This window comes from Klebsiella sp. CN_Kp113 (assembly GCF_040064585.1).
Taxonomy (GTDB): Bacteria; Pseudomonadota; Gammaproteobacteria; order Enterobacterales; family Enterobacteriaceae; genus Klebsiella; species Klebsiella michiganensis.
The window spans coordinates 1-113661 of record NZ_JBEAID010000034.1 but is presented as its reverse complement, the minus strand read 5'-3'; the positions used below and the strand labels follow the sequence as shown (position 1 = coordinate 113661).

106 protein-coding genes and 1 riboswitch (1 of these 107 only partly in view) are annotated in these 113661 nt (G+C 56.9%); of the genes, 59 read left to right on the top strand and 47 right to left on the bottom strand.

The features are described from left to right. The 4 genes from ABLV30_RS22420 to ruvB form a co-directional block, all read left to right on the top strand. A protein-coding gene (locus ABLV30_RS22420; RefSeq protein WP_004122063.1) for a YebC/PmpR family DNA-binding transcriptional regulator crosses the window boundary here: on the top strand, nt 1-572 show its 3' portion. Its footprint begins 169 nt before the window's first position; 572 of the gene's 741 nt are visible here — the last part of the coding sequence; its start codon lies beyond the left edge, outside the window; it ends in the stop codon at nt 570-572. Between the two features lie 37 nt (nt 573-609). Next, a complete protein-coding gene (ruvC, locus tag ABLV30_RS22415; RefSeq protein WP_014229855.1) occupies nt 610-1131 on the top strand; it encodes a crossover junction endodeoxyribonuclease RuvC in 522 nt (173 codons plus the stop codon). Nucleotides 1132-1212: 81 nt separating this feature from the next. Continuing rightward, nucleotides 1213-1824 carry a Holliday junction branch migration protein RuvA gene (ruvA, locus tag ABLV30_RS22410; RefSeq protein ID WP_004103390.1) on the top strand — a complete coding sequence of 204 codons (612 nt, stop codon included), beginning with the start codon at nt 1213-1215 and terminating at the stop codon, nt 1822-1824. Nucleotides 1825-1832: 8 nt separating this feature from the next. Beyond that, nucleotides 1833-2843 carry a Holliday junction branch migration DNA helicase RuvB gene (ruvB, locus tag ABLV30_RS22405; protein ID WP_004852130.1) on the top strand — a complete coding sequence of 337 codons (1011 nt, stop codon included), beginning with the start codon at nt 1833-1835 and terminating at the stop codon, nt 2841-2843. A 182-nt stretch (nt 2844-3025) separates the two neighbouring features. Here the strand turns inward: ruvB and znuB are convergent, their stop codons facing one another. Both znuB and znuC read right to left on the bottom strand, forming a co-directional pair. Beyond that, entirely contained in the window at nt 3026-3811 is a 786-nt protein-coding gene (gene znuB / locus ABLV30_RS22400) for a zinc ABC transporter permease subunit ZnuB (protein ID WP_014229854.1), read from the bottom strand. Beyond that, nucleotides 3811-4563 (bottom strand): zinc ABC transporter ATP-binding protein ZnuC, encoded by a 753-nt coding sequence (gene znuC / locus ABLV30_RS22395; protein WP_014229853.1) that lies wholly within the window; start codon nt 4561-4563, stop codon nt 3811-3813. Before znuC ends, znuB begins: the two co-directional genes overlap by 1 nt. Nucleotides 4564-4641: 78 nt before the next feature. Here znuC and znuA point away from each other — a divergent pair, with 78 nt between their 5' ends. From znuA to lpxM, 3 genes are all read left to right on the top strand, one after another. Then, nucleotides 4642-5586 carry a zinc ABC transporter substrate-binding protein ZnuA gene (znuA, locus tag ABLV30_RS22390; RefSeq protein ID WP_004852123.1) on the top strand — a complete coding sequence of 315 codons (945 nt, stop codon included), beginning with the start codon at nt 4642-4644 and terminating at the stop codon, nt 5584-5586. Between the two features lie 15 nt (nt 5587-5601). Then, nucleotides 5602-6924: a murein DD-endopeptidase MepM gene (gene mepM / locus ABLV30_RS22385; RefSeq protein WP_004852121.1), complete on the top strand. Its 1323-nt coding sequence runs from the start codon at nt 5602-5604 to the stop codon at nt 6922-6924. Between the two features lie 117 nt (nt 6925-7041). Beyond that, nucleotides 7042-8028 (top strand): lauroyl-Kdo(2)-lipid IV(A) myristoyltransferase, encoded by a 987-nt coding sequence (gene lpxM / locus ABLV30_RS22380; RefSeq protein WP_122117379.1) that lies wholly within the window; start codon nt 7042-7044, stop codon nt 8026-8028. A 27-nt stretch (nt 8029-8055) separates the two neighbouring features. Here lpxM and dcuR read toward each other — a convergent pair whose 3' ends face one another. The 3 genes from dcuR to ABLV30_RS22365 all read right to left on the bottom strand — a co-directional run bounded on the left by dcuR (nt 8056) and on the right by ABLV30_RS22365 (nt 11531). Next, a complete protein-coding gene (dcuR, locus tag ABLV30_RS22375) occupies nt 8056-8772 on the bottom strand; it encodes a two-component system response regulator DcuR (protein WP_025106122.1) in 717 nt (238 codons plus the stop codon). A 63-nt stretch (nt 8773-8835) separates the two neighbouring features. Then, nucleotides 8836-10521 carry an NAD-dependent malic enzyme gene (locus ABLV30_RS22370; protein ID WP_048260997.1) on the bottom strand — a complete coding sequence of 562 codons (1686 nt, stop codon included), beginning with the start codon at nt 10519-10521 and terminating at the stop codon, nt 8836-8838. A gap of 62 nt (nt 10522-10583) precedes the next feature. Continuing rightward, nucleotides 10584-11531, bottom strand: a complete 948-nt coding sequence (locus tag ABLV30_RS22365) for an AEC family transporter (protein ID WP_025106124.1) — start codon at nt 11529-11531, stop codon at nt 10584-10586. 415 nt (nt 11532-11946) lie between these two features. Here ABLV30_RS22365 and ABLV30_RS22360 point away from each other — a divergent pair, with 415 nt between their 5' ends. Next, complete coding sequence (locus tag ABLV30_RS22360; protein ID WP_046878051.1) at nt 11947-13281, top strand: 2-hydroxycarboxylate transporter family protein; 1335 nt, start codon at nt 11947-11949, stop codon at nt 13279-13281. 63 nt (nt 13282-13344) lie between these two features. Here ABLV30_RS22360 and pyk read toward each other — a convergent pair whose 3' ends face one another. Together pyk and ABLV30_RS22350 are read right to left on the bottom strand one after the other, a co-directional pair. After that, a complete protein-coding gene (gene pyk / locus ABLV30_RS22355) occupies nt 13345-14787 on the bottom strand; it encodes a pyruvate kinase (protein ID WP_004852109.1) in 1443 nt (480 codons plus the stop codon). A 125-nt stretch (nt 14788-14912) separates the two neighbouring features. Continuing rightward, complete coding sequence (locus ABLV30_RS22350) at nt 14913-15818, bottom strand: MurR/RpiR family transcriptional regulator (RefSeq protein WP_161505349.1); 906 nt, start codon at nt 15816-15818, stop codon at nt 14913-14915. A gap of 325 nt (nt 15819-16143) precedes the next feature. On the opposite strand from ABLV30_RS22350, the gene zwf reads away from it, so the two are divergent. From zwf to ABLV30_RS22335, 3 genes are all read left to right on the top strand, one after another. Beyond that, nucleotides 16144-17619, top strand: coding sequence for a glucose-6-phosphate dehydrogenase (zwf, locus tag ABLV30_RS22345; protein WP_004122041.1), 1476 nt, complete (start codon nt 16144-16146; stop codon nt 17617-17619). Between the two features lie 220 nt (nt 17620-17839). After that, nucleotides 17840-19651 carry a phosphogluconate dehydratase gene (gene edd, locus ABLV30_RS22340; RefSeq protein ID WP_025106126.1) on the top strand — a complete coding sequence of 604 codons (1812 nt, stop codon included), beginning with the start codon at nt 17840-17842 and terminating at the stop codon, nt 19649-19651. Nucleotides 19652-19688: 37 nt separating this feature from the next. Then, nucleotides 19689-20330 (top strand): bifunctional 4-hydroxy-2-oxoglutarate aldolase/2-dehydro-3-deoxy-phosphogluconate aldolase, encoded by a 642-nt coding sequence (locus ABLV30_RS22335; protein WP_004103368.1) that lies wholly within the window; start codon nt 19689-19691, stop codon nt 20328-20330. Between the two features lie 45 nt (nt 20331-20375). Here the strand turns inward: ABLV30_RS22335 and purT are convergent, their stop codons facing one another. After that, nucleotides 20376-21554: a formate-dependent phosphoribosylglycinamide formyltransferase gene (gene purT, locus ABLV30_RS22330; protein ID WP_004852102.1), complete on the bottom strand. Its 1179-nt coding sequence runs from the start codon at nt 21552-21554 to the stop codon at nt 20376-20378. A 135-nt stretch (nt 21555-21689) separates the two neighbouring features. Here purT and ABLV30_RS22325 point away from each other — a divergent pair, with 135 nt between their 5' ends. The 3 genes from ABLV30_RS22325 to ptrB all read left to right on the top strand — a co-directional run bounded on the left by ABLV30_RS22325 (nt 21690) and on the right by ptrB (nt 25068). Next, nucleotides 21690-22049, top strand: coding sequence for a YebG family protein (locus tag ABLV30_RS22325; RefSeq protein WP_025106127.1), 360 nt, complete (start codon nt 21690-21692; stop codon nt 22047-22049). A 144-nt stretch (nt 22050-22193) separates the two neighbouring features. Continuing rightward, nucleotides 22194-22874, top strand: a complete 681-nt coding sequence (locus ABLV30_RS22320) for a DUF533 domain-containing protein (RefSeq protein WP_265800164.1) — start codon at nt 22194-22196, stop codon at nt 22872-22874. Between the two features lie 133 nt (nt 22875-23007). Then, nucleotides 23008-25068 carry an oligopeptidase B gene (gene ptrB / locus ABLV30_RS22315; protein WP_033836507.1) on the top strand — a complete coding sequence of 687 codons (2061 nt, stop codon included), beginning with the start codon at nt 23008-23010 and terminating at the stop codon, nt 25066-25068. A 6-nt stretch (nt 25069-25074) separates the two neighbouring features. On the opposite strand, the gene exoX is transcribed toward ptrB, so the two are convergent. Together exoX and ABLV30_RS22305 are read right to left on the bottom strand one after the other, a co-directional pair. Next, nucleotides 25075-25734 (bottom strand): exodeoxyribonuclease X, encoded by a 660-nt coding sequence (gene exoX, locus ABLV30_RS22310; RefSeq protein ID WP_014229839.1) that lies wholly within the window; start codon nt 25732-25734, stop codon nt 25075-25077. 78 nt (nt 25735-25812) lie between these two features. Next, nucleotides 25813-26043 (bottom strand): DNA polymerase III subunit theta, encoded by a 231-nt coding sequence (locus tag ABLV30_RS22305; protein WP_004103351.1) that lies wholly within the window; start codon nt 26041-26043, stop codon nt 25813-25815. 135 nt (nt 26044-26178) lie between these two features. Here ABLV30_RS22305 and yobA point away from each other — a divergent pair, with 135 nt between their 5' ends. Genes yobA through ABLV30_RS22290 form a run of 3 tightly spaced genes read left to right on the top strand, consistent with a single transcriptional unit; the run spans nt 26179 to nt 27782 of the window. Further along, nucleotides 26179-26553: a CopC domain-containing protein YobA gene (gene yobA, locus ABLV30_RS22300; RefSeq protein ID WP_014229838.1), complete on the top strand. Its 375-nt coding sequence runs from the start codon at nt 26179-26181 to the stop codon at nt 26551-26553. A 4-nt stretch (nt 26554-26557) separates the two neighbouring features. Further along, the gene (copD, locus tag ABLV30_RS22295) at nt 26558-27427 is read left to right on the top strand and encodes a copper homeostasis membrane protein CopD (protein WP_025106130.1); all 870 of its coding nucleotides are present in this window, start codon (nt 26558-26560) and stop codon (nt 27425-27427) included. A 16-nt stretch (nt 27428-27443) separates the two neighbouring features. Next, nucleotides 27444-27782 (top strand): YebY family protein, encoded by a 339-nt coding sequence (locus ABLV30_RS22290; RefSeq protein WP_004103344.1) that lies wholly within the window; start codon nt 27444-27446, stop codon nt 27780-27782. Between the two features lie 384 nt (nt 27783-28166). On the opposite strand, the gene ABLV30_RS22285 is transcribed toward ABLV30_RS22290, so the two are convergent. The 7 genes from ABLV30_RS22285 to ABLV30_RS22255 form a co-directional block, all read right to left on the bottom strand. Beyond that, on the bottom strand, nt 28167-29126 hold the full coding sequence (locus tag ABLV30_RS22285) for a spore coat protein U domain-containing protein (RefSeq protein ID WP_046878049.1): 960 nt from the start codon (nt 29124-29126) through the stop codon (nt 28167-28169). 14 nt (nt 29127-29140) lie between these two features. Then, on the bottom strand, nt 29141-31471 hold the full coding sequence (locus ABLV30_RS22280) for a fimbria/pilus outer membrane usher protein (protein ID WP_047723554.1): 2331 nt from the start codon (nt 31469-31471) through the stop codon (nt 29141-29143). Nucleotides 31472-31473: 2 nt separating this feature from the next. After that, on the bottom strand, nt 31474-32238 hold the full coding sequence (locus ABLV30_RS22275) for a fimbria/pilus periplasmic chaperone (RefSeq protein ID WP_025106133.1): 765 nt from the start codon (nt 32236-32238) through the stop codon (nt 31474-31476). Nucleotides 32239-32256: 18 nt separating this feature from the next. Continuing rightward, nucleotides 32257-32775 carry a spore coat U domain-containing protein gene (locus ABLV30_RS22270; protein ID WP_004852079.1) on the bottom strand — a complete coding sequence of 173 codons (519 nt, stop codon included), beginning with the start codon at nt 32773-32775 and terminating at the stop codon, nt 32257-32259. Between the two features lie 22 nt (nt 32776-32797). Continuing rightward, nucleotides 32798-33349: a spore coat U domain-containing protein gene (locus ABLV30_RS22265; protein ID WP_032694913.1), complete on the bottom strand. Its 552-nt coding sequence runs from the start codon at nt 33347-33349 to the stop codon at nt 32798-32800. 579 nt (nt 33350-33928) lie between these two features. Next, nucleotides 33929-34072 (bottom strand): Ecr family regulatory small membrane protein, encoded by a 144-nt coding sequence (locus ABLV30_RS22260; protein WP_185220033.1) that lies wholly within the window; start codon nt 34070-34072, stop codon nt 33929-33931. A gap of 111 nt (nt 34073-34183) precedes the next feature. Then, nucleotides 34184-35128 (bottom strand): VirK/YbjX family protein, encoded by a 945-nt coding sequence (locus ABLV30_RS22255; protein ID WP_004852075.1) that lies wholly within the window; start codon nt 35126-35128, stop codon nt 34184-34186. Nucleotides 35129-35292: 164 nt separating this feature from the next. Here ABLV30_RS22255 and pphA point away from each other — a divergent pair, with 164 nt between their 5' ends. Further along, a complete protein-coding gene (pphA, locus tag ABLV30_RS22250) occupies nt 35293-35946 on the top strand; it encodes a protein-serine/threonine phosphatase (RefSeq protein WP_025106137.1) in 654 nt (217 codons plus the stop codon). On the opposite strand, the gene ABLV30_RS22245 is transcribed toward pphA, so the two are convergent. The 5 genes from ABLV30_RS22245 to yebS form a co-directional block, all read right to left on the bottom strand. Beyond that, a complete protein-coding gene (locus ABLV30_RS22245; RefSeq protein ID WP_004122014.1) occupies nt 35943-36134 on the bottom strand; it encodes a YebW family protein in 192 nt (63 codons plus the stop codon). The two genes, pphA and ABLV30_RS22245, sit on opposite strands and share 4 nt — an antisense overlap. Nucleotides 36135-36231: 97 nt before the next feature. Continuing rightward, nucleotides 36232-36471 (bottom strand): YebV family protein, encoded by a 240-nt coding sequence (locus ABLV30_RS22240; protein WP_004852069.1) that lies wholly within the window; start codon nt 36469-36471, stop codon nt 36232-36234. A gap of 115 nt (nt 36472-36586) precedes the next feature. Continuing rightward, entirely contained in the window at nt 36587-38020 is a 1434-nt protein-coding gene (gene rsmF, locus ABLV30_RS22235; RefSeq protein ID WP_265800160.1) for a 16S rRNA (cytosine(1407)-C(5))-methyltransferase RsmF, read from the bottom strand. Between the two features lie 78 nt (nt 38021-38098). Then, nucleotides 38099-40732 (bottom strand): PqiB family protein, encoded by a 2634-nt coding sequence (locus ABLV30_RS22230; RefSeq protein WP_025106139.1) that lies wholly within the window; start codon nt 40730-40732, stop codon nt 38099-38101. After that, entirely contained in the window at nt 40701-41984 is a 1284-nt protein-coding gene (gene yebS / locus ABLV30_RS22225) for a membrane integrity lipid transport subunit YebS (RefSeq protein WP_025106140.1), read from the bottom strand. The genes ABLV30_RS22230 and yebS overlap by 32 nt, the downstream gene beginning before the upstream one ends. 132 nt (nt 41985-42116) lie before the next feature. Here yebS and ABLV30_RS22220 point away from each other — a divergent pair, with 132 nt between their 5' ends. The 4 genes from ABLV30_RS22220 (at nt 42117) to htpX (ending at nt 46582) form a co-directional block, all read left to right on the top strand. After that, on the top strand, nt 42117-42614 hold the full coding sequence (locus ABLV30_RS22220; RefSeq protein WP_025106141.1) for a GAF domain-containing protein: 498 nt from the start codon (nt 42117-42119) through the stop codon (nt 42612-42614). A gap of 97 nt (nt 42615-42711) precedes the next feature. Then, nucleotides 42712-43395 (top strand): RNA chaperone ProQ, encoded by a 684-nt coding sequence (gene proQ / locus ABLV30_RS22215; protein ID WP_004852059.1) that lies wholly within the window; start codon nt 42712-42714, stop codon nt 43393-43395. A gap of 19 nt (nt 43396-43414) precedes the next feature. Further along, the gene (gene prc / locus ABLV30_RS22210; protein WP_265800157.1) at nt 43415-45463 is read left to right on the top strand and encodes a carboxy terminal-processing peptidase; all 2049 of its coding nucleotides are present in this window, start codon (nt 43415-43417) and stop codon (nt 45461-45463) included. A 237-nt stretch (nt 45464-45700) separates the two neighbouring features. Next, nucleotides 45701-46582: a protease HtpX gene (htpX, locus tag ABLV30_RS22205; protein ID WP_014229823.1), complete on the top strand. Its 882-nt coding sequence runs from the start codon at nt 45701-45703 to the stop codon at nt 46580-46582. Nucleotides 46583-46654: 72 nt separating this feature from the next. Here htpX and ABLV30_RS22200 read toward each other — a convergent pair whose 3' ends face one another. Further along, complete coding sequence (locus ABLV30_RS22200; protein WP_048261011.1) at nt 46655-48028, bottom strand: MFS transporter; 1374 nt, start codon at nt 48026-48028, stop codon at nt 46655-46657. Nucleotides 48029-48205: 177 nt separating this feature from the next. Here ABLV30_RS22200 and kdgR point away from each other — a divergent pair, with 177 nt between their 5' ends. Continuing rightward, nucleotides 48206-48997 carry a DNA-binding transcriptional regulator KdgR gene (gene kdgR, locus ABLV30_RS22195; RefSeq protein ID WP_004103314.1) on the top strand — a complete coding sequence of 264 codons (792 nt, stop codon included), beginning with the start codon at nt 48206-48208 and terminating at the stop codon, nt 48995-48997. A gap of 44 nt (nt 48998-49041) precedes the next feature. On the opposite strand, the gene ABLV30_RS22190 is transcribed toward kdgR, so the two are convergent. Beyond that, nucleotides 49042-49281, bottom strand: coding sequence for a YobH family protein (locus ABLV30_RS22190; protein WP_004122000.1), 240 nt, complete (start codon nt 49279-49281; stop codon nt 49042-49044). A 159-nt stretch (nt 49282-49440) separates the two neighbouring features. Here ABLV30_RS22190 and mgrB point away from each other — a divergent pair, with 159 nt between their 5' ends. From mgrB to rlmA, 6 genes are all read left to right on the top strand, one after another. Beyond that, nucleotides 49441-49584: a PhoP/PhoQ regulator MgrB gene (gene mgrB, locus ABLV30_RS22185; RefSeq protein ID WP_002911375.1), complete on the top strand. Its 144-nt coding sequence runs from the start codon at nt 49441-49443 to the stop codon at nt 49582-49584. Between the two features lie 74 nt (nt 49585-49658). Then, on the top strand, nt 49659-49949 hold the full coding sequence (locus ABLV30_RS22180; protein WP_004103312.1) for a YebO family protein: 291 nt from the start codon (nt 49659-49661) through the stop codon (nt 49947-49949). Nucleotides 49950-50559: 610 nt separating this feature from the next. Further along, complete coding sequence (locus ABLV30_RS22175; protein WP_004134862.1) at nt 50560-50676, top strand: DUF2627 domain-containing protein; 117 nt, start codon at nt 50560-50562, stop codon at nt 50674-50676. A gap of 41 nt (nt 50677-50717) precedes the next feature. Beyond that, the gene (gene cspE / locus ABLV30_RS22170; RefSeq protein WP_001062678.1) at nt 50718-50927 is read left to right on the top strand and encodes a transcription antiterminator/RNA stability regulator CspE; all 210 of its coding nucleotides are present in this window, start codon (nt 50718-50720) and stop codon (nt 50925-50927) included. Nucleotides 50928-51116: 189 nt separating this feature from the next. Next, nucleotides 51117-52862: a peptidoglycan glycosyltransferase FtsI gene (gene ftsI, locus ABLV30_RS22165; RefSeq protein ID WP_047723571.1), complete on the top strand. Its 1746-nt coding sequence runs from the start codon at nt 51117-51119 to the stop codon at nt 52860-52862. A 60-nt stretch (nt 52863-52922) separates the two neighbouring features. Beyond that, nucleotides 52923-53717, top strand: coding sequence for a 23S rRNA (guanine(745)-N(1))-methyltransferase (gene rlmA / locus ABLV30_RS22160; RefSeq protein WP_014838813.1), 795 nt, complete (start codon nt 52923-52925; stop codon nt 53715-53717). 3 nt (nt 53718-53720) lie between these two features. On the opposite strand, the gene mntP is transcribed toward rlmA, so the two are convergent. From mntP to manX, 5 genes are all read right to left on the bottom strand, one after another. Further along, entirely contained in the window at nt 53721-54287 is a 567-nt protein-coding gene (gene mntP, locus ABLV30_RS22155) for a manganese efflux pump MntP (protein WP_014229818.1), read from the bottom strand. Nucleotides 54288-54358: 71 nt separating this feature from the next. After that, nucleotides 54359-54513: riboswitch (yybP-ykoY riboswitch) on the bottom strand. A gap of 198 nt (nt 54514-54711) precedes the next feature. Then, nucleotides 54712-55170, bottom strand: coding sequence for a DUF986 family protein (locus tag ABLV30_RS22150; RefSeq protein WP_004852044.1), 459 nt, complete (start codon nt 55168-55170; stop codon nt 54712-54714). 53 nt (nt 55171-55223) lie between these two features. Beyond that, nucleotides 55224-56075 carry a PTS mannose transporter subunit IID gene (locus ABLV30_RS22145; protein ID WP_004103307.1) on the bottom strand — a complete coding sequence of 284 codons (852 nt, stop codon included), beginning with the start codon at nt 56073-56075 and terminating at the stop codon, nt 55224-55226. Between the two features lie 12 nt (nt 56076-56087). Beyond that, on the bottom strand, nt 56088-56888 hold the full coding sequence (manY, locus tag ABLV30_RS22140) for a PTS mannose transporter subunit IIC (protein WP_004103305.1): 801 nt from the start codon (nt 56886-56888) through the stop codon (nt 56088-56090). 60 nt (nt 56889-56948) lie between these two features. After that, entirely contained in the window at nt 56949-57917 is a 969-nt protein-coding gene (manX, locus tag ABLV30_RS22135; RefSeq protein WP_004103303.1) for a PTS mannose transporter subunit IIAB, read from the bottom strand. 446 nt (nt 57918-58363) lie between these two features. Between manX and yoaE the strand changes: the two genes are divergently transcribed. Continuing rightward, the gene (gene yoaE / locus ABLV30_RS22130) at nt 58364-59923 is read left to right on the top strand and encodes a CNNM family cation transport protein YoaE (protein WP_004852040.1); all 1560 of its coding nucleotides are present in this window, start codon (nt 58364-58366) and stop codon (nt 59921-59923) included. A gap of 38 nt (nt 59924-59961) precedes the next feature. Here the strand turns inward: yoaE and ABLV30_RS22125 are convergent, their stop codons facing one another. From ABLV30_RS22125 to pabB, 4 genes are all read right to left on the bottom strand, one after another. Continuing rightward, complete coding sequence (locus tag ABLV30_RS22125; RefSeq protein ID WP_046878459.1) at nt 59962-61527, bottom strand: EAL domain-containing protein; 1566 nt, start codon at nt 61525-61527, stop codon at nt 59962-59964. Nucleotides 61528-61658: 131 nt separating this feature from the next. Beyond that, entirely contained in the window at nt 61659-63023 is a 1365-nt protein-coding gene (sdaA, locus tag ABLV30_RS22120) for an L-serine ammonia-lyase (protein WP_014229814.1), read from the bottom strand. A gap of 162 nt (nt 63024-63185) precedes the next feature. Further along, nucleotides 63186-63764 carry a CoA pyrophosphatase gene (locus ABLV30_RS22115; protein WP_004852034.1) on the bottom strand — a complete coding sequence of 193 codons (579 nt, stop codon included), beginning with the start codon at nt 63762-63764 and terminating at the stop codon, nt 63186-63188. A gap of 3 nt (nt 63765-63767) precedes the next feature. Beyond that, on the bottom strand, nt 63768-65123 hold the full coding sequence (gene pabB, locus ABLV30_RS22110) for an aminodeoxychorismate synthase component 1 (protein ID WP_025106143.1): 1356 nt from the start codon (nt 65121-65123) through the stop codon (nt 63768-63770). A gap of 90 nt (nt 65124-65213) precedes the next feature. On the opposite strand from pabB, the gene ABLV30_RS22105 reads away from it, so the two are divergent. Then, the gene (locus ABLV30_RS22105) at nt 65214-65393 is read left to right on the top strand and encodes a YoaH family protein (protein WP_004103292.1); all 180 of its coding nucleotides are present in this window, start codon (nt 65214-65216) and stop codon (nt 65391-65393) included. Between the two features lie 14 nt (nt 65394-65407). On the opposite strand, the gene ABLV30_RS22100 is transcribed toward ABLV30_RS22105, so the two are convergent. Further along, nucleotides 65408-67420 (bottom strand): heparinase II/III family protein, encoded by a 2013-nt coding sequence (locus tag ABLV30_RS22100; RefSeq protein WP_265800155.1) that lies wholly within the window; start codon nt 67418-67420, stop codon nt 65408-65410. Further along, a complete protein-coding gene (locus ABLV30_RS22095; RefSeq protein WP_116279946.1) occupies nt 67420-68658 on the bottom strand; it encodes an alginate lyase family protein in 1239 nt (412 codons plus the stop codon). Before ABLV30_RS22095 ends, ABLV30_RS22100 begins: the two co-directional genes overlap by 1 nt. A 526-nt stretch (nt 68659-69184) precedes the next feature. On the opposite strand from ABLV30_RS22095, the gene ABLV30_RS22090 reads away from it, so the two are divergent. The 5 genes from ABLV30_RS22090 to ABLV30_RS22070 are packed head-to-tail and all read left to right on the top strand — an operon-like array spanning nt 69185 to nt 74528. Further along, a complete protein-coding gene (locus tag ABLV30_RS22090; protein WP_025106146.1) occupies nt 69185-70474 on the top strand; it encodes a sugar ABC transporter substrate-binding protein in 1290 nt (429 codons plus the stop codon). Nucleotides 70475-70485: 11 nt separating this feature from the next. Beyond that, nucleotides 70486-71427, top strand: a complete 942-nt coding sequence (locus ABLV30_RS22085; protein WP_025106147.1) for a sugar ABC transporter permease — start codon at nt 70486-70488, stop codon at nt 71425-71427. Between the two features lie 9 nt (nt 71428-71436). Further along, nucleotides 71437-72276 carry a carbohydrate ABC transporter permease gene (locus ABLV30_RS22080; RefSeq protein ID WP_009651976.1) on the top strand — a complete coding sequence of 280 codons (840 nt, stop codon included), beginning with the start codon at nt 71437-71439 and terminating at the stop codon, nt 72274-72276. 10 nt (nt 72277-72286) lie between these two features. Next, nucleotides 72287-73381: a sn-glycerol-3-phosphate ABC transporter ATP-binding protein UgpC gene (ugpC, locus tag ABLV30_RS22075; protein WP_014229809.1), complete on the top strand. Its 1095-nt coding sequence runs from the start codon at nt 72287-72289 to the stop codon at nt 73379-73381. 7 nt (nt 73382-73388) lie between these two features. Further along, nucleotides 73389-74528, top strand: coding sequence for an alginate lyase family protein (locus ABLV30_RS22070; protein WP_014229808.1), 1140 nt, complete (start codon nt 73389-73391; stop codon nt 74526-74528). A gap of 171 nt (nt 74529-74699) precedes the next feature. Here the strand turns inward: ABLV30_RS22070 and ABLV30_RS22065 are convergent, their stop codons facing one another. Then, nucleotides 74700-75044 carry a RidA family protein gene (locus ABLV30_RS22065; RefSeq protein ID WP_004113724.1) on the bottom strand — a complete coding sequence of 115 codons (345 nt, stop codon included), beginning with the start codon at nt 75042-75044 and terminating at the stop codon, nt 74700-74702. A 132-nt stretch (nt 75045-75176) separates the two neighbouring features. Here ABLV30_RS22065 and ABLV30_RS22060 point away from each other — a divergent pair, with 132 nt between their 5' ends. The 5 genes from ABLV30_RS22060 (at nt 75177) to rnd (ending at nt 81569) form a co-directional block, all read left to right on the top strand. Then, nucleotides 75177-77087, top strand: a complete 1911-nt coding sequence (locus ABLV30_RS22060; protein WP_219558444.1) for an ATP-dependent DNA helicase — start codon at nt 75177-75179, stop codon at nt 77085-77087. A gap of 67 nt (nt 77088-77154) precedes the next feature. Then, nucleotides 77155-77850 (top strand): tRNA (adenosine(37)-N6)-threonylcarbamoyltransferase complex dimerization subunit type 1 TsaB, encoded by a 696-nt coding sequence (gene tsaB, locus ABLV30_RS22055; RefSeq protein ID WP_004852009.1) that lies wholly within the window; start codon nt 77155-77157, stop codon nt 77848-77850. Between the two features lie 43 nt (nt 77851-77893). After that, nucleotides 77894-78478 carry a Slp family lipoprotein gene (locus ABLV30_RS22050; protein WP_004852007.1) on the top strand — a complete coding sequence of 195 codons (585 nt, stop codon included), beginning with the start codon at nt 77894-77896 and terminating at the stop codon, nt 78476-78478. 208 nt (nt 78479-78686) lie between these two features. Further along, complete coding sequence (gene fadD, locus ABLV30_RS22045) at nt 78687-80372, top strand: long-chain-fatty-acid--CoA ligase FadD (RefSeq protein WP_014229806.1); 1686 nt, start codon at nt 78687-78689, stop codon at nt 80370-80372. 81 nt (nt 80373-80453) lie between these two features. Then, nucleotides 80454-81569, top strand: coding sequence for a ribonuclease D (gene rnd / locus ABLV30_RS22040; protein ID WP_004852003.1), 1116 nt, complete (start codon nt 80454-80456; stop codon nt 81567-81569). Between the two features lie 64 nt (nt 81570-81633). Here rnd and minE read toward each other — a convergent pair whose 3' ends face one another. From minE to minC, 3 genes are read right to left on the bottom strand one after another with little or no spacing between them, the layout of a single operon-like run. Then, the gene (gene minE, locus ABLV30_RS22035) at nt 81634-81903 is read right to left on the bottom strand and encodes a cell division topological specificity factor MinE (RefSeq protein WP_002910902.1); all 270 of its coding nucleotides are present in this window, start codon (nt 81901-81903) and stop codon (nt 81634-81636) included. 3 nt (nt 81904-81906) lie between these two features. Continuing rightward, a complete protein-coding gene (minD, locus tag ABLV30_RS22030) occupies nt 81907-82719 on the bottom strand; it encodes a septum site-determining protein MinD (protein ID WP_004103267.1) in 813 nt (270 codons plus the stop codon). A 23-nt stretch (nt 82720-82742) separates the two neighbouring features. Continuing rightward, entirely contained in the window at nt 82743-83441 is a 699-nt protein-coding gene (gene minC, locus ABLV30_RS22025; RefSeq protein WP_004852000.1) for a septum site-determining protein MinC, read from the bottom strand. Nucleotides 83442-83567: 126 nt separating this feature from the next. Here minC and ABLV30_RS22020 point away from each other — a divergent pair, with 126 nt between their 5' ends. From ABLV30_RS22020 to ABLV30_RS22010, 3 genes are all read left to right on the top strand, one after another. Continuing rightward, nucleotides 83568-83849 carry a YcgL domain-containing protein gene (locus tag ABLV30_RS22020; protein WP_004138522.1) on the top strand — a complete coding sequence of 94 codons (282 nt, stop codon included), beginning with the start codon at nt 83568-83570 and terminating at the stop codon, nt 83847-83849. 17 nt (nt 83850-83866) lie between these two features. Continuing rightward, nucleotides 83867-84526: a fumarylacetoacetate hydrolase family protein gene (locus tag ABLV30_RS22015; protein WP_348865674.1), complete on the top strand. Its 660-nt coding sequence runs from the start codon at nt 83867-83869 to the stop codon at nt 84524-84526. A gap of 94 nt (nt 84527-84620) precedes the next feature. Then, nucleotides 84621-85067 (top strand): YcgN family cysteine cluster protein, encoded by a 447-nt coding sequence (locus ABLV30_RS22010; RefSeq protein WP_004851995.1) that lies wholly within the window; start codon nt 84621-84623, stop codon nt 85065-85067. Nucleotides 85068-85075: 8 nt separating this feature from the next. On the opposite strand, the gene ABLV30_RS22005 is transcribed toward ABLV30_RS22010, so the two are convergent. The 3 genes from ABLV30_RS22005 to nhaB all read right to left on the bottom strand — a co-directional run bounded on the left by ABLV30_RS22005 (nt 85076) and on the right by nhaB (nt 87749). Further along, entirely contained in the window at nt 85076-85420 is a 345-nt protein-coding gene (locus tag ABLV30_RS22005) for a DUF1971 domain-containing protein (RefSeq protein WP_004103255.1), read from the bottom strand. 116 nt (nt 85421-85536) lie between these two features. Next, the gene (dsbB, locus tag ABLV30_RS22000; protein WP_014229804.1) at nt 85537-86067 is read right to left on the bottom strand and encodes a disulfide bond formation protein DsbB; all 531 of its coding nucleotides are present in this window, start codon (nt 86065-86067) and stop codon (nt 85537-85539) included. 128 nt (nt 86068-86195) lie between these two features. After that, entirely contained in the window at nt 86196-87749 is a 1554-nt protein-coding gene (gene nhaB / locus ABLV30_RS21995; RefSeq protein WP_025106151.1) for a sodium/proton antiporter NhaB, read from the bottom strand. A 245-nt stretch (nt 87750-87994) separates the two neighbouring features. On the opposite strand from nhaB, the gene fadR reads away from it, so the two are divergent. Continuing rightward, on the top strand, nt 87995-88714 hold the full coding sequence (fadR, locus tag ABLV30_RS21990; protein ID WP_004851987.1) for a fatty acid metabolism transcriptional regulator FadR: 720 nt from the start codon (nt 87995-87997) through the stop codon (nt 88712-88714). A 59-nt stretch (nt 88715-88773) separates the two neighbouring features. On the opposite strand, the gene ABLV30_RS21985 is transcribed toward fadR, so the two are convergent. Next, nucleotides 88774-90306 carry a SpoVR family protein gene (locus tag ABLV30_RS21985; protein WP_004138526.1) on the bottom strand — a complete coding sequence of 511 codons (1533 nt, stop codon included), beginning with the start codon at nt 90304-90306 and terminating at the stop codon, nt 88774-88776. Nucleotides 90307-90627: 321 nt separating this feature from the next. On the opposite strand from ABLV30_RS21985, the gene ABLV30_RS21980 reads away from it, so the two are divergent. Together ABLV30_RS21980 and dadX are read left to right on the top strand one after the other, a co-directional pair. Then, nucleotides 90628-91926: a D-amino acid dehydrogenase gene (locus ABLV30_RS21980; protein WP_348865673.1), complete on the top strand. Its 1299-nt coding sequence runs from the start codon at nt 90628-90630 to the stop codon at nt 91924-91926. Nucleotides 91927-91938: 12 nt separating this feature from the next. Then, complete coding sequence (dadX, locus tag ABLV30_RS21975; RefSeq protein ID WP_049083853.1) at nt 91939-93009, top strand: catabolic alanine racemase DadX; 1071 nt, start codon at nt 91939-91941, stop codon at nt 93007-93009. A gap of 16 nt (nt 93010-93025) precedes the next feature. Here the strand turns inward: dadX and ABLV30_RS21970 are convergent, their stop codons facing one another. Together ABLV30_RS21970 and ldcA are read right to left on the bottom strand one after the other, a co-directional pair. Next, nucleotides 93026-94759, bottom strand: coding sequence for a potassium/proton antiporter (locus ABLV30_RS21970; RefSeq protein ID WP_004851981.1), 1734 nt, complete (start codon nt 94757-94759; stop codon nt 93026-93028). A 92-nt stretch (nt 94760-94851) separates the two neighbouring features. Then, nucleotides 94852-95766 (bottom strand): muramoyltetrapeptide carboxypeptidase, encoded by a 915-nt coding sequence (gene ldcA / locus ABLV30_RS21965; RefSeq protein ID WP_025106153.1) that lies wholly within the window; start codon nt 95764-95766, stop codon nt 94852-94854. A gap of 95 nt (nt 95767-95861) precedes the next feature. On the opposite strand from ldcA, the gene emtA reads away from it, so the two are divergent. Continuing rightward, nucleotides 95862-96473, top strand: coding sequence for a membrane-bound lytic murein transglycosylase EmtA (gene emtA, locus ABLV30_RS21960; protein ID WP_009651970.1), 612 nt, complete (start codon nt 95862-95864; stop codon nt 96471-96473). Nucleotides 96474-96577: 104 nt separating this feature from the next. Here the strand turns inward: emtA and ABLV30_RS21955 are convergent, their stop codons facing one another. Next, nucleotides 96578-98326: an alpha,alpha-trehalase gene (locus ABLV30_RS21955; RefSeq protein ID WP_025106154.1), complete on the bottom strand. Its 1749-nt coding sequence runs from the start codon at nt 98324-98326 to the stop codon at nt 96578-96580. Nucleotides 98327-98840: 514 nt separating this feature from the next. Between ABLV30_RS21955 and ABLV30_RS21950 the strand changes: the two genes are divergently transcribed. From ABLV30_RS21950 to ABLV30_RS21915, 8 genes are all read left to right on the top strand, one after another. Beyond that, the gene (locus tag ABLV30_RS21950; RefSeq protein WP_025106155.1) at nt 98841-100199 is read left to right on the top strand and encodes a glycoside-pentoside-hexuronide (GPH):cation symporter; all 1359 of its coding nucleotides are present in this window, start codon (nt 98841-98843) and stop codon (nt 100197-100199) included. Nucleotides 100200-100298: 99 nt separating this feature from the next. Then, nucleotides 100299-101690: a carbohydrate porin gene (locus ABLV30_RS21945; RefSeq protein WP_025106156.1), complete on the top strand. Its 1392-nt coding sequence runs from the start codon at nt 100299-100301 to the stop codon at nt 101688-101690. A gap of 83 nt (nt 101691-101773) precedes the next feature. Beyond that, entirely contained in the window at nt 101774-104554 is a 2781-nt protein-coding gene (locus ABLV30_RS21940) for a glycoside hydrolase family 3 N-terminal domain-containing protein (RefSeq protein WP_224384959.1), read from the top strand. A 21-nt stretch (nt 104555-104575) separates the two neighbouring features. Further along, complete coding sequence (locus tag ABLV30_RS21935) at nt 104576-105466, top strand: alpha/beta hydrolase (RefSeq protein ID WP_265800145.1); 891 nt, start codon at nt 104576-104578, stop codon at nt 105464-105466. A gap of 207 nt (nt 105467-105673) precedes the next feature. Next, nucleotides 105674-107113 carry a circularly permuted type 2 ATP-grasp protein gene (locus ABLV30_RS21930; protein ID WP_014229793.1) on the top strand — a complete coding sequence of 480 codons (1440 nt, stop codon included), beginning with the start codon at nt 105674-105676 and terminating at the stop codon, nt 107111-107113. After that, nucleotides 107107-108036, top strand: a complete 930-nt coding sequence (locus tag ABLV30_RS21925; protein WP_004103215.1) for an alpha-E domain-containing protein — start codon at nt 107107-107109, stop codon at nt 108034-108036. The genes ABLV30_RS21930 and ABLV30_RS21925 overlap by 7 nt, the downstream gene beginning before the upstream one ends. After that, nucleotides 108033-108848: a transglutaminase family protein gene (locus tag ABLV30_RS21920; RefSeq protein ID WP_014229792.1), complete on the top strand. Its 816-nt coding sequence runs from the start codon at nt 108033-108035 to the stop codon at nt 108846-108848. The genes ABLV30_RS21925 and ABLV30_RS21920 overlap by 4 nt, the downstream gene beginning before the upstream one ends. An 18-nt stretch (nt 108849-108866) precedes the next feature. Further along, the gene (locus ABLV30_RS21915; RefSeq protein ID WP_032749981.1) at nt 108867-109619 is read left to right on the top strand and encodes a proteasome-type protease; all 753 of its coding nucleotides are present in this window, start codon (nt 108867-108869) and stop codon (nt 109617-109619) included. Here ABLV30_RS21915 and ABLV30_RS21910 read toward each other — a convergent pair. Beyond that, complete coding sequence (locus ABLV30_RS21910) at nt 109604-110371, bottom strand: helix-turn-helix transcriptional regulator (RefSeq protein WP_025106160.1); 768 nt, start codon at nt 110369-110371, stop codon at nt 109604-109606. The two genes, ABLV30_RS21915 and ABLV30_RS21910, sit on opposite strands and share 16 nt — an antisense overlap. Nucleotides 110372-110465: 94 nt before the next feature. Between ABLV30_RS21910 and ABLV30_RS21905 the strand changes: the two genes are divergently transcribed. From ABLV30_RS21905 to ABLV30_RS21895, 3 genes are all read left to right on the top strand, one after another. Beyond that, nucleotides 110466-111605: an MFS transporter gene (locus tag ABLV30_RS21905; protein WP_049082698.1), complete on the top strand. Its 1140-nt coding sequence runs from the start codon at nt 110466-110468 to the stop codon at nt 111603-111605. A gap of 104 nt (nt 111606-111709) precedes the next feature. Next, nucleotides 111710-112693: a fatty acid desaturase gene (locus ABLV30_RS21900; protein WP_148849324.1), complete on the top strand. Its 984-nt coding sequence runs from the start codon at nt 111710-111712 to the stop codon at nt 112691-112693. Then, nucleotides 112686-113486 carry a PhnD/SsuA/transferrin family substrate-binding protein gene (locus tag ABLV30_RS21895; protein WP_148849326.1) on the top strand — a complete coding sequence of 267 codons (801 nt, stop codon included), beginning with the start codon at nt 112686-112688 and terminating at the stop codon, nt 113484-113486. Before ABLV30_RS21900 ends, ABLV30_RS21895 begins: the two co-directional genes overlap by 8 nt. Nucleotides 113487-113661 lie beyond the last annotated feature (175 nt).

The window sequence follows — 113661 nt, the reverse complement described above, 5'->3', positions numbered from 1 at the left end:
TGAGCAACAACATGACCCGCGACACCCTGAACCGCGCTATCGCGCGCGGCGTCGGCGGCGATGATGATGCGAACATGGAAACCATCATCTATGAAGGTTACGGTCCTGGCGGCACGGCGGTAATGGTTGAATGTCTGTCCGACAACCGCAACCGTACCGTGGCGGAAGTACGTCATGCCTTCACCAAAACCGGCGGTAACCTGGGGACCGACGGTTCCGTTTCCTACCTGTTCAGCAAAAAAGGCGTTATCTCCTTCGAGAAAGGCGACGAAGATGCGATCATGGAAGCGGCGCTGGAAGCGGGCGCGGAAGACGTTGTGACCTATGACGACGGCGCGATTGACGTTTATACCGCCTGGGAAGAGATGGGCGCGGTACGCGATGCGCTGGAAGCCGCCGGCCTGAAAGCGGACGCCGCTGAAGTCTCGATGATCCCGTCAACCAAAGCGGATATGGACGCGGAAACTGCGCCGAAACTGCTGCGACTGATCGATATGCTGGAAGATTGCGACGACGTGCAGGAAGTTTATCACAACGGCGAGATCTCTGATGAGGTCGCCGCAACGCTCTAATGTTGCCGACCGTTAAACCACTAACCGGAGGCGCGTGATGGCCATTATTCTCGGCATTGACCCGGGGTCGCGCGTCACTGGTTATGGCGTCATCCGCCAGGTTGGACGCCAGCTGAGCTACCTCGGCAGCGGCTGTATTCGCACGAAAGTGGATGATTTACCGTCTCGCCTGAAGCTTATCTATGCGGGCGTGACGGAAATTATCACCCAGTTCCAGCCGGACTACTTCGCCATCGAACAAGTGTTTATGGCAAAGAACGCCGACTCGGCGCTGAAGCTCGGCCAGGCGCGCGGCGTGGCGATTGTCGCGGCGACGAATCAGGACCTACCGGTCTTTGAGTACGCCGCCAGGCAGGTAAAGCAGACCGTTGTCGGCATCGGCAGCGCGGAAAAGAGCCAGGTGCAGCACATGGTGCGCACGTTGCTTAAGCTGCCGGCTAACCCGCAGGCGGATGCGGCAGATGCTTTAGCCATCGCCATCACCCATTGCCACGTCAGCCAGAACGCGGCTCAGATCGGCGAAAGCCGCCTGAACCTGGCGCGCGGACGCTTACGATAACCTGAAATCAGGCTGGATATCTATCCAGCCTTTTTTTATGATACCGCATTAGACTTTCGGCCCTTAATCCAGGAGCTCCATGTGATAGGCAGACTCAGAGGCATCATTCTCGAAAAACAACCCCCGCTGGTTTTACTTGAAACGGGAGGCGTAGGCTATGAGGTTCATCTGCCGATGACCTGCTTCTATGAGCTGCCGGACGTGGGTAAAGAGGCGATCATTTTCACCCACTTTATCGTCCGTGAAGATGCACAGCTGCTGTATGGCTTTAACAACAAGCAGGAGCGCACGCTGTTTAAAGAGCTGATTAAAACCAACGGCGTCGGTCCGAAGCTGGCGCTGGCGATCCTTTCCGGCATGTCGGCGCAGCAGTTTGTCAATGCCGTTGAGCGCGAGGAGCTGGCGGCGCTGGTGAAGCTGCCGGGTATCGGCAAGAAAACCGCGGAACGCCTGATTGTCGAGATGAAAGACCGCTTCAAAGGACTACACGGCGATCTGTTCACGCCGGCAGCGGATCTGGTCCTGACGTCGCCGGCCGGCCCGTCTGACGATGATGCTGAACAGGAAGCGGTTGCCGCGCTGGTGGCGCTGGGCTATAAACCTCAGGAGGCCAGCCGGATGGTCAGCAAAATCGTACGCCCGGATGCCAACAGTGAAACGCTAATTCGCGAAGCGCTCCGCGCCGCGTTGTGAGGTAAGGGATGATTGAAGCAGACAGGCTGGTATCGGCGGACAGCAGCGGTTTTGAAGAGGCGGCCGATCGCGCAATTCGTCCTAAATTGCTGCAAGAGTACGTGGGCCAGCCGCACGTCCGTTCGCAAATGGAGATCTTTATCCAGGCGGCGAAGCTGCGCGGCGACGCGCTCGATCACCTGCTGATTTTTGGCCCGCCGGGGCTGGGGAAAACCACCCTGGCAAACATCGTCGCCAACGAGATGGGCGTTAACCTGCGCACCACCTCCGGCCCGGTGCTGGAGAAGGCGGGCGATCTGGCGGCGATGCTGACCAATCTTGAGCCCCACGACGTTCTGTTTATCGACGAGATCCACCGCCTGTCGCCGGTGGTCGAAGAAGTCCTGTATCCGGCAATGGAAGATTATCAGCTGGATATCATGATTGGCGAAGGGCCCGCGGCGCGTTCAATAAAAATCGATCTGCCGCCGTTTACCCTGATTGGCGCGACGACTCGCGCCGGCTCGCTGACATCACCGCTGCGCGACCGTTTTGGCATCGTTCAGCGCCTGGAGTTCTACCAGATCCCGGACCTGCAGCATATTGTCAGCCGCAGCGCCCGCTATATGGGACTGGAGATGAGCGAAGAGGGGGCTCTGGAGGTCGCGCGCCGCGCGCGCGGTACGCCGCGAATCGCCAACCGCCTGCTGCGCAGGGTGCGTGACTTTGCCGAGGTTCGCTACGACGGGCGTATCTCTGAGGAGATTGCCGCTCAGGCGCTGGATATGCTCAACGTGGATGCGGAAGGCTTTGATTATATGGACCGTAAGCTGCTGCTGGCGGTCATCGATAAATTCTTTGGCGGGCCGGTCGGCCTGGATAACCTGGCGGCGGCCATCGGTGAAGAGCGGGAAACCATTGAAGACGTGCTGGAGCCGTATCTGATCCAGCAGGGCTTTTTACAGCGTACGCCGCGCGGGCGAATGGCGACGGTACGGGCCTGGACCCACTTCGGCATTACGCCGCCGGAAATGCCGTAATCGTTGTCCGGCTATAAAACGGCAGACTGCAGAGGCCAGTAGCCCGGCTAAGGCGTTCACGCCGCAAGCCGGGACATCAAACCGCAATACCGCTTCAGCTATTTCCCCGGCTTGCGCTCCGCTTAGCCGGGCTACAACGTCCGCAGACGGCCGTGAGCCCAATGGCGGCGGGCGCATAAGCGTCAGGCGGCCGGTTTCTTGCTCATGCTGAAAATAAACAGCAGCGCGGCGCACAGCACCACGGAAGGCCCCGCCGGCGTGTCGTAGAACGCCGAGAAGGTCAATCCTCCGGTAACCGCAATCATTCCCACGCCAACCGCCACTCCCGCCATTTGCTCCGGCGTACGGGCAAAGCGGCGGGCCGTTGCGGCGGGAATAATCAACAGCGACGTGATAATCAGCGCCCCGACGAACTTCATCGCCACGCCGATGGTCAGCGCGGTCACCAGCATCAATAGCAGCTTGACCCGCTGAAGCTTAACGCCATCAACAAACGCCAGGTCCGGGCTAATGGTCATCGACAGCAGGTTGCGCCATTGCCAGAGCAGGATCGCCAGCACGATAACCACGCCAATCGCAATGGAGATCAAATCTTCCGGCGTCACCGCCAGCAGATCGCCGAACAGATAGGCCATCAGATCGACGCGCACGTTTGACATCAGGCTGACCACCACCAGGCCCAGCGACAGCGCGCTGTGCGCCATGATGCCGAGTAGCGTGTCTACCGCCAGGTGGGGGCGTTTCTCCAGCCACACCAGGCCGCCCGCCAGCAGCAGCGTCACCGCGATGACCGCATAGAACGGATTGACGTTGAGCAGTAAACCAAAAGCCACGCCGAGCAGAGAGGCGTGGGCCAGGGTATCGCCGAAGTAGGACATCCGGCGCCAGACGACGAACGATCCCAGCGGACCCGCCGCACAGGCGAGCATCATTCCGGCCAGCCAGCCGGGGAGCAGTAATTCAATCATTAACGGTCATTTCCCCGACGCAGTACAATCCGCCCCTGCAGGTCGTGGCGGTGGTTATGATGATGGCGATAGATCCCTAGCTGTTCCGCGCCGCGCTGGCCGAACATCGAGATAAATTCCGGGTGCATAGAGACCACTTCCGGCGCGCCGGAGCAGCAAATATGCTGATTCAGGCACAGCACTTCGTCGGTTTTGGCCATCACCAGATGCAGGTCATGAGAAACCATCAGTACGGCGCAATCAAGCTCCTGGCGCAGCTGGTTAATCAGATCGTAAAGCGCCACCTGGCCGTTGACGTCAACGCCCTGCGTCGGCTCGTCGAGCACCAGCAGCTGCGGCTGATTGAGCAGCGCCCGTGCCAGCAGTACCCGCTGGGTTTCTCCGCCGGAAAGCTTCTGCATAGGGGCGTCGATCAGATGCCCGGCCTGCACGCGCTTAAGCGCTGGCAGAATGTCGCGTTTGTGCGTTCCCGGACGTAAAAGCATAAAGCGGCTGACGGTCAGCGGCAGGGTAGCATCAAGGTGCAGCTTTTGCGGCACATAGCCGATCCGCAGATGCCCGTCGCGTTTGATAATCCCTTCCGAGGGTGCTACCAGCCCCAGAACCACTCTCACGAGGGTCGATTTACCGGCGCCGTTTGGCCCCAGTAAGGTTAAAATTTTGCCCGGCTTTAGCGTTAGCGAAATGTCAGACAGCACGCGCCTTTGGCCATAAACGACCGCGACGTTTTCCAGAGTTACAAGATTTGTCATATCAAATTAGAGGTTGCACAAGCCAGTTAATGTTATAATATCACATCTTTCTCATTCTATACGATGATTAGACGCATTATGTTACATAAAAATACGCTTCTTTGCGCTGGACTTAGCGCCGCTTTTTTGTTCGCCCATGCGCCGTTGGCCAGCGCCGCGGTTGTCACTTCCCTTAAGCCACTGGGCTTTATCGCTTCCGCTATCGCCGATGGGGTGACACAGACGCAGGTACTGCTGCCGGACGGGGCCTCGGAGCATGACTATTCGCTGCGGCCATCGGATGCAAAACGCTTACAGAACGCAGACTTAGTGGTCTGGATTGGTCCAGAGATGGAGGCGTTTATGGATAAGTCAACGCAAAGCATTGCGCCAAACAAAAAGGTGACGATTGCCGAGCTTGACGGCGTGAAACCGTTACTCATGAAAGGCACCGACGACGACGACGACCATCACGGTCATGACCATGGCGCCGGGGAAAATAGTGACGACGATCACCATCACGGCATCTATAACATGCATCTGTGGCTTTCCCCAGAGATAGCGCGCCTTTCGGCGGTTGCAATCCACGATAAATTATTGGAACTTATGCCGCAGAGTCGAGCCAAACTTGACGCCAACCTGAAGGATTTTGAGGCAAAATTAGCCGCAACCGACAAGCAGGTTGGGACCGAGCTGGCACCGCTGAAAGGGAAGGGATATTTCGTTTTTCATGACGCCTACGGCTACTTTGAAAAACATTACGGTTTGACCCCTCTGGGCCATTTTACTGTCAACCCTGAAATCCAGCCTGGTGCGCAGCGTTTACACGAAATCAGAACACAGCTGGTTGAGCAAAAAGCAACTTGCGTTTTTGCTGAGCCACAGTTCAGGCCAGCGGTCATCGAAGCTGTTGCCAGGGGAACGTCCGTGCGCATGGGAACCCTGGATCCACTTGGAATCGGAATTAAGCTGGGTAAAGAGAGTTACCCGCAATTCCTGAGCCAGATGGCGAATCAGTATTCAAGCTGCCTGAAAGGAGAATAACGAGGAAGTGAATACGTGCAACAGATAGCCCGCGCTGTCACTCAGGCATTTAACAATCTGCCACGACCTCACCGCGTTATGCTGGGGTCGCTTAGCGTTCTTACATTAGCGGTCGCCGTCTGGCGGCCTTACATTTACCACCATCCTGAATCCACCCCCATCACCAGAACCATCGAGCTGGAACAAAGCGAAATTCGTTCGCTGCTGCCAGAAGCTTCGGAACCCATCGATCAGGCGCCTCAGGAAGAAGAGGCTATCCCTCAGGACGAGCTGGATGACAAGGCGGATAGCGATTCCGGTGGCCACGAATATGTGGTCTCGACCGGCGATACGCTTAGCAGCATTCTTAATCAGTACGGCATTGATATGGGCGATATCGCCCGGCTCTCCTCGGTGGATAAAGAGCTGCGTAATCTGAAAATTGGTCAACAGCTCTCCTGGACCCTGACGGCGGACGGTGACCTGCAAAGCCTGACCTGGGAGATGTCGCGCCGCGAAACCCGCACCTACGATCGGGTTGCAAACGGTTTCAAAATGAGCAGCGAGCTGCAAAAAGGCGACTGGGTCAATAGCGTACTGAAAGGTACCGTAGGCGGCAGCTTCGTCGCCAGCGCTCGCGATGCCGGCCTGACCAGTACCGAAATCAGCGCGGTGATCAAAGCCATGCAGTGGCAGATGGACTTCCGTAAGCTGAAAAAAGGCGATGAATTCTCCGTGCTGATGTCGCGTGAAATGCTCGACGGTAAGCGCGAGCAAAGCCAGCTGCTTGGCGTGCGCCTGCGCTCGGAGGGTAAAGACTATTACGCGATCCGCGCTGAGGATGGCAAATTCTACGACCGCAACGGTACCGGCCTGGCGAAGGGGTTCCTGCGCTTCCCGACCGCACGTCAGTTCCGCGTCTCTTCGAACTTTAACCCGCGTCGTCTGAACCCGGTGACCGGCCGCGTCGCGCCGCATCGTGGCGTCGATTTTGCGATGCCGCAGGGTACGCCGGTGCTGTCGGTAGGGGATGGCGAAGTGGTGGTGGCTAAACGTAGCGGTGCGGCAGGTTATTACGTCGCCGTCCGTCATGGTCGCACCTATACCACCCGCTATATGCACCTGCGTAAGCTGCTGGTCAAACCCGGGCAGAAGGTGAAACGCGGCGATCGTATTGCGCTGTCGGGCAACACCGGGCGTTCTACCGGTCCGCATCTGCATTATGAAGTGTGGATCAACCAGCAGGCGGTCAACCCGCTAACGGCGAAACTGCCGCGTACGGAAGGGCTCAGCGGTTCCGACCGTACCGATTATCTGGCGCAGGCAAAACAGGTGATTCCGCAGCTGCGGTTTGACTAACCTTCCGTCAGTTAAAGCCGGTGCCCGCTGCGCGCCGGCTTTTTCTTTTGTACGTTACTCAACGTATCGCTAAACTAACCCATTATCTTTATTGAGCGGAAATTCTGCGGATTGGGCATGGAAACGAAAAAAAATAATATTGAATTTATTCCAAAATTTGAAAAATCCTTTTTACTACCGCGCTACTGGGGCGCGTGGTTAGGGGTTTTTGCCTTCGCCGGTATCGCTCTGACGCCGGCCTCTTTCCGCGATCCGATTCTCGGCAAAATGGGGCGCTTTGTGGGGCGCCTGGCAAAGAGTTCGCGCCGTCGGGCGCAGATTAACCTGCTGTACTGTTTCCCGGAAAAGAGTGAGCAGGAACGAGAAGCCATTATTGATGCAATGTATGCCTCCGCGCCGCAGGCGATGGTCATGATGGCGGAGTTAGGCCTGCGCGACCCGCAGCGCATTCTTTCTCGCGTCGACTGGCAGGGCAAAGAGATCATCGATGAGATGCAGAGAAACAACGAGAAGGTGATCTTTCTGGTTCCCCATGCCTGGGGCGTGGATATTCCGGCGATGCTGATGGCTTCCGGCGGGCAAAAAATGGCGGCGATGTTCCATAATCAGGGCAATCCGGTATTTGATTACGTCTGGAATACCGTGCGCCGTCGTTTCGGTGGACGTATGCACGCGCGCAACGACGGGATCAAACCGTTTATTCAGTCGGTGCGTCAGGGGTACTGGGGCTACTATCTGCCGGATCAGGATCACGGCGCCGAGCACAGCGAGTTTGTTGATTTCTTTGCCACCTATAAAGCGACGCTCCCGGCGATCGGCCGTTTAATGAAAGTCTGCCGCGCCCGCGTCGTACCGCTGTTCCCGGTCTATGATGGTAAAACGCATCGTCTGACGGTGCTGGTGCGCCCGCCGATGGACGATCTGCTGGAGGCGGACGATAACACTATCGCCCGGCGGATGAACGAAGAGGTGGAAGTGTTCGTGAAGCCGCATACCGAGCAGTACACCTGGATCCTCAAGCTGCTGAAAACGCGCAAGCCGGGTGAAATCGAGCCCTACAAGCGTAAAGAGCTGTACCCCAAGAAGAAGCCGCATCAGGGGTGAAAATCGCAGCCAATGGCCTCACCGGGTTCATTGGCCGTATTGTTTGAGTAGCGCCAAATGATCGGCAACGAGCCGGTAACGATATTCCGGACGACCGGTGATGCCGTAATGGTTGGTGGTGTAGAGGATATTTATCTGCTCCAGCCAAATCAGATATTTGCGGCATGAGACCCGGGATATCTGCAGCGCCGCGGCCAGTTCATTGGTCGAAAAGTCACGTTCCTGCCAGGCGTCAATCCACTGGCACACCAGACGAAGCGTCTGCGGCGTAAGCCCTTTCGGCAAGCGGCGTGCGCTTTCCTGCTGCTGAACCCCGCTGCGCAGCAGGCTGTCCACATCGGCCTGGGCGTAGCTGGATTTCGCATTCTTCAGATCGCGCTTTTTACGCCATGACAACAGCGCCTCCTCAAAGCGCGGAAACTGAAACGGTTTAATCAGGTAATCGACCACGCCATAATGCAGCGCCGTCTGAACCGTGCACCTATCGGCAGCGGAGGTAATCATAATGACATCAATATTTCGCGCATCGGCGCGTAGCGCGGGCAGCAGATCCAGCCCGTTCTCTTGCTGCATGTAGACATCCAGCAGCACCAGATCGACCTGCGCCAAATGGCTGAGCATCTCCCTGGCTTCGCGGACCGTGGGGGCCACGCCGCAGCAGTGGAAATCCGCCACCCGGCTGAGAAACAGCCGGTTCAGCTCGGCCACCATGGAATCATCATCGACAATCAGCACATTAATCATGCGGGGTTTCCCGGTGCGGCGGGAAGCCGGCGCGCTTCCCGTAATATGTGTCTGGGATGGCGATCAAAATGGCGATCGTTTATACGCGGTGTAGCGCGCTCGCCAGAACATTTTATCGATATTCGCGGCCAGCTGAGCCTCGTCAATCTGCGGCGCGACGCCATCCTGCTGAGCCGCGCGTGCGACCTCTGCGGCAATTGCCCGGGAAATCATCTCAATCTCGTCGACCGGCGGCAGTAATCCGCCGGCGTCGCGGGTGGCCAAAGGCGAGTGGGCGGCCAGGGTTTTACTGCAGGCGATAAGCATCCCTTCGGTCACGCGCGCCGCTTTGCTGGCCAGAATCCCTAGCCCCAGACCGGGGAAAACATAGGCATTGTTGCACTGGGCGATATCGTAGGTCTTACCGTCATAGAATACGGGCGCGAACGGGCTGCCGGTGGCAATTAGCGCATTCCCCCGGGTCCATTCCAGCAGATCCTTCGGCTGGGCTTCGGCGCGGGAGGTCGGGTTGGACAGCGGCATAATAATCGGACGCGGGCAGTGCCGGTGCATCTCTTTGATAATCTCTTCGCTGAACAGTCCCGGCTGGCCGGATACGCCAATCAGTACGGTGGGATGGACGTTGCGTACAACATCCATCAGCGACAGGTGGGCCGCACTGGTATCCCAGCGGGTAAGATTTTTCCGCGGCGTGACGTGGCCCTGCTGGAAGTCCAGCAAATCCGGCATCTCATCGGTCAACAGGCCAGGGCGGTCGACCATAAAGATGCGATTGCGCGCTTCCTGCTCTGAGAGCCCGTCATCAACCATCAGCGCAATGATTTTTTCCGCTATCCCGCATCCGGCCGATCCGCTGCCGAGAAACACCACGCGCTGATCGCGGATCCGCGTACCGGCAGCAGCGGCGGCAGCGATCAGCGTACCTGAGGTCACGGCTGCCGTGCCCTGAATATCATCGTTGAAACAGCACAGCTGGTGACGATAGCGGTTAAGAAGCCGGGTGGCGTTTTTTTGCGCAAAATCTTCGAACTGTAGTAGCACATTGGGCCAGCGCTGCGTGATGGCATGGACAAACATGTCCATAAATTCCATGTACTGCTCGTCGCTTATACGCGGATGACGCCAGCCCATATACAGCGGGTCCTCAAGATGCTGGGCGTTGTTGGTGCCCACGTCCAGCATAATGGGGAGCGTTGATGCCGGGTGTATACCCCCGCAGGCTGTATATAACGAGAGTTTACCAATCGGGATCCCCATGCCGCCAATCCCCTGGTCGCCGAGGCCAAGAATGCGCTCGCCGTCGGTCACCACAATAACGTTGATATCATTGCGGGAAAAGCCCTGCAGCATCTCATCAATGTTGTGACGGTTAGGCCATGAAATAAACAGACCGCGTCCCCGGCGATAAATTTCAGAGAAGTGTTCACATGCTTCACCTACCGTTGGGGTATAGATGATCGGCAGCGTTTCTTTCATATGGCTGCGCAGCAGATTATAGAATAGGGTCTCGTTAGTATCCTGAATATTTCGCAGGTAGATATGGCGCGAAATATCCCGTTTAAACTGGCAAAACTGCCCCCACGCGCGCGCGGTTTGCTCTTCAATCGTTTCGACATTATGCGGCAGCAGACCCTGAAGATTAAACGCGGTCCGTTCACCTTCAGTAAACGCGAGACCTTTATTTAATAACGGGTTTTCCAGCAGCACGGCGCCGTTATAGGGCGTATATAAGGTTTCTGTGGCTAACATTTGATGACTCCTGAATATCATAATAAATAATTTCCGGAATTCTTCGGGCTTTATTTCAGTGATTAAGAGATTAAATAAATCATGAATCCTTCAGTGACGACGCCCACTGCGGTACCGAGCAAAATAGAGGATGAGGCGGGCTCGATATAGGTATCGCTGCGCAGGGCAAACATCCCTGCCGCAATGGCGGAAGGCGTCGCGCCGATGATAATGACCTGCTGCATCAGGCTATGGCTGAGCCCGAAGGCGAGGCCGGCTACGGCCATCATGGCCGGCTGGAGCAGATTCTTGATGCTGATATTGGTACAGGTTTGAATATTGACCGTAGGACGTTCGCCGTAAAATAGCAGCCCAAGGGCGAACAGGGAGAGGCCGCCCGCCACTTTTCCCACCATCTCAATGGGCATGCTCAGCATGTGCGGCAGCTGTACTCCGGCAAGGCTGAGCAGTACCCCGGAAATCGGTATCCAGACGATCGGGTTTCGGACGGCTTTAAACAGGTTTTGCAGGATAAGCCGCAGCGGATTAGGCTGTTCCGCGTCAGCGCGGCCGCGCTTGTCACCCATGCGAATCAGGATGATGGTCAGGGGGATCATCAATACGCTGGTCACCAGGTTACCGATAAGCACGCCGAGAAAACCCTCCGGACCAATCAGCACCGCAAGCACGGGAGCGCCAAAGTAGGCCATGTCGGGGAACGCGCACACCAGGGACTGAATCGCGCTGGTTTTAATATCATGACGAAAAACATAGCGTGAGATCAGGAGCGTGAGGATATATGACCCCATCAGACCGATGACTAACACCGCCATAAAGGTGAAGTTTTTCATCTTATCGGGATGGGTATTCAGTGCGCCGATAAAAAGATGGAAGGGAAGCGCGAAACGAATGACCACCGTGGCCAGTACGGACGCATCCTCGCGGCGGGTATAGCCCAGCTTACCGCTTAGCCATCCGAGCAGCATGATAAACACCAGGGGAAAAAGGGATTCTAAGAGCAGTGAAGGCATAAGATGTCCTGAAAATATATTATCGGCTACGTTGTGTTTTTTTAATCTAGCGATCCCATAATATTTAAAAGGTGATAGTCATCACAGTCGCTGGGGTTTAAATAATTTCGCCTTAAATACTTTACTTACAAATAGAGAAAAAAGGACAGAATCATCACTTTATCTCTCTGCTATTCAATTATACCGATGCCGGTAACTTTAGTTTCAGGATAATAAATTAAATTACTTAAAATAAATATTATGCTTTAGTCACAAAGCACGACAGTAAAACCTGGATTTTATTTTTAATGTTAACGTCCTGTGCTAACGTTTTTTTGTTTCATTGGTATTTTGCCTGGCACTTTTTTATTTATTTGATTGCGCGCTTTTAATATTGCGTCGATACCCTACGTGACATCATTATTCAGGTAAAAATATGGAAAATAACTCACTCAACCACCCGATAGATAAAACGCTGCCGAGCGGGCAGGCGCCACGACTTTTATCCAATATTGAGGTCGGCGCCGTGCCGTTGGTGCTCTTTATCGGGATAGCCGCAATTGTTGCCATCTCCGCGACCGCAGGCCTGCTGCCGAAGAACATGATTGGCGGTCTGGCGGTAATCATGACCCTGGGGTTCGCGCTGGCTAAAATTGGCCGAATGGTGCCGATCCTCAAGGAGGTTGGCGGCCCGGCCATTTTGTGCCTGATGACGCCGTCGGTGCTGGTCTATTTCGGCATGTTCGAAGCGCATACCCTCGATACCGTGCACTTGCTGATGAAAGAGGCCAACCTCCTCTATTTCGTCATCGCCTGCCTGGTCGTCGGCAGCATTCTGGGCATGAACAGAACCATCCTGATTCAGGGAATGGTACGTATGTTTGTCCCGCTGGTGGTGGGGACCGGGGCGGCGATCTTAACCGGCCTGCTGGTGGGCAGCCTGGTTGGCTACAGTTTCTACCACACCTTTTTCTTTATTATCGTGCCGATCATCGGCGGCGGTATCGGTGAAGGGATCCTGCCTCTGTCGCTGGCCTATTCAGCCATTCTCGGGCAAACGCCCGACGTTTACGTGGCGCAGCTGGCGCCGGCTGCCGTGGTGGGCAACATTTTCGCCATCATCTGCGCCGGTTTTCTGGCGCGCATGGGGACGCGACGTCCTTCGCTCTCCGGCAGCGGAATGTTAATTCGCAGCCATGAAGATAACAGCGTCTTTGCGCAAAATCAGCGCGCGCAGCCCACGGATTTCCAGCTGATGGGGGCCGGATTATTAATGATTTGCGCGTTTTTTATCGTCGGCGGTCTGCTGGAAAAGGTGGTGCATATTCCGGGGCCGGTGCTGATGATTCTGGCCGCGGTATTTTGCAAATACGCGAAGGTTATCCCGGCGGCGATGGAGCTCGGGGCGCACAGCTGCTACAAGTTTGTCTCCGCCGCGCTGGTTTGGCCGCTGATGATAGGCCTGGGAATGCTGTATGTTCCTCTGGAAAGCGTGGTAGCGGTCTTCTCGGTTGGCTACGTGGTGGTTTGTGGCTCAATCGTCATTGCGATGGCGCTAAGCGGCTTTCTTATCGCTTCTCGGCTGAATATGTATCCGGTCGAAGCGGCCATCGTCACCAGCTGCCACAGCGGGCTTGGGGGGACGGGAGACGTCGCCATTCTCTCGGCATCAAACCGAATGGGATTAATGCCTTTTGCCCAGATAGCCACCCGTATCGGCGGCGCGTCGACGGTGATTACCGCCACGCTATTGTTGAGCTGGCTTGCGTAGTTTAGCGGGCGAGGGGGCAAAAAATACCTGCCAGCTGCGGCGCTGGCAGGTAAATGGAGAGGCTTACTCGACGGTCAGAATGCGGGTGGTGTTGGTGCTACCGATGGTGCTCATCACGTCACCCTGAGTGACGATAACCAGGTCGCCGGTCACCAGATAGCCTTTATCACGCAGCAGCGTTACCGCGTCGTGCGCAGCGGCTACGCCTTCATTGACGCTATCGAAATGCACCGGGGTCACGCCGCGATACAGCGCGGTCAGGTTCAGCGTGCGCTCGTGGCGAGACAGCGCGAAAATCGGCAGGCCGGAGCTGATGCGGGAAGTCATCAGCGCGGTCCGACCGGATTCCGTCATGGTAATGATAGCGGTGACGCCCTTGAGGTGGTTCGCCGCGTACATGGCGGACATCGCAATGGCTTCTTCCACGTTATCGAACTGAATGTCCAGGCGGTGCTTGGAGACGTTGAGGCTGGGGATTTTTTCCGCGCCGAGGCAGACGCGCGCCATCGCGGCAACGGTCTCAGACGGATACTGGCCCGCGGCGGTTTCTGCCGACAGCATCACGGCGTCGGTGCCGTCCAGCACGGCGTTCGCCACGTCCATGACTTCGGCGCGGGTTGGCATCGGGTTGGTGATCATCGACTCCATCATCTGCGTCGCGGTAATGACCGAGCGGTTCAGCTGACGGGCGCGGCGGATCAGCGCCTTCTGGATGCCGACCAGCTCCGGATCGCCGATTTCCACGCCGAGGTCGCCGCGGGCCACCATGACAACGTCGGAGGCGAGGATCACGTCATCCATCGCGTCCTGATCGCATACCGCTTCCGCGCGCTCGACTTTGGCGACGATTTTGGCATCGCAGCCGGCATCGCGCGCCAGGCGACGAGCGTAGTTCAGGTCTTCGCCGCAGCGCGGGAAGGAAACGGCCAGGTAATCGACGCCAATTTTGGCGGCGGTGATGATGTCCGCTTTGTCTTTCTCCGTCAGCGCTTCGGCAGAGAGGCCGCCGCCCAGCTTGTTAATCCCCTTATTGTTGGACAACGGTCCGCCGACGGTGACTTCGGTGAACACCTTCATGCCCTGAACTTCCAGGACCTTCAGCTGTACGCGGCCGTCGTCCAGCAGCAGAATGTCGCCCGGAACCACGTCAGCCGGGAGCCCTTTATAGTCGATGCCGACTTTCTCTTTGTCGCCTTCGCCTTTACCCAGGTTTGCGTCGAGGAGGAATTTATCGCCGATATTGAGGAAAATTTTGCCTTCTTTGAAGGTGGAAACGCGGATTTTCGGCCCCTGTAGGTCACCGAGAATCGCGACATGACGGCCCAGTTTCGCCGCAATCTCACGGACTTTATCCGCGCGGATCTGATGATCCTCCGCGGTGCCGTGAGAGAAGTTCATACGTACCACGTTAGCGCCTGCGGCAATAACCTTCTCAAGGTTGTTATCGCGGTCGGTAGCCGGGCCTAAGGTAGTCACGATTTTGGTTCTGCGAAGCCTTCTGGACATGTAATACTCCGTTGACTGAAACAACTTTGGTGTTGCGTGAACATGGATTCGGTAGCGCCGACGAGCAAAGTCGCTATACCGGAACGTTACCGACGGTGTAATAGGATAGTGCTTTGTTTCTACTTTTATTGGTCATTGCTGTGTACGCTGAGCTCTTTATCAAAGCGCGATTCCTTGAGCGCTTCCTTGACCCTCTTCAAGTTATCTCTGAATTTTGCTCCCCGCCGCAGGGTGAAGCCGGTCGCCAGGACATCAATCACCGTCAGCTGCGCTAAGCGGGAGACCATCGGCATATAGATATCGGTATCTTCCGGTACGTCCAGGGTAATCGCCAGCGTTGATTCCCGGGAAAGCGGCGTGCCGGGGGAGGTAATCGCGATCACCATCGCATCGTTTTCGCGGGCCAGCTGCGCCAGCTCCACCAGGCTTTTAGTCCTGCCGGTATGCGAGATGATCACCACCACATCATCGTCATTACAGTTCATACAGCTCATGCGTTGCAGGACGATGTCGTCGGAATAGATCACCGGCACGTTAAAACGGAAAAACTTGTTCATCGCGTCGTGGGCGACGGCGGCCGAAGAGCCCAGGCCAAAAAAGGCGATTTTCTTCGCCTGCGTGAGCAGGTCAACCGCGCGATTGATCGCCGACATGTCGAGAGAATGATGGACCTGATCTAAACTGGCCATGGCTGACTCAAATATCTTTCCCGTATAGGACTCAACGCTGTCGTCTTCATCGACGTTGCGGTTAACATAGAGCGTACCGTGAGCCAGGCTTTGTGCAAGATGCAGTTTGAAATCCGGGAAACCGCGCGTTTCCAGGCTGCGGCAGAAACGGTTAACCGTAGGCTCGCTGACGCCGGCTTCCAGCGCCAGGGCGGCAATACTTGAATGAATGGCCTGCGCGGGGGTAGCAAGGATGACTTCCGCCACTTTGCGTTCAGATTTGCTAAGGTGTTCCAGCCGGGACTGGATTTTTTCCAGCATATTCATGGGTAATCGGGCGCTCATCAATGGAAGCGATTTCATTAATGGGTGAAATCATCAGGCGTTTTAGCAAGAATATACCCCTCCGTAGTCGGAAACGGTGAGGAATGACCTGAAAATATGTTGTTTTTTTTCATTACATGATCAGAGTCGTATTTTACTAACTGATAATCGGTCGAAACAACGAACAATATTAGCCGCATGCCCAAAATCTCAGCCTCTATTTTCCACCCTGTGCGATTTAGCAGCGGGAACGGCCGCTGAGGGTTTCGGGAAATTCGTAAACACAGTACGATGCAGTGAAAGAAAATTACAAATACAACTATAGTCTGGCATAAGCACCGGGCTATCAACTAAGGAGAATGACATGGCGGTAACGCAAACGGCCCAGGCATGCGATCTGGTCATTTTCGGCGCGAAGGGTGACCTGGCGCGACGTAAATTGCTGCCTTCCCTGTATCAGCTTGAAAAAGCGGGCCAGATCCACCCTGACACCCGCATCATCGGCGTCGGTCGCGCCGACTGGGACAAAGACGCTTACACCAAGGTAGTGCGTGAAGCGATGGAAACCTTCATGAAGGAGAAAATCGATGAAGGTTTGTGGGAGACCCTGAGCGGGCGTCTGGATTTTTGTAACCTTGACGTCAACGATACCAAAGCGTTTACTCGCCTGGGCAAAATGCTCGATCAAAAAGAGCGGGTGACCATTAACTATTTCGCCATGCCGCCGAGCACCTTTGGCGCAATTTGCAAAGGTCTGGGTGAAGCGAAGCTGAACGCCAAGCCGGCCCGCGTGGTGATGGAGAAACCGCTGGGTACCTCCCTGGAGACCTCCCGCGAGATCAACGATCGGGTAGGTGAGTTCTTTGAAGAGTGCCAGGTCTACCGTATCGACCACTATCTGGGTAAAGAGACGGTGCTGAACCTGCTGGCGCTGCGCTTTGCCAACTCGCTGTTCGTCAATAACTGGGACAGCCGCACCATCGATCACGTCGAGATCACCGTGGCGGAAGAGGTGGGCATTGAGGGCCGCTGGGGCTACTTCGATCAGGCCGGGCAGATGCGCGACATGATCCAGAACCACCTGCTGCAAATTCTGTGCATGATTGCCATGTCCCCGCCGTCAGATTTGACTGCCGATAGCATCCGCGATGAAAAAGTGAAGGTGCTGAAATCGCTGCGCCGCATTGACCGCACCAACGTGCGTGAAAAAACGGTGCGCGGCCAGTACACCGCCGGTTTTGCCCAGGGCAAAAAAGTGCCGGGCTACCTCGAGGAAGAGGGGGCCAACAAGTCCAGCCATACAGAAACCTTCGTGGCGATCCGCGTGGATATCGACAACTGGCGCTGGGCGGGCGTACCGTTCTACCTGCGTACCGGTAAACGTCTGCCGACCAAGTGTTCCGAAGTCGTGGTTTACTTCAAAACGCCGGAACTGAACCTGTTCAAAGAGACCTGGCAAGAGCTGCCGCAGAATAAGCTGACCATTCGTCTGCAGCCGGATGAAGGGGTGGATATCCAGGTGCTGAACAAAGTTCCCGGACTTGACCACAAGCATAACCTGCAGATCACCAAGCTGGATCTGAGCTACTCGGAAACCTTTAATCAAACCCACCTGGCGGATGCCTATGAGCGCCTGCTGCTGGAAACGATGCGCGGTATCCAGGCGCTGTTCGTCCGTCGTGATGAAGTGGAAGAGGCGTGGAAGTGGGTCGACTCCATCACTGAAGCCTGGGCTGCCGATCGCGATTCGCCGAAACCGTATCAGGCGGGTACCTGGGGGCCGGTTGCCTCCGTGGCGATGATCACCCGCGACGGTCGTTCGTGGAACGAGTTTGAGTAATCGCCAGCTCCTCCGTCAGGGTTATTTTACCGGTAACATGATCTGACGCAGCAAGTCGCGTAATTTTTAATCTTTTAAGCCCCGGAGGATTCACCCCCGGGGCTTTTTTTATTACACTGCCTGCAGATATTTTGCCCCTGAGCCCCAGTACTGGTGCCCTAAGCCCCTAAAAGTACCGCTAAAGCGCTGCGGCCGGACAGATGAAATTTGAGGAGCCTTTATGAATTCTGAAATGTTACGGGTAACAAATCGCATCATCGAACGCTCGCGCGATACCCGCGAAGCCTACCTCGCCCGGATTAACCAGGCCAAAACCGACACCGTTCATCGCGCCCAGCTGGCATGCGGTAACCTGGCCCACGGCTTTGCCGCCTGCCAGGCGGATGACAAAGCCTCGCTGAAAAGCATGCTGCGCAATAACATCGCCATCATTACCTCCTACAACGATATGCTGTCCGCCCACCAGCCCTATGAGCGCTATCCGGACATTATCCGCAAAGCGCTGCACTCCGCGAACGCGGTAGGCCAGGTCGCCGGCGGCGTTCCGGCGATGTGCGATGGCGTGACGCAGGGGCAGGATGGGATGGAGCTGTCGCTGCTCAGCCGCGAAGTGATTGCCATGTCCGCCGCGATTGGCCTGTCGCACAACATGTTTGACGGCGCGCTCTACCTCGGCGTCTGCGATAAAATTGTCCCCGGCCTGGCGATGGCTGCGCTGTCGTTCGGCCACCTGCCGTCCATCTTTATCCCTTCCGGGCCGATGGCCAGCGGCCTGGCGAATAAAGAAAAAGTGCGCATTCGTCAGCTCTATGCGGAAGGCAAAGTGGATCGTATGGCGCTGCTGGAGTCCGAAGCCGCGTCTTACCATGCGCCTGGCACCTGTACCTTCTACGGTACCGCCAATACCAACCAGATGGTGGTTGAGTTTATGGGGATGCAGCTGCCCGGATCGTCATTCGTGCATCCGGATGCGCCGCTGCGCGAAGCGCTGACCGCCGCCGCCGCCCGCCAGGTGACCCGCCTGACCGGCAACGGTAACGAGTGGATGCCGCTGGGCAAAATGTTTGATGAAAAAGTGGTGGTCAATGGGATTGTCGCGCTGCTGGCAACCGGCGGCTCCACCAACCACACCATGCACCTGGTGGCTATGGCGCGGGCGGCAGGGATCATCATTAACTGGGATGATTTCTCCGATCTCTCTGACGTGGTGCCGCTGCTGGCGCGCCTCTACCCGAACGGCCCGGCGGATATTAACCACTTCCAGGCGGCTGGCGGCGTGCCGGTGCTGGTGCGCGAGCTGCTGAAAGGCGGCCTGCTGCATGAAGATGTTCACACCGTGGCCGGCTTCGGCCTCTCTCGCTACACCATGGAGCCCTGGCTTAATAACGGCGAACTTGACTGGCGCGAAGGGGCGACCGCGCCGCTGGACGAACAGGTTATCGCCACGTTTGACAAACCGTTCTCTCGCCACGGCGGCACCAAAGTGTTGAGCGGTAACCTCGGACGCGCGGTCATGAAAACCTCCGCCGTGCCGGTTGAAAACCAGATTATTGAAGCTCCTGCGGTGGTTTTCGAGAGCCAGCATGACGTACTGCCCGCCTTTGAAGCGGGGCTGCTCGACAAAGATTGCGTGGTTGTCGTCCGTCATCAGGGGCCAAAAGCGAACGGCATGCCAGAATTACATAAACTTATGCCGCCACTTGGTGTATTATTGGACCGCCGTTTCAAAATTGCGCTGGTAACCGATGGTCGTCTCTCCGGCGCATCAGGCAAAGTGCCATCGGCAATCCACGTGACGCCCGAAGCGTACGATGGGGGCCTGCTGGCCAAGGTACGCGATGGCGATATCATCCGCGTCAACGGCCAGACGGGCGAGCTAACGCTGCTGGTTGATGACGCAGAGCTGGCCGCGCGTCAGGCGCATATTCCTGACCTGAGCGGTTCGCGCGTGGGAACCGGCCGGGAAATGTTCGGTGCGCTGCGTGAGAAACTCTCCGGAGCAGAACAGGGCGCAACCTGCATCAATTTTTAAGACGATTCGATTTATAGATCTGGCGAGAGAAAATCTGATGAAAAACTGGAAAACAACTGCAGAAGCAATCCTCACCTCCGGCCCGGTAGTACCGGTAATCGTGGTGAAAAAGCTGGAACACGCTGTGCCAATGGCGAAAGCGCTGGTTGCAGGCGGCGTACGCGTACTGGAAGTGACCCTGCGTACCGAGTGCGCGATGGACGCTATCCGCGCGATCGCCAAAGAAGTCCCGGAAGCGATTGTCGGTGCCGGTACCGTCACCAACGTTGAGCAGCTGAAAGAAGTGACCGAAGCGGGCGCGCAGTTTGCTATCAGCCCTGGCCTGACCGAATCCCTGCTGAAAGCGGCGACCGGCGAAGGCACCATTCCGCTGATCCCGGGGATCAGCACCGTATCCGAGCTGATGCTGGGTATGCAGTATGGCCTGAAAGAGTTCAAATTCTTCCCGGCGGAAGCAAACGGCGGCGTGAAAGCGCTGCAGGCGATTGGCGGCCCGTTCGCGCACATTCGCTTCTGCCCGACTGGCGGCATCTCTCCGGCGAACTATCGCGACTATCTGGCGCTGAACAGCGTACTGTGCATCGGCGGCTCCTGGCTGGTGCCGGCGGATGCGCTGGAAGCCGGTGATTACGACCGTATCACCAAACTGGCTCGTGAGGCGGTAGAAGGCGCGAAGTAATCTTCGCGCACTCACCAGAGGCCCGGTCTGCGACCGGGCTTTTTTTTATCCTGCGACCACGACCGCTGACGCCGCCGCTTTGGCGCGCGCAACCGCTTCCTCAACGTTATCGGCTATCGCCAGCGTCACGCCCAGACGACGCGAACCGTCAATTTCCGGCTTGCCGAACAGACGCAGCTGCAGTCCCGCGCCGACCGCGGCCTGAATATTGCTGAAAGTGACGTTCTGGCTGGTTAGCTGCGGCAGGATCACCGCCGAGGCCGCCGGGCCGTACTGGCGAATCGCGCCAATCGGCAGGCCGAGGAAGGCGCGAACGTGCAGGGCGAACTCGGATAAGTCCTGTGAAATCAGCGTGACCATACCGGTGTCGTGCGGGCGCGGCGAGACTTCGCTAAAAATCACCTCGTCGCCGCAGACGAACAGTTCGACGCCGAACAGGCCGTAGCCGCCCAGCGCCAGCACCACTTGACGGGCGATTTCCTGCGCGCGTTCCAGCGCCAGCGCGCTCATCTGCTGCGGCTGCCAGGATTCACGATAGTCGCCATCTTCCTGGCGATGACCGACCGGCGCGCAGAAGTGTACGCCATCCGCGGCGCTGACGGTGAGAAGGGTAATCTCGAAATCAAAATTCACCACGCCTTCAACGATAACGCGTCCGGCTCCGGCGCGGCCGCCCTGCTGCGCATACTGCCAGGCGTCAGCCAGCTGTTCGCTGGAACGAATAAAGCTCTGGCCTTTACCCGATGAGCTCATTACCGGCTTGACGATGCACGGCAGGCCTATCCCGGCGACGGCTTCGCGGAAGGCGGGTTCGCTGTCGGCAAAACGGTAGGCGGAGGTCGGCAGCTTCAGCTCTTCAGCGGCCAGGCGGCGGATCCCTTCGCGATTCATGGTGAGCTTTGCCGCGCGCGCGGTGGGGACGACTTTCTGCCCGGCCTGCTCCAGCGCGACCAGTGTATCGGTGGCGATGGCCTCGATTTCCGGCACGATAAAGTCAGGCTTTTCCTGCTCAATCAGTGCCTGCAGCGTTTCGCCGTGCAGCATATTGATGACGTGCGAACGGTGTGCGACCTGCATGGCCGGAGCGTCAGGGTAACGATCGACGGCGATGGTCTCAATTCCCAGGCGCTGGCATTCAATGGCCACTTCTTTACCCAGTTCGCCGGAACCTAACAGCATTACCTTTGTTGCCGCCGGGCGCAGCGCCGTACCTAATACAGTCATAACTCTCTTCCGCAGTAAAAAAACATGCGCCGCATTATAAACGAAAACGTTTGCGCATGTCTTTATGCGCGTCATTTGAGTTCGGGGAAGAAATTTGATATACTGTATAAAAGTACAGTACTGAGAGGCTGCATCATGGCGGTTGAAATTAAATATGTAGTGATTCGCGAAGGTGAGGAAAAAATGTCTTTTGCCAGCAAAAAAGAGGCCGATGCTTATGACAAAATGCTCGATCTGGCGGAAGTACTGAACGACTGGCTGGTTGAATGCCCGCTAACGCTCGATGAAGAGCAGCGCGATAGCATGGCGATGTGGCTGGCCGAACGTAAAGACACCCTCAACCATATTTTGCGCTCCGGTAAGCTGCCGGAAGCCGAGGGCGCCGCCGAGGCGCCAGCCGATCGCGCAGAAGCAGAAGAGGGCGACAAGACCGACGACGTCGTCGAATCTGAAGCCCCGGCGCCGGCGAAGCCGCGCAAAGCGAAAGCGGCCTGAGCTACGCTGCCGCCGCCAGCGCTTCTGGCGGCAGGCTCCCGCGCTTCCCGGCGCGACATTTGCTCATCTTTAGCTGCCGATAACGTTTCCTGACGTCGCGTCGTTTAGGCTGATGGTATCGCTTATCGCGCAACGAGGAAATGTATGGCTAACTGGCTTAATCAACTGCAGTCTCTGCTGGGTCAGCAGGGACGGTCTTCTTCATCTGACGATCAATCAAGCGGCAAAAATTTACTCCTGCCGGGCGCGCTCGGCGGGCTGGCCGGGCTGCTGGTCGCCAGCAAATCATCGCGCAAGCTGTTAGCCAAATACGGCACCGGTGCGCTGCTGGTCGGCGGCGGCGCGGTTGCGGGCAGCGTTTTATGGAATAAATATCAGCAGAAGATGCGCGCCAGCGCGCAGCAGGCATCGGCTGATGTCGCGCCCGCACAGGCGCCATCTCCCGCACCGGCCGAACTCGACGCCCGCAGCGAACGGCTGATTATGGCGCTGGTCTTCGCCGCCAAAAGCGATGGACATATTGACGAACGCGAGCGGGCAAATATCGAAGAGCAGCTGCGTGCGGCAAACGTCGACGTCCAGGGCCGGGTGTTAATTGACCGGGCGCTGGCGCAGCCCCTCGACCCGCAGAGCCTGGCGCAGGGTATCAGCAGCGAGCAAGAGGCGCTTGAAGTTTACTATATCAGCTGCGCGGTCATTGATATTGACCACTTTATGGAACGCAGCTATCTGAACGCCCTCGGCGAAGCGCTGAAGCTCCCGCAGGAAGCGCGTGAAGATATCGAAAGGGATATTCAGGCGCAAAAACAGGCCGTAACGCTCTAAATCCGCACGTTTCGCTTGCATCGCTGGCGACTTTTGCCACCCTTATATATTGTGTAGTCACGTCACCCTTCAGGCTGCTTTGAAGCAGCCTGAAAATTTTAGTACTCAATACAAGCCGCAGAAGAATAAGCAGATGCCACCAAAAGCGAAACGGATCCCCCATGCCATGACATTACATGGCGACACGCGAATCGATAATTACTACTGGCTGCGCGATGACGATCGCTCGCAGGCGGAAGTGCTGGATTATCTGCGCCAGGAAAATGAGTACGGCAAAAAAGTGATGTCTTCGCAAAGTAGCCTGCAGGACAGGGTACTCAAGGAGATTATCGACCGTATTCCGCAGCGCGAAGTGTCAGCCCCCTACAGCAAAAATGGCTATCGTTACCGTCAGGTCTACGAGCCGGGCTGCGAGTACGCGATTTATCAACGCCAGCCGGTAGTCAAAGAGGAGTGGGATGAATGGGACGTCCTGCTTGACGGCAACCAGCGTGCGGCCGGCAGCGAATTCTATACCCTCGGCGGATTAGGCGTTTCGCCCGACAACAGCCTGATGGCGGTGGCGGAAGACTATCTCTCCCGACGCCAGTATAGCCTGCGCTTCTTTCCCTTAAACGACGACCGGCAATTTGCGGAAGTGCTGGAGAACGTCTCGCCTGATTTTGCCTGGAGTAACGATTCGCAGACCCTGTGGTACGTGCGTAAACATCCCACCACGCTGCTGCCGTATCAGGTCTGGCGCCACCGTCTGGGGACGCCGGCCAGTGCGGATGTTCTGGTGTATGAAGAGCAGGACGATACTTTTTACGTCAGCGTGCACAAGACGACTTCCCAGCAGTTTGTGGTGATCTATCTGGCCAGCGCGACCACCAGCGAAGTGCTGCTGCTCAATGCGGAAATGACCGACGCCGAGCCGGTCTGTTTTCTACCGCGGCGTAAAGATCATGAATATAGCCTCGATCACTATCAGCACGCTTTCTATCTGCGCTCTAACCGTGAGGGTAAGAACTTCGGCCTTTATCGTACTACCCTGCGCGATGAGCAGCAGTGGGAGACCCTGATCGCGCCGCGTCACGAAGTCATGCTGGAAGGATTTACCCTGTTTACCGACTGGCTGGTTGTGGAAGAGCGCCAGCGCGGGCTGACCAGCCTGCGTCAGATCAATCGTAAGACAAGAGAGTCCCAGGGCATTGCCTTTGACGATCCGGCCTATGTGACCTGGCTTGCCTATAATCCGGAGCCGGAAACCGCCCGCCTGCGCTACGGCTACTCCTCTATGACGACGCCGGATACGCTGTTTGAGCTGGATATGAATACCGGCGAGCGGCGGGTGCTGAAACAGCAGGAAGTCAAAGGGTTCGATGCCAGCCACTACCGCAGCGAGCATCTGTGGATCAACGCCCGCGACGGCGTCGAAGTCCCGGTCTCGCTGGTCTACCGTCATGAACATTTCCGCAAGGGCGCCAGCCCTCTGCTGGTGTACGGCTACGGCTCCTACGGCGCAAGCATGGATGCGGATTTCAGCGCCAGCCGCCTGAGCCTGCTCGACCGCGGCTTTGTGTTCGCTATCGCCCATATTCGCGGCGGCGGCGAGCTGGGACAGCAGTGGTACGAAGACGGTAAGTTTTTGTGCAAGAAAAATACCTTCAACGATTATCTCGACGTCTGCGATGCGCTGCTGGCGCAGGGCTACGGCGATCCGCGTTTTTGCTACGGCATGGGCGGCAGCGCCGGCGGTATGCTGATGGGCGTTGCAGTGAACCAGCGGCCGGAGCTCTTCCACGGCGTGGTGGCCCAGGTTCCCTTTGTCGATGTCCTCACCACCATGCTCGATGAGTCGATTCCGCTGACCACCGGCGAGTTTGAAGAGTGGGGGAATCCGCAGGATGAAGCCTATTACCGCTATATGAAAAGCTACAGCCCGTACGACGGCGTGCAGGCTCAGGCGTATCCGCATTTGCTGGTCACCACGGGCCTGCATGATTCGCAGGTACAATACTGGGAGCCGGCAAAATGGGTGGCAAAACTGCGCGAGCTGAAAACCGACGATAACCTGCTGCTGCTGTGTACCGATATGGATTCCGGCCACGGCGGTAAATCCGGCCGCTTCAAAAGCTATGAAGGCGTGGCGCTGGAGTATGCGTTTCTGATTGGCCTGGCGCAGGGGACGCTGCCGGGCCAGGCGGAGGTATAGCGCCGATTACTCCCCGAGATAGTGCTTCAGCGTCAGGCGCAGCTCGGGGCTCATGCGATCCAGGTTATTAAACAGCCAGCGTAAATAGCCAGGATCGTTTTCCGCCACTTCCGAGACCGGCTTGCCGCGGTATTTGCCGAAGGTAAAGGTGGAGAGCAGCGCCGGGCGGCCGGTAATGGTCGCCATCTCCTCAGGCGTCCAGCCGGAGGTGTTGATGATATCGAGCAGCAGGGCCGCGGTGATATAGCAATCGTACAGCGCCCGGTGATGATGCAGTCCCGGTGGCGTCGCGACGCTGAGCTTGCGCGATTTATACAGCCCCATATTGCTGTACTTGATGCCTGGCCACAGGCGGCGCGCCAGCTTCATCGTGCAGATCCACTCGCCCTGCATTTCCGGCAACACCCGGCGGTCAAAGCTGGCGTTATGGGCGACATACCACGGACTGCCCATATACAGCGGCACAATCTCCTCGATCCACGGCTTATCGGCGACCATCTCTTCGGTGATATGGTGAATCGCCATCGCCTGCGGGCTGATAGGCCGGTCGGGGCGAACCAGGTGGCTCATGGGATTGGTGATGTGTCCGTCGACAATATCTACCGAGGCGATTTCAACAATGCCTCCCTGCAATCCGCAGGTTTCTGTATCGATTACGCGCAGCATGGCTCGCTCCAGGCCAAAGAAACCAGCGTAATAGAATGCGCGGGTCTTGCCAACGTGGATGTCCGCAGGGGACGGGAATTATTTCTGTTTCGGTTCATAGGGCAGGCGAGAGAGCGAAACGGAGGCCAGTCGATGGGCGATCAGACGTTCGCGAAACCAGCCGCGCAGATGCTCGGGCTGTTCTCTTTCGACTAAGTCAGCCACCACCGGCATATTGTAGCGTTCTTTAAACGCGACGCCCGCCGCGGCGAGATCGACATTCACTTTGTCCATCTCCTCCTGGGATAGTTTAGCCAGGTTCTTTTCCATCGGTTTCTCCTCTGATAACGCCGCAAAAAGTACTAAGCACGCGGCAAAAAGGCAAGTCTCAGACGCTTAGCTCGACTGCGCCATTATACAGGGTTATTCTCTGTGCTACATACATAACAAAAAGGAATGACAACTATGCCAATCATCGCCGGGCGCGCGCTGCGTCTGTCTCTGTTTCTCGCCGGTTGCCTGACCGCAGCAGGCGCATCGGCCCACGCCCATCTACAACAACAGCTTCCGGCGGCCAATACCGTGGTGAACGCTTCACCGCAGGCGCTGACCCTGAACTTCTCCGAAGGCATCGAAACGCAGTTTAGCGGCGTAACCCTCACCGGGCCGCAGCAGAAGACCATCACCCTCGGTAAACCCGTCCGCAGCGACAGCAATAAGGCTCAGCTGACGGTACCGGTTGAGCAGGCGTTGACGCCGGGCGAATATACCGTTAACTGGCACGTGGTCTCCGTTGATGGCCACAAGACGAAAGGGCAATACACCTTTACCGTGAAGTAAGCCGATGCTGAGTGGAGTCTATGTCAGCTTACGCTTTATCCATTTCATTTCGCTGATCGTCGCTTTCGGCTGCGTCCTCTACGGCGCATGGTGGGCGCCGGTGGCCTTACGTCGTTTGATGATGCAGCGCTTCTATCCGCTGATGCGCTATTTATTATCAGCAAGCGCGCTGTCGGCGCTGCTGATGCTGATGGCGCAGGGCGGCTTGATGGGCAACGGCTGGCCGGACGTCTGGCAGCCGGCTATCTGGCAGGCGGTGGCCGGGACGCAGTTTGGCGGCGTGTGGGTATGGCAAATTTTACTCGCCTTTGTGGCGCTGGCGGTGGTCTGGCTGAAGCCCCGGCGACCGGGACGTTTGCTGCTGGTGCTGTTTTGCGCTCAGCTGCTGCTGCTGGCCGGCGTCGGGCATGCCGCAATGAACGATGGCTGGCTGGGGATAGTGCAGCGAACCAACCATGCGCTTCATCTGTTTTGCGTGGCCAGCTGGTTTGGCGGTCTGCTGCCGTTTATCTACTGTCTTCGCCTGGCGCACGGTCGCTGGCGGCAGGCGGCCATCTGCACCATGATGCGTTTTTCGCGCTACGGGCATCTGGCGGTTGCCGGCGCCATCGCCAGCGGCGTGGTAAATGCGCTGCTGATCCAGGGTGGACTTATCAGCACCTCGCCCTGGGGGCGTATGCTGTTGTTCAAATGTGCGCTGGTGGCGGCAATGGTGGCAATTGCGCTGGTGAACCGGTATGTTCTGGTGCCACGCATGTCGGCAGGCGGAACGCGAGCGGAGCAGCTCATCGTGCGCACCACGCAGATAGAAATTGCGCTGGGGGCGCTGGCGCTATTTGCCGTCAGCCTGTTTGCCACCTGGGAACCTTTCTGAATAAACTGGTTAAATCATGAAAAAAATCGTTCTGACAATGTTGTTACTGGCAAGTTCTGGCGCTGCGCTGGCGGCACCGCAGGTGATTACCGTAAGCCGCTTTGAGGTGGGTAAGGAGAGCTGGGCGTTTAACCGCGAAGAGGTGATGCTGACCTGCCGTCCGGGCAACGCGCTGTTCGCCATTAATCCCAGTACCCTGGTGCAGTACCCGCTAAACGACATCGCCGAACAGCAGATGAAAGACGGTAAAACCAACGCGCAGCCGATTTCTGTGATCCAGATTGACGATCCGCAGCAGCCGGGACAAAAAATGAGCCTGGCGCCCTTTATTGAGCGCGCGCAGAAGCTCTGCTGATCGCCGCCTGCATCCCGCTGTATTTACATGAAAAAAACCGCCATCCCCCGATACCGGGCGTGGCGGTTTTTTGTTGGCATCAGCAATTTTGATACGAATTATTCGTCCACTTTTGTCGCGGACTGGAAAACCTGACACGGTAAACTATTCTTATAAGGCAAGGCGACTTAGCCTGCATTAATGCCAACTTTTAGCGCACGGCTCTCTCCCAAGAGCCATTTCCCTGGACCGAATACAGGAATCGTGTTCGGTCTCTTTTTATCTGTTTTTCACAAACCGCAGATTCCATTGCAAAACCCCAGTCGCTTTTTTCGGGGCTTTTTTCTTATACCACAACAATAATTTCCTAAACATTTCTTTTACAAAAAATCGTCTGCTAACGTTTTAGTAGCTCACGGTCACCAGTACGGTATCGCTGTAGGTTCCCGCAGGCTGGTTGCTCTGGGTCGGGTTAATCTTGAGGGTGTAGTTCGCGGACTGCGCGGCGCCGGAGCCGGTTACGCTGAGATTGTTGCTTTCCGTCCAGGCGCTGCCGTTGGGCTGGTAAAACTGATACTGCAGCCAGGCGGTTGGTTGGTTCGCAATGGGCTGGCTCATCTGCCGCCAGTCGCCGACGCTGGCGTTAGTGCTGGCGAGGTTGACGGTGTAGGCCGCGTTTTTAGTGCAGCGGATGGCAAGCTGGCCGCTGTACTGGCTAAAACCGGACGGAAGGGCGGCAGAGGCAAATTCGACGTCCGGCGCGCTGTCGATATAGCAAACATTGGTCACCTTCACCGACACGTTGACCGTCGAGGTCAGGGTTCCGTTATTCGGAATACATATCTTAATGCCCAGCAGATCGAGCCCGACGTAGCAGAATCGGTACACCCAGGTGATGGTTAACACATCGGTATAGGTACCGGCGGGGACGTTGGCTCCCGGCGTGGTTCTGAAGTAGAGCGGCATGGTGCCATCGCTTGAGTTAAATAAACCCAGCAGTTCGAGCAGCGTTGTTCTGGACCAGCTAATCACGCCGCCGTCCTGATAGGCCGGCGAGCACGAGGCGTCAGAACAGACGCTATAAGGGATGGCATCGCCCGCGCCATTAAGCAGCCGCGGAACGCCGTTGCTCTTGTTGGCCGACGCCAGAGTGGCGCTTAACGTATTGGTTGAGTTCAGCGCCACCAGTTCCGGGGTGCAGTAAAACCCCGCGCCGGCCATCACGCCCTGAGGCGCGCTGTTGAGCGCAAAGGAATCGACCGGGCCGATCGCTGGCGCACTGGTTTTGATACTGCAGGCGGCCAGCGCGGTGCTGGCTTGCCCGAGCGCTAAGAGCATCGCGAATACGAGGATAATACTTTTCAACGTTATCTCCGTTGTTAAGAGGGGCAGCTGACCGGACCTATCCGCTGCGGAACCGGCGTTGAGGACGGAAGTTCGAACTGGACGCTGCATCGAAGCTCTCCGGCGTTTATTTTGACTTCGTTGTGGCGTCCAAGGTGCGAGAACCAGACCACGCCGTCATAGCCCACCAGGCCGCGCTGCTTGCTGTTAACCTCCTCGACCGGCGTACCGACCGGCAGCGGTTGCCCCCTGGCATCGACGAAGACGAGGGTTGCCGAGCGCACGCGGTTCACCGGGAAATCGACCAGCGCTCCGCTGCCTTCGCGCACGGCGATGCGTTTCTCCACCGTCAGAGCTTCGGTGTCCGTTGGCAGCGGTAGCGTATCGAGAGTGACTTTCCCCGGATACCACGCCGTCGCCCACGGGATCAGCAGATGACCATTTTTATCGGTCACGCCGACTTTGCGATTTTCATAATTCACCGCAATATTCGGGTAGTTGCCGGTGGAGACGACGATAAAGGCGTCGTTAATTTGCCGGGCGAAAAACAGACTGTTATCCATCAGCACCACCGAGCCCGCGGCCTCAAACCAGCTGTGACGATCGTCGCGCGACCCGTAGTAGCCTCCGCTCAGCGTTGACACGCGGTTGATCCAGGTCAGATCCGCCTGACTATAGTTATCGCCGCCGATCGAATGGGCGAGGTTCCAGCCCAGCCCGCCTTCTGCAGGAGCAGAGCGGCTGACGCTGATATTTTCTCCCCATTGTCCGGCGCTGGCGCGCTGGCCGCTTAGCTGGACGGAGGTTTGCGAATCGAAAGGGATGATGACCTGCAGCATGCTGGCGTAGCTACCTTCCTGCAGATCGCGGTTGACGCTCAGGCTGAGGCTGCTGCTGAGCCACAGGCCGCGGCTCCAGGAGAGGTTCAGCAGCCGGGTGCGCGAATTATCCTCGGCTTTGATATCAAAGTAGCCAATGCTAAAAGAACCGAGGGTTCGTCCCCACGGACTCAGGCTCAGCGTGGCCTGGTCTGACTGACGGCTGAGCGTGGCGGTAGACCCATAGGTGCTGAGGTTGTCGTAGCCGGCGCTGCGGCGGATATGTTGATAGCTCACTCCCCAGCTACTGCCATAGTAAGAGTAACCCGAGGTGAACTGGTTTCCGTCTCCCTCGCCACGGCTGGCGCTGCCCGACAGGCTGAGGGTGCCCAGATTCCCCACGCCGATATCGCTGCCAATGCCGGCATTGGTTAACCCTTCGCGGTCTTCGGTATGCGTAGAAAGCGTGAGCCAGTTGTTGAATCCGTAGCGATAAATAGCGCTTACCGCGCCGGCGCCATAATCGGCACTCCTGATACCGTAGTTGTTGCGCAGGGCGCCGAGGGTGAAATCAAAATCGCTCAGTCCTTCCCGCAGCAGGGTATTGGAGACATAAAAAGGGATGCTGGTGGAGACCTGGCGACCCAGAGCGTCGGTGGTCACTACGGTGGCTTCGCCGGCGCCGCTGATCCAGGGAACGTTGGTCAGCGTATAGGGGCCGCCATTGATTTGCGCAGAGCTGCTCTTATAGCCGTTAATAAACAGATCGACGCTTGAAGGAACCGCCGCGCTGCCGGATAAGTTAAGCAGCGGATATGTCACCAGATCCGGGCGAACGCTGAAGTTGCGGCTCAGGCGTAGCCCCCCCATGCGCACGGAACTGCTCCACGTCAGGGCGTTACTGACCACGTCCCCGGCCTGGTAGCTAATCATTTGGTCGCTATCGCTGTACTTCCACAGGGTGTCGTAGCGCATATAGCCCTGCTGCTCGTAGCCCGTCGAAGACCAGTTTTGCCGAATCACGGCGTTATTGGAAAGGACGCCCGGCGGGCCGAAAAGGCGCGTTTCGGTGAAGGTGCTGGTGGTTTGCGAACCGCCGGATGAAAAGAGGCTGTAAGCGTCGTAGTTAAATAAAATTCCCGGGCTGCTTATCGCGGTCTGGCCAGGTTGTTCCGTAGTCCCCCCTATGTGCTGCTCGGGGAGCCATTTGTCCGGAACCTGGAGCTTGAGGATCTGACCCGGCTGGTCATATTCCACTTTCACCGAGGGTAGCGTCGTCACATCAACCAGCGCGTCGCCGGTTTGCAGGGGAATATGCGCTTGCTGCAACACGCTGGCCGCGATCCAGTAGTGGCCAGCGTTGACCTTTACCGGAACGGCGCCGGCAAGAATATTGCCGTTGACCGATACGCTGAGGTACAGCTCGTATTCCTGCTTTTCGCCGTAGGATGCCGCAGGCGCAGGCAGGGAATCATAGGTCGCGGCGCAGGCCGTTACCGACGCCATCGCCAGCAGCCCCCCGGACGCCGTCCTTTTCAGATCTCTCATTTTTAACGATTCGCCGGAATTTCCACCGCCTGACCGTTATCCGTTAATTTCGCGAACAGATGCATTCCTGACGGCACGGAAGCGTTTCCGGCGCTCGGGAAACAGCTCTTTTTCTGCGCCAGAACGTAGCCGAGAAGACCATTAGCCTGGGGAATGCGCCCCTTGCCGCTCGCGTTCGCCCAGTAAACCGCGCTGAGGCGCGCGTGCTGATTGCCTCTGTTTTCGATGCACAGCGTCTGGCGGTTATTTTGCTGCGAGAGCGACCAGCGCAGCGTGGCCCTTACCGGTTCGACTGAACCCGCGTTCTTTAGCGGCGTGACGCCCTGCCCATAGGTAAACAGCGGCAGGACATAGCGCATGCGCATTTTCAGCCCGGCGGCGTTCTGTTCCGTCTGCGCCGCGGGTTGCGCGGCAGGGATCTCATCGATAACAATGCGATAGGACTGCTCTTTGCCGTTTGCGATGGGGGCGACGCGCATGAGCCGCACCAGCTGGCGCTGCCCCGGCGCTACCGTGGTAAAAGGCGGGCTGGCGACAACATCCCGCTGATCGGCGTAGACGTCCGCTGACGCTTTTTGATCCCAGGCAAACACGCGCAGCTGCAAATTAACCGGCGCGCTGCCGCGATTCTCCAGCCACAGTTCAGACCCTGTTTCGTGGCTTTCGATCGTTTGAAATATCGGCCATACCAGAACGGAGCTGGCGGCCAGCGCGGATGAGGGAAGCAATAAAGCGAATATAAACGGCGCAAATCTACAGCGAATCATAGTTAACCTGTGAATTATCTAATAGGTCAGCGTGACGGTGACCGTGTCGGTATAGGAGCCCACCGCCGGGAAGCCATTCGTGGCAAAAAGGCGGCCATAAACCGTGTAGGTTTGCGTGGTGCTCGGAAAGGATGCAACGCTCAGGGCCAGCGTACTGCTGCCCCAAACGTTAGCGCGGTTGGCGTCCTGATAAAGCTGGTACGCCAGCGTGCTGCTGTTGCCGTTCGACATGTAGCGCTGAGTGGCTGAGCCGCCGTTGACGCCATAGTCGAGGGCGATTGAAATAGCGGTGCCGGGCGTGCAGGTCACGATGATGGAACCTGCGCCGGCGGTACTCGCGACATCCACGTTGCTGTAAAGCGATGACAGGGTGCCAAAATTCAGCGTGCCGAAGTCCGTCGTTTGGGAGCCGTCCCCGGCGCCCAGCGCGCAGCCTGCGGTTATCTGCGCGGAGACTTTGAACGTCTTTTGGGCAACGGCGGCATGGGCGCCCGAGGTAAAAAGCAGAAGTAATGTAAGCCACTCTGGTCGAAGCATGACGCCCATTTTCCTTATGCGGTTACCAGGCTAAGGTCGCGGTAACAATGTCGTCATACACATCGGCTGTCGGCGCGTTGACGCTCTGGTCTTCAGGGCGAATGCGGGCAAAAACAGGAATCGCCTGTGGATTCCCTGTGCCAACGATAGGTATTGTGCCGCCAGGCAGGATTTCGTTATTGCGGGCGGCATCCGAATAGAGCCGATAGGCAATCTGCTGGGTGCCACCGGCGTTTTTCATATAGCGCAGCGCAGCATCGCCAGACTGGCCGCCGTCAAGCGTCAGGGTCGAGGCAAGATCCTCGGTGCAGGTCACGGTTAGGGCGTTTCCGCCGCCGCTGCCGGTGATCTCCGCATCAATGGAGTTGGCTAAATCGCCATAGGAGCCGAAATTAATGTTGCCCCAGCGGTTGTTTTCGCCATTGCGGACATTCGATACGCTGCATCCGCTGCCGAGCGTCACCTGAACGCCAATCTGGCCGCTTAAGGTTCCCGCTGCAGAAGCCGGTTGAAGAATAACTATGGCGCTCAGTAAGCCGCCCAGGAGACTGCGCGAGATCGTTGTGACGTTCATAGAGAACCTCTTAGTGGAAAGCCGCTGAAGAAAAACAACAATGTAGCGATAGACGTTGGTCACCGATTAAGTGCCGCGGTTTTGTTGGTTAACGTATAACTACTCCTGCAAGATATGTGTAATTTTGTATTTATGGCTGGTTATGTGTTTTTTATTGGATTTTTATTCTGCATTTATGCCTTTTATATGGATGAAAACTCTTTTTGTTAATTAATTGTTGGTGTTATGTTTTTTAATTGTGTTTTGAAGGGGCGTGGAAATAGGGCGATTTTTTCTTAAATCACAATCTGGCGCAAAGTTTGCAACAAAAAATCTGGACAAAAAGGCGGGTATAGACACTGGAGGCGCCGTTGAGCAAGGGCGAGGAGAAAACACCTGCACAAAATCAGGCCCATAGTGCAGGTGAACTTTACGGGCCAACATCGGAAGTGACCCAGTATACACATTTGTATGACAAATGAAATAATAGATAAGAGACGGTTTTTCACTTTTTTGGCGGTTATTCTTCTGACCGCGCTATGGATTATTGTCAGGGAGGCGAAGGGGGCGAACGACGGCGTGAAAATAATGGGCAACGATTTATTCTGGCGCCACAAAAGAGGGGTACAGCCATGTTTCCAGAAAGCTCACCAGAAACCATATTTGTCCACTAAAAATAAACCACAGAGCAGTGGTCAAAATAATCAACAGGATAGCCAGCAGGAGTAATTCTGTTTTGCTCATAACTTCACTAGCCGTCCGCAAGGAGTACAACGAAGTTATGATAGTAACTAAAGCGCCGTTGAAGATGCAAACGCCGTTGTGCTAAACGGCGTTGGCGAAGCGGCGGGAGAGCTAATCCATGAGTATCGCCATCTGGGCGGCCATATCATCCAGCAGCTGGAAGCGGCGACGATATTCGGCGCGTTTCTTACTGGCGATGCTCTCAAGCGTCTTTCTTTCCAGCTGCAGCGGCAGACGCCAGCGCCAGGCGCCGTCGGCGACCCCATCGATAGAGTGCCAGAACTCATTATAGCTGGCGTGAAAATGGCGCCCTTTACTCAGCCGATAGCGCAGCGCGCGGAAGACGTGGCCGCTGTCGCTGACCCCGTAAATGTGATGAATGTTGCAACGCGCCGCCATTAACCAGATAAATTCCATCAGCAGGCGTTTCGGGAACAGGCCGTAACAGGCGCGGGTCGCCCGTTTAATCACTTCGTGCGGAACGGTGCTGCGTGGCCCCTGCAGGCCGCCGATAGTCAACTGCCATTGCTCCTGCTGGCGGGTGACGCTAAAGGTCGCGCTGGCAAGCACAATCTCATCGCTATCGCGCAGCCACAGCGTCGTTTCGCCCTCGCGTTCGGCTTTGCCCGCCGAGGACGCGGAGAGCGTAAACCGGCTGTCGTCTTTGCCTGTCAGCTCAAGCAGCGGCACATCTTTCGCGGCGGTCATGGCCCCGGCGAGGCGCGAGGCGCCCAGGGAATCAACGAACTGATAGTGGCTGATAATGGCCTGAGCGCGCTGGCTGGCGTTTAACCCGCGGGTTAAATACTGGCGATGGACTTTGCCCGGCAGCGTCACCTGAGCGGCGAGCAGCTGATTGAAATCCGCACGCGCCGACAGGCTCTCCAGCATGCTGCGCGTTGGCGCATAAAATAATGCCGTGCGCAGTAAAAACTTAAGCCGGTAATGACGTTGTTGCCAGATGGGGGCGGGTGTGATCCGGCCCATCACCAGATCGGCAATGAGATTTGGGCGTCGCTCAACTACGCTGGCTGAATGCAGGCTGTTATCCGTCACGATGAATACCTCGGTGTTATTTAGCCTCTATTCTATGGATATATCGTGGGGAGCTTAATGCCCGGCCGGACTATATTTGGCTTTCGTTTAAAATCGATTGAGGTGCCAATTTACGGGCGGTGAAGCCGCAGGGTTTTCCTATAATTATGCGGGGAGGACGAAATATGTATCAGCGTATTTACGGTTGCGACTGGCGTAATATCTGGCTGGTGGGCGACCTGCACGGCTGTTTCGCACGCCTGATGGCGGCCCTTCGTGAGCGCAAGTTTGACCCTTACCAGGATCTGCTTCTTTCGGTGGGCGATCTGATCGATCGGGGGCCACAAAGCGCGGAGTGTCTGGATTTACTGCGCTATCGCTGGGTTTACGCGGTGCGTGGAAACCATGAACAGATGGCGCTGGAGGCGCTTGCCGACGGCGATATGAGGCTCTGGGAGATGAACGGAGGCGACTGGTATACGCAGCGTGCGGCGAGCCAAAAGCAACGCCTTACGGCGCTTATTGCCCGCTGCCGCCGACTGCCGCTGATTATTGAACTCCACAGCGGTGAGCAGGTGCACGTGATTGCCCACGCTGATTACCCCGCCGCGGTTTATCGCTGGCAGCGCGTTGTTGATGAGCACCAGGTGCTGTGGCGTCGGCAGCGTCTCACTGACCATCTCGCCGGGCGTCACGGGGCGATTGCCGGCGCTGACCATTTCTGGTTCGGCCATACGCCGCTGAAACGACGCTACGATAGCGATAACCAGCACTATATCGATACGGGGGCCGTGTTTGGTGGAGAGCTAACCCTGGTGGCGCTACAGCTGGCAGGCTAAAAATCGCTGTATTCTCGGGCGGGAAGCCAGAAACTATCGATAAAATCTTCTACCGGAAAGCAGCCGCCGTGGCGTATCCGCTGATCGTCCATGGCCGTTGTGCACTGCCGCTCGTTATCGTAAACATCGACAACGATATCTTCACAGCCGCCGTCCAGGTAACAAATAAACAGCACTAAGGCAAACATCCGAGCCTCATATCCTGAAAAACATAGCGTTAAGTGTAGGAGATGACGGAGAAGCGGGGAAATAAATAACCCGTCTCAGGCGACGGGTTCAATTGAGTCAGGCGAGGCGCATGACCCAGGCATCGGACTGGCGATCGTAGTGCTTACGGTAGAGGACGGAATGTTCACCATCAAGTATGGCGGGTACGCTGGTGTCCGCGTCCCATGCATCAAGCTGCATGCATAAATCCGGATCGGATTTGCAGGGGATGCTTAACGTTCGCTCTCCCTGCTGTTCGCCGTGCAGTTCGGCGTCGTCTATCTCAAACGCGCCGATACGTACGTTAGTTTTGGCCATAAATTCACCCCGTTTGTCTGCTGAGTTGTGGTACGACCAGTTAAGGCCGCCATTTTTCAGCGTAGACAAACGGGCGTAAAGCGCCAGTGAAAAAATGCTGTTTTTCGACGCGCCATCACGCTTTTTTGCTAAAAAGCTTACCGTCACGCACCAGTTCGCGGGGATAGCTATTTTTTAAACGCGACCCGACTTTTTTCGCCAGCCCGATCGGCGCGCCCTGATAGGTGACAATCGCATCATCCTTCTGCGGGAGCGTTTCAGGATAGATATCGCGACCGCGATACCACTCTTCCGCCTCGGCTTCCGTCAGCGCCAGGGGAGCGGCCGGCGCGGCAAGCGCAATCACCGCTTCGTGCTGCCAGCGGTAGCCTTTGTTATGGGTTTCGGCGAGCCGGATGCCGATGCGGGAAAAGCGCACTTTGCCGAATAACGTTTCGAGCGCCTGTGGGAATAACCAGATTTCTTTATCGCGCTGCCAGAGCGTATGGTCGGCGGTCCACTGCAAACCGACGGCGGCGGCGGCGGCAATCACGGCGGCGGATTCGCGGGTTTTAAGCGGCGTGAAGGGGAATTTCCCCACTTTATAACCCGGCGCCGGGAGCGGGTCGATGGCTGCGGTTTTACGTAAACGGGCGACGAAGAACCCTTCGCAGTCAAAAATCTGCGGGAAGACGTGCAGGAAGCCCTCCTCGGTGAGGGCTTCGCTGGCCTGCGGGAACAGTGAGCCGAGCGGCACGACTTCTACCGCCTGCGGATAGCGCGCCAGCAGCCCGTTGACCACCTTTTCGTTTTCTTGCCGGTTCAGGGTACAGGTGGAGTAAACCAGCGTCCCGCCGGGGCGAAGGGCGTGAAACGCGCTGTCAATCAGCTCGCGCTGGGTCACCGCAATTTCCGCGTTGCTTTCCGGCGACCAGTTTTTCAGCGCATCGGGATCTTTACGTACTACCCCTTCGCCGGAGCAGGGGGCGTCGAGCAGGATCGCGTCAAAGCATTCCGGCAGCGCGGCGCCGAATACCCGACCATCGAAATGGGTCAGCGCCACGTTGCTGATTCCACAGCGGCTGATGTTGGCGTGCAGGACTTTAACCCGGCTGGCGGAATATTCATTGGCCAGAATGCCGCCTTCGTTACCCATGCGGGCGGCGATTTGCGTGGTTTTAGAACCCGGCGCGGCGGCGACGTCCATCACCCGCTTCGGCATCTGTCCGTCGGCAAACAGCGCGGCGACCGGCAGCATGGAGCTGGCTTCCTGAATGTAAAACAGCCCGCTAAGGTGCTCGGCCGTGCTGCCCAGCGGCAGGTCGTCTTCATCTTCACGCTCGATCCAGAAACCCTCTTCGCACCACGGAACCGGCGTGAGCTGCCAGCGGTAGGGGGCGACCAGCTGCAAAAAATCAGCCACCGTGATTTTCAGCGTATTGACGCGAATGCTTCGCCGCAGCGGGCGCTGGCAGGCGGCGATAAAGTCGTCAAAAGAGAGATGCGTCGGCATTGCCGCACGCATTTGAGCGAGGAATTCTTCAGGAAGATAGACAGCGTTTTGAGCCACGGGGAGCGCACCACAACGAAAAAAGGGGGCGTAGTTTACCATAAAGGCTCCGGCGGCGGACACCGGAGCCTGTTATGCTTAGCGCGGCAGGGCGGTGCCCCATTCGCGCCACTCTTTCGGTTCGCTCTCCAGCAGCAGGAAGTGTTTGCCATCCTGCGCTTTCGGCGCCAGCGGCGTACCCGGAGGCGTCGCAAACGCGATGCCGCCGCGAATGAACTGATTAAAGGTACCGGTTTTCACCACCCCGCCAATCAGGCCAAAGTCGAGGCTATAGCCGGAAGCCAGCCAGAACACCGAGTTGTTGCGCACCAGATACTGATAACGCTTGCTGATACGCAGCTGTACCATCACGCGATCCGACATCGAACCGAGCATCAGACCGGTCACCGTGCCGACTTCGAGCCCGCGGAACAGCACCGGCGTGCCGATACCCAGCGAACCCGCTTCCGGTACTTCGACGATAATGCTCAGGCCGTCGATATAACGTGAATCGCTGATCGTGGTTTCCTGAATTTCGAAATCACGGCGCGGCGCACCGCGTCCCGGCTCGACGTTGATATAGGCCTGGAAAAGGGTATCCAGATGTTCGACGCCCGCCGCGGATATCTGCGGCGTAATCACCGAGAAACGCGTCCCGGCGCGGGCAAAAGTATTGACGTATTCCGGGTAGAGAACCGCTTTCGCCTGCACTTCGTTTTTCGCAGTAATTAAATTCAGCGACTGGATCTGGCCAATATCAATCCCCAGGTAGCGAATTGGCATCCCTTCGGCGATTTTACCGGCGTCGAAGGCGTGCAGGGTTATCTGCCCACCCACCGCGCGGGCGGCGGTTTCTGACGCATACAGCACGCGTTTGTTATCGATCCGCGCGCTGGCGCTGGCGCCGCTGAGGTTATCAAAGCTAATCGCGCCCTTCAGCGCGCGGGAGAGCGGGGATGCCTGCACCGTCAGGCCGCTGCCGTTAAGCTGCACTTTCGCGCCGCCTTCGGCCCAGAACACGCTGTTGCTGGTCAGCAGATGGCGATATTCCGGCTTGATATGGATATTGATCTCAAAGGCGTTCTTGCGCGGCTGCACGGTGATGATTTCCCCGACCGCAAATTTACGGTACAGCACCACGGAGCCTGCCTGCACGTCCGGCAGCGTCTCGGCTGAGAGCGTAAGCGTGGTGGTCGGCAGATCGCTCATACTGTTTTCCAGCGCCTTTTCCTGGTTCGCGTACAGCGGATAGCGGCTTTGCATCGCCCCTTTGTCGCCCGGGATAACGCGGATCCCGCCGCTGACCCATTCGCTGGCGCTGGCCCCGAGGAACTCCACGCCATCGATGCCGACTTTAACGTCGATGCGGCTGTTGACCACGAATTTGCTATCGCCGCGTACCAGAGAACGGTACTCCGGCATCACCGCCACCTGGAACGTGACGCCATCGGCGTTCAGCTTGCGCTCCAGAACCTGGCCAATCTGCACGCCGTGCAGAATCAGCGGCTGCCCGGCGTCGATGCCGTAGCTTTCCGGCGCGGTGAGCGTGACGGTCGCGACATCCGGTTCTTCCAGAATGGATTTATCGGCAGGCAGCACCGCAAACTGGTTGCGGGGTTCACCCTCGCCGGGGACCAGCTCGAAGGTGGTGCCGGTCAGCAGGGCGCTGACGCTGGGGTTATCCAGCGAGATTTTCGGCTTCTTCATCTGAATCAGCGTCTTCTCGCGCAGCAGGCTGACGACGCTCGGGTCGACGGTCATTTCGCCGGTCACTTTCCCGTCGCCATTGAGATTCAGCTTACTGAGCTGGCCGACCTCCAGGCCCTGGTACATCAGCGGCGTAGAGCCCGCTTTTAAGCCTGCGCCATCCGGGAGATCCAGTTTAACCACCACGCCGCGCTGGCTGTGCGCCAGGTCTTCGTATAAGTGATAGTCCGTGTTTTGCTGAGCCTGTGGAGAATCATCCGGGGAATCAAAGGCGATAGCGCCGTTCACCAGCGCCGAGAGGCTGTCCAGCTGGACTTTCGCTCCGCTCAGGCTGACGTCCGCCTTCACGCCGGATACGTTCCAGAAACGGCTCTCTTTTTTCACCAGGTTGGTGAAACGCCGCTCGATCAGCACATCAATGGTGACGCCCTGATTGTTCGGATTAATGGCGTAGTCATATACCCGGCCGACCGGAATTTTGCGGAAGTAGACCAGCGAGCCGCTGGTTAACGAACCCAAATCCGCTGACTTGAGATGAATCATCAGCTCGCCGTTATTGATGTGGTACTTCGGCTGGGTATCGAGGGCGACAAAGTGATCCTCGGGCTCGCCCTGGCCGGGCATCATGCCGATATAGTTACCGCCCACCAGCGCATCCAGGCCTGACACGCCGGCGAGAGAAGCCTTCGGCGTTACCAGCCAGAACTGCGTCTCCTTGCGCAGCGCATCTTTCATATCGCCCTTGACGCTGGCGGAAACCTCAATTTTGCTCAGATCTTTACTCAGCGAGATGTTCTCCACCGTACCGACTTCTACCCCCTGATAGCGGATAGGCGTGCGGCCAGGAACGATACCGTTAGCGGACTGGAAGTCGATAACGATCGTCGTACCGCGATCCTGGTAGCTGGTCCATATCAGCCAGCCGGCAATCAGCAGCGCGATGACCGGCAGCAGCCAAAATGGCGAGATACGGCGTTTAGTTTTAATTTTGGCTTCAGTCGGCGAAGCGGGCGTTTCCTGACTCATGTGCGTCCCAAAGTAAGCGGCTGTCCAGCCATTCAACAGCAAGGATAGTTAATATTACCGCGGCGCCAAAATAGACCGCGGCGGGCCCCATCGTAAACGCGAGGAGCTGATCGCGGTTGATCAGCGACATGGTTAATGCGATGACAAAAAGATCCAACATAGACCAGCGGCCGATCCAGGTAATCAGCCGCAGTAGCAGGATGCGGGTACGTAATCCCTGTTCACACTTGAATTGTATGCTGACCAGCAGCGTAAACAATACAATTACTTTGGTGAATGGGACCAGAATACTGGCGATGAACACGACGCCGGCGATAGCGACGTTGCTGCTGGCTAGCGACATAATGCCGGAAAGGATGGTGTCATCCTGACGCGCGCCGTTGACGTAGATAATCGAGATCGGCAGCAGGTTGGCAGGCAGCAGGAAAACCATTGACGCAATCAGCGCAGCCCAGCTCTTTTGCAGGCTCTGGCGGCGTCTGTGGCGCAGGGGAGTGTGGCAGCGACGGCAGCGGCCGCGCGAATCGCGATGGCCGGTATAATGGCAGCCGAGGCAAACCTGCAGGTTTTCATCCGGCCGCAGCGCCGGGCGCTGGGGGTAAAAACGCTCCCAGAGCTCCTCCACGTTCATATGGATAAGCGTCAGGATACTGAGCAGGGTGAGGGAGATATAGGCGATAAGCCCGATGCCCGGCTGCAGGAAGGCGTAATCCTGCACCTTAATGGAGGCGACGCCGATGCCGACCAGGTAAATATCCAGCATCACCCACTCTTTGAGCCGCTCCAGCATCAGCAGTATCGGGCGCAGATTCATGCCCAGCACGTTGCCCAGCCACAGATAGGCGATTGAGACCACCAGCAGCACCGGCGCCACGACCGCGCAAAATAGCACCATCGCCGCCGTGAGCGGATCGCCCTGGCCGGTCATTTGCCAGATGCCCTGAAGGACGTTAGCGTCGATACGCACGCCCAGCAGATGCAAACGCAGCAGCGGTTCGCTCCAGGCAAAAGGCATCAGCAGCAGCATCGCGATTGCCATGCTGCCCAGCCGGGTAAGCGACCAGTCGCGGCCATCGCGCACTTTGGCGTTGCAGCGGGGACACCAGGCGCTTTGATTCTTTTTTAGGACCGGTAAACGAAACAGCAGGTCGCACTGCGGACAGCGCTGATAGTGAGCGTGCTCAACGGGGGCGCTGACCGAGTAGACGACCATTTTTTTTGCTGGCGTAATCCTGGGTGTTTTTAGTGGCATTTATAGCTTACAGAAATGAGTGTATCTCTCTATCTTAACTCAGGAATGAATTCATCTTGAGCATGAATGCATTTAAAGCTTATTTTATTAGGCTGTAAGTGTAAGGTAGTAAGACAACTAAGCGACCAAATAATGAATAAATCAGAATTCTACGCGGATTTGAACCGCGATTTTCAGGCGTTAATGGCAGGCGAAACCAGTTTTCTGGCGATGATTTCAAATACCAGCGCGCTGCTGTTCGAGCGGCTGACCGACGTGAACTGGGCCGGTTTCTATCTTCTGGAAGGTGACACGCTGGTGCTTGGCCCGTTCCAGGGCAAGCTGGCCTGCGTGCGGATTCCGGTCGGACGCGGCGTATGCGGGACTGCCGTCGCGCAGAATTGCGTGCAGCGGGTAGAGGATGTTCACGCGTTTGATGGGCACATCGCCTGTGACGCCGCCAGTAATTCGGAAATTGTCTTCCCGTTACGGGTGAACAATCAAACTATCGGCGTCCTGGATATCGATAGCACGGCGCATTCCCGCTTCACCGCTGAAGATGAGCAGGGACTGGCAGAACTGGTCGCGCATCTGGAAAAACTCATTTCTGCGACTGATTATCAAAAAATATTCACCCGCGTCGCAGGATAATCAACGGATAACGTAGCATTTACCGATGACGTCATTATAATGACGCCTGTTCATGCCTGCGGCTTGTTGGCTACGTCCGTTGTAATCAGGAAATTTCATGGAAAATCAACCTAAGTTGAATAGCAGTAAAGAAGTCATTGCGTTTCTGGCCGAACGTTTCCCTCAGTGTTTTAGCGCTGAAGGCGAAGCTCGCCCCCTGAAAGTCGGTATTTTTCAGGATCTCGTTGAGCGCGTTGGCGGAGAGATGAATCTCAGCAAAACCCAACTTCGCGCTGCTTTGCGTCTTTATACTTCGAGCTGGCGCTACCTGTACGGCGTTAAGCCTGGCGCAGTCCGCGTTGACCTTGACGGCAACCCGTGCGGCGAACTGGAAGAGCAGCACGTCGCTCATGCCCGTCAGCAGCTTGAAGAAGCAAAAGCCCGCGTCCAGGCGCAGCGCGAAGCGCAGCAGGCCAAAAAACGCGAAGCCGCTGCCGCAGCAGGCCAGCCGGAAGAGGGGGCACGTCGCGAGCGTAAACCGCGTCCTCAGCCTCAGGCGCGTCGTAAAGACGGCGCTGAGCAGCGTAAACCTCGCCCGGCAGCAGCAGCCAAAGCGCCGCGCGAAGAGCGTCATACCCCTGTATCAGATGTGTCTGTATTGACCGTTGGCCAGGCACTGAAGGTGAAAGCAGGCAATAATGCAATGGACGCCACCGTCCTGGAAATCACCAAAGATGGCGTTCGTGTACAGCTGACTTCTGGTATGTCAATGATTGTACGCGCAGAACACCTGGTGTTCTGAAACGGAGGCCGGGCCAGGCATGAACAAATTCTTTAAGCTCACCGCGTTGGCGGGCCTGCTGGTAATCGCAGGCCAGTCGTTCGCCGTGGACGATATCACCCGGATCGATCAAATCCCCGTGCTGAAAGAAGAGCCGCAGCACGCGACGGTGAGCGAGCGCGTCACATCGCGCTTTACCCGCTCTCACTACCGGCAGTTCGATCTTGATAATGCCTTTTCGGCAAAAATTTTCGATCGCTACCTGAACCTGCTCGACTACAGCCATAACGTGCTGTTAGCCAGCGACGTGGCCCAGTTTGCCGCGAAAAAGAATCAAATCGGCGATGAACTGCGCAGCGGGAAGCTGGACGTTTTTTACGACCTGTATAACCTGGCGCAGAAGCGTCGATTTGAGCGTTATCAATATGCATTGAAAGTGCTGGAACGTCCGATGGACTTTACCGGCAATGACAACTTCAACCTTGACCGCAGCAAGTCTCCCTGGCCGAAAGATGAGGCCGAGCTGAATGCGCTGTGGGATGCCAAGGTGAAATTTGATCAGCTCAGCCTCAAGCTGGCTGGCAAAGATGATAAAGAGATTCGCGAGACCCTAACCCGTCGCTACAAGTTTGCCATTCGTCGTCTGGCGCAAACCAATAGCGAAGACGTTTTCTCGCTGGCGATGACCGCCTTTGCGCGTGAAATCGACCCGCATACGAACTATCTCTCACCGCGCAATACCGAACAGTTCAACACCGAAATGAGCCTGTCTCTCGAAGGTATCGGCGCGGTACTGCAGATGGATGACGACTACACGGTGATCAACTCACTGGTGGCCGGTGGTCCTGCGGCGAAGAGTAAATCCATCAGCGTGGGCGACCGTATCGTTGGCGTTGGCCAGCCGGGTAAAGGCATGGTTGATGTCATCGGCTGGCGTCTTGATGATGTCGTGGCGCTGATCAAAGGTCCCAAGGGCAGCAAGGTTCGTCTGGAAATTCTCCCGGCGGGTAAAGGCGCGAAAACGCGGATTGTGACCCTTACGCGCGAACGCATTCGTCTTGAAGACCGCGCGGTTAAGATGTCAGTCAAAACCGTCGGCAAAGAGAAGGTTGGCGTGCTGGATATTCCGGGTTTCTATGTTGGCCTGACGGACGACGTCAAGGTTCAGCTGCAGAAACTGGAGAAACAGAACGTTAGCAGCATCGTTATCGATCTGCGCAGCAACGGCGGCGGGGCGCTGACCGAAGCGGTTTCGCTTTCTGGCCTGTTTATTCCATCCGGCCCGGTTGTCCAGGTTCGCGATAATAACGGTAAGGTGCGTGAAGACAGCGATACCGACGGCGTGGTGTACTACAAAGGCCCGCTGGTGGTGCTGGTCGACCGTTTCAGCGCCTCGGCTTCTGAAATTTTCGCCGCCGCGATGCAGGATTATGGCCGCGCGCTGATCGTCGGTGAGCCGACCTTTGGCAAGGGGACCGTCCAGCAGTATCGTTCGCTGAACCGCATTTACGATCAGATGCTGCGCCCTGACTGGCCGGCGCTGGGGTCCGTACAGTACACCATCCAGAAATTCTACCGTATTAACGGCGGGAGTACTCAGCGCAAGGGTGTGACGCCGGACATCATGATGCCGACCGGAACCGAAGAGCGTGAAACCGGCGAGCAGTATGAAGATAACGCGCTGCCGTGGGATAGCGTCAATGCGGCAACCTTCGTGAAGTATGGTGACCTGACGCCGTTCGGACCCGAGCTGCTGAAGCGCCACGATGCGCGTATCGCCAAGGATCCTGAGTTCCAGTACATCATGAAGGACATTGCTCGCTATAACGCGATGAAAGACAAACGCAACATCGTCTCCCTGAATTACGCGCAGCGTGAAAAGGAGAATGAAGAAGATGATGCGATTCGTCTGGCCCGCGTTAACGATCGCCTGAAACGCGAAGGCAAGCCGCTACTGAAAAAACTGGAAGATCTGCCGAAGGATTACCTGGAGCCTGACCCGTATCTTGATGAAACGGTTCATATTGCGCTCGACCTGGCCCATGAGGAAAAGGATCGGCCTGCGGTAGAGCCTCCGGCCAGTAAATAATCCCCCAACGGGCACACTAAGTTGTGCCCGTTTTTCTTTCTCGCCTTTCCCAACGTTCATTGCCTGATTTCAACAAAATGTCAACGCTTTTGCCCAGCGTCAGCAATATGCTACAAAATGTAAAGTTGTGTCTTTCTCGTGACTTAGCGGGGCCTGATGGTTGAAAATTGGCGTTCTACCCATACCATGTGGGTAATCGCATAGTGCGTTTTGTTAAATCGAGGTTAAAAGAAAATTATGATGCGAATCGCGCTTTTCCTGCTGACCAACCTGGCAGTGATGGTGGTGTTCGGGCTGGTGCTGAGCCTGACGGGAATTCAGTCAAGCAGCATGACCGGGCTGCTGATCATGGCCCTGTTGTTTGGTTTCGGCGGCTCAATCGTTTCGCTGCTGATGTCGAAATGGATGGCGCTGAAATCGGTGGGTGGGGAAGTCATTGAGCAGCCGCGTAACGAAACCGAGCGCTGGCTGATGAATACCGTCGCGCAGCAGGCGCGCCAGGCGGGTATCGCTATGCCGCAGGTCGCTATCTACCATGCGCCGGATATTAACGCCTTCGCGACCGGCGCGCGCCGCGATGCGTCGCTGGTGGCGGTCAGTACCGGGCTGCTGCAGAACATGAGCCGTGATGAAGCGGAAGCGGTTATCGCCCATGAGATTAGCCACATCGCCAACGGTGATATGGTCACCATGACGCTGATCCAGGGGGTAGTGAACACCTTCGTTATCTTTATCTCGCGCGTTATCGCGCAGATTGCGGCGGGCTTCCTCGGCGGCAACCGCGATGAAGGTGAAAGCAGCAACGGCAACCCGCTGATCTACTTTGCGGTCGCCACGGTGCTGGAGCTGGTATTTGGTATTCTGGCCAGCATCATCACCATGTGGTTCTCCCGCTACCGCGAGTTCCATGCGGACGCCGGTTCAGCGAAGCTGGTAGGGCGTGAGAAAATGATCGCCGCGCTGCAGCGGCTGAAAACCAGCTATGAGCCGCAGGAGGCCAGCAGCATGATGGCGTTCTGCATTAACGGCAAAGCGAAATCCATGAGCGAGCTGTTTATGACTCACCCGCCGCTGGATAAACGTATTGAAGCCCTGCGCAGCGGCGAATACCTGAAATAACCGTCGCGCCTGGCCCTGAAAACAAAAATCCGCAACCTTCGGGCTGCGGATTTTTTTATGCCGGTTTTTGCGTTACAGCCTGACGCGCGGCTGCGTGACGCGTAGCCCGCTGACCGCGGCCGCGACGACGGCAAACGTTCCGGCCAGCAAAAGGGCGGTGTGGGTTCCGCTATTGCCCAGCAGGTTAAACAGCAGCGCCACCAGCGCGGCGCCAGTGCTCTGTCCAAGCAGGCGCGCGGTCCCCAGCATGCCGCTTGCGCCGCCGCTGCGATGAGCCGGCGCTGACGAGACGATGGTGTGATTGTTGGGGGACTGGAACAGGCCAAAGCCCGCGCCGCAGAGCGCCATTCGCCAGATAATATCCAGGTCCGACGGCGCGGAGGGCAGTAAAGCCAGGCCGAACAGGCCGCAGGCCATGATGATTAGACCCATCGCGCCCAGCAGCCCGGCGTGAACTTTCTCAATCAAATATCCCGCCAGCGGCGCCATGACCATAGTGGCCAGCGGCCACGGCGTCAGGAGCAGACCGGTTTCCACCTCGCTACGCCCCATCATTGACTGCAGGAAGAACGGCAGCGAAACCATCGCCAGCATCTGGGCGCAAAAAGAGCATATCGACGTACAAATTGACAGAGAGAATAGCGGAATGCGCAGCAGGTCAACCGGCAGCAGGGGGACCGGCATTTTGAGCTGGCGGCGGACAAAAAAGAACCCGACGACCAGCATGGCCATAACCTCCGCCGCAACCAGCGCGCCTGACTGACCCTGAGCGAACCCGCCGAGGGCGGTAATCAGTAAGCCAAAAGTGAGGGCATTCATGATGGCGCTCGGCAGGTCGAAGCGGGTGACCTTGCTGCGGCCGGTGTTAGCAGGCAGATAGCGCATCGCGAGAAGCAGTGAAATAATCCCCAGCGGAACGTTAATCAGAAACAGCCATTGCCATGAAGCCATTGAGAGAATCGCGGCGGCGATGGTCGGCCCCGCTGCGGAGGAGACGGCCACCACGAAAGAGTTGATCCCCATCCCGCGGCCGAGAAAGCGCTGAGGATAAATCAGGCGAATCAGCGCGGTGTTAACGCTCATCAGCGCCGCGCCGCCGAGCCCCTGCGCAACGCGCGCCAGGGTCAGCATTTCGAGGCTTCTGGAGAGCGCGCAGGCCAGTGAGGTAAAGGTAAAAAGCACCAGGCCGATTTTATAAATACGCCGGTAGCCGACCATATCGCCGAGGAAAGAGAGCGGCAGCAGCGCGATAACGATAGCAATTTGGTAGGCATTAACTATCCAGATTGAAGAGGCCGGGGATGCGTTTAAATCGCTGGCGATGGTCGGCAGGGCGACGTTGGCGATAGCGCCGTCCAGCACCGCCATCGCCAGGCCTAATACAATGGTCAGAATGGCGCCGTAACGCTGCGGTAAAGGCAGCCCATCGGAGATGTTTTTATCCATGTGAAGTCTGTATCTTATCGGGAACTATTAACTGGTTAATAATTTTAGCATTGATTATTCAGCGGCATGTCGCAGATTTGTAACGAATCGGCAGAAGAACGATTGCGGGTAACGGGATGCGAATTTATAATAAAAACCGGTTCTAATTTTTATAAAACAGTTGCGATGAGGTGATAAATGGCAGTTGCAGATTTGGATAAACAGCCAGATTCTGTCTCTTCGGTATTGAAGGTTTTTGGCATTCTGCAGGCGCTTGGCGAAGAGCGTGAAATTGGCATTACCGAACTGTCCCAGCGCGTCATGATGTCAAAAAGCACCGTTTATCGCTTTTTGCAGACCATGAAATCGCTGGGATACGTAGCTCAGGAAGGTGAGTCCGAGAAATATTCTCTGACCCTGAAACTCTTCGAACTTGGCGCGCGGGCTTTGCAGAACGTTGATTTGGTGCGCAGCGCTGATATTCAGATGCGCGAGCTTTCACGCCTGACGAAAGAGACCGTCCACCTGGGCGCCCTGGATGAAGACAGCATTGTTTACATCCACAAAATCGACTCAATGTACAATTTGCGCATGTATTCGCGCATCGGGCGTCGTAACCCGCTGTACAGCACCGCGATCGGTAAAGTGCTGCTGGCCTGGCGCGATCGTGCCGAGGTTGAGCAGATTCTGGAAGGGGTGGAGTACAAACGCAGCACCGACCGAACTATCACCAGCACCGAAGAGCTGCTGGCGGTTCTCGATAAGGTCCGCGAGCAGGGGTATGGCGAAGATAACGAAGAGCAGGAAGAGGGACTGCGCTGCATCGGGGTTCCGGTTTTCGACCGCTTCGGCGTGGTTATCGCGGGCCTGAGTATCTCTTTCCCGACGCTGCGTTTCTCGGAAGAGCGCCTGAACGAGTACGTGGCGATGCTGCACACGGCGGCGCGTAAAATTTCAGAACAGATGGGCTACAACGATTATCCGTTCTGACCTTGTGCGTAAATCGGGCTACAGCGTCTGTAGCCCGATCGTGACTAGCCGTTATCAACAACCGTGGCGCTTTTTCGCAGGATAGGGCAATCGGTAATGCCGATAATACCGCTGCTGGAATGAACATATTGTGCGGTACTGATGCCGCGAGCCGTGAGATATTTACACTGCAATCCCAGCCCCCCGGCATTCTCACTGCTGCCCATTAATACGCCGTAGCCGCTTAATAATACGCCAATCCACAAGATAGCCAGCACCACAATGGTACGAATGATCAATCGCATTGTTGCCTCATTATTTGTATTATCCTTGCGTCCATTCTGGCATGAACATCGTTTGAAACAAGTCTATGATTCCTAAACTTGCCTTTCGTATTACAGTTAGCCGCGGTTTAAGAAGGTCATGTTATCCTGGCGACATCTGGTACTGATGCGGAGTGTGGAGTGAAAAAATTACGCTGGGTTTTGCTGATAGTCATCATCGCAGGTTGTTTACTGCTATGGACTCAGATGCTTAACGTAATGTGCGATCAGGATGTACAGTTCTTCAGCGGCATCTGCACTATCAATAAATTTATTCCCTGGTAAGACATTTTTAATATGACTGATTTTCTTCTGCCGCGCGGGTGGTAGAATAAACGCCTTCTCTTTGAGGTGGTGAAATGAGTGAGTTACTAAATCCTGGGATTGTAAGCCTGGCATCCGTGGCGCTTTCAGTTGTGCTGTTGCTTGTCGGCCTGTTGTTATGGTTTTTTGTTAATCGCGCCAGCTCGCGCGCTAATGAGCAGATAGCGCTGCTGCAGGCGCTGCTGGATCAGCAAAAGCGGCAAAACGCGCTGCTGCGCCGTCTCTGCGAGGCCAATGAGCCAGAGAAGGAGAGTGCCGCAGAACCTTCCATCGCCGAGAAGGGGAAAGGCGACGACGACTTCATTCGTCTGGTCGCAGAGCGCTAATCTGATTGTCAGGTGTACATCGTGACGGTGTGCGCCTGTATCTCCCCCGGTGTATAACGTATCCTTATCGATAAATTCTCTTCCGAACGTAAACCTGCCCACCGGCAAGCGGAGGCGGCGCGTTTATGCTCTCTTTAATTAGTTTGTTTAATTCATCAAATAAAAGAACAGGAAAGACCCGACTGTCATCAGGCGTTCATTATTGCGATGAAGTATAGACAATATTTTAAGTACTTCAATTAACGCGCTTCGATATTATGCCATGGGCCTGTAAAGCAATTTTTCAACTATCGATATGAGCTTTTAAATGCATCTTTATGCAATGCTTTCTGACTCCCCCTAAAATTGGCAGCTTGGCTCTACGCGGGGCCCGGCAAGCTGAAGTCATTGAGCAATGGCGGATAAACTCCCAGGCAGGGGGCCGTCTCAGCGGCGCCAGCGCGGAGGGAGAAGGATAAGCCAGAGGAAGCAAAGTCGCATAAATGTGCAGGTGATCAAATGATTCCCTTATAATTTGTGCGAGCGATCGAGAGCCGTCTAAAAATGGCTTGCCATTATTTACGTAGTATGTGATAACACGTTTCGGGTTAAACGAGGTACAGTTCTGTTTATGTGTGGCATTTTCAGTAAAGAAGTCCTGAGTAAACACGTTGTCGTTGAATACCGCTTCTCTGCCGAACCTTATATTAGTGCCTCATGCAGTCATGTGTCAGTTTTATCTATGTAAGTGCCCCACGGGCGAAGAAAACAGTCTAAGGAATTTTGCAAATGGCAAAGATTAAAGGTCAAGTTAAGTGGTTCAACGAGTCTAAAGGTTTTGGCTTCATTACTCCGGCTGATGGCAGCAAAGATGTGTTCGTACACTTCTCCGCTATCCAGGGTAACGGCTTCAAAACTCTGGCTGAAGGCCAGAACGTTGAGTTCGAAATTCAGGACGGCCAGAAAGGTCCAGCTGCAGTTAACGTAACTGCTATCTGATTTAGACCACTGAATCTTGTAAGAAAGCCTCGCAGCCGCGGGGCTTTTTAGTCTTTATTGCAAATCATGTCATTTTTCCTCCCTCTGTTGCGCTTTGTTGCAAAACAACATCCTTATTAGCACTGTTTAGCAACCTGTTTTGTATATATCTGTTAAATCAGGTGGTTGCAAAATAATGATGGAGCTAAGGTGCAAAAGAACAAACTTAAGTCAGCCGCCAACTTTACCCCTCTGCGGTTTGGGTTGTTATGCGTGGCTATTCTTTGCTGTATGGGTCTGCTGCTGGCCCGGGTAGGCTGGCTGCAAATTGTCTCTCCCGACAATTTGGTTAAACAAGAAGATATGCGCTCCTTGCGCGAAGAGCCTATCGACGTGCAGCGCGGCATGATTAGCGATCGCGAGGGCCGCCCGCTGGCGGTTAGCGTGCCGGTGAGCGCCATCTGGATCGATCCGCAAACAACTCTCGCAAAAGGCGGCGTCGGATATGGCCCGCGCTGGCAGGCGATGGCGCAAGCTTTACACCTCAACCTTAGCGAGCTTGCCCATCGCGTGCAGGCGCATCCTCATGCGCGTTTTCTCTATCTGGCGCGCCAGATAAACCCGGAGCAGGCGGAGTGGATCGACAAGCTGCACCTGCCGGGGATTAATCTGCGCGATGAGTCGCGTCGTTTTTATCCCGCGGGGCACGTTGCGGCTAATCTGCTGGGCTTTACCAATATCGATAATCAAGGAATCGAGGGGGTAGAGAAAAGCTTTAATGCCCAGCTAACCGGTCAGCCCGGGCGTCGCCTGGTGCGCAAAGACCGGCACGGCAACGTCATCGAAAATATCACCGAAGTCCCGGCGGTCCCGGCCCACAATTTGCAGCTCAGTATCGATGAGCGTCTGCAAACGGTGACCGAGGACGCGCTGGATAACGCCGTGCGCTGGAACAAAGCGGAATCAGGGGCGGCGGTATTAATTAAAATTGATACCGGGGAAATCCTGTCGATGGCCAGCTACCCCGATTTCAACCCTAACAATCGCGATGACGCGAAGCTGGATGATTTCCGCAATCGCGCGATTAGCGATACTTTCGAGCCGGGGTCGACGGTTAAGCCGCTGGTGCTGATGACCGCCCTTCAGCAGGGCATTGTTCAGCCGGATAGCGTGGTGGATACCCATCCGTTTACCCTCGACGGTCATCGTATTCGCGACGTCGGTTACTACCCTGAGCTGTCCCTCACCGGCATTCTGCAAAAATCCAGCGATACCGGCGTTTCACATTTGTCGCTGGCCATGCCGATTCAACATCTTATCGATACCTATAAAGCGTTCGGTTTCGGCGACTCTACCGGTCTGGGATTAACCGGTGAAAGCGCCGGGCTGATGCCGCAGCGTCGCTACTGGGGACAGCTGGACCGGGCGACATTCGCCTTCGGCTACGGCCTGATGGTCACGCCGCTCCAGCTGGCGCACGTTTACGCAACTATCGGCAGCTACGGTATTGAGCGTCCGCTATCGATCACGCGTATCGATCCGCCGGTCATGGGCACCCGAGTGATGCCGGAGCAGATTGTGCATGAAGTCGAACATATGATGGAGAGCGTTGCCTTGCCGGGCGGCGGGGGCACCAAAGCGGCGGTGCGCGACTATCGGGTGGCGGTAAAAACCGGTACCGCCAAGAAAATTGGCCCTGACGGGAAATATATCGACAAATACGTGGCCTACACCGCAGGGGTGGCGCCCGCCAGTAACCCAAAATTTGCGCTGGTAGTGGTGATGAACGACCCCAGCAACGGTTCGTATTACGGTGGGGCAGTGTCGGCGCCGGTATTCAGCCAGATCATGGGCGATGTCCTGCGCCTGGAAAACGTGATGCCAGATGGGATGCCGCAGGGTTCTGAAAACCTGATCGTCATGCATCATGACGGCATGCTGCCGCCTGCGCTGTAACGGTGGCCTGGAGGGGCGAATAGCGCTACACTTTCGCCCTTTCAGCACACCGGAGTTGCCATGTCTTACAGTTGCCCACTTTGCCACGCGCCGCTTGAGCGCCGCGATAATAGCTTTATCTGCCCGCAGCGGCATCAGTTCGATCTGGCGAAGGAAGGGTACGTCAATTTACTGCCGGTGCAGTTTAAGCGCTCCCGCGATCCGGGCGACAGCGCTGAAATGATGCAGGCCCGGCGGGCGTTTCTCGATGCGGGTCATTATCAGCCGCTTCGCGACGCGATCTGCGCTTATCTGCACACTTTCGCTCCGACCGATTTACTGGACATCGGCTGCGGGGAAGGCTACTACACGCACGCTTTTGCCGCCATCGCCAGCCGCAGCTGGGGTCTGGACGTGTCGAAATCCGCTATCCGCGCGGCGGCAAAACGGTACCCGCAGGTCAACTTTTGCGTCGCCTCCAGCCAGCGTTTACCGTTTGAGGATGCAAGCCTGGATGCGATAGTACGTATTTACGCCCCCTGCAATGCCGTTGAGCTGGCGCGCGTTGTCCGCCCCGGCGGCTGGGTCATCACCGCGACGCCGGGGCCTCGTCACCTGATGGAGCTGAAAGGGTTGATATACGACGAAGTGCGTTTGCACGAGCAGAACGCGGAAGAGATGGCAGGGTTTACGCTACGTCACCAGCAGCAGCTGGCCTATCCGATGCAGCTTAACGGCAGCGAGGCGGAAGCTTTACTGCAAATGACGCCGTTTGCGTGGCGGGCTAAGCCGCCGGTTCGGGAAGCGCTGCGTCAACAGGTGGGATTTGACTGCCAGACCGATTTTGCCATTCACTGCTGGCAGCGCGACGCCTGAGGATCAGCCGGCGAAATGGCTCCAGAGGATCTGGGCGCCGATGCCAATCAGCACGATACCGCCGAGGATTTCCGCCCGTTTGCCGAGCAGCGGGCCGATAAAACGTCCCACCATCATACCGAGCGTCGACATTATCAGCGTGGCGCAGCCGATAGCCAGCGCGGTGGCGATAATGTTGACCTGCAGAAACGCCAGGCCAACGCCGACGGCCATGGCGTCAAGGCTGGTAGCGAATGCGGTGGTCACCAGCAGCCAGAAACCGTGGCGTCGCGGAGTTTCGCAGTCGTCGTCGTTGCCGCCGCGAAACCCTTCGATAACCATTCGACCGCCGAGAAACACCAGCAGCACAAAGGCAATCCAGTGGTTCCACTCAAGAACAAACTGGCTGGCAAGCATCCCCATTCCCCAACCGACCAGCGGCGTGAGCGTTTCGATAGCGCCAAAGATAAGACCCGTGCGCAGGGCTTCAGAAAATTTAGGTTTATGGAGAGTGGCGCCTTTGCCAATAGAGGCCGCGAAGGCGTCCATGGACATGCCGAAGGCAAGAAGAATTGTAGCGGATACATTCATGAGAGCGTCCTGACCGGGGATAATCCATATGACACATCGCCGCCCCCAGTAAAAATACGCAGCCCATCCTGAAGATGAGGCGCCGCGTACAGCAGCGATGCGTCTATGGTCTCGCCTGATTGAAGACGTTCTTCTTCAACCCGTACGTGCCACGTTTTGCAACGAGTATGTTGACACGTACATTTTCTGGCAGGCAGAAAATTGGCTACTCCCCAACGACGGGCGCAACCTTAACATAATTTTAGAATATAAAACAATAACAGAGTCAGGTTATTTTGCTAACCAAATGATAACGATTTTCATTTAAATTTAGAAGTGAATAATTCGTTAATAAATATCGGCGAATTAAACGAATGGAATATAGCCGCGGCTATATTCCATTCGCCGGGGAATGACAAAATATAGCGCAGGCTATATTTGTAACTCATTGAGTTGAAATGAGAAGTTTGTATATTTTTTCCAGGTCGTCGATATTTTGTACGCGAATTAGCAGGCGACGCTGCTCTAATTGCATAACCAGCACGCCATCTTCCGATAAATTCATCTCTTTAATACGCTTATATTCGATCCAGATATTGGCGAAAAAAAAGCCTTCTTTTTTGAAGATGATTTTGGGTGAACGGATCCAGAAAAGATATAACCCCATCAAGGCCAGGGCAGATAATAGCCAGGTGGTGATAAGTTCGCCCTGGCTGGCAATATTGTTATAAATCAGGATAGCAATGAGGCCGACGAAGATAATGCCATCGACGCGATTGCGGCGGAGCAGGGGGATAGCCAGCAAAACGGGGCCATTGCGGCGCGGCATGATGAACTGATCGTAAATCGCAAACGCGAGCAGAACGAGAATAAACAGGATTAACACCAGGTCCGTGATTGTCATCCATCCTCCAAATAAAAAAGCCGGGGGCAAGCCCCCGGCGCACAGCGTGTAGATTACTGGCCCAGCAGGCCGACAGCGTAGCCCGCGATACCGATGACGAAGAAGCCAACGATGATCCACAGGGCGTTAACTTTTTTGCGCAGCAGCCACATACAGGCGAAGGTCAGCAGCAGCGGCACCAGGCCCGGCATCAGCTGGTCAAGGATAGTCTGCACGGTGGTTACGCGCGTCTGGCCATCCTGACCGGTGATGGTGGAAACCACCAGCGGGATGTTCACGTGCGTCCACTTGTTAACCAATGCCCCCATGACAAACAGGCCGAGAATTGACGCCCCCTCGGTCAGTTTCTGCAGGAAGCCGCCGCCCATATCTTTAACGATATCGATACCTTTACGGTAACCGTACGCTACGCCGTAATAACGGGTCAGCAGACGCACCGCGTTAAACAGGATAAAGAACAGCAGAGGCCCGAGCAGACTGCCGCTCATGGCGATACCTGCGCCCAGCGCGGCGAACACCGGACGAACGGTACCCCAGAAGATAGGGTCGCCCACGCCGGCCAGCGGGCCCATCAGACCAACTTTGATACCGTTGATAGCACCATCGTCGATCTCTGCGCCGTTAGCACGCTGCTCTTCCATCGCCAGCGTTACGCCGAGAACCGGCGCCGCAACGTAGGGATGGGTGTTAAAGAACTCAAGGTGACGCTTAATCGCCTGTTTACGCGCATCGTTGTTCTCCGGATACAGGCGACGAATAGCCGGCACCATGGAGAAGCAGAAGCCCAGCGCCTGCATACGTTCGAAGTTCCATGAACCCTGGAACAGGTTAGAACGAATGAACACGCCACGAATATCACTCTGAGTCAGTTTTTTCTCGGTGGTATTTTTAGTCATATCAACCATTTCGCTCACCTGTTAGTCCAGTTCGTTGTCGAGATCGTTATTACCAGCAGCCTGCACAGGCGCACCCGCTACGCGGTTGTATTTCGGGCTCAGCTGGATGTAGAGCACCGCCATCACGGTACCAATTACACCCAGAGCAACCAGGTTGAAATCGGTGAACGCGGCGGTCACAAAGCCCAGGTAGAAGAACGGCATCAGGTAGCCTGCGCGCATCATGTTGATGACCATCGCGTAACCGACGACCACGATCATGCCGCCCGCGATGTTCAGACCGCCGGTAACCACTTCTGGAATGGCGTTCAGCATACCCTGTACTTCGCTGGTGCCGACGGAAATCGCCACGATAACGGCAGGGATAGCGATACGCATGGCCTGCAGGAACAGCGATGAAACGTGCAGCCAGGATATGGCCGTCAGGTTTCCATTCTCCGCGGCCTTATCCGCCGCGTGCTGGAAGGCAACGGTGATGGTACGAACGATAATGGTCAGAACCTGGCCTGCCGCGGCCAGCGGGATTGCCAGCGCGATACCGGCACCGATGCTTTGATGGCCGGCGATAACCAGAACGGTAGAGATGATAGAAGCAAGGGCGGCATCCGGCGCAACGGCCGCACCGATGTTCATCCAGCCCAGGGCGATCATTTCCAGGGTACCACCGATAATAATACCGGTTTTCATATCCCCGAGAACGGCGCCAATCAGCGTACAGGCCACCAGAGGACGGTGGAACTGAAATTCATCAAGTACCGACTCCATACCCGCAATACACGCGACGATGAACACCAGCACAATCTGAAGAAAGGTAATCTCCATTGTACTTCTCCTGTTGATTAAGTCTTAAGTTGAAAATTGCGTTGCGATCCGCGGGGTGACTTATTTCACCTTGGCGATCAGATCCATCATTTTCAGTTTCTGGTCGGTGGAAACTTTGCGGGCCTCCAGTTCGATACCGCGGGCATTCAGCTTTTTGAACGCTTCGATATCTTTCTCATCGACCGAAATGGCGTTGTTCACCTGCGTTTTACCCTGGCGGAAAGCCATGCCGCCGATGTTGACGCTGGTGATTTTCACACCGCCTTCAACCACGCGTTCAACGTCCGTTGGGTTAGTGAACAGCAGCATAATGCGCTCGCCTGCGTATTTGGGGTTGTTATAGACGCGGATCATTTTCGCGACGTCTACAACGTGGGCGGTAACGCCCGGAGGAGCAACCTGAGTCAGCAGCGTTTTACGTACGGTATCCGCCGCAACTTCGTCGCTGACGACGATAATGCGGGAAACGTTGGTTTCTTTAGTCCAGCGAGTGGCGACCTGGCCGTGGATTAAACGGTCATCGATACGCGCAAGCCCGATAACCATGTAGTCGTTTGGACCCATTGGCTTCAATGGCGCAGCCGCTTTCGGGGCAGCCGCCTGAACCGGAGCAGGGGCGGCCTTTTCCACCGGCTTCGCTTTCAGCGCCTTAACGCCTTCGCGACCGGTTTCTACCGCCAGGGCAACCAGCTCATCGAACGACGGGTTGTCGTCACGCGCCATCAGCGTTTCAACCAGCATCGGAATATTAACGCCCGCGATGACTTCATAATGTTCTTTATCGACGACAATGCGGCTGGCCGCGTTAAACGGGCTGCCTCCCCATGTATCGACGAGAAATAACACGCCTTTTGCTGTATCCAGCTTTGCCAGCTGAGCGTTGTACTTTTCGATTAACGTTTCTGCGTTTTCGCCAGGGACGAAATCAATCCAGCCAACGTTTTCCTGTTCGCCCAGCAGCATTTCTGCCGTTTTTAACAGCTGTTCTGCAGCCCAACCATGTGTGCCTATTACAATAGCAATCGTCACTTGCTACCTCCTTTATAATCGTGAATGCATCATCTGTTCTGATACATCCTGAATCACTCTTGCGAACAAAATCGATTCAGTAAGGGTGTAAGATATAAAGTAATTACTACAGCGAATTATTTTAGACAGTGAAAAAATAATTAATGTGATGAAGCTCCGCTAATTATGCATCTGTTGGTAATTATTTTGCAGCGCAAAAAATAGTCTTAGCTATTGCAAAGACAGGTAAATTTTTTCCAATTATGCTCTATATTTTGCTATGTTTACGTTCCGTTTAATTACTCAGGAGTATAGGGCATAGCCCGCTATATGGACCGTCACCGACGTCTTTTCACCTTCCGGCACGCGTTTGCCGCCGCCACCTGCTACGTCTTTTCACCAGCAACAAGTGTCTCGTCTGTGCATGACACAGCGATGACTACGCCTGTCGTTAACTGGAGCTGCTCATGGAATTCTTAATGGATCCCTCTATTTGGGCCGGTTTGCTGACGCTTGTCGTCCTTGAAATCGTACTGGGTATCGACAACCTGGTGTTTATCGCCATCCTTGCCGACAAGCTGCCGCCAAAGCAGCGGGACAAGGCGCGCCTGATCGGCCTCTCGCTGGCGCTGTTTATGCGCCTGGGTCTGCTGTCGGTTATTTCGTGGATGGTGACCCTGACGAAACCGCTTTTCAGCGTTGCCGATTTCTCGTTTTCCGGACGCGACCTGATCATGCTGCTCGGGGGGATATTCCTGCTGTTTAAGGCGACCACCGAACTGCATGAACGGCTGGAGAACCGCCAGCATGACTCCGGTCATGGTAAAGGCTATGCCAGCTTCTGGGTGGTGGTACTACAAATCGTGGTACTGGACGCCGTGTTCTCGCTGGACGCCGTGATTACCGCGGTCGGGATGGTTAACCACCTGCCGGTGATGATGGCGGCGGTGGTGATCGCGATGGCGGTGATGCTGCTGGCTTCGAAGCCGTTGACTAATTTTGTCAACCAGCATCCGACGGTGGTAGTGCTCTGTCTGAGCTTCCTGCTGATGATCGGCCTGAGCCTGGTGGCTGAAGGTTTTGGTTTCCATATACCGAAAGGTTACCTGTACGCCGCGATTGGCTTCTCGATTACCATCGAGTTTTTTAACCAGATTGCGCGCCGTAACTTTATTCGTCATCAATCGACCCTGCCTCTGCGCGCGCGCACTGCCGATGCGATCCTCCGTCTGATGGGCGGGCGTAAGCAAAGCGCCGCGGCGCATGATAGCGATAGCGCGTCCGTCGTGCCGATCCCCGAAGGCGCGTTTGCGGAAGAAGAACGCTATATGATTAACGGCGTGCTGACCCTGGCCCAGCGTTCGTTGCGCAGCATTATGACCCCGCGCGGGGAAATTAGCTGGGTAAACGCCGAGCAAAGCGAAGAGGAAATTCGCCGTCAGCTGCTCTCTTCACCGCACAGCCTGTTCCCGGTCTGCCGCGGCGAGCTGGATGAAATCATCGGTATCGTGCGGGCGAAAGAGATGCTGGTGGCGCTGGAAGCGGGTGACAATGTTGCCGCTCTGGCTTCCGCCTCGCCGGCGATTGTGGTCCCGGAAACGCTGGACCCGATCAATCTGCTGGGCGTGCTGCGCCGCGCCCGCGGTAGCTTTGTCATCGTGACTAACGAGTTTGGCGTCGTACAGGGGCTGGTTACGCCGCTGGACGTACTGGAGGCGATTGCCGGCGAGTTCCCGGACGCTGACGAAACGCCGGAAATTGTCATCGACGGCGACGGCTGGCTGGTGAAAGGTTCAACCGACGTGCATGCGTTGCAGCAGGCGTTGGGGGTAGACGATCTGGTTGATGAGGACGAAGATATTGCCACGGTTGCCGGCCTGGTGATTGCCGTCAACGGCCATATTCCGCGTCCGGGCGACGTGCTTGAGCTATCACCTCTGCAGTTCACGATTGTTGAAGCCAACGACTATCGCGTCGATCTGGTACGCGTCGTCAAGCTGCGACAGTATAACGACGAAGAAGAGTAACGGCTGATGCCCGTCGGCCCTCGGGCCGACGGGCATTTTTAAGCGTTCAGCTCCCGACGCTTTTCCGCCGCCAGCCACTGCGGAAAGTCCTCTACCGGCATCGGCCGGGCGTAGTAAAATCCCTGCAATAAATCGACGCCGTTGCCGCGCAGATACTCTTCCTGATCCCGGGTCTCTACCCCTTCCGCGACCGTCACAATCTTCAGCCGATGGGCGAGAGCAATGATCATGTCGGTCACCGTTGCGTTGACGCTATCAATCCCAATTGCGCTGGTGAAGGATTTATCGATCTTCAATACATCAGGACGCAGCTTTTCCAGCCAGGAGAGGGAGCTGTTGCCGGTGCCGAAATCATCGATAGCCAGCTGCACCCCTTTGAAATGAAGATGCTCGGCCATATGGTGGTCGCCATCCTGAAGTACGTCGCGTTCGGTGAGCTCCACCACCAGCTGCTGTACCGGATGGGCGCTGAACCAGTAGTGATGCAGATCGCGCAGCAGTTCGCCGTTGGCGAAATGGCGGGCGGCGACGTTGATGCTGATGTGAAAATGTTTGTCCTGCGGAAAAAGGGCTAATTTGTGGGCCGTCTGGGAGATGACATAGCGGGTGAGGGGAACGATCAGATTATAACCTTCGGCTATGGGGATAAATACCTCCGGCGAAATAGCGCCTCTGCGTGGATTATTCCACCGCAGCAGTATCTCCACGCCGCAGCACTGACGGGTGCGCAAGTCCTGTAGAGGCTGGCACCAAAGCGTGAACTCGTGGGCGGCAATACCGAGATTAATTTCCCGGGAAAAGCTCATTCTTCCCGCGGTCGCCAGCCAGGCGATGCCGGTCATTAACAGGCTGATTATCAGCGCCAGCGGCAGTTCGGCCGGTAGCTCATTGAGGGCGACCGCTGAGGCGCCCGGCCCGCTGACGTTAATGGTGAAGGGAAACTGCGTCGACGACTGGCGGTAGATGATTTGCTCGCCCGGCAAGGATTCCTGTTTAATCAACCCGGAACCGCTAATAAAGCTTTTATCGCCAATGCTGAGGCCAATTCCGGTAATTAATGGCGATTTTGCGTTAAAAATTAACTCGCCCAGCAGCTCGATATTGATCACCAGCAGCACGCCGTCGGCGCCGCTAAGCGAAGCGGGATACCACTGGATAAGCACCGGCGTCCCTTTAAGCAGCGATGCGTCGTAGCTGAAGGTGAGCAGGGCGTGATTGGCGGGGAGCGCCGGCTGTAACTGGTGAACCGGAATATTTCGTTGGCCAAAAATACTCGAGCAATAGAGCAGGTCAGACTGGACCAGCGCGATGGAACGTACCGTTTGCAGCGATGCCGCCAGCTTACGTAACGTGAGGTGGACGTCCTGACAGGGATGGTTCACAAGTTGCAGCAGCGTGGCGTGCTGGGCCGCCAGGGGCCGCAGAATATTATCCATCGCGGCCACCATTTTATTGGTGCTGAGCTGGACGCGCTGCTGATTTAAGCTACGCTGCGAAATAAATCGTATCACTAATGTTGTCGTCAGGGTCAGTAGCGCGACCAGCAAGCAAACCAGGATACGTTTCCTGCGGTAGGTTGTGATAACTTTTTGTGCAGTCTGCATGCGCGACGCCCTGTCGGCTAAAAGTGTTAATGAGAGTAACAGCCGTTATAGAGCAAGTGTAGTGGGCGCAGATAATAATATAGCGTGGAAAAAGAAGAATGCGCCCGGGGGCGCATTCTGTAGGACACGGATTAGTCGCACTGAACTTTAATTGCCAGGCCGCCGCGCGACGTTTCCCGGTATTTGGCGTTCATGTCTTTACCGGTCTCGTACATGGTCTCAATGACTTTATCGAGCGAGACGCGCGGCTCGCTGGTGCGGCGCATGGCCATCCGGCTGGCGTTGATCGCTTTGACGGAGGCAATGGCGTTACGTTCGATGCACGGCACCTGTACCTGGCCGGCCACCGGGTCGCAGGTGAGGCCAAGGTTGTGCTCCATGCCGATTTCCGCCGCCACGCAGACCTGCTCGGGGCTGGCGCCAAGGATTTCCGCCAGGCCCGCAGCGGCCATCGAGCAGGCCACGCCCACTTCGCCCTGACAGCCCACCTCCGCGCCGGAAATGGACGCGTTCATTTTATACAGCGTGCCGATAGCCCCTGACGCCAGGAAGTAACGAATATAGATATCCGGGCTGACGGACTCGATAAAGTGGTCGTAGTAAGCCAGCACCGCCGGTACGATGCCGCAGGCGCCGTTCGTCGGTGCCGTCACCACGCGGCCACCGGCGGCGTTTTCTTCGTTGACCGCCAGCGCGAACATGTTGACCCAGTCCACCACGTTCATCGGATCGTGGGAGAGTTTATCGCTGGCAACCAGCATCCGCCGCAGCGCCGAGGCGCGACGAGGCACGCGCAGCGGGCCGGGCAGAACGCCTTCGGTATTCATTCCGCGATCGATACAGGCGCGCATGGTCTGCCAGATATTGGCAAAATAGTCTTCAATCTCTTTTTTGCTGTGCAGCGCCAGCTCATTCTGCATCACCATGCCGGAGAGCGACATGCCGGTCTCTTTGCAGTAGCCCAGCATTTCCTGAGCGGATTTAAACGGATAGGGTACGGCGAGTTCGCTGGCGCTCTCTTTGCCGAAATGCTCTTCATCGACGATAAAACCGCCGCCGATGGAGTAATAGGTTTTGCTGTAGATTTCTTTCTCGCCAGCCCAGGCATGAATGGTCATGCCGTTTTCATGCAGCGGCAGGTTGTCGCTGCGAAAACGCATGCCGTCATTCTGCGGGAAATCGACTTCATGCTGCCCCTGGGCCAGCAGCAGGCGACCGCGCGTTTCAACGTCGCGGATAAATGCCGGTATCGCGTCAATATCGACCGTATCGGGCTGATTGCCCGCCAGTCCCATAATAATGGCGATATCCGTATGGTGGCCTTTGCCGGTTAATGACAGTGAGCCGTAGACGTCAACCGCCACGCGCGTCACTTCATTAAGCAATCCCTTTTCGACCAGGTCATCGACGAACTGTTTACCGGCCTTCATCGGCCCTACAGTATGGGAAGATGAGGGGCCGATCCCCACCTTGAACATGTCGAATATACTAATCACGCTAACACTCCTGACAGGGTTGTCGCGGGTGCGACAACGATGTAATCACTGCGCATAGTGTAAGAGGGAACCGGGTCATCAGCTTATCTATTCACATGAATTAAACTAATGGATAACCCCGGATTTACTAATGCTGAGAACGCCGTCTCAGTTTGAGTATAGCTAAGGACGGGCGCCTATCTGTAGCGCCAGCTCGCGAATAATGCCGGCGGTCATTCCCCAGACAAAATAATGCTGGTACCAGGAGAGCCAGACGCGATGCGAATTGCCGCGGCGATGGATATCCAGCGGATGGTAGCGCCCCAGGCGCAGCGCTTCGGCCAGCGGCATTTCGAAGACCGCGGCCACTTCATCCTGGCTGGCGTGATAGTGCAAATTGGGTGGGATAATCCCTACCACCGGAGTAACCTGAAAGCCGGTCACGCTATCGACCGGCGGCAGAACGCCAATCACCTCAACCGACTCCGGCGGGATCGCCACCTCTTCCTGCGCTTCACGCAGCGCGGCGGCGATTAGCGTTGCATCGCTGTTATCTACCGCGCCGCCGGGGAAGGCCACCTGACCCGCATGCTTGCGCATCAGCGGCGAACGCTGGGTCAGCAGCAGCCCCGGCTGCGGGCGGCGAACTATCGGTACCAGCACCGCGGCCTGGCGCTGGTTGAGCGCGTGGCGCGTGGGCTGCGGACGCAGAAGCTGAAAACGTGAGAGGAAATCGTCAAGTTCGAGGGCGCTGTCCGCCATGTTCTAGCTCTCCAGTTGATTCAGGATACGATTAACTTTATCAAAAGTTTCCTGATATTCCGCTGCCTCTTCGCTATCGGCCACAATTCCGCCGCCGGCGGAGCAGTAGAGGTGTCCCTGCCAGGCCGTCAGCGTACGGATAGTGATACTGGTATCCATGTTGCCGCAGAAGCTGAGATAGCCGATGCTGCCGCACCACGCGTTGCGCCGCTGCGGTTCCAGTTCATCGATGATCTCCATCGCTCTGACCTTCGGCGCGCCGGTGATTGAGCCGCCGGGAAAGGCCGCGCGCAGCAGGTCGGCGGCGTGCAGATGAGCGGGCAGCCTGGCGGTGACGGTGCTCACCAGATGATGCACGGCGGGGAAGGGCTCCACCACAAACAGCTCAGGAACGCGAACGCTACCGGGTACCGCAACCCGGCCAATATCGTTACGCATTAAATCGACGATCATCAGATTTTCGGCGCGGTCTTTTGGCGAGTTCGCCAGCTTTTGCGCCTGCAGCGCGTCCTGCTCAGGGTCGGTCAGCCTGGGTAATGTCCCCTTAATGGGCCGGGTCTGAATGTCGCCTTGCCGGAGCTGAATAAAACGCTCGGGCGACAGGCTTAATACAGTCCCTTCATCCAGGCGAATAAAGGCGCTGAACGGCGCGCGATTGGCGCGGTTAAGCTGACGGAAGGCCTGCCACTCATCCCCGCGATAGCTCGCCGTAAACCGCTGCGCCAGGTTGACCTGATAGCAGTCGCCGCTGTGCAGATAAGCCTGAATCTGGCGGAACTTCTCGCCATACTCCTCGCGGCTCATATTAGCGCGCCACGCTGAGGTCAGGGTAAAGGTTGCAGCGACAGGCGCTGTCTGTGCTTCCAGCCATGCCAGGCGCGCCTGCGGATCGTCATAGCTGAATAACGACACCTCCCGGCGCTGATGATCGACGATTAACGCCCAGTCATAAATACCTACCGCCATATCCGGCAGTTCGATATCCGCATCGGCCCGCGCCGGCAGATGTTCAAAACGACGACCCAAATCGTAGCCGAACAGTCCCAGCGCGCCGCCGAGAAACGGCAGATGCGGATGAGGCTGCGGCTGCAGGTTACAGTGCGCCAGCTGCTGATGCACCAGCGTAAGCGGATCGGCGGCGGAGGTTGAGACGGTTTCCCCTTCGCGTAGGGTGGTTAGTTGACCGTGAGTCACCAGCGTGGCGCGCGGCTGGGCGACAATGATGTCAAAACGGTTATGCGCATGTTCGGCAAAACCGGAATGCAGCAGCATCGCCCAGGGCTGGGAACTCAACGGGCTAAAATAGTATTCAGCGGCATCCGGACGCCAGGGCAGGGAAATCATTGCGGGGGACAACATCGTCTTCTTCAATCCTGATCGTTACCGTCCGCTGGTATACGCGCGGACGGCGTGAAATAATTACGCCCCACAATGTAGCAGGAGTCAGTCATGTTTGCAGGTTTACCTTCGCTGAGCCACGAGCAGCAGCAAAAAGCAGTGGAACGAATTCAGGAGCTGATGTCGCAGGGCATGAGCAGCGGCCAGGCGATTGCTTTAGTGGCGGATGAACTGCGCGCCTCGCATACCGGGGATCGGATTGTGGCGCGCTTTGAGGATGAAGACGAGTAAATCCCCCGTTGCGATCAGATGCCGCTTTCCGGGAGCGGAAGGATCGCATCAGGTCGTTTCCCGGGATCGTCGTACAGCGTCACGTGCGTTACGCGATCGCCGCGCCAGAAGGTAATGTGCGTACCGGCTGGCGTATGATGCACATTCACCTCCGTCAGCGGCGCGCGGTTAGCGAAATCCCACAGGCAGACGAAACGCGCCTGCGGCAGGTGATTGCGCATCACCAGATAGCTGAGATCGCGAATCGCCGGGTTATCGGGCGCCAGCCCTTGCCAGAGTTCACCATCGCCGGAAAGCCAGAGCGCAACGGTGTCTTTGTCGCGCGCAAAGTGGCGCGGCTGGCAGCCGTTCAGCGGGGTCATGGTGGCATTGGCCATGTGCCGCAGCGGTCCGCTGAGCGAAAAAGGCCGCGGCGTACCGCTCTGGTCCAGCGCCCGCGCCGCCAGGTGCAGTGTCCAGTCAAGCTGCTGGCGATGCGGATTTTCCACGGTAGAGAGATCGATCAGTACCTCTTCAAGCCACAGTAGGCGACGGCGAAAGCGCACGCCTCGCCAGGCCGCCGCGTCCCACTCGACGCGGCTATGGCTGTTGAGCTCCGGCGGCGGCTTTCCCCAGTCAACCTCGCTATCCAGCCACAGAGAGTCGCTATCCATATGCCAGCCTAGCACCTGCGGATTGGCCGGAGGCTGGTTGGTCTGATTGACCGAAAGCGTATTATGGGTGGCGCTGTTTTTGTAATAGTCATAGTGCATTTTCGCACCGTAGCCGGTGGTGCCCATATCCGTGAGCAGCCAGCCGTCGCGATGCCAGAGCATCAGCCCCAGCCTGTCGTAATGGTCGTGCTCGCCGCCCCAGGGGCTGTGCTTAATCAGCAGCGCCTGCTGCGGTCGCCGCCATAACGTCAGGCCGGCGCCGGGCGCAAACAGCGACTGCTGCGGGATCAGCGGCAGGGGCGTTTCCGGCAGGGGGCGTTCGCGCCACAGTAAGGTTTCACGCTCGTCGGGCGTCGTTTCGGTAAACTGCAGCACCGCGGCGTACTGCGGGTCACGCCAGATAAACCAGGCGAACTCGTAAAGATCCTGATGATTGAGCTTCTCCTGCCCGGCGAGGCAGTCATTAAGCCGCGGGAAGGTGCCGTCCGGCAGCAGCAGCGACAGCGGGAACGTCAGCATCGCCTGATACCACGGGCCGTCCAGCAGGCTCCAGCGGGTGCCGCGCGCCAGCTTCTCAAAGGCCAGAAACCCCTGCAGCGCGTAGTAGTGATAGTGAATGGAGCCTTCAAACCATAGCCCCTCCGCCAGCAGGCCATTTTCCAGCTGCCAGCGCAGGCCGTATGGTTGGTTCACGGCAAACTCCAGCAGCGTCTCATCTTCGAGGATGAAACCCAGTACGCCAAGCGCCGCGCTGATTTTAACCTCATGGTTATGGATCTGCGGACTACGATGGTCGCGCAAAAACGCTGCCGCGCAGCGCAGCAGGTTTTCACTGATGTGCCGCTGCTCGCCGGGCGCCAGGCTGTCGCGAATGAAGTCATAACCCAGCGCCATTTCCAGAATGCAGTTGGCTTCGCACAGCGTCTGGGCGTTCATCTTGCCCGGTCCGTTGTTGGGAATATCGCCGTGGATCTCATAGCCGGGATAGACATCCGCGTAGCCCATCAGCAGCGTGCGAACTTTATCGCGATACGCCGTTTCGCCGGTCAGCCGCCATAACAGGCCAAGCTGCTGACAGGCGCTGGCGTTACGGCCATTCATCTCGCGCCACCATGCGCCATCCCACGGTTCACCGCTAAATATTTCCCCATCGACCGGGCAGGCATGCTGGTGGGGCGTATCCGCCCGCCACGCCAGGCGCACGCCGTGGTGCGGACAAAAGTAGTAGAGATTCCAGCTGGCGATCCCTGACTGCGGAATGCGAACCGCTGCATCTAATACCGGCTGAGCATCCTTCACCAGCCGTTCAAGCAGTCCGCTATTCGCGGCTGCACGTCCGACAATGTCGGGCCAGAGCCCGGAGAATTGTTTCATTAGCGGTTATCCCTGACCTCTGACGATGCGGAAAGCGGGGCGATGAGCGTAGTGATATCGTCGGGGTATTTCGCCCGCAGCCACTGCGCTTTGTCACGGAACAGCGGATCTTCCGGCCAGGCGTGCGCGGCGGTGGCGATATTGCGCAGCGCTTTCTTGTCATCCATTTTATCCAGGTCCTTCCAGGGCCACGGCGTATCGCTGTTAATAAACCCGGCGATGTACTGATAGCCTTTGCGCAGGCTATGGTCGTCGAGGGTGAAGTTCCAGATATCGACGCCCGCCTTCTCGCCGAGCCTTCCGAGGCGGTTGTAGGCTTCAAGGTTAAAATTGCTGTAGTGCCACGGGCGCGTGCGCTCCAGTTCGGCCATCTGGCGGCCTTCAATATCAAATTGCCCCGCAATACGCCGCAGCTGGGTGATGTACAGGCGCTTCTTCGCCTCGTCGATTTTCCCGCTGAACAGGGCGAAGGCGGCGGCCTGCATATCGAAATAGCTGCCGTGATTGTTATGCCAGTTCTCTTCTTCAAAGCCGTTCTGGCTGGTGGTCATCCAGTGATAATAGTCACCAAACCATTGCTTCAATGCGCTTACGTCGTTTTCGCTCAGCGCATCGGAGGATTGCAGCAGGGCGATGGCGTCAACGACGTCAACCAGCGCGCGGCTATCAATAATGCCGATACCGCGTCCGGTATTGATGCCGGGAATGGCCTGGGCATGCTGCAGGTTGGGGGTCATGCGCGTTTTGGGATCGAGGAACCAGGTCTTTAACTGCGCCGCCGCCTTTTGCGCGTAGCGATCGTCGTGAGAGAAGTACCACGCCAGCGCCAGCGTTGACACGTCGTTACTCATCTTCACCAGCCGGTTCTTATCGGTGGCGTCGCTATTGGCGTCAGGGTTGGTTTGCCCATCTTTACGGATATAAGGAAGCCCATCTTTGGTATCGGGATTCGGCCACCAGTAAGGCGGAAAGCTGTAGTAGTCGTGCTTATTGCCGCTGGCGGCGACCAGCGTTTTATCCATCACCGAGAACAGCGGATGATTGAGTGCCAGATCGGCTTTTTTTAGCAGCGCCGCTTGCGCCTGAACAAATAGCGGATCTTTCGCGGCGATCTGCTGCCGGCTAAAAGCTAAATCCTTTCCGTCTAGCGTGTACGGCTCGGCGGCATACGAGGCGGCGGTCAGGCCGGAACAAAACAGCGCAATGCCTAACAAACCTCGGCGAGGTATTGAGTTCATCGTGATAACCCTTCTGCAAATATGAGAAAAGATAACAACAGAATTATACCTGACGCGTATTTAAAGAACGCGTGAAACAGGCGGTGTAATTAAAAACAATATATTTAAATATTCGATGGCGAGCAGTGTAAAAGACAAAGTGATTTTTTTTGTGATGTCCTTCAAGTTTAACGTTTTGGATAAATAATGACGCTTTTAATGCAGTGTACATCACGTTTTTTGCCGTTTTTCTCTATTTTTTTGAATCTTTTAACAAAATTAGTAAAATTATAATCAATTGATTTATATGATTATTTATTTTTTGTCACTTTTTTTGTCACTTCTCTGTGTGATCTGTCTCAATTTTCTTGTTTTTGAAACGCAATTTCTTTTTTATACGGTTGTATTGGGAAATACATTTCTATCTAATGAATGGAAATAATTCTTGCGCCAGCTGTATTAACGCCTGAGCGATATTCAAATTCTTTTTCGTGTATTAATTGAGAATTTAATTACCTTTGTGCCCTACAATAAAGGATATGCCATCATGTCTGCCTGTAAATTACGTTCACTGTTACTTCTCACCGCACTCGGGCTCGGCGTTAGTCAAAGTTACGCCGCCACCACTCTCAACGTCTGGATCCGCGCCAGCAATGACTCGAAGAATATCTACAAACAGGAGGCGGAAAAATTTGAAGAAAAAACCGGTATCAAAATCGCGTATTTCAACGCCACCACCGACTTTGAACAGCGGCTGGCGCGCGCCACGGCGGGCAACGCCTTACCCGATTTGATTTTTAACGATGCGGCGTCGCTGGGGCAGTTCATCCAGCTGGGTATTGCCGAAGAAATTGATCCGCAGGCGATCGCGGGCGGCGACCAGCTATTCCAGACGGCATGGAAGAGTACCCGCTATATCGACGGTAAGTACTACGGCGTGCCGACCTCGGCGCAAACTTTCGCGCTCTTCGTGCGTAAAGACTGGCGTGAAAAACTGGGGCTGCCGCAGCCTAAGAGCTGGGATGATATCCAGACGCTGGCGAAAGCCTTCACCACTCAGGATCCCGATGGTAACGGCAAAAATGATACCTACGGCTTTATCGTTCCCGCTTCCACGACGCGCGGCTACGCCAGCTGGTTTATGAGCAGCTTTATCTGGCAGGCGGGTGGTGATTTCGTTAAAGAAGAGAACGGAAAATTCAGCGCTTCGCTCAATACGCCGGAAGTGGCTCAGGCGATGACCTTCATGCGCACCATGATGTGCGACAAAGTCACCCAGCCGGGCGCGATTAACGCCACCACCGCCGACGTTATTCCCTCCTTCCGCTCCGGGCAAAGCGGCATGTTCTTCAGCGGGCCGTACCATATCGCGCTGTTCGATAAAGACCCCGGTAAAGACAACTTCGAAGTGATCCCGGTGGCGGGGCCGAAAGGCGAAGCCACCCTCGCCGAGGGCACCACGGTCTTTATGATGAAGAGCAGCATACAGAAAGAGGCGGCGCGAAAATTTATCGAATTTATGATCTCTGCGGAAGGCCAGGAGATCGGCATGGGTAAAGGCAGCCAGCATATTCCGGTAGTGCGTCTGCCGGTGAATAAGAACGTCGACGTCAAAGCCGTGTATCAGGACGCGCGCTGGGAAACTTTCGCCAGACTTTACAATGAACAGGGACGCTACGTGCCGCAAATTCCCAACTGGACGCCGGTGCGCCAGGTGGTTGCCGACGGTTTTAACCGGATTTTTGCCGACTGCGGCAGCGATATTCCCGGCGAGCTGAAGACGCTCGACGGCAAGGTGAACGCTGAGCTGAAAAAACAAAATGTGCTGGCTAACTGAGGACATAGGTTATGACGCTGCATGAGACGAAGTCCTCGCCGATAAAGCAGGCCGCTTCGCCTGACTCGACCGGATGGCTGAGCGCAAAGCGTAAGCGGGCGCTGATCCCGTGGCTGTTTTTAGCGCCTGCGCTGATTATTTTTAGCTGGTTTAAGTTTATCCCGATGATTCAGGGTCTGGTGATGAGCTTTTACAAGGTTAACTTTAATCAGCCCAACGAGTGGGTGGGGCTCGATAACTTCACCCGCGCTTTTGCCGACGCAGAGCTGCACGCGGCGGTGGTGAATACCCTGCTTTACGTGGTGGTAACGATGTTCGCCGCGGCTATCCTGGCGTTTTTCCTCGCCATGCTGCTGGAAGGCCCGGCGCGCCATCTGCGCTTTATTCGAACCGCCATCTTTTTACCGGCGGTTACCAGCGCGGCGATCGTCGCCGAAATGTGGCGAATTTTGTTTAACCCGACGCCCAACGGCGTGGTTAACCACATCCTCAGCTGGTTTGGCGTCGCCGATCAGGGCTTTCTTGCCAGCTCCGATCAGGCGCTGGGCGTCATCATGCTGCTGCATATCTGGAAAGCGGTGCCCTACAACATGGTGATCTTTATTGCCGGCCTGGCGGGAATCAGCCGCGATTTATACGATGCGGCGAACGTCGACGGCGCCAGCTGGTGGAACCGCCTGCGCTACGTCACGCTGCCCGGCATGATCCCGGCGCTCTCGGTGGTACTGATGCTCTCCTTCATTCGTGGTTTCCGCGTGTTTGCCGAGGTGTACGCCACCACCGGAGGGGGGCCTTCTAACGCCACGGAAATGGTCATGACCCACATCTACAAGCTGGGCTTTGAGCAGTTTGACTATGGCTACGCTTCGGCGGTGTCGTTCCTGCTGTTCACCTTCACGGTTATCTTAACCCTCTGTCATCTGACGCTGAAAAAACGTATCGCCCGTTACTAAGGAGCCGCGATGTTAAGCAAACGTTGGGATACAGCAGGGCGCTGGTGCATCTATGCGCTGCTGCTGATTGTCTTTGTCGGGCCGTTCTGGGGCATCGTCGCCACGGCATTCAGCGGCGCGCCGGTGAAGCCGGGCGAGCTGCTGGCCTGGCCGCATCAGTTCTCGTTGGAAAACTTCATCTTCGCGTGGATGGATATCGGCGTCTGGCAGTATCTGCTGAACTCCATTCTGGTGGTGTTCTTCGGCACCGTTCTGCAGGTGTCGGTCAGCGCGCTGGCGGCGTACGCCCTGGCGCGGAAGAAGTTTCGCGGCGTAGCGCTGGTGAGCCTGGTGATTTTGTCCACCATGATGCTGCCGGAAGAGGTCATCGCCATTCCGCTGTACATGATTATCAACTGGCGGCTGCCGCTGATCGACGCCTCGCTCTACAACAGCTATCTCGGAATGATTTTACCGGTCGTCGGCTGGGCGTTCTCCATCTTTGTCCTGACCGAATTTATGTCAGCGATACCGAAAGAGCTGGAGGAGGCGGCGCGGATTGACGGCGCGAATGAATGGCAGATTTTCTTCCACGTCATTCTGCCGCTGGTAAAACCGGCGCTCGGCACGGTGGTGACCTTCGGCTTTATTATGATTTGGGATCAGTACCTGCTGCCGCTGATTGTGGTCAACCAGGACAGCCTGAATACCATTCCGGTGATCCTCGGCACGCTGCGTACCGATGAGAGCATCACGCCGAACATTTTTATCGCCATTACGCTGCTGGCGATGCTGCCCAGCATCATCGTCTATCTGGGTCTGCAAAAACATTTCAATCGCGGGATTATGTCCGGCGCGGTCAAAGGATAAGGGGTTAACGATGGGATCGGTTGTATTAAATAGCGTGCGCAAATCATACGGGGATGCCCACGTCATTAAAGATGTGTCGCTGACGATTCCGGACGGCGAGTTCTGCGTCCTCGTTGGCCCCAGCGGCTGCGGCAAATCCACGCTGCTGCGCATGATTGCCGGGCTGGAGGAGATCTCCGGCGGCGAAGTACATATCAACGAGCGTAACGTCACCGAGGTGGAGCCGAAGCTGCGCGACATTGCGATGGTGTTCCAGAGCTATGCGCTCTACCCGCAGATGACGGTGCGTGAAAATATGGGCTTTGCCCTGAAGATGGCTAAGCTGCCGAAAGCGGAAATCAGCCAGAAGGTGAATGAAGCGGCGGCGCTACTCGGGCTGGAGCCGCTGCTGGAGCGCCTGCCCAAAGATCTCTCCGGCGGCCAGCGCCAGCGCGTGGCGATGGGGCGGGCGATCGTGCGTAAGCCGCAGGTGTTCTTGTTCGATGAACCGCTCTCCAACCTTGACGCCAAGCTGCGAACCCAGGTACGCGGTGAGATCCGCGAACTGCATCGTCGGCTGAAAACCACCTCGGTGTACGTCACCCACGATCAGATTGAAGCCATGACCATGGGGCAGATGATTGTGGTGCTGCGCGACGGGCGAATAGAGCAGGCGGGGACCCCGCTGGAACTGTACGACCGGCCGGCGAATCTGTTTGTCGCCGGGTTTATCGGCTCGCCGGAGATTAACCAGCTGCCGGGCGTCGTGGTCTTGAACGGTAGCGCCACCAGCCTGCGTCTGAAAGATGGCTCCCTGCTGGCTTTGCCCGCCGGTTTACGGGTCACCGATGGCCAGCAGGTGGTGTACGCCATTCGCCCCGAACAGGTCAACGTGGTTCATGAAGCGCGGGACGATGCGCTGGCGGCGAAGGTGACGGCGGTGGAGAACACCGGCTCGGATATGCAGCTCTTCTGCGATACCGGCGGCGGGGCGTTTACATCGGTGTTCAAACAGCGTCTGGCCGTAAAAGAGGGCGATAAGATCTGGCTGCAGCCTAAGCTCGCCGGCGTGCACCTGTTCGATGCGCAAAGCGGCCAGCGCATAGCCTGCCGGGAGGGAAATTAAGGTGGCGATGAAGCTGTACACCCTTGACGAAACCTGCCTGGAAAACGCCCGGGCGGGCCTGAAGCAGCCCTTCTCCCCGCTGCAGCTGGCGCTAAGCAAGCTGGTATCGGAGGCGGATATCCTGCGCCGGGAAGCGCCGGAAAGCGTGGTACATAAAAAGCTGCGCCCGGCGAGCGGCGACGCGCACGATTACTACAGCCTGGGGACCTACTGGTGGCCAAACCCGCGGCGGCCCAACGGGCTGCCCTATATTCGCCGCGACGGGCATATTAATCCGCAGTGTGAGAACAACGACACGGATACCTCGCGCATTATCCGCATGTGCGAACGGTGCCTGACCCTCGGGCTGGCGTGGTACTTCACCGGTCAGCGCCAGTACGCGCAGGCGGCGGCTGCGCAGATCCGCTGCTGGTTCCTTGATGCGGAAACGCGGATGAACCCGCATCTGAACTATGGCCAGGCGATCCCGGGGATTGTTTCCGGTCGCGGTACCGGGCTTATCGATACCCGCTTAATGTGGATGGTGGTGGACACCATCGGTTTGATTAACGCGGCGAGCGTGCTTGATACCGACGATATCATCGGCCTGCACCAGTGGTTCCGCGACTTTAACCACTGGATGTACTACAGCGACATCGGCCACTCTGAGTACGTCTGGCACAACAACCACGGCACCTGGTACGACGCTCAGCGGACGGTTAACGCGCTATTTTACGGCGATAAAGGGCTGGCGGCGCGGATCATCGAGCAGGGGATCACCCAGCGGATGGCGGCGCAGATTGACCAGGACGGCAGGCAGACGATGGAGCTGGAACGTACCATTCCGTTCCACTACTCGCTGTTTAACCTGGAGGCGCATCTGCTGCTCAACCGCTACGCCGAACACGTTGAGTTCGATCGCTGGAACGCCATCCGCGATGGGCGAGGCGTGAAGCAGGGGATTGATTACCTGGTGCCGTTTATCCGGGAACCGGATCTCTGGCCCTACAGCGACCTGCAGGGAATCGTGTGGGATAGCGCGCTGCGCGTGCTGCTGCAGTCAGTGCGGGGCTATGCAAAACAATCTGCCAGCTATCGTGAAGCGCTGAAATGTGTGCCGCAGGAGACGCTGCAGTTGAAGGAACAGCTGATGTGGTGTCCGGGCTGATAGAACAATGCTTCTTGCCTCCCGACGGCGCTGTGCCCGATCGGCCTGGCTGCTATGTAGCCCGGATAAGGCGTTTACGCCGCTATCCGGGGAATGCGCCGGATAACGGCTTTGGCGCGGCTTCTTCCCGGGAGGCGCTACGCTTGCCCGGGCTACGGGGCCACGGCTGTCTTACACGGCGGCGATGATTTTAATCTCGACTTTGTACTTCGGATTCATCAGCTTCGCCTGCACCGTACAGCGCACCGGGGCATGACCGGCGACGACCCACGCATCCCAGGCCTGGTTCATCGCCGCAAAGTCTGCGCCGTCGGCAAGAAAAATCGTCGCATCAAGAATACGCGACTTGCTGCTGCCCTGTTTCTCCAGCACGGCGTCAATCTGCGCCAGGGTATCGGCGGTTTGCGCGCAGGCATCGGCATCAAGGTTGGACGGCACGCCGGTGTAGTACAGCGTCTGGTTGTGAATCACCACATCAGACCAGCGGGCTTCGGCATCAATACGCGTAATGGTCATGTTTATTTCCTCTTTGTTCCGGTTCATTAAGCTGCGGCAAGACTGCCATAATGTTTCACCTGCGTCACTACCCGCACTGGCGAAAACGACTCCACCCTGACATAATCACTGTCCAAATAACCAGGGGGTAATGTGATCGACGATTTTGCAGCAGACGGCCAGCTGGCCAGCGCGATTGCGGGATTTAAACCACGCGAGCCGCAGCGTCAGATGGCTTTCGCCGTCGCCAGCGCGATTGAAGAAACCCGTCCGCTGGTGGTTGAGGCGGGGACCGGGACCGGGAAAACCTACGCCTACCTGGCGCCTGCGCTCCGCGCCAATAAGAAAGTCATTATCTCCACCGGCTCGAAAGCGCTACAGGATCAGCTCTACAGTCGGGATTTACCCACTGTCGCTAAAGCGCTGAAGTACACCGGTAAGCTGGCCCTGCTGAAAGGGCGTTCGAACTACCTGTGCCTGGAGCGGCTGGAACAGCAGGCGCTCGCCGGCGGCGACCTGCCGGTGCAAACCCTCAGCGATGTCATTCTGCTGCGCTCGTGGTCTAACCAGACCATCGATGGCGATATCAGCACCTGCGTTAGCGTGGCCGAAGATTCCCAGGCCTGGCCGCTGGTCACCAGTACCAACGATAACTGCCTCGGCAGCGACTGCCCGTTATATAAAGACTGTTTTGTGGTGAAGGCGCGGAAAAAGGCGATGGATGCTGACGTGGTCGTCGTCAACCACCATCTGTTTCTCGCCGATATGGTGGTCAAAGAGAGCGGATTTGCCGAGCTGATTCCCGAAGCGGAAGTGATGATCTTCGACGAAGCGCATCAGCTACCGGACATTGCCAGCCAGTACTTCGGCCAGTCGCTCTCCAGCCGCCAGCTGCTGGACCTGGCGAAAGATATCACCATTGCTTATCGCACTGAACTCAAAGACACCCAGCAGCTGCAGAAATGCGCCGACCGCCTGGCCCAGAGCGCGCAGGATTTTCGCCTGCAGCTGGGGGAACCCGGCTATCGCGGCAACCTGCGCGAGCTGCTGGCGGATAACAACATTCAGCGCGCGCTGCTGCTGCTTGATGATGCGCTCGAACTCTGTTACGACGTGGCAAAGCTGTCGCTGGGCCGCTCGGCGCTGCTCGACGCCGCCTTTGAGCGGGCCACCGTCTACCGCGGCCGCCTGAAGCGGCTCAAAGAGACCAGCCAGCCCGGCTTTAGCTACTGGTATGAGTGCACTTCGCGTAATTTTACTCTGGCGCTGACCCCGCTGACGGTGGCGGATAAGTTTAAAGAGGTGATGGCGCAAAAATCGGGGAGCTGGATTTTTACCTCGGCGACGCTCTCGGTCAATGACGATTTGCACCACTTTACCGATCGCCTGGGAATTGGCGAAGCGCAAACGCTGCTGCTGCCCAGCCCCTTTGATTATGCCCATCAGGCGCTGCTGTGCGTACCGCGCAATTTACCTTTGCCGAACCAGCCCGGCGCGGCGCGGCATCTGGCGGCGATGCTCAAACCGCTGATTGAGGCCAACGACGGGCGCTGCTTTATGCTCTGCACCTCGCACGCCATGATGCGCGATCTGGCGGAACAGTTCCGCGCCACCATGACGCTGCCGGTGCTCCTGCAGGGAGAAACCAGCAAAGGTCAGCTTTTGCAGCAGTTCGTCAGCGCCGGAAATGCGCTGCTGGTGGCGACCAGCAGCTTCTGGGAAGGGGTGGACGTGCGCGGCGATGCGCTTTCGCTGGTGATTATCGACAAACTGCCGTTCACCTCGCCGGACGATCCGCTACTCAAAGCGCGGATGGAGGATTGTCGCCTGCGCGGCGGCGATCCTTTTGACGAGGTCCAGCTACCGGACGCGGTGATTACCCTTAAACAGGGGGTGGGGCGCCTGATTCGCGACATCGACGATCGCGGGGTACTGGTTATCTGCGACAACCGTCTGGTGATGCGTCCCTACGGCGCGGTCTTCCTCGCGAGCCTTCCGCCTGCGCCGCGCACGCGCGATATCCGCCGGGCGGTGCGTTTTCTTGCGGTGCCGCCGGCGAGGTAATCCGGCGCAAAATGTGGTAAGCTGCGCGCCATTTTGTCAATCTGCTAGAGCGAGAGCGCGACAACCCATGCGAATTTTAGCTATCGATACCGCCACGGAGGCCTGCTCCGCGGCGCTGTGGAATGATGGCACCCTCAGTGCTCATTTTGAAATCTGCCCCCGTGAACATACCCAACGTATCCTGCCCCTGGTGCAGGATGTCCTCAATGAAAGCGGAACGCTATTGACCGAGCTTGATGCGCTGGCCTTTGGCCGCGGGCCGGGGAGCTTCACCGGCGTGCGTATCGGCATCGGTATCGCGCAGGGGCTGGCGCTGGGGGCCGGGCTGCCGATGATCGGCGTATCTACGCTGGCGACCATGGCGCAGGGCGCGTGGCGGAAAAACGGCGCCACCCGCGTGCTGGCGGCCATCGACGCCAGGATGGGCGAAGTCTACTGGGCGGAATATCAGCGCGATGAACAGGGCGTCTGGCACGGCGAAGAGAGCGAGGCGGTGCTGAAGCCGGAAGCGGTTCGCGAGCGGCTTCAGCGGCTGGAAGGCGAGTGGGCCACCGTGGGCACCGGCTGGCAGGCGTGGCCGGATATGGCTCGCGACTGCGGTTTAACGCTCGTCGATGGCGACATTCAGCTGCCTGAAGCGCAGGATATGCTGCCGCTGGCCTGCCACCTGTTTACGGCGGGAAAAACCGTGGCCGTCGAACACGCTGAGCCAGTTTATTTACGTAATGAAGTGGCGTGGAAGAAACTTCCTGGCCGCGAGTGAATCTCAGTAACTATATGTCTGAGAAGAAGGAAGGAGTCGCGTCATGGCGGGTCAAAAAAGGGTAGTGCGTTGGTTAGTCGCGGCAGCAGTCGTTGCTGCGCTGAGCGGGTGCGCTTCGGTGCCGGATGCCATTAAGGGCACCACCCCGACGCCGCAGCAGGATTTAGTCCGCGTGATGAACGCGCCGCAGCTGTATGTCGGCCAGGAAGCGCGTTTTGGCGGTAAGGTCGTCAGCGTGCAGAATCAGCAGGGTAAAACTCGCCTGGAAATTGCCACCGTTCAGCTTGACGACGCCGCGCGTCCGGAGCTGGGAGAAGCGTCGCGCGGGCGTATTTTTGCCGACGTGAACGGATTTATCGACCCGGTGGATTTTCGCGGACAGCTGGTTACCGTGGTTGGCCCGATCGTCGGCGTCGTCGACGGTAAAGTGGGCAATACGCCGTATAAATTCATGCTGATGAACGCCACCGGCTACAAACGCTGGAACGTAGTCCAGCAGGTGGTCATGCCGCCGCAGCCGATGATGGACCCGTGGATGTTCGGCCCGCGCCCGTGGGGCTACGGGTACGGCGGCTGGGGCTGGTATAACCCCGGTCCTGCCGAAGTCAGAAACGTTGTAACCGAATGATTTTGTAGTCTTTGTAAGCAAAAAGAAACAGCGGCTGGTCCGCTGTTTCTTCGTTTTCAGTCAAATAAGAAAAATAAATAGTGACGCGCTTCGCAACCTGTACAACGGCTAATTAATAAACTGGTACGCTGAGTTAATATAATGTTAACAAAATGTTTGTTGATCAGGGGCTGTGATGACGACGAATAACTATTTCAGAGGTGATGCAGTGAAAAAGGTTTGGCTAAACCGTTATCCCGCGGACGTTCCTGCGGAGATAAACCCTGACCGCTATCAATCCCTGGTTGAACTGTTTGAACACGCCGTCCGCCGCTATGCCGATCAGCCGGCCTTTATCAATATGGGCGAGGTGATGACCTACCGTAAGCTGGAGGAGCGCAGTCGGGCGTTCGCCGCTTATCTACAGGAAGGGTTAGGACTGCAAAAAGGCGACCGCGTCGCCCTGATGATGCCTAACCTGCTGCAGTATCCGGTGGCGCTGTTTGGTATTCTGCGCGCCGGCATGATCGTGGTGAACGTTAATCCGCTCTACACCCCGCGCGAACTGGAGCACCAGCTCAACGACAGCGGCGCCGCCGCCATTGTGATCGTTTCCAACTTCGCGCATACCCTGGAAAAGGTGGTTGATAAAACCCAGGTCAAGCACGTGATCTTAACCCGCATGGGCGATCAGCTTTCCACGGCGAAAGGGACGCTGGTTAACTTTGTGGTGAAGTACATCAAACGGCTGGTACCAAAATATCATCTGCCGGACGCCATCTCGTTTCGCAGCGCGCTGCAGCATGGCTACCGTATGCAGTACATTAAGCCGGAAATCGTCTCTCAGGATCTCGCTTTTCTCCAGTACACCGGCGGGACCACCGGCGTGGCGAAGGGGGCGATGCTGACTCATCGTAATATGCTGGCGAACCTTGAGCAGGTCAACGGCACCTACGGGCCGCTGCTGCACCGCGGTAAAGAGCTGGTTGTTACCGCGCTACCGCTGTACCACATTTTTGCCCTGACCATGAACTGTCTGCTGTTTATAGAGCTGGGCGGGCAGAACCTGCTGATCACCAATCCGCGCGATATTCCAGGCCTGGTCAAAGAGCTGGCGAAATACCCCTTCACCGCGATGACCGGGGTCAACACCCTGTTTAACGCGCTGCTCAATAACAAAGAGTTTCAGCAGCTCGATTTCTCTTCACTGCATCTCTCCGCCGGCGGCGGAATGCCGGTACAGCAGGTGGTGGCGGAGCGCTGGGTTAAGCTGACCGGGCAGTATCTGCTGGAAGGCTATGGCCTGACGGAGTGCGCGCCGCTGGTGAGCGTCAATCCGCACGATATTGACTATCACAGCGGCAGTATCGGCCTGCCGGTGCCCTCCACCGAAGCGAAGCTGGTGGATGATGACGATAATGAAGTCGCGCCGGGAGAACCGGGAGAGCTGTGCGTGAAAGGGCCGCAGGTGATGCTGGGCTACTGGCAGCGTCCGGACGCGACCGCTGAAATTATCAAGGACGGCTGGCTGCATACCGGCGATATCGCGGTGATGGATGAAGAGGGCTTCCTGCGTATCGTCGATCGCAAAAAAGATATGATTCTTGTCTCGGGCTTCAACGTCTATCCGAATGAAATCGAAGATGTGGTGATGCAGCACGCCGGGGTTCAGGAAGTGGCCGCGGTCGGCGTGCCGTCCGGCAGCAGCGGTGAAGCGGTGAAGATTTTCGTGGTCAAGAAAGATCCGGCGCTGACGGAAGAGATGCTGATCGCTTTCTGCCGTCGCCAGCTAACCGGCTACAAGGTGCCGAAGCTGGTGGAGTTTCGCGATGAGCTGCCGAAATCCAACGTCGGGAAAATTTTACGTCGAGAACTGCGTGACGAAGCCCGTGCTAAAGTAGACAATAAAGCCTGAGCTAAGAGTGAATCGCCAGACGCCGGCTAAGCCGGCGTTTTTTATGGGCGCAAGTTAAGAGAGTATGATTTGAACTATCAGATGATCACCACCAACGATGGCCTTCGCGCCGTCTGCGACGCGGCAAGCGCGGTTTCCGCCATCGCGCTGGATACGGAATTTGTCCGTACTCGTACCTACTACCCGCAGCTCGGTCTGCTCCAGCTGTTCGACGGCAGCCAGGTTTCGCTGATTGACCCGCTGGTCATCACCGACTGGGAACCGATGCGTGAACTGCTGCTGAATAAAGATGTGACCAAATTTCTGCACGCCGGCAGTGAAGATCTGGAAGTATTCCTCAATGCTTTTCATTTGATGCCGCAGCCGCTGATCGACACGCAAATTCTCGCCGCTTTTTGCGGCCGCCCGATGTCGTGGGGCTTTGCGTCGATGGTGGAAGAGTTTACCGGCGTGGCGCTGGACAAGAGCGAGTCCCGCACCGACTGGCTGGCGCGCCCGCTGACCGAACGCCAGTGCATTTATGCTGCCGCCGACGTCTGGTACCTGCTGCCGATTGCCGGAAAGCTGATGGCTGAAACCGACAGCGCAGGCTGGCTCTCCGCCGCCCTGGATGAATGTCAGCTGATGCAGCAGCGGCGTCAGGAGATTCAGGATCCCGCCGAGGCGTGGCGCGATATCGGTAATGCCTGGCAGCTGCGTACTCGTCAGCTGGGCTGCCTGCAGCTGCTGGCGGAGTGGCGTCTGCGCAAAGCGCGCGAGCGCGACCTGGCCGTCAACTTTGTGATCCGGGAAGAGCATTTGTGGAACGTGGCGCGCTATATGCCCACCAGCCTCGGGGAGCTTGACAGCCTCGGACTCTCGGGCAGCGAAATTCGTTTCCACGGCAAGACGCTGATCGGCCTCGTCGAGAAAGCGCAGGCGCTGCCGGAAGAGGCGCTGCCAGAGCCGCTGCAGAACCTGATCGACATGCCGGGCTACCGCAAGCTGTTTAAGGATATTAAAGCGCTTGTGCAGACCGTGAGCGCCGAGAAGGGCGTCAGCGCGGAGCTGCTGGCCTCAAGAAGACAGATTAACCAGCTGCTGAACTGGCACTGGGGGCTTAAAAACGGCAACGGGCAGCCTGAACTGGTTTCCGGCTGGCGCGGAGAATTGATGGCCGATCGCCTGAATGCGCTATTGAGCGACTACCCGCGCTAGCGCCGAACGGCATAGTGAAAAACCGGCTTCGCGCAGCGTTGCCGGTTTTTTTATACCTTCAGGCTCAGGACTTCGACTCTTCAGTTTCCGGCAGGGTCACGTTCAGCTCCAGAATCGAAATATCACCGTCCCTCTGCTCCAGCTGTACGCTGACCATTTCCGGGTCGATTTGCACATACTTGCAAATCACTTCGAGAATGTCTTTGCGCAGCTGCGGAAGATAGTGCGGTTCAGCGTCGCCGCGGCGGCGCTCCGCGACGATAATTTGCAGGCGCTCTTTCGCAATGTTGGCCGTGTTCTTTTTCCGCGAGAGAAAAAAGTCGAGTAATGCCATAATTTATCCTCCGAACAGGCGTTTGAGGAAACCTTTCTTCTCTTCTTCTACGAAGCGGAAAGGGCGTTCTTCTCCGAGCAGACGTTCAACGGTATCGGCATAGGCTTTACCCGCATCCGAGGCGTCATCCAGAATAACCGGTTCGCCCTGGTTAGACGCGCGCAGCACGGACTGATCTTCCGGAATCACGCCCACCAGATTGATGCGCAGAATTTCCAGCACGTCTTCCATGCTCAGCATGTCACCTTTGTTCACGCGGCCTGGGTTATAGCGCGTCAGCAGCAGATGCTCTTTAATCGGATCTTCGCCCCTTTCCGCGCGGCGGGATTTGGAGGCCAGGATGCCAAGGATACGGTCGGAGTCGCGAACGGAGGAGACTTCCGGGTTGGTGGTGATGATGGCTTCATCAGCGAAGTACAGCGCCATCAGCGCACCGGTTTCGATGCCTGCAGGGGAGTCACAGACGATAAAATCAAAATCCATTTTTTTCAGTTCTTCGAGAACTTTGTCTACGCCTTCGCGGGTCAGGGCGTCTTTGTCACGCGTCTGGGAGGCCGGAAGGATGTAGAGGTTCTCCGTGCGCTTGTCTTTAATCAGCGCCTGGTTCAACGTGGCATCGCCCTGGATGACGTTGACGAAGTCATAAACGACCCGGCGTTCACAGCCCATGATCAGATCGAGGTTACGCAGGCCGATGTCGAAGTCGATAACGACCGTTTTCTTTCCCTTCTGGGCCAAACCAGTAGCGATGGCCGCGCTGGAGGTGGTCTTGCCAACGCCTCCTTTACCCGAAGTCACAACAATAATGCGTGCCATAGAAATTCCTTGTTAAAAAGGGATTAATTCAACGATTGAATCGTCAAAGCGCTGTCGTCTAAACGTAGACGGGCCGCTTTGCCATAAAATTCGGCCGGAATGTTATCACTCAGCCAGTATTCCCCGGCGATGGAAACCAGTTCCGCCGAGAGGTTGCTGCAAAATATTTGGGCGTCTCTGTCGCCGCCGGCGCCGGCAAGCGCACGTCCCCGCATCATGCCATATACATGGATATTACCATCGGCAATAAGTTCAGCCCCGGCACTCACATGGTTTGTAACAATTAGATCACAGTGTGGCGCATAAATACGCTGACCGGAACGTACCGGCTGATCGATCAAGCGCGTTTTTGTGATCTGATTAACAGCTGGCGGCGGGGCAACGGGTTCTGGCGCGGCCTGACGGGTAATTTTTTCTTTCCCTTCGGTTAATAAAGGGATCCCGGCGCGGTCAATTTCGGTTTTCAGCCGAGGAAGTTTACATCCGCTTACGCCCATAATACGCAGGCCGGTGGCCGCGATAGCCTCATGAAGAGGGCGCCAGTCGACGTCATCTTCAATGCTGCTGATATTCACCACCACGGGGGCATGACGTAAAAAGGCGGGAGCCTGGGCGATTTTGTCTTCTAACGCCTGACGAATAACCTCGGGATTTGCATCGTGCAAATGAATCACAGATAAGGTGAAGCTACTGCCCTTAAGTTCGATTGGCGTATTTGACATCCTGGCCTTACTCAATTTGCTGTTTATCACTCGCTGAAGTGCGGTGATATTCCGAAGACTAAAAGGCATGTTATAGTCACTCATATATAGAGGCAAGTGACCACAGGTCTAATTCCGAGTAAAACTATGTTTTGTGTGATCTATCGAAGTACTAAACGTGAGCAAACCTATTTATATGTCGAAAAAAAGGACGATTTCTCCCGCGTTCCTGACGAATTAATGTATAGCTTCGGTACGCCCAAACTGGCAATGATTTTACCGCTCGATGGGCGAAAAAAACTCATCCACGCCGATTTGGATAAAGTGAAACAGGCGCTGGCCGATCAGGGCTATTACCTTCAGCTCCCTCCTCCGTCTGAAAATTTACTCAAGAAACACCTGGCGGAACAGGGGAATAAATCTGATTAACCCACAGAGGGAAAACAATGTACCAACATCATAACTGGCAGGGTGCGCTACTGGATTATCCGGTAAGCAAAGTGGTGTGCGTGGGCAGCAACTACGCAAAACACATCAAGGAGATGGGCAGTGCGACGCCGGAAGAGCCGGTGCTGTTTATTAAACCTGAGACGGCGCTATGCGACATCCGCCAGCCGTTGGTGCTTCCTGAGGGGCTGGGGTCGGTGCACCACGAGGTTGAGCTGGCGGTGCTGATTGGCGGCACGCTGCGTCAGGCGACGGACGATCATGTGCTCAAAGCCATCGCCGGCTATGGCGTGGCGCTGGACCTCACCCTGCGCGATCTGCAGGGCAAAATGAAAAAAGCCGGGCAGCCGTGGGAAAAGGCGAAAGGCTTTGATAACTCCTGCCCGATTTCGGGGTTTATTCCCGCCGGCGAATTTCACGGCGACGCGCAGAATACGCCGCTGAGCCTGAAGGTAAACGGCGAGGTGCGCCAGCAGGGCACGACGGCCGACATGGTTCATAAAATTGTGCCGCTGATCGCCTATATGTCGCGCTTCTTCACCCTGAAAGCCGGTGATGTGGTGCTGACCGGCACCCCGGAAGGCGTGGGGCCGCTCGCCAGCGGCGACGAGCTGGAAGTCGGTTTTAACGGGTTTTCGCTGACCACCCGCGTGCTGTAACGACCGCTTGCCGCCTTCTCCGGGCGGCAAAACTTGCATCGGCGTGCCAGACTGGTTATAAGGTGCACCCTGAACTGCAATGACGGACATCCCAATGAGCGAACAACCTTTCTGGCAACACAAAACACTGGATGAAATGAGCGATGCGGAGTGGGAATCACTTTGCGACGGCTGCGGACAGTGCTGCCTGCATAAGCTGATGGATGAGGATACCGACGAAATCTACTTCACCAACGTCGCCTGCCGTCAGCTTAATATCAAAACCTGCCAGTGCCGTAACTATGAGCGCCGTTTCGAATATGAACCGGACTGCATTAAGCTCACCCGCGACAACCTGCCTACGTTTGAATGGCTGCCGCCGACCTGCGCCTATCGTCTGCTGGCGGAAGGTCAACCGCTGCCGCACTGGCACCCGCTGTTAACCGGTTCGAAGGCGGCGATGCATGGCGAACGCATCTCGGTTCGCCATATTGCTGTGAAAGAATCCACGGTGGTTGACTGGCAGGATCATATCCTGAACAAACCAGACTGGGCGCAGTAGGCGCTCAGTTAGCCTTTCTTCGCGTGAAATAGCCCGCTTTCACCGTCGGCGTCATCTGCAACCCAAAAGTTAATATTGAACTGCGCGTCGTCGCTAAGCTCAATGCGGTGCCAGTACTGCGGCGGGCTGGTCGCGAACTGTCCGGCGTTGATAACGACCTTTGCTTCAGGCTCTGTCGCCTGTTCGTCGGCGAAACCATAATAGGTTACCGTACCTTCCATCACGCAAAGCTGGCCGAAAACACCCGCAGCGGTGTTGTGGTGCGTCAGCAGAGCGGCAGGGACGTTCTGTTTGGTAAAGAATGGGGTGGAGCGTTTTACCTTCCAGCTAGCGGGAATACGCAAATGAGACATCATGTGCTCCTTAGTTAACATCGATAAGTTGCATTTAATATGCAACTTTATGTGACCGACGTCAACGTGCAGGCAAAAAAAACGCTCCCGGAGGAGCGCTTTATCAGCAATCGTTCTTAGCGACCAAACAGATCGCGCTTTTTAGGTTTAAACGGCTGTGCGATAAGCACCAGCGCGCCGACAACCAGATAGGCGGCGAAGATCCCGACCAGCCACTGCGGCATTTCCAGCGTCAGGAATTCCCACTGGCGTACGGAGCAGTCACCGGTTGCGACAAATACCTGAGGCAGCCATTTATCCAGCGGCAGCCACGTGGGGAAACGAGCGGCGAAATCGCAGGTCTGGAAGGGGGAAGGGTGAAGCTGAATCATGGTGTGTTCCCATGCCAGCTGCAGCCCGCGCAGGGCGCTGTAGAGCCAGATAATAATCGCCACATAGCGCAGAGGCGATTTTGGCGCGATGGCGCCGACAATACCGGCACCCATAATGCCAAAAAGCGCGCAGCGTTCGTAAATACAGAGTACGCAGGGTTGCAGCAGCATGACGTGCTGGAACCACAAAGCAACCAATTCAAGAACAAACGCGGTAAGCGCCATCAGGAGCCAGGCACCGCGTCCCCTTGAGCACTGGTTTAAATATCGCAACATAATCATTTCCCTGGAACATGCTAAATCATGGCAGTGTAAACGAAAACCGAAGCGACGCCAGCAGCTAGTCTGAAAATATTACGTAAGCGAATATGGAATACCCGGATTTTTGATCCGGGTATTGCTTTTTACTTCAGCAGCTGAGGCGTCACCAGCCAACCCTGCTCCAGCATCCACTGGGTCGCCGGCATCAAGGTAAACTCGACGCACGCCAGGCCCACCAGGGTCAGGACGAGAGTATACGGCAGCGCCATCCACACCATACGGCCATAGGAGAGGCGAATCAGCGGGGCCAGCGCGGAGGTGAGCAGGAACAGAAACGCGGCCTGACCGTTCGGCGTGGCGACGGATGGCAGGTTAGTACCGGTATTAATGGCCACCGCCAGCAGCTCAAACTGCGGCAGGCCGATCGTCCCATGCTCCAGGGCCGTCTTCACTTCGTTGATGTACACGGTGCCGACGAAGACGTTATCCGAAATCGACGATAGCAGGCCGTTAAACAGATAGAACAGCGATAGCTGGGCGTGCGGCGAGGCCTGGAGAACAAATTCGATCACCGGGGCAAACAGGTGCTGATCGATGATCACCGCCACGACGGCAAAAAAGACCGTCAGCAGCGCGGTAAACGGCAGCGCTTCGGTAAACGCTTTGCCGATGGCGTGTTCATCGGTGACGCCGGAAAAAGTCGTTGCCAGAATGATGACCGACAGGCCAATCAGGCCGACTTCCGCCAGATGCAGCGCCAGCGCGACGATCAGCCAGACGCCAATAACCCCCTGGGCGATAAGACGCAGGCGATCCTGACGGCTGCGGCTCTGACGGCTACGATCGTCGAAATCCTGTAGCACTTTGCGCACCGTAGGCGGCAGCGGTTCGCCGTAGCCAAACAGGCGGAATTTCTCCAGCAGCAGGCAGGTGAGCAGGCCGCATACCAGCACCGGTAAGCTTACCGGCAGCATGCGTATGAAGAATTCACCGAAGTGCCAGCCCGCGGCTTTGGCAATAATCAGGTTCTGCGGTTCGCCGACCATCGTCATTACGCCGCCGAGCGCGGTGCCGACCCCGGCGTGCATCATCAGGCTGCGCAAGAAGCCGCGAAACTGCTCCAGAACATCGCGATAGTGCTGCTCGATATGGCTGTCGTCGAGCATGTTGTCATCGTCCGGCCGCGCCGAAGCGGCTTTGTGATAAATACCGTAGAAGCCAACGGCTACGCTGATCACGACGGCGACAACGGTCAACGCGTCGAGGAAGGCGGAGAGGAAAGCGGACGCGACGCAAAACGCCAGCGACAGCAGCATCTTGCTGCGAATGCCGAGCAGCAAACGGGTGAAGATGAACAGCAGCAGCTGCTTCATGAAGTAGATACCCGCCACCATAAACATCAGCAGCAGCAGGACTTCAAGATTACTGGCCACTTCTTCGCGAATATGCCCGGGCGTGGTCATACCGATAAATACCGCTTCAATAGCCAGCAGGCCGCCCGGCAGCAGCGGATAACATTTAAGCGCCATCGCCAGGGTGAAGATAAATTCGATAACCAGCAGCCATCCGGCAATAAACGGATGAAGATAAAAGACCAGCGGATTAACGATCAGGAAAATGATGAGAGTGAGTTTGTACCAGTCCGGGGACTGACCAAGAAAGTTGCGCCACAGGGCGCGGCCATACGACATTTCCACGACAGACATCCTTTCTCCGTCAAATTCTGAAACATGATTTTATGCGTAACTATACGCAAGATTACCAGTTGCGCAAAACGAGACGCAACTTTCTTCGCATCACGTTCTTTAGCCACAGAAAGTGTGAAATGAAAAGTTGAAAATGAAACGGCGATCCCTTTTTAATTACTTTCTGGCGCTATCTGCCTTATGGCCGCTCTGGTATGATGAGTCGAATAGCAACGCTGTGTAATGGAAATCTTATTATGGTCATTAAGGCGCAAAGCCCTGCGGGTTTCGCTGAAGAGTACATCATTGAAAGTATCTGGAATAACCGCTTCCCTCCTGGTTCAATTCTTCCCGCTGAACGTGAACTTTCTGAACTGATTGGTGTTACCCGTACAACCTTACGTGAAGTGTTGCAGCGTCTGGCCCGCGATGGCTGGTTAACCATTCAGCACGGTAAGCCTACCAAAGTGAACAACTTCTGGGAAACGTCAGGTCTGAATATTCTCGAAACCCTCGCGCGTCTCGATCACGACAGCGTTCCGCAGCTGATTGATAATCTGCTGTCCGTGCGTACCAATATTTCGACTATTTTTATCCGCACCGCTTTCCGTCAGCACCCGGATAAGGCGCTGGAGGTTCTGGCGAGCGCGCGTGAAATTGAAGACCACGCCGATGCGTTTGCCGAGCTGGATTATAATATCTTCCGCGGTCTGGCCTTTGCTTCAGGTAACCCCATCTACGGCCTGATCCTCAACGGGATGAAAGGTCTGTACACCCGCATAGGTCGTCACTATTTTGCCAACCCGGAAGCGCGTAGCCTGGCGCTCGGCTTCTATCATCAGCTGGCGAAAGTATGTGAAGAAGGGCTTCATGAACAGGTTTATGAAATCGTTCGCCGCTACGGGCATGACAGCGGGGAGATTTGGCATCGTATGCAGAAGAATTTGCCGGGTGACCTGGCGATTAATATGCGCTAGACCCCGCCCACGAATAAACAACGCCCGGTGCTGTCACCGGGCGTTTTGCTTTATACGCGCTACAGCGGATTGGGCCGCGGCGGCGTACGTTCCAGCAGCTCAACGCTACCATCGGCGTTTTGCTGCTCCAGAAGAACGTCAAATCCCCACAGGCGGTGGACGTGCTTCAGCACCTCGCGGCGTCCTTTATCCAGCGGCACGCGGTTGTGCGGCACGTAGCGCAGGGTGAGCGAACGGTCGCCGCGCAGATCCACATTCCATACCTGAATGTTCGGCTCGAGGTTGCTCAGGTTGTACTGCGCTGAAAGCTTCGAACGAATCTCACGATATCCCTCTTCATTATGAATGGCGGATATTTCCAGATAGTTGTTGTGATCGTCATCGAGCACGGTAAAGAAGCGGAAATCGCGCATGATTTTCGGCGACAGGAACTGGCTGATAAAGCTTTCATCCTTGAAATCGCGCATGGCGAAGTGCAAGGTTTCGAGCCAGTCGGATCCGGCAATATCCGGGAACCAGTACCTGTCCTCTTCCGTCGGCGACTGACAAATACGTTTGATATCCTGGAACATGGCGAAACCCAGCGCATAGGGGTTAATGCCGCTATACCACTGGCTGTTATAGGGCGGCTGGAACACCACGTTGGTGTGGCTGTGCAGAAACTCCAGCATAAAGCGCTCGGTGACTTTTCCTTCATCATAAAGATGATTCAGGATGGTGTAGTGCCAGAAGGTCGCCCAGCCTTCGTTCATCACCTGAGTCTGCTTCTGTGGATAAAAATACTGGCTGACCTTACGCACGATACGCAGGATCTCACGCTGCCATGGCTCCAGCAGGGGCGCGTTTTTCTCCATAAAGTAGAGCAGGTTTTCCTGCGGCTCAGAGGGATAGCGGCGCGCCGCTTCAATGGTCTTTTCCTCTTCGCGCTTCGGCAGGGTGCGCCACAGCATATTCACCTGGCTTTGCAGATACTCTTCCCGGCTTTTTTGCCGCGCTTTTTCCTCCTGCAGCGAGATTTTCTGCGGGCGTTTATAGCGGTCAACGCCGTAGTTCATCAAGGCGTGGCAGGAGTCGAGCAGCTTCTCGACTTCATCAACGCCGTAGCGCTCTTCACATTCGGTGATGTATTTACGCGCGAAGATGAGATAGTCGATGATGGAGCTGGCGTCGGTCCAGCTGCGAAAGAGGTAGTTATTTTTGAAAAACGAGTTGTGCCCGTAGCAGGCGTGCGCCATCACCAGCGCCTGCATGGTGATGGTGTTCTCTTCCATCAAATAGGCGATACAGGGGTTGGAGTTAATGACGATTTCATAGGCCAGCCCCTGTTGCCCGTGCTTATAGGCCTGTTCGGTCTCAATGAATTTTTTACCAAACGACCAGTGCGGATAGTTAATCGGCATCCCGACGCTGGAGTAGGCATCCATCATCTGTTCGGAAGTAATGACTTCGATTTGGTGCGGATAGGTGTCAAGACGATACAGCTTCGCCACCCGATCGACTTCTGCCAGATAGGTCTCCAGCAGCTCAAAAGTCCAGTCGGGTCCATCGCTTAAACGGGTTGTGTCCTTGTTCATGGAATCAATCGTAGCCATTAGCGCGCCCTCGTTGTTGATGGTTCTCTCTGTACGGAAAACCTCTTAACAAGCATAGAACACGGCGTCGCAAACTGCGTGCATCCGCATTTTCTTTTCTTCGCGATTTCACAATCTTAAAGGCGTTGTTTTACGGTTTAAACAGGATTTTATTCTGTAGAAAAATGAGGCGCAGCAGGAGATGGTAAACCGACGGGGGCAGTGCTGGCGCAGAACCCTGTGAGATAAGTCACCATAAATAAAGCGTATGTTGAATAATATTTTCATCTGAGTTATCAATTTGTAATCAGATGATTGTTCTTTAACGATTACGGAGCCGCTATGCGCGTCGTCATACTGGGAAGTGGGGTAGTTGGAGTCGCTAGCGCCTGGTACTTAAGCCAGGCAGGACATGAAGTGACGGTTATCGATCGTCAGCCGGGGCCAGCCGAAGAGACCAGCGCCGCTAACGCCGGGCAGATCTCTCCCGGCTACGCTGCGCCGTGGGCGGCGCCGGGAGTACCGTTGAAGGCGATTAAGTGGATGTTCCAGCGCCACGCGCCGCTGGCTATCGGGCTGGATGGCACGCCGTTCCAGCTGAAATGGATGTGGCAGATGCTGCGCAACTGCGACACTCGCCACTATATGGAAAACAAAGGGCGTATGGTGCGCCTGGCGGAGTACAGCCGCGACTGCCTGAAGGCGCTGCGCGAGAGCACCGGTATCCAGTATGAAGGCCGGCAGGGCGGCACGCTGCAGCTTTTCCGCACCGACAAGCAGTTCGAAAACGCGACCCGCGATATCGCGGTACTGCAGGAGGCGGGCGTGCCTTACCAGCTGCTGGAGGCAAACCGCCTGCTGGACGTTGAACCGGCGCTGGCGGAAGTGAGCCATAAACTGACGGGCGGTTTACGTTTACCTAATGATGAAACCGGCGACTGCCAGCTTTTCACCACGCGTCTGGCCCTGATGGCGGAACAGGCGGGCGTGACTTTCCGTTTTAATACACCGGTGGATGAACTGCTCTATGAAGGGGATCTCATCTCCGGCGTGAAGTGCGGCGCTGAAATCATCAAAGCCGACGCTTACGTGATGGCATTCGGATCATATTCGACGGCCATGCTGAAAGGGCTGGTGGATATTCCGGTCTACCCGCTGAAAGGCTATTCGCTAACGATTCCGATCGTGGAAGAAGACGGCGCGCCGGTTTCGACTATCCTTGATGAAACCTACAAAATCGCCATCACCCGTTTCGACAGGCGTATTCGCGTTGGCGGAATGGCGGAAATTGTTGGATTTAATAAAGAACTGCTGCAGCCGCGGCGTGAAACCCTGGAGATGGTGGTGCGCGATCTGTTCCCGCGCGGCGGCCACGTTGAACAGGCAACCTTCTGGACCGGACTGCGTCCGATGACCCCGGACGGTACGCCGGTGGTGGGCCGCACGGCGTATAAAAATCTGTGGCTCAACACCGGCCACGGCACGCTGGGATGGACCATGGCCTGCGGTTCAGGCCAGCTGATCAGCGATCTGATCTCCGGGCGTACGCCGGCGATCCCGTATGACGATCTTGCCGTCGCCCGCTACGGCCGCGGCTTTACGCCGGCCCGCGCTCAGCATCTGCATGGCGTTCACAATTAACAAGGAGCTTTCATGTCTCGTCCTGTAAAGGCCAGCATTGATATGTCAGCCTTACGCCAGAATCAACACATTGTTCGCCGCGCGGCGCCCGGCTCGCGCCTGTGGGCGGTGGTCAAAGCCAATGCTTATGGCCACGGCCTGGCAAGGGTCTGGAACGCGCTTAGCGCCGCGGACGGTTTCGCGATGCTCAATCTTGAAGAGGCGATCCTGCTGCGCGAGCTCGGCTGGAAAGGGCCGATACTGATGCTGGAAGGTTTCTTCAATGCCGATGAGCTGGCGCTGTTTGATAAATACCGATTGACTACCAGCGTGCACAGTAACTGGCAAATCAAGGCGCTGCAGCAGGCGAAGCTGCACGCGCCCCTCGATATTTACGTCAAGGTGAATAGCGGGATGAATCGGCTGGGTTTTATGCCGGACCGTTTGCACATCGTCTGGCAGCAGCTGCGAGCGCTCGGTAACGTCAGCGAAATGACGTTAATGTCGCATTTCGCCGAAGCGGAAAACCCGGACGGCATTGTCGAGCCGATGCGGCGCATTGAGCAGGCGGCGGAAGGGCTGGATTGCCCGCGCTCGCTGGCGAACTCGGCGGCAACCTTGTGGCATCCGGAGTCGCATTTTAACTGGGTGAGGCCGGGGATCGTGCTGTACGGCGCCTCGCCTTCCGGCCTGTGGCAGGACGTGGCCAACACCGGGCTGAAACCGGTGATGACGCTAAGCAGCGAAATTATTGCCGTACAGAACCTGAAAGCCGGTGAAGCGGTCGGCTACGGCGCAACCTGGCGCACGGCGGAGGAGCGGCGTATCGGCATCGTTGCCTGCGGCTATGCCGATGGCTATCCGCGGCTGGCGCCGAGCGGTACGCCGGTGCTGGTTGACGGCGTACGCACCGTGACGGTCGGGCGCATCTCAATGGATATGCTGGCCGTGGATTTGACCCCATGCCCGCAGGCAGGGATCGGCGCGCCGGTTGAGCTGTGGGGCAAAGAGATCAAAATTGACGATGTCGCGGCCGCCTGCGGCACCGTCGGATATGAATTAATGTGCGCGCTCGCGCCGCGCGTACCGGTTGTGACGGTGTAACTTAGCCTGAGGCGGATCACTCCGCCTCATCTTCCGCCATCCGTACGCCGACCCGCAGTACGTGATCCTCTTCTTTTTCCGCCACCGTCCACACCATCCCGGCAAATTCCACCTGGTCGCCGACCACCGGCGCGGCGCCTAACAGGTGCTGTATGACGTCACCCAGCGACTGCTGGCGATCGCGAAACTCTTCTCCCCCGTCAATGCCGTAAATCTGCGCGACGTCGGCGAATCTGGCACTGGCATCGAGAATAAAATCACCGAAGAAGCGCTGATCCAGCGCCACCGGCGGCGACTGGCTGAACAGTTTACCCAGCGCGGGCAGGTCGCGCTCGCGGCCAATCACGCAGAGAATATCGCCTTCCAGCAGTCGGGTACTGCCGGTAGGGTGCAGGAGTACGTTGTCGCGAAACAGCGCGGCAATCCGCGTCTCCGGCGGCATATGCAGGTCGCGCAGCGCCGCGCCGACGCACCATTTTTCGGCGCTAAGCTGGTACACGAACTGCTCCCACGGGTTTTCCGGATGGATATCCAGCCCGACGCGGGAGATGGGCGAGCCGACCGGCGGCACCACCACTTTGGCTTTCTTCGCCGCCCAGGAGAGCGAGGTCCCCTGTAACAGCAGCGAGACCAGCACCACGAAGAAGGCCACGTTAAAGAACAACCGCGCATTCTCCAGGCCCGCCATCATCGGGAAGACGGCGAGAATAATCGGCACCGCGCCGCGCAGGCCCACCCAGCTGATAAATATCCGCTCGCGCAGGTTGAAGCCGCGAAACGGCAGCAGACCGGCAAACACCGACAGCGGACGGGCGATAAAGATCATCCACATCGACAGAATGAGCGCCGGGATGGCGATAGGCCACAGGTCGGACGGGGTGACCAGCAGGCCGAGCACCAGGAACATGGCGATCTGCGCCAGCCACGCCAGGCCGTCGAAGTTTTGCAGGATACCGTGGCGGTTGCGAATCGGCCGGTTGCCGAGCAGGAATCCGCACAGGTAGACCGCGAGGATGCCGCTGCCGTCCAGCGAGGTGGTGGCGGCGAAAATCATGATCCCGCCGCTCAGCGCCAGCAGAGGATAAAGCCCGGCCGGCAGCACAATGCGGTTAATCATCTGCAGCAGCAGATAGCCGCCGCCGAGGCCGATAGCGATACCCAACCCGAACTGCTGCACGATATGCACCGCGAACATCCAGCTCAGGCCGGTCTCGTGCTGCTGAATCATCTCGATAAGGGTAATGGTCAGGAACACCGCCATCGGATCGTTGCTGCCGGATTCAATTTCCAGCGTCGAGCCGACACGTTCGTTCAGCCCTTTACCGCCGAGGAGTGAGAACACCGCCGCGGCATCGGTTGAGCCGACGATAGCGCCGATCAGCAGCCCTTCAATCAGGTTGAGATGAAACAGCCAGGCCGCCATCAGTCCGGTCAGGGCCGAGGTGATCAGCACCCCGACCGTGGCGAGCGAGAGGGCGGGCCACAGCGCCACGCGAAAAGAGCTGGCCTGAGTGCGCATCCCGCCGTCAAGCAGGATAACCGCCAGCGCCAGGTTGCTCACCATGTAGGCGAAAGGGTAGTTGTCAAACGGAATGCCGCCGATACCGTCAATGCCCGCCAGCATCCCAATCGCCAGGAAGATAACCAGAATCGGGATACCGAGGCGTGAGGAAAAGGAACTTAATAAAATACTACAGGTTACTAAAACAGAACCCAGGATAAACAGACTGATGACCGCAGCGGCGTCCAATGTTGACGTACTCCTTACCGGCGTGAAGATAAATTAAAAACTACACCATTTTAACAATCTGACGCCGATCGGGATATGCGTTAGAGGAATTTTTATTCCGCCAGAACCGGGTGGCCGCTGATGCTTAACGTGGTGATGGATGCGTTGTTGACCAGCAACGCTCTGGCGCCAAGCGGCAGGGTGACCGTACGCTGCTCGTGACCGAAATCCAGGCCGCTGATGACCGGAATGTTAAGCTGCTGGCGAAGGTAGTCGTATACCATCGGCAGATCGTATCCGGCATCGTAGTCGTTGGCGTTTGCGCCGGTAAAACTGCCGAGGATAATCGCCCGCTGACGCGCGAGAATACCGCTGTTGAGTAGCTGTAATAGCATGCGTTCGACGCGGAACGGGTGTTCGTTAATATCTTCCACCACCAGAATTCCGTCGCTAATCTGCGGCATCCACGGAGTGCCGATAAGCGAAGTCAGCATCGCCAGGTTGCCGCCCCACAGCGTGCCGTCGGCGCGACAGTCCGGGCCTTCACCGTGCCATTCGAGCGTAAACGCCGGGTTGCGCAGCGCCTGCCAGAAATGGTGCTCGGTAAATTCGTTCAGCGTTTCAGCGCCGAAGTTTCCCGCCAGCATCGGCCCGCTAAAAGTGATTATGCTACCCTTTGCCAGCAGCCCCAGCTGGATGGCGGTGAAATCGCTGTGGCCGCAAATAAGCAGCGGATCCTGCTGCTGGCGCGCGATCAGCGCCTGCCAGTCAATCTGCGGCAGCAGGCGAGTTGCGCCGTAGCCGCCGCGTACCGCCAGCACGATGCGGTTTATACCGGCGAGGGCGGCGAGCTGGTTGATATCGGCAAGGCGTTCATTCTCAGTTCCGGCAAAGCGCAGCGCCCGGCGGGGAATGACTTCCTGGTGCGCGACCTGGTGCCCGGCCTCCTGCAGACGCTGCACGCCGCGATACGCCGCCTCCTGGTTGATGCAGTAACCGGAAGGGGCGACGAGATAAAACTGAGACATGACAATTCCTTGCTAAGAATGAAAGGGTTATCATGCCGCCTGGAGCGTTTATTGTCATCTCCGTGCGGCAAACTTCAGCCAATAAGGATAGATGTGTGAAATTGAGATGGTGTGTTTTTTTATGTGTATTGTTGGCCGGTTGTAGTTCAAAACACGATTATCGTAACCCGCCATGGAACCCGGAAGTCCCGGTTAAGCGGGCGATGCAGTGGATGCCAATCAGCGAAAAAGCCGGTGCGGCGTGGGGCGTCGATCCCCAGCTGATTACCGCCATCATCGCCATTGAGTCCGGCGGTAACCCGACGGTGGTCAGCAAATCCGGCGCGGTTGGCCTGATGCAGCTGAAGCCCTCGACCTCCGGTCGCGATGTTTACCGGCGGATGGGCTGGAGCGGGGATCCTTCGGTGAGCGAGCTGAAGAATCCCGAGCGCAATATTTCGATGGGGGCGGCCTACCTCAGCATCCTCGAAAACGGTCCGCTGGCGGGGATTAAAGACCCGCAGGTGATGCGCTATGCGGTGGTGGTGTCCTATGCCAACGGCGCGGGCGCGCTGCTGCGGACGTTCTCGTCCAATCGCCAGGATGCGATTGAAGAGATTAACGATATGGACGCCGATGATTTCTTTGAGCACGTGGTGAAAAAGCACCCGGCACCGCAGGCGCCGCGCTATATCTGGAAGCTGCAGAAGGCGCTGGACGCCATGTAAAGGGCGCTCCCCGCAGGCTCAGCTTGCCGGGGAGCCATCGGCCCGGCCGATTCTGGAACTGCACATTGATAAAGACGCGCGGCGGGCCCCCGCCGCGCGGAGGTTTACGGCGCGACTTTTTTCTCCTCTACCGCAGCCGGCTGCTGAGCGGCAGGCTGCGCCGAGACGTCCGCCGCTTTGCCGTTGTCGTCATTCGCCGCCGGGCGCGCGGTGGGGACGGAGTCACACGGCTTCTCTTTCGGACACACCAGGTCCAGCATCTTCAGGGTGACGCCGTTGGTCCAGCCAAAGCCGTCCTGTAGCGGATACTCTCCGCCACCGCCGCCTGTTCCGGTCGAGCTGACATCATATTTTTCCACCAGCTTCTGTTCGCTGTTGTAGGTGTGCTGAACGTTGCTGAGGAACCGCCAGCTCACCTCCATTGCGATTTTCTGCTGGCCATACTTTTGCAGGCCTTCAGCGGCAACCCACTGCAGCGGCGCCCAGCCGTTCGGCGCATCCCACTGCTGGCCGCTATTGACGGTCGTGGTGGTCAGGCCGCCGGGCTTGAGCAGTCGCGCTTCGGTGGCGGCGGCGACCTTCGCGGCGCGTTCGCTGGAGGCGGCGTTGACGTACAGCGGGAACAGCGCCGCGGCGGTCAGCTGATTGCGCACCTTATGACTTTTCAGATCGTAATCGGCGTACCAGCCCTCTTTATCGTTCCACAGATATTTCTCCAGCGCTTTCTGACGGGCGTTGGCTAATGCGTCATACTGCGCGGATTTAGCGCTATCCCCTGCCGCTTTACTGGCGCGGGCGATGGTTTTTTCCATGTGGAACATCAGCGAGTTCAGATCGACCGGAACAATCGAGGTGGTGCGGATGGTGCCGAGCTGCTGCGGGTTATCCATCCAGCGGGAGCTGAAGTCCCAGCCGGATGCCGCGGCGGAGCGCAGATCGCGGTAGATTTCAGTGGCCGGGCGGTTGGGATTGTTTTTGGCGGTTGTGACGTCGTCCAGCCAGGATTCCGGACGCGGCGTGTCGTTATCGTCCCAGTAGCGGTTGAGCAGGGCGCCGTCGGCCATTCGCACCACGCGCTTACTGGCGCTGCCGGGCTCAAGCGCCTCAGCGCCATCCATCCAGTACTGGTACTCTTTCTCCATCTGCGGCAGCCATTTTTTGAGCGCCTCATCGCCCTCGTGCGTGGCCAGCAGTTCAACCATAAACGGGAAGAACGGCGGCTGCGAGCGGCTCAGATAGTAGGTGCGGTTGCCGTTGGGAATATGGCCCCAGGCGTCGATCTCCGCGGCGAAGTTGGTCACCATATCTTCAATTTTATCCCAGTGGCCGCTCTCAGCGAGACCGAGCATGGTGAAGTAGCTGTCCCAGTAATAGACTTCGCGAAAGCGTCCGCCGGGCACCACGTAGGGCTTTGGCAGCGGCAGCAGCGAATCCCATTTTTCGACGTCGACGGTACTGCGGGTCAGTACGGGCCATAATCCGTTGATATGCTGGCGCAGCGTTTGTCCTTTTGGCGGAACGTACTGGTCGTTTTCGCGAGGCAGGGTAAAGTTGAGTTCGACGAAGTGCCGCAAATCAAAGCTGGTCTGGCTTTTCTGCATACGATAATCGGCAAGGATCATCAGCGGGTCGCCGTTCGGAATGGCGTCAGCAAACGTTTTCTGGTCAGAAAAAAGTTTCGCGCTTTGCACATCGTTAAATAGCGGACCGAGCAGGATATCGGGTGATTGCGGGGTGGGACGGGTTTCTTCAGCCTGAGCCGTCAACGTCGCCAGGGCGACAAACGCGCCCCCTAGCGCCAGACGAAGAGCAAAAGGCAGGGTAGCGGGGCGACGGGAAACGGGACTCGTCATAGATTGTTCTCCTTATCATTGCAGACTATGTGCCACTGCATTCGGCCATCAGAAAACCTTAGACGAATATCCGCCGCTGCGCGTGTCCGAGGTAACATTTTAAGTGAAAACAGAGTATTTACCGGGCACTGCTCTGTTCCGCACCGACAAAATATTGGCGGTTAAAACAGCGCTGTCTTGTAGGGTACTTCGGGGGATATTTTCGCTGAATATCTGGCAATTGATAAAAAACATAATCCGCGAATAAGAAAAATAAATAGACAAGCGGCATGGTATTCCTATATGGCATTTTTATCTGCTCATCCCTGTCGCCTGAAAAAAGTTAGCGAAGTATTAAAACATGTGATCTGCCAAACAAAAAAACGGGTTCTAATACCATTGAAGGCTGACAGGATCACATAAATAAAAAAACATAAATAATTAATAAAAAAACATAATGGCATCTGTAGGAGAGAAAAGTAAAAAATGCAGACATTACAGAAACCGGTTTCATTTTTTCGTAAAGGAGTGATGTATGTCTGCTGGCGACAAAATTTCTGTCAGAGAAAAAGTAGGTTACAGCCTGGGGGACGCAGCGAGCCATATTGTATTTGACTCCTCCGTTGCCATCTTAGCCTACTTCTATACCGATATTTATGGTCTACCGCCCGCCGTGATGGGGACGATGTTTTTGCTGGTTCGTCTGCTGGATGCGATTACCGATCCGATTATGGGGGCGATTGCGGATGCCACCTCAACCCGCTGGGGGCGCTTCCGTCCGTGGCTGCTGGCTATCTGCGTACCTTTTGCCGTGAGCTGCGTGCTGGTTTACTCCATACCGTCTTTCTCCGACTCGGGGAAAGTGGTTTATGCGGTTGCGGCATATATATTTATGACATTGATGTACACCGCCATTAATATTCCTTACTGCTCACTGGGTGCGGCGCTGACTTCCGATCCGCGTGAAAGCCTCTCTCTGCAATCCTGGCGTTTTGCCATCACGCCGATTGGCGGCGCGCTGGGTACCGCGTTTATTTTACCGCTGGCCGATCTTCTTTATCCTGGCGATCGGGCGACGGGTATTCAGGTCTCCATGGCGATATTTGGCGTTATCGGCTGCCTGATGTTTGTCGTCTGTTTCGCGACCACTAAAGAGCGCGTCCAGCCGATCAAAGAAGAAAATCTGAATATTGCCCGCGATGTGAAAATTCTTTTCCGCAACGATCAGTGGCGTATTCTCTCCGTTTACAACTTTATGATGCTGGTTGCCGTGGTGATTCGCGGCGGGGCGGTGGTATATTACGTCAATAGCGTGCTGAATAAAGGTGCGGACGTTATTACAATATTCATGCTCGGCGGGATGTTTGCCTCCATGCTGGGTTCGGTGCTGGCAAAACCGTTTGGTACGCGTTTCTGTAAGGTCAGACTCTCTTTCTGGATAAATCTCGTCACCGCTGCGCTGGGCGTCGTATGCTTTATGGTGCCGGTACAATATTGGGTGCTGGTGCTCGGCGTGCATATTCTGATCTCTATTATTCAGGGCGGCAACGGCGCGCTGCAGTGGTCGATGATTACCGACGTGAATAACTATGGTGAATGGAAAACCCAGCGTCGTATCACTGGAATGAACGTCGCGGCGAATATTTTTGTGATTAAGCTCGGCGTAGCCGTTGGTGGTGCGATTCTTGGATGGGTGCTGGCTTACTACCATTACGCGGCTAACACCACGGTGCAACCAGCCTCTGCGGTACATGGCGTAGTGCTATTGTTCACCCTGGTACCGTCAATTTTCTATGTTCTTACCGCAGTCTCTATTAAATTCTATGGCTTAACAGAAAATAGAATGAATGGCATTGTTGATGATTTGAAAAAAGGAACTTTTGCCGAGTCCTGAAAATAACAGAATAACACTTGTGGCGTTGTGAATTCATCTTCACATAGCCACAGGTGTATCCTGAATGAAATAAACAATAATTAATTTAGGGATATTCAAATGAAAATAAAATATATGGCTTTGGCTATTGGCGCCATTATGTCCTCTAATGTGATAGCAGCAAAAAATAATACCTCTGCCGATATTGACCAGCGCCTTGCGCAACTGGAGCAAAGATTAATTAACGCTGAACAGCGCGCCGCGGACGCTGAAGCGCAGATACAAACGCTTAAACAACAGCAAACAACGCCAGCAAAAACCGCGCCGGCGGTGAAAGTCGATGCCGCTGAGCCGGTCGCTCCCGGCGCGACTCCTACGAAACTTACGCTCTCTGGCTATGGCGACCTGAAGTTTTATGGTGATGTGGAATTCAATATGGATGGTGCCAGCGGTAGCGGTAGCCTGACGTCGGTAAAAACCTCTTCGAATAAAAACTGGGCGCCGGGTACTAAAGAACGTTGGGATATTAACGGCCGTATTCTGCTGGGCTTCGATGGTATGCGCAAAATGGATAACGGCAATTTTGCCGGTTTCTCCGCCCAGCCGCTGGCTGATATGACCGGTAAAATGAACCTTGACGATGCGGTATTCTTCTTTGGCAGGGAAGATGACTGGAAGGTGAAAGTTGGTCGTTTCGAGGCCTACGATATGTTCCCGCTGAATCAGGATACGTTTATCGAATATTCCGGCAATACGGCTAACGACCTCTATAGCGATGGCTACGGCTATATTTACATGATGAAAGAGGGCCGCGGCCGTAGCAGCAGCGGCGGCAACTTCCTGCTCAGTAAAACGATAGATAACTGGTATTTCGAACTTAATAACCTGGTGGAAAACGGCAGTACGCTGTTCCAGGACTCCAGCTATCACGGCAATACCCTGGAAAATGAGAAAAACGTCGCCTATTTACGTCCGGTGATTGCGTGGAATAGCGGTCGCTTCTCTACCGCAGTAGCGATGGAAAAGAACGTCGTGAAGAATGCTTACGGTTATTACGACAATCGCGGCAGTTGGGTCGACCAGTCGGACCGTACCGGCTATGGCTTGACGATGTCATGGAATGGACAAAAAACCGATCCGGAAGATGGGGTCACCACTAACCTGAACGTGGCCTATATGGATGCCTCCGATGAGAAGGATTTCACCGCAGCTATTAACTCCCTCTGGCATCGTTTTGAACTGGGTTACATCTACGCCCACAACAAAATCGACAAGTTTAACTCGGCTAATTATGTCTCTACCTGCGACGATGGCTGCTGGATCTCCAACGTGGGTGACTACGATATCCACACCATTCACGCATCGTACCTGTTCCCCAATGTCATGGATATGAAGAACTTCAACATCTACCTTGGCGCTTACGCCTCGTGGATTGAAGCGAAACCAACGGATGGCGACAAACATGAAGACTCCCGCTACGGCGGCCGTCTACGTTTCAAATATTTCTTCTGATCAAAGCAGAGCCCGCATTGTGCGGGCTCTGTTCATTATGCCATTACGCCTCCTGCGGAGGCTCGAGTTAACAGGACTACACCATGTTTGACAGTAAAGCGGGCACTCCGCTGGAAGGGTTTGCCGAATTTGCCACTGCCGCTGCCGCCGAAGGCGCGGTATTGCTGAGAAACGATCGCGGAATGCTCCCACTTAATCCTCTGCAGCCGGTTTCACTATTTGGCCGTACGCAGATTGACTACTATCGCAGCGGTACCGGTTCCGGTGGGGCGGTTAACGTGGTGAGTCGTACAACTTTGTTGCAGGCAATGCGGGAGCGAAGCGGGGGCAGGCTCAATGAGCAACTGGCCGCGCTTTACGAAAGCTGGATTGAACAACACCCCTTCGACAACGGTGGAGGGGGCTGGGCAGCGGAACCCTGGTATCAGCAGGAGATGCCGCTGGGCGATGAGCAGATTCGTCAGGCCCGCGCCGTCTCGACCCAGGCGGTTATTGTCCTTGGTCGTACGGCGGGCGAAGATCAGGATAATGCCGATGTTGAAGGCGGGTACCGGCTCACGGCCGATGAGAAGCACATGCTACACCAGGTATGCCGAGAGTTTGATGAAGTGGCAGTCGTGTTGAATACCGCCGGGCTTATCGATCTCTCATGGGCTGACGATCCGCTGCTGCGTCAACGCATTCGCGCGCTTCTGTATGTCTGGCACGGTGGCGCGCACGGCGCACAGGCCGCAGCCTCGTTGCTATACGGTGATGTGACCCCTTCAGGTAAGCTGGTTGGCAGCATTGTGATATCGCTGGACGATCATCCGGCATCCCCCTGCTGGGGTGCGGAAGAAAAAAATCTCTACCAGGAAGATATCTACGTTGGCTATCGCTATTTCGAAACCTTCTCTGCGCAGAGCCTGCAGTTCCCGTTTGGTTTTGGCCTTTCGTATACGCGTTTTACCCTGCAGTCTGCGCAGGCGGAGACCTTTGGCGACCTGATCAAGGCGACCGTCACCGTGACCAATCGCGGGGAGCGCTTCGCGGGCAAAGAAGTGGTGCAAATCTACCTCCAGGCGCCGCAGGGCGCGCTCGGCAAACCGGCCAAAGCGCTGGTGGCTTTTGCCAAAACTCGCCTGCTGCAACCGGGGGAAAGCGAGACCTTAACGTTATCAATTCCGCTGGAACGCTTTGCTTCTCTGGACGATAGCGGGGCGACCGGGCATCCACACTGTTATGTAATGGAGCCAGGGCTTTATCGCTTGCTGCTTGGTAACAGCGTGCGCGATCTACAGCCGCTGCCGGTTGACGGCGAGGCGGGGTACGCGCAGAAAACGCTGCGAATCCTCTCCTGCCATCAGCAGGTGCTGGCGCCGACGGTGCCTTTCGTACGTATAAAACCGGTCGCGGACGGCGATGATGGGCGCTATCAGATCGAGTGGGAGGACGTGCCGCGGCGGGAGATTAATCTGCGCGCGCGCATTGAGGAGCGTTTGCCAGAGGCTATCACCCTTACCGGCAACCAGGGACTGACCCTCAACGACGTGGCTGAAGGGCGTACCACGATGAATGCCTTTGTTGCTCAGCTGTCTGTTGAGGAGCTGGCCTGCCTGGTGCGCGGAGAAGGCATGTGTAGCCACAAGGTGACGCCCGGCGTCGCGTCGGCTTTTGGCGGCGTAGCCGACAGCCTGCTGGAAAAAGGTATTCCTCTGGCATCGACCGCCGACGGCCCATCCGGGATTCGCATGGATAACGGCGCGAAGGCCACTTTGCTTCCCAGCGGTACATTATTGGCCTCCAGCTGGGACCCGATCCTCGTGGAACGCTTATACGTGATGGAAGGCAAAGAGCTGCTGCGCAACGGTATCGACCTGCTGTTAGGGCCGGGGATGAACATCCAGCGCCATCCGCTGAACGGGCGTAATTTTGAGTACTTTTCCGAAGATCCACTGCTCACCGGGATGATGGCGGCGGCGGTGGTTCGCGGCATTCGCAGCGGCGGCGGGATTGCCACCCTCAAGCACTTTGCCTGCAACAATCAGGAGTTCGCCAGAGCCAAAGCGGATTCGGTGGTGTCAGAGCGCGCGCTGCGTGAAATCTATCTCAAAGGTTTTGAGTATGCGGTGAAATCCGGCGGCGCAAATGCGGTAATGACCGCTTATAACCCGGTCAACGGCCACCATGCCGCATCCAACTACGATCTCACCACCACCGTACTGCGCGAGGAGTGGGGCTTTCGCGGGATCGTGATGACCGACTGGTGGGCAACGATGAACGATCCCATCGATGGCGGCGCGGCGAGCACTCACAACACCGCGGCGATGATCCGCGCGCAGAACGACCTTTATATGGTGGTCAATAATAACGGCGCGGAAGTTAATGCGGGGGGAGATAATACCCTGGCGGCGCTGGCGACAGGCGAGCTAACGCTCGGTGAGCTTCAGCGCTGCGCGATAAACATCCTCGACTTTATGCTGCAGACGCAGGTCTTTAAGCGCGGGGAGATGCCGCGGGCGGGGATTATTCGCCTGGCGGCGGATCCTGCGTGCGATGGGGCCTGTCCTGGCGCAATTAAAATCGCCGAGCAGTCGCGGCTGCGCTACGACGAGGAGCTGGTGCTGAGCGTTGAGCGAACAGCGGTTTATGACGTGCTGGTGAGCGTTCACGCTAACGGTGCGCCGCTCGCACAAACCGCCTGCAACCTGCTGCTTAATGAACAATTTGTGGCGACGATCCAGACCAACGGTACGCTCGGTCGTGAGATTGTGCAGAAGCTGTGTCGGATTGAGCTACAGTCGGGGAAATATCGTGTAGGCTTTGATTTTATCAAGCCGGGTCTGGTGGTGGACTGGCTGGAACTCAAGCTCGTTAATGACTAATTTCCGTCTCAGGAGCCGCCGATGAACCGACGCCATTTTTTGTTTTTAAGCGCCGCCGCGCTGCTGGCGGGCGGTCGTCTTCGCGCCGCTGAAAGCCAGCAAACGATCCGCCTGTGGCCTGGCGTGCCTCCCGGCGGCGGCGGACCGGACGGCCCCGTTCGCTTATCGGCACGCGGCGCGCTAAGCCATATCGTCCAGCCTGAACTGACGGTATGGCGTCCCGCAGCGCCACACGGCCACGGCGTATTAATTGCTGCCGGCGGCGGCTATCGACGCATTGAAATGGCGAAGGAGGCCTGGCCCGCCGCGCGCTGGCTAACGATGCGCGGCTATACCGCGTACGTGCTGACCTATCGTCTTCCCGGGGAGGGGTGGCAAGCGGGCGGCCTTGCTCCGCTGCAGGACGCTCAGCGGGCGCTGCGCCTGATTCGTCAGCGGGAAGCCAAAGTCAGCCTTCTGGGGTTTTCCGCCGGCGGACATTTGTCGGGAATGGCTGCCTGTCGCGCCGATTTTGCCTCTTACCCGCCGATCGACGGCGTGGACGACACCCCGCCCCGGGCCGACGGCGCCGCGCTGATTTATCCGGTGATTTCCCTCGAACCTCCGTACACCCATACCGCCACCCATCGGCTCCTCGCCGGGCCTCACGCCGCGGAGGCGGTCGATCGCGCCTGGTCGGTACAAACCTGGGTCAGCGCGCGGACGCCGCCCTGTTTTCTGGTTCAGGCGGAGGACGATAATGTCTCCGATCCGCACAATACGTTGATAATGGCCGCCGCCTGCCGTCAGCATCAGGTCCCGGTCACCCTGTATCGTTACGCCAGCGGCGGTCACGGTTTTGCGCTGGGCCGGGCCGGTACGCCTAGCGTCGAGTGGCCCGAGCGCTACGCTGCGTGGCTCGCGGCGCGTTAGTATCGCGTGAATCGACTTGCCCCAAATTGGTGCGCTTTAAGCGAAAAACAGGCCATAAATAAGCAAAGCGTCTGATTGTTTTTTATTCAATTCAGCGCCATGGCATAACAGCGTAACGCCGCGCCGCCGCGCTGCGTTACCTGGCATAATTAATGCTTATCTCTTACCGGGATTACCTCAAAGTGAGTACAACCGGAGGAGACGGCCATGATAAAAATAACGCTTCCTGACGGGCATTATTATGATGAGATGCTTACCGCACAGGGAGAGCAGCGTCAGCACTATAACGCCTGGTGGCAATGGTTTCGCAGTACCGATCAATTCTCTATCCGGCAGAAGAAAGAGCAGGCGGAGCTGCTCTTTCACCGCATCGGCATCACCTTTAACGTCTACGGCGAGGATGAGGGCACCGAACGACTGATCCCTTTCGACAGCGTGCCGCGTATTATTCCCGCCGGCGAGTGGCAGCGAATTGACCGCGGCATCCGCCAGCGGGTGAAAGCGCTCAACGCTTTTCTTTACGATATCTACCACGATCAAAATATCCTTCGCGCGGGGCTGATCCCGGCCGAACAGGTGCTGGCGAACGAACAGTATCAACCCTGTATGCAGGGGATAAATTTACCCAATAACACCTACGCCCATATCACCGGAGTCGATATGGTGCGCAACAGCGACGGCCAGTACTACGTGCTGGAGGATAATCTGCGCACCCCCTCCGGCGTCTCCTATATGCTGGAAAACCGCAAAATGATGATGCGGCTGTATCCCGAAATGTTCGAACAGCACCATATTGCGCCGGTAGAACGCTACCCCAGCTATCTGCTGCAAACGCTGCGCGAAAGCTCGCCGGTGGACGATCCGTGCGTGGTGGTGATGACCCCGGGGCGGTTTAACAGCGCCTATTTTGAACACAGCTTTTTGGCCCAGCAGATGGGCGTTGAGCTGGTGGAAAGCGCGGATCTGTTTATTAAAACCGGGGCGGTGTATATGCGCACCACCGAAGGACCGCGGCGCGTGGACGTCATTTACCGGCGTATCGACGACGCGTACCTTGACCCGCTGGCCTTCCGCGCCGACTCCATGCTAGGCGTTCCGGGGCTGCTGTCGGTGTATCGCGCCGGGGGCGTGGTGCTGGCCAACGCCATCGGTACCGGCGTTGCCGACGATAAATCGATCTATCCTTTCGTACCGGAGATGATCCGCTTCTATCTGGGCGAGCAGCCGATCCTGAGCAATATTCCCACCTGGCAGTGCCGTAAGGCGGAAGATCTCAGCTACGTGCTGAGCAACCTTGAACTGATGGTGGTGAAAGAGGTTCACGGCGCGGGCGGCTACGGCATGCTGGTTGGCCCGCGCTCGACCAAAGAGGAGCGCGATGCGTTTCGCCAGCGCCTGCTGGCGAATCCGGCCAACTATATCGCCCAGGACACCCTGGCGCTGTCGACCTGCCCAACCTTTGTCGACGAGGGGCTGGCGCCGCGCCATATCGATTTACGTCCCTTCGTCCTTTCCGGCCAGGAGATCCGCCTGGTTCCCGGCGGGCTGACGCGGGTGGCGCTAACCGAAGGCTCGCTGGTGGTGAACTCGTCGCAGGGCGGCGGCACCAAGGATACCTGGGTGATGGAGGATGATGAATCATGTTAAGCCGCACAGCGAGTGAACTCTTCTGGATGGCGCGCTACCTTGAGCGCGCGGAAAGCTATGCCCGGGTGCTGGACGTGACCTGGAAGCTGTCGATGATCCCCCGCCACAGCCAGCAGTCACGGGATTTAGCCTTGCCGCTGAATCTGTCGCTGACTCATGAGCTGTTTCAGGCGCGGCACGCGCGTTTCACTATGAGCAACCTGCTTAATTTTTTCGCGCTCGACGGCAACAACCCGTACAGCATTTTCAGCTGCGTCGAGATGGCGTGGAACAACGCCCATGCGGTGCGCGGCAGCTTGTCGGCGGAGGTGTGGGAAAGCATCAACGCCACGCGCATTGAGCTGCGAAAGCTGCGCCAGCAGGGGATCGGCGAGCTGGGCAACGACGCTTTCTTTGAGTGGGTAAAAGAGCGGGTACATCTGTTTCGCGGGGCGATCCTCGGCACGCTGCTGCGTAACGACGCCCTGAGCTTTATCGGGATCGGGACGCTGATCGAGCGGGCATCCGCCACCGCGCAGCTGCTGTTGATTAAGGATCAGCAGCTGAACAGCGATCCCGATCCGGTACGCGAGTACTACCGGCTGGATACGCTACTTAATGCGGTCAGCGCCCGCGAGGCCTACAACAGCATTTACCGCCAGCCGGTCAGCCGCGAAACGGTGATGGAGCTGCTGATCCTGCGCAACGATGTGCCGAGATCGCTGAGAGCGAGTATTTCCGACCTCGTCGGGCAGCTGGAACAGATTGCCAACGACCGCTCGCACTTGCCGCTGCGGCTGGCGCACCAGCTCAACGTCGACCTGCGTTTCAGCACCCGCGACGATCTGGCGCAGGCCGATTTACAGGTCACCCTTAATGCACTGCTGGCGCGGATTAACGCGCTTTCCGACAGCATCAGACAAACCTATCTGGAGGCGTTATGAAACTGGTTATCGATCACCTGACCCGCTACGGCTACGATGAAGAAGTGAAGTTTTCGACCCAGTATCTGCGCCTGACGCCGCGCAGCAGCGGTCGGCAGAAGATCACCGCCTGGACGTTAACCCTGCCGGACGGTTCCGCCGTCGCCACCACCGACGCCTGGGGCAACGTGCTGCACGTGCTGACGCTGGATAATCCGCATAAAGAGATTACCATCCGCGCCAGCGGGATCGTCGATATCGCCGAAGAGGGGGACGACATCGGCGCGGAGCCGCAGGAGCTGCTGTCGCCGCTGGTTTTCTTGCGCTGTACGCCGCTCACCCGCGCTGACGGCCCGATCCGCGAATTCGCTCAGCGCTGGTATCAGCCGGAGGCGCAGGAGGAGAGCCTGAACCGGTTAATGGCCGAGCTGCTGCTGAGAATGCCCTATTCGCCGGGCGCCACCCAGGTGCAGGACTCCGCCGCCGATGCCTTTGCGCGCGCGAAAGGGGTTTGCCAGGATCACACCCACGTGTTTCTCGCCTGCTGCCGGGCGCTGGAGATCCCGGCGCGCTACGTCAGCGGCTACGTTTACAGCGATAACGCCGAGCACGTCGCCATGCACGCCTGGGCCGAAGTGTGGCTCAACGAGCGCTGGCAGTCGTTTGATATCACCAATAACACGCGCAGCCTGAATCAACATTTGCGGCTGGCGACCGGGCTGGACTATCTTGATGCGTGCCCGGTACGCGGCACCCGCCTCGGCGGCGGGGGGGAAATCATGTTAACTAACGCTGAAGTGCGCGAGCATTCGCAGCAGGCGCAGCAGCAATAACGGCAGGAACAAAAAACGATGACCTACTGTGTGGCCATGTGTTTGTCAGATGGACTGGTATTTGCCTCAGACTCCCGCACCAACGCGGGAGTGGACCATATTGCAACGTTTAAAAAACTGCACGTTTTCCATCAGGATGGCGAACGGGTCATGGTCCTGCAGTCGGCGGGCAACCTGGCCACCACTCAGAGCGTGATTAGCCTGCTCAGCGCCCGCATTCGCACCCAGCAGGAGCCTAACCTGATGCAGGTGACCTCGCTATACGACGCGGCGATGCTGATCGGCAAAACCTTACAGGAGGTGATTCAGCGCGACAGCAGCAATCAGCAGAACTGCGGCAATACCAACTTCAACTGCAACCTGCTGCTCGGCGGGCAGATCGCCGGCGAAACGCACCGGCTGTTTCATATCTATCCGGAAGGCAACTTTATTGAAGCCACGCGCGACACGCCCTATTTCCAGATTGGCGAGAGCAAATACGGCAAGCCGATTATCGACCGGGTTCTGACCATCGATACTCCCCTGGAGCAGGCGATGTGCTGCGCGCTGATTTCGATCGACTCCACCCTGCGCAGCAATCTTTCGGTGGGGCTGCCGCTGGACACCCTGCTGTACCGCAGCGGTAGCCTGAGCAGCGCCGAACAGCATCGGATCACCGAAAACGATCCCTATTTCAATACCATTCGCAAAGCGTGGTCCGAAGGGCTGCAGAACACCTTTCTGAAGCTGCCGCCGTTCACGCCGGGCGGCCACCATCAGGCGGAAAAATAACGCCCCGGCGTCATGCCGGTCATGGTGCGGAAGAAGTAGATAAAGGCGCTATCGCTGGCGAAGTCGAGCGCCTGCGCCGTATCGGTAATCCGCTCCCCGGTTGCCAACATCTCGACCGCTTTCATTAATCGCCACTGTTGACGCCACTGCTGGTAGGACATCCCGGTATCGCGGCGAAACAGTCGGCTGATGGTTTTTTCGCTGGCGCCGCAGCGGGCAGCGAGCGTCCCAAGCGGCGGCGGCAGCGCGTCGCCGCAAACCATCGCCAGCCGTTTATCCTGCGGCAGCGCGAGCATCATCGGCTCCCGCGCGGCGGCGCGAATTTCCGCCTGGCACAGGGCGGCGAGATGCCGCGCCGGCTCGGCCTCCCAGTCGGTATCCCAGGGGCTGGCGCTGATGCGCTCTAATAGTTCGCGCAGCAGCGGCACCACGTTGAGTATCGCCGACTGCGTTGGCAACTGAGGGTAACGCTGCGGCTGAAACCAGACGGAACGATAGTCGACAATGTTTTTCATCTCCGCGCGATGGCTGACTTCAGCGGGGATCCACGCCGCGCGCCCCGGCGGCAGCAGGCACAGCAGGGCGCCATCGTCGAGCGTTAAACGCACGCATCCCTGACGGGTAAACAGGATCTGCGCCATCTTATGCCGGTGGCTGCCGGAGTCGTGGTTACCGAGCGCCGACTGCACGCCAATCAGGCTACTTTTCAACGCATCCGGATCGAATGCCGCGTCAGCGTCAAGCCAGGCCATAATGTCTGATTTCCGATATTTAAAGTCATTATGTTTATAATGTTCGATAAACGGCTTCCCTACAATAGCGCCTCTTGTTAATCAGGAGGTGGATATGTTGGGACGTGCCGCGCTGGTGCTGGTGACCGCGCTACTGATGTTTCCGCAAATAGCGGAAACGATTTATAGCCCGGCGCTGACCGATATCAGCGCCCGTTTTTCCGTGAGCGCGCCGCAGGCGGCGCTAACCCTTTCCGTGTACTTTATCGGTTTTGCCATCGGCGTTTTGCTGTGGGGCGGATTCAGCGATCGCTACGGCCGGCGTCCGGCCCTGCTGGCGGGGTTAGGGGTTTACGCATTGGGATGCCTGATGGCGCTGTGGGCGACGGATTTTTCGCTGCTGCTGGCGGCGCGGATCGTCACGGCCGCTGGCGCGGCAACCGGTTCAGTGGTGACGCAGACGGTCCTGCGGGACTGCTATCGCGGGCGGCAGCTGGCGGGAATTTTTTCGTTTATCGGCCTGGCGCTGGCGGTGAGCCCGGCCGTCGGGGTCTATATCGGCGGCGGGTTGACCGCCCTCTGGGGGATGCGCGGCGTATTCAGCGCGCTGGCGCTTTTGGCCGCCGCGCTTCTGCTGGGCTGCCTGGCATTGATGCCGGAAACGCGTCCGCAAAACCTCAGGAGAGGGCCGTTTCTTCACGTGCTGCGGCGGATGGTGGGCGATACGCGTATCGCCCTGGCGGCAATCCTGGTGGCGGCATTTAACGTCAGCCTGTTCAGCTACTACAGCCTGGCCCCGTTTCTGTTCGCCCGATTCGATCTTGATGCCCTGACGTTTGGCTACAGCGGCATGGCGCTTGCCGCGGGTTCGCTGCTCGGCGCGCTGCTTAACCACCGGCTGCTGCGTCGGAATGTCTCGCTGGGGCGGATTCTCGCCATCGCCTGCATTCTGCACTTAGCCGGCGGCGTCGCGGTGTACGTGCTGCGGGAATCAATCTGGTTTGTGGCGCCGGTTGCGCTGGTCACCCTTGCCTGGGCCATGGCGATCCCGCTGGTGCTGGGGTCGGCGCTGAGCGCCTACGGCGACTGTCGGGGCACCGCCGGCGCCTTTTTCGGCCTGTTTTATTATGTCCTGATTGGCGCCGGTCTGCTGGCGGCCGGGTGGGGGCAATCGCTGGGGGCGTCGCTGCTGGCGTGCGCGGGCGTGAGCATGCTCGCCGGGTGGCGATATATCATCGTGCTCAACGAGGGCTAAGGTGATTTTCTGGCAAAGCTAAGCGATTTAAATTCTTTGTTATTTAACGCGTTATCTCACATCTTCGGAGGATCAAACGATAACGCGAAAAGGCAGTGGCAGGAATGGCAAAAAGCAGGTCGGTCTATCTGCATCCGCAGCAGCGCGAGCGGATTCATCAGTTTTCCCGTAGCTGGCTGTGGCGCAGCGAGCTGCCCACCTGGCTACTGATCGTTGCCGTCTACGGCGGCTGGTTTGCCTCGCTGGCCTGGTGGCGCGAGCTGGGCATTTTCCCCGCCACGCTGCTGCTCATCTGGTTCACCGCCTGGTATATGTCATTGCAGCATGAGCTTATTCACGGTCACCCCACGTCGCGACCATGGTTTAACCAGCTGCTGGGGACCCTGCCGCTGGCGGTCTGGTATCCCTACGGGCTGTACCGCGACTCGCACCTGGCGCACCATCATCATCATTTGCTGACGCAGCCGGTTGACGATCCGGAATCCTACTATTTTACGCCGCAGAGCTGGCAGCGTTTTGCCCCGTGGCAGCGTAGCCTTATTCATCTGCGCAATACGTTTATCGGCAGGCTGCTGGTGGCGCCGCTGCTGGATATTGCCCAGACGCTCGGCAGCGCGCTGGCGGCATTTCGACACCGGCGGGTGAACACAATAGCGATGTGGCTGGTTCACGGCCTGCTGCTGGCGGCGCTGTTCGCGTGGATGAATCACCTCGGCTTTTCGCCGCTTTACTTCGTGCTGGCTATCAGCTACCCGGCGCTGGCGTTGACCAAAGTGCGCTCTTTCCTTGAACACCGCGCCGCGGACGATCCGCTGGCCCGTTCGGTGATCAACGAGGCGGGGCTGGTCTGGCGGGTGCTGTTCCTCAATCTCAACTACCATTCAGTGCATCACGATTTGCCGGGGGTACCGTGGTACGGGCTGCGAAAAATCTATCTGCATAATCAGGCGGAGTATCAGCGGCGCAACGCCGGGTTTGTGGTGCGCGGCTACGGTGAATGGCTGCGGCATTTTTTTGCCAGACCGGTGGCGGTGAATGCCCATCCCGGGTTCAACCAGCAGGGTAAGGTGGATGAAGAGCATGAGTGAAAGGCTGGCGTTTCCGATGTACGCGGTGAATGACGAGGATACTCAGGCGCTCTGGCGGGCGGTGCGGCAGCTGCTGGCGGCCCGCGGCGTGGTGGAGGAGGATACGCTGTCGTATCAGGTACCTGAGGATCTGCTGACGCACTGGCGCCATCCGGCGCTGCTGTTGAGCCAGACCTGCGGTTATCCGCTGATGACGCGGCTGCCGGCAGTGCAAACGGTCGGCTGTTTTCACTATTCCGCGCCCGGATGCGAAGGGCGGAACTACCGCAGCCTGCTGGCGGTACGTGAGGTGGACGGTGGTCAGACGCTGGCGGATTTTCGCGGGCGTCGGGTAGCGTGCAATTCGCCGGATTCCCAGTCCGGCTATAACGTGCTGTTAAAAATGGTCGCGCCGCTGTCGCGCGATGGGCGCTTCTTCTCGGCGGTCGCGTTTAGCGGCAGCCATCGCCAGTCGCTGCGTGAACTTCAGCAGGGAACGGCGGATATTGCCGCCATTGATTGCGTGACCTGGGCGCTGCTGCAGCGTCATCAGCCGGAGGCGCTGGCGGGGCTGGCGGTGATTGCGCGCAGCCCGCTCGCCCCGGGTCTGCCGCTGATTACGTCGGCGACGATGTCCGCGGCGACGCTGGGGCTGCTGAGAGAGGCATTGCAGCAGCTGGTGAGCGATGAACGCTACCGGCCGCTTTGCGAAGCGCTGTTTATCTGCGGCTACAGCGATATGCGGCGCGCGGACTATCAGCCGCTGCTGGCGTGGCGTGATGAGGCGGCGGCCAGGGGCGTTGTGCGGCTGTAGGCGGCAATTTCCCCGGGCCGCGGCGCAAGCGCCTTGCCCGGGCTACCCGATCGCAGGCGGTTGTGAACCCGTAGCGCGGCTAAGCGCAGCGCCACCGGGAAGAAAACCGCAGCAAGGCACCCGGCAGCGCACCTTCTCCGGAGGCGGCGCATTGCGCCTGTCCGGGCTACCGATC

Excerpts from the sequence above, each read along its gene's own strand:
- htpX (WP_014229823.1), top strand. The coding sequence starts at position 45,701 with ATGATGCGAATCGCGCTTTTCCTGCTGACCAACCTGGCAGTGATGGTG.
- yobA (WP_014229838.1), top strand. The coding sequence starts at position 26,179 with ATGCCAATCATCGCCGGGCGCGCGCTGCGTCTGTCTCTGTTTCTCGCC.
- ABLV30_RS22100 (WP_265800155.1), bottom strand. The coding sequence starts at position 67,420 with ATGAAACAATTCTCCGGGCTCTGGCCCGACATTGTCGGACGTGCAGCC.
- ABLV30_RS22150 (WP_004852044.1), bottom strand. The coding sequence starts at position 55,170 with ATGACAATCACGGACCTGGTGTTAATCCTGTTTATTCTCGTTCTGCTC.
- yebS (WP_025106140.1), bottom strand. The coding sequence starts at position 41,984 with ATGCCACTAAAAACACCCAGGATTACGCCAGCAAAAAAAATGGTCGTC.
- ABLV30_RS22010 (WP_004851995.1), top strand. The coding sequence starts at position 84,621 with ATGAGCGAACAACCTTTCTGGCAACACAAAACACTGGATGAAATGAGC.
- ABLV30_RS22085 (WP_025106147.1), top strand. The coding sequence starts at position 70,486 with ATGACGCTGCATGAGACGAAGTCCTCGCCGATAAAGCAGGCCGCTTCG.
- ABLV30_RS22095 (WP_116279946.1), bottom strand. The coding sequence starts at position 68,658 with ATGAACTCAATACCTCGCCGAGGTTTGTTAGGCATTGCGCTGTTTTGT.
- ldcA (WP_025106153.1), bottom strand. The coding sequence starts at position 95,766 with ATGTCTCAGTTTTATCTCGTCGCCCCTTCCGGTTACTGCATCAACCAG.
- kdgR (WP_004103314.1), top strand. The coding sequence starts at position 48,206 with ATGGCAGTTGCAGATTTGGATAAACAGCCAGATTCTGTCTCTTCGGTA.
- ABLV30_RS22270 (WP_004852079.1), bottom strand. The coding sequence starts at position 32,775 with ATGCTTCGACCAGAGTGGCTTACATTACTTCTGCTTTTTACCTCGGGC.
- exoX (WP_014229839.1), bottom strand. The coding sequence starts at position 25,734 with ATGCTGCGCGTAATCGATACAGAAACCTGCGGATTGCAGGGAGGCATT.
- ABLV30_RS21920 (WP_014229792.1), top strand. The coding sequence starts at position 108,033 with ATGAAACTGGTTATCGATCACCTGACCCGCTACGGCTACGATGAAGAA.
- dcuR (WP_025106122.1), bottom strand. The coding sequence starts at position 8,772 with ATGATTAATGTGCTGATTGTCGATGATGATTCCATGGTGGCCGAGCTG.
- ABLV30_RS22290 (WP_004103344.1), top strand. The coding sequence starts at position 27,444 with ATGAAAAAAATCGTTCTGACAATGTTGTTACTGGCAAGTTCTGGCGCT.
- ABLV30_RS22350 (WP_161505349.1), bottom strand. The coding sequence starts at position 15,818 with ATGAAATCGCTTCCATTGATGAGCGCCCGATTACCCATGAATATGCTG.
- ptrB (WP_033836507.1), top strand. The coding sequence starts at position 23,008 with ATGCCACCAAAAGCGAAACGGATCCCCCATGCCATGACATTACATGGC.
- ABLV30_RS22260 (WP_185220033.1), bottom strand. The coding sequence starts at position 34,072 with ATGAGCAAAACAGAATTACTCCTGCTGGCTATCCTGTTGATTATTTTG.
- ABLV30_RS21925 (WP_004103215.1), top strand. The coding sequence starts at position 107,107 with ATGTTAAGCCGCACAGCGAGTGAACTCTTCTGGATGGCGCGCTACCTT.
- ABLV30_RS22370 (WP_048260997.1), bottom strand. The coding sequence starts at position 10,521 with ATGTTAGCCACAGAAACCTTATATACGCCCTATAACGGCGCCGTGCTG.
- ABLV30_RS22080 (WP_009651976.1), top strand. The coding sequence starts at position 71,437 with ATGTTAAGCAAACGTTGGGATACAGCAGGGCGCTGGTGCATCTATGCG.
- ABLV30_RS22365 (WP_025106124.1), bottom strand. The coding sequence starts at position 11,531 with ATGCCTTCACTGCTCTTAGAATCCCTTTTTCCCCTGGTGTTTATCATG.
- rlmA (WP_014838813.1), top strand. The coding sequence starts at position 52,923 with ATGTCTTACAGTTGCCCACTTTGCCACGCGCCGCTTGAGCGCCGCGAT.
- prc (WP_265800157.1), top strand. The coding sequence starts at position 43,415 with ATGAACAAATTCTTTAAGCTCACCGCGTTGGCGGGCCTGCTGGTAATC.
- ABLV30_RS21915 (WP_032749981.1), top strand. The coding sequence starts at position 108,867 with ATGACCTACTGTGTGGCCATGTGTTTGTCAGATGGACTGGTATTTGCC.
- purT (WP_004852102.1), bottom strand. The coding sequence starts at position 21,554 with ATGACTGTATTAGGTACGGCGCTGCGCCCGGCGGCAACAAAGGTAATG.
- ruvC (WP_014229855.1), top strand. The coding sequence starts at position 610 with ATGGCCATTATTCTCGGCATTGACCCGGGGTCGCGCGTCACTGGTTAT.
- ABLV30_RS21895 (WP_148849326.1), top strand. The coding sequence starts at position 112,686 with ATGAGTGAAAGGCTGGCGTTTCCGATGTACGCGGTGAATGACGAGGAT.
- ABLV30_RS22320 (WP_265800164.1), top strand. The coding sequence starts at position 22,194 with ATGGCTAACTGGCTTAATCAACTGCAGTCTCTGCTGGGTCAGCAGGGA.
- ABLV30_RS22325 (WP_025106127.1), top strand. The coding sequence starts at position 21,690 with ATGGCGGTTGAAATTAAATATGTAGTGATTCGCGAAGGTGAGGAAAAA.
- ABLV30_RS22065 (WP_004113724.1), bottom strand. The coding sequence starts at position 75,044 with ATGACCATTACGCGTATTGATGCCGAAGCCCGCTGGTCTGATGTGGTG.
- ABLV30_RS22305 (WP_004103351.1), bottom strand. The coding sequence starts at position 26,043 with ATGGAAAAGAACCTGGCTAAACTATCCCAGGAGGAGATGGACAAAGTG.
- pphA (WP_025106137.1), top strand. The coding sequence starts at position 35,293 with ATGTATCAGCGTATTTACGGTTGCGACTGGCGTAATATCTGGCTGGTG.
- ABLV30_RS21910 (WP_025106160.1), bottom strand. The coding sequence starts at position 110,371 with ATGGCCTGGCTTGACGCTGACGCGGCATTCGATCCGGATGCGTTGAAA.
- lpxM (WP_122117379.1), top strand. The coding sequence starts at position 7,042 with ATGGAAACGAAAAAAAATAATATTGAATTTATTCCAAAATTTGAAAAA.
- ABLV30_RS22125 (WP_046878459.1), bottom strand. The coding sequence starts at position 61,527 with ATGCAGACTGCACAAAAAGTTATCACAACCTACCGCAGGAAACGTATC.
- cspE (WP_001062678.1), top strand. The coding sequence starts at position 50,718 with ATGGCAAAGATTAAAGGTCAAGTTAAGTGGTTCAACGAGTCTAAAGGT.
- znuB (WP_014229854.1), bottom strand. The coding sequence starts at position 3,811 with ATGATTGAATTACTGCTCCCCGGCTGGCTGGCCGGAATGATGCTCGCC.
- ABLV30_RS22240 (WP_004852069.1), bottom strand. The coding sequence starts at position 36,471 with ATGGCCAAAACTAACGTACGTATCGGCGCGTTTGAGATAGACGACGCC.
- zwf (WP_004122041.1), top strand. The coding sequence starts at position 16,144 with ATGGCGGTAACGCAAACGGCCCAGGCATGCGATCTGGTCATTTTCGGC.
- ABLV30_RS22200 (WP_048261011.1), bottom strand. The coding sequence starts at position 48,028 with ATGGATAAAAACATCTCCGATGGGCTGCCTTTACCGCAGCGTTACGGC.
- ABLV30_RS22175 (WP_004134862.1), top strand. The coding sequence starts at position 50,560 with ATGTGTGGCATTTTCAGTAAAGAAGTCCTGAGTAAACACGTTGTCGTT.
- ABLV30_RS22280 (WP_047723554.1), bottom strand. The coding sequence starts at position 31,471 with ATGAGAGATCTGAAAAGGACGGCGTCCGGGGGGCTGCTGGCGATGGCG.
- znuC (WP_014229853.1), bottom strand. The coding sequence starts at position 4,563 with ATGACAAATCTTGTAACTCTGGAAAACGTCGCGGTCGTTTATGGCCAA.
- yoaE (WP_004852040.1), top strand. The coding sequence starts at position 58,364 with ATGGAATTCTTAATGGATCCCTCTATTTGGGCCGGTTTGCTGACGCTT.
- ABLV30_RS21945 (WP_025106156.1), top strand. The coding sequence starts at position 100,299 with ATGAAAATAAAATATATGGCTTTGGCTATTGGCGCCATTATGTCCTCT.
- ABLV30_RS22335 (WP_004103368.1), top strand. The coding sequence starts at position 19,689 with ATGAAAAACTGGAAAACAACTGCAGAAGCAATCCTCACCTCCGGCCCG.
- ABLV30_RS22230 (WP_025106139.1), bottom strand. The coding sequence starts at position 40,732 with ATGAGTCAGGAAACGCCCGCTTCGCCGACTGAAGCCAAAATTAAAACT.
- ABLV30_RS22190 (WP_004122000.1), bottom strand. The coding sequence starts at position 49,281 with ATGCGATTGATCATTCGTACCATTGTGGTGCTGGCTATCTTGTGGATT.
- ABLV30_RS21985 (WP_004138526.1), bottom strand. The coding sequence starts at position 90,306 with ATGGCTACGATTGATTCCATGAACAAGGACACAACCCGTTTAAGCGAT.
- ugpC (WP_014229809.1), top strand. The coding sequence starts at position 72,287 with ATGGGATCGGTTGTATTAAATAGCGTGCGCAAATCATACGGGGATGCC.
- minE (WP_002910902.1), bottom strand. The coding sequence starts at position 81,903 with ATGGCATTACTCGACTTTTTTCTCTCGCGGAAAAAGAACACGGCCAAC.
- rnd (WP_004852003.1), top strand. The coding sequence starts at position 80,454 with ATGATCACCACCAACGATGGCCTTCGCGCCGTCTGCGACGCGGCAAGC.
- ABLV30_RS22265 (WP_032694913.1), bottom strand. The coding sequence starts at position 33,349 with ATGAACGTCACAACGATCTCGCGCAGTCTCCTGGGCGGCTTACTGAGC.
- ABLV30_RS21900 (WP_148849324.1), top strand. The coding sequence starts at position 111,710 with ATGGCAAAAAGCAGGTCGGTCTATCTGCATCCGCAGCAGCGCGAGCGG.
- ABLV30_RS22145 (WP_004103307.1), bottom strand. The coding sequence starts at position 56,075 with ATGGTTGATATGACTAAAAATACCACCGAGAAAAAACTGACTCAGAGT.
- dadX (WP_049083853.1), top strand. The coding sequence starts at position 91,939 with ATGTCTCGTCCTGTAAAGGCCAGCATTGATATGTCAGCCTTACGCCAG.
- pyk (WP_004852109.1), bottom strand. The coding sequence starts at position 14,787 with ATGTCCAGAAGGCTTCGCAGAACCAAAATCGTGACTACCTTAGGCCCG.
- ABLV30_RS21980 (WP_348865673.1), top strand. The coding sequence starts at position 90,628 with ATGCGCGTCGTCATACTGGGAAGTGGGGTAGTTGGAGTCGCTAGCGCC.
- ABLV30_RS21935 (WP_265800145.1), top strand. The coding sequence starts at position 104,576 with ATGAACCGACGCCATTTTTTGTTTTTAAGCGCCGCCGCGCTGCTGGCG.
- mntP (WP_014229818.1), bottom strand. The coding sequence starts at position 54,287 with ATGAATGTATCCGCTACAATTCTTCTTGCCTTCGGCATGTCCATGGAC.
- minD (WP_004103267.1), bottom strand. The coding sequence starts at position 82,719 with ATGGCACGCATTATTGTTGTGACTTCGGGTAAAGGAGGCGTTGGCAAG.
- ABLV30_RS22275 (WP_025106133.1), bottom strand. The coding sequence starts at position 32,238 with ATGATTCGCTGTAGATTTGCGCCGTTTATATTCGCTTTATTGCTTCCC.
- ABLV30_RS21940 (WP_224384959.1), top strand. The coding sequence starts at position 101,774 with ATGTTTGACAGTAAAGCGGGCACTCCGCTGGAAGGGTTTGCCGAATTT.
- ABLV30_RS22180 (WP_004103312.1), top strand. The coding sequence starts at position 49,659 with ATGAGTGAGTTACTAAATCCTGGGATTGTAAGCCTGGCATCCGTGGCG.
- tsaB (WP_004852009.1), top strand. The coding sequence starts at position 77,155 with ATGCGAATTTTAGCTATCGATACCGCCACGGAGGCCTGCTCCGCGGCG.
- ABLV30_RS22050 (WP_004852007.1), top strand. The coding sequence starts at position 77,894 with ATGGCGGGTCAAAAAAGGGTAGTGCGTTGGTTAGTCGCGGCAGCAGTC.
- ABLV30_RS22015 (WP_348865674.1), top strand. The coding sequence starts at position 83,867 with ATGTACCAACATCATAACTGGCAGGGTGCGCTACTGGATTATCCGGTA.
- ABLV30_RS22115 (WP_004852034.1), bottom strand. The coding sequence starts at position 63,764 with ATGGCGGACAGCGCCCTCGAACTTGACGATTTCCTCTCACGTTTTCAG.
- ABLV30_RS22090 (WP_025106146.1), top strand. The coding sequence starts at position 69,185 with ATGTCTGCCTGTAAATTACGTTCACTGTTACTTCTCACCGCACTCGGG.
- ruvB (WP_004852130.1), top strand. The coding sequence starts at position 1,833 with ATGATTGAAGCAGACAGGCTGGTATCGGCGGACAGCAGCGGTTTTGAA.
- znuA (WP_004852123.1), top strand. The coding sequence starts at position 4,642 with ATGTTACATAAAAATACGCTTCTTTGCGCTGGACTTAGCGCCGCTTTT.
- pabB (WP_025106143.1), bottom strand. The coding sequence starts at position 65,123 with ATGTTGTCCCCCGCAATGATTTCCCTGCCCTGGCGTCCGGATGCCGCT.
- edd (WP_025106126.1), top strand. The coding sequence starts at position 17,840 with ATGAATTCTGAAATGTTACGGGTAACAAATCGCATCATCGAACGCTCG.
- copD (WP_025106130.1), top strand. The coding sequence starts at position 26,558 with ATGCTGAGTGGAGTCTATGTCAGCTTACGCTTTATCCATTTCATTTCG.
- proQ (WP_004852059.1), top strand. The coding sequence starts at position 42,712 with ATGGAAAATCAACCTAAGTTGAATAGCAGTAAAGAAGTCATTGCGTTT.
- dsbB (WP_014229804.1), bottom strand. The coding sequence starts at position 86,067 with ATGTTGCGATATTTAAACCAGTGCTCAAGGGGACGCGGTGCCTGGCTC.
- fadR (WP_004851987.1), top strand. The coding sequence starts at position 87,995 with ATGGTCATTAAGGCGCAAAGCCCTGCGGGTTTCGCTGAAGAGTACATC.
- ABLV30_RS22220 (WP_025106141.1), top strand. The coding sequence starts at position 42,117 with ATGAATAAATCAGAATTCTACGCGGATTTGAACCGCGATTTTCAGGCG.
- ABLV30_RS21905 (WP_049082698.1), top strand. The coding sequence starts at position 110,466 with ATGTTGGGACGTGCCGCGCTGGTGCTGGTGACCGCGCTACTGATGTTT.
- ABLV30_RS22070 (WP_014229808.1), top strand. The coding sequence starts at position 73,389 with ATGAAGCTGTACACCCTTGACGAAACCTGCCTGGAAAACGCCCGGGCG.
- ABLV30_RS21930 (WP_014229793.1), top strand. The coding sequence starts at position 105,674 with ATGATAAAAATAACGCTTCCTGACGGGCATTATTATGATGAGATGCTT.
- minC (WP_004852000.1), bottom strand. The coding sequence starts at position 83,441 with ATGTCAAATACGCCAATCGAACTTAAGGGCAGTAGCTTCACCTTATCT.
- ABLV30_RS21955 (WP_025106154.1), bottom strand. The coding sequence starts at position 98,326 with ATGACGAGTCCCGTTTCCCGTCGCCCCGCTACCCTGCCTTTTGCTCTT.
- ABLV30_RS22105 (WP_004103292.1), top strand. The coding sequence starts at position 65,214 with ATGTTTGCAGGTTTACCTTCGCTGAGCCACGAGCAGCAGCAAAAAGCA.
- manY (WP_004103305.1), bottom strand. The coding sequence starts at position 56,888 with ATGGAGATTACCTTTCTTCAGATTGTGCTGGTGTTCATCGTCGCGTGT.
- ABLV30_RS22245 (WP_004122014.1), bottom strand. The coding sequence starts at position 36,134 with ATGTTTGCCTTAGTGCTGTTTATTTGTTACCTGGACGGCGGCTGTGAA.
- ABLV30_RS21950 (WP_025106155.1), top strand. The coding sequence starts at position 98,841 with ATGTCTGCTGGCGACAAAATTTCTGTCAGAGAAAAAGTAGGTTACAGC.
- ABLV30_RS22360 (WP_046878051.1), top strand. The coding sequence starts at position 11,947 with ATGGAAAATAACTCACTCAACCACCCGATAGATAAAACGCTGCCGAGC.
- ABLV30_RS22020 (WP_004138522.1), top strand. The coding sequence starts at position 83,568 with ATGTTTTGTGTGATCTATCGAAGTACTAAACGTGAGCAAACCTATTTA.
- ABLV30_RS22005 (WP_004103255.1), bottom strand. The coding sequence starts at position 85,420 with ATGTCTCATTTGCGTATTCCCGCTAGCTGGAAGGTAAAACGCTCCACC.